Annotated in this window: 73 protein-coding genes and 1 pseudogene (1 of these 74 cut by a window edge); 42 read left to right on the top strand and 32 right to left on the bottom strand. The window is 69.9% G+C overall.

Annotation, left to right across the window (positions count from 1 at the left end):
• Window positions 1-327: 327 nt before the first annotated feature.
• The 3 genes from LXN57_RS11340 (at window position 328) to LXN57_RS11330 (ending at window position 4,107) form a co-directional block, all read left to right on the top strand.
• Complete coding sequence (locus tag LXN57_RS11340) at window positions 328-1,770, top strand: alpha/beta hydrolase (protein ID WP_251798004.1); 1,443 nt, start codon at window positions 328-330, stop codon at window positions 1,768-1,770.
• A gap of 98 nt (window positions 1,771-1,868) precedes the next feature.
• Complete coding sequence (locus LXN57_RS11335) at window positions 1,869-3,206, top strand: DUF2252 domain-containing protein (RefSeq protein WP_251798003.1); 1,338 nt, start codon at window positions 1,869-1,871, stop codon at window positions 3,204-3,206.
• 142 nt (window positions 3,207-3,348) lie between these two features.
• On the top strand, window positions 3,349-4,107 hold the full coding sequence (locus tag LXN57_RS11330; protein WP_251798002.1) for a helix-turn-helix domain-containing protein: 759 nt from the start codon (window positions 3,349-3,351) through the stop codon (window positions 4,105-4,107).
• Between the two features lie 17 nt (window positions 4,108-4,124).
• On the opposite strand, the gene LXN57_RS11325 is transcribed toward LXN57_RS11330, so the two are convergent.
• Window positions 4,125-4,505, bottom strand: coding sequence for a helix-turn-helix domain-containing protein (locus tag LXN57_RS11325; protein WP_251798001.1), 381 nt, complete (start codon window positions 4,503-4,505; stop codon window positions 4,125-4,127).
• A gap of 230 nt (window positions 4,506-4,735) precedes the next feature.
• Here LXN57_RS11325 and LXN57_RS11320 point away from each other — a divergent pair, with 230 nt between their 5' ends.
• Window positions 4,736-5,482 (top strand): GOLPH3/VPS74 family protein, encoded by a 747-nt coding sequence (locus LXN57_RS11320; protein WP_251798000.1) that lies wholly within the window; start codon window positions 4,736-4,738, stop codon window positions 5,480-5,482.
• Between the two features lie 113 nt (window positions 5,483-5,595).
• On the opposite strand, the gene LXN57_RS11315 is transcribed toward LXN57_RS11320, so the two are convergent.
• From LXN57_RS11315 to LXN57_RS11295, 5 genes are all read right to left on the bottom strand, one after another.
• Entirely contained in the window at window positions 5,596-7,878 is a 2,283-nt protein-coding gene (locus LXN57_RS11315; RefSeq protein ID WP_251797999.1) for a heavy metal translocating P-type ATPase, read from the bottom strand.
• 12 nt (window positions 7,879-7,890) lie between these two features.
• On the bottom strand, window positions 7,891-8,856 hold the full coding sequence (locus LXN57_RS11310; protein WP_251797998.1) for a DUF8832 domain-containing protein: 966 nt from the start codon (window positions 8,854-8,856) through the stop codon (window positions 7,891-7,893).
• Window positions 8,857-8,858: 2 nt separating this feature from the next.
• Complete coding sequence (locus LXN57_RS11305) at window positions 8,859-9,065, bottom strand: heavy-metal-associated domain-containing protein (RefSeq protein ID WP_251797997.1); 207 nt, start codon at window positions 9,063-9,065, stop codon at window positions 8,859-8,861.
• Between the two features lie 245 nt (window positions 9,066-9,310).
• Window positions 9,311-10,267: an aldo/keto reductase gene (locus LXN57_RS11300; RefSeq protein WP_251797996.1), complete on the bottom strand. Its 957-nt coding sequence runs from the start codon at window positions 10,265-10,267 to the stop codon at window positions 9,311-9,313.
• Window positions 10,264-11,313 carry an NAD-dependent epimerase/dehydratase family protein gene (locus LXN57_RS11295; RefSeq protein ID WP_251797995.1) on the bottom strand — a complete coding sequence of 350 codons (1,050 nt, stop codon included), beginning with the start codon at window positions 11,311-11,313 and terminating at the stop codon, window positions 10,264-10,266. The genes LXN57_RS11300 and LXN57_RS11295 overlap by 4 nt, the downstream gene beginning before the upstream one ends.
• A 288-nt stretch (window positions 11,314-11,601) precedes the next feature.
• On the opposite strand from LXN57_RS11295, the gene LXN57_RS11290 reads away from it, so the two are divergent.
• Together LXN57_RS11290 and LXN57_RS11285 are read left to right on the top strand one after the other, a co-directional pair.
• Window positions 11,602-12,852 (top strand): endo-1,4-beta-xylanase, encoded by a 1,251-nt coding sequence (locus tag LXN57_RS11290; RefSeq protein WP_251797994.1) that lies wholly within the window; start codon window positions 11,602-11,604, stop codon window positions 12,850-12,852.
• 91 nt (window positions 12,853-12,943) lie between these two features.
• A complete protein-coding gene (locus LXN57_RS11285; protein WP_251797993.1) occupies window positions 12,944-14,536 on the top strand; it encodes a methyl-accepting chemotaxis protein in 1,593 nt (530 codons plus the stop codon).
• Here LXN57_RS11285 and LXN57_RS11280 read toward each other — a convergent pair.
• Window positions 14,533-15,159 (bottom strand): dihydrofolate reductase family protein, encoded by a 627-nt coding sequence (locus tag LXN57_RS11280; protein ID WP_251797992.1) that lies wholly within the window; start codon window positions 15,157-15,159, stop codon window positions 14,533-14,535. The genes LXN57_RS11285 and LXN57_RS11280 overlap by 4 nt on opposite strands.
• 74 nt (window positions 15,160-15,233) lie before the next feature.
• On the opposite strand from LXN57_RS11280, the gene LXN57_RS11275 reads away from it, so the two are divergent.
• Both LXN57_RS11275 and LXN57_RS11270 read left to right on the top strand, forming a co-directional pair.
• The gene (locus LXN57_RS11275; protein ID WP_251797991.1) at window positions 15,234-16,106 is read left to right on the top strand and encodes a LysR family transcriptional regulator; all 873 of its coding nucleotides are present in this window, start codon (window positions 15,234-15,236) and stop codon (window positions 16,104-16,106) included.
• Between the two features lie 12 nt (window positions 16,107-16,118).
• Window positions 16,119-16,334 (top strand): SpoIIE family protein phosphatase, encoded by a 216-nt coding sequence (locus LXN57_RS11270; RefSeq protein WP_308206610.1) that lies wholly within the window; start codon window positions 16,119-16,121, stop codon window positions 16,332-16,334.
• A 10-nt stretch (window positions 16,335-16,344) separates the two neighbouring features.
• Here the strand turns inward: LXN57_RS11270 and LXN57_RS11265 are convergent, their stop codons facing one another.
• Together LXN57_RS11265 and LXN57_RS11260 are read right to left on the bottom strand one after the other, a co-directional pair.
• A complete protein-coding gene (locus tag LXN57_RS11265) occupies window positions 16,345-17,607 on the bottom strand; it encodes a PP2C family protein-serine/threonine phosphatase (RefSeq protein ID WP_251797989.1) in 1,263 nt (420 codons plus the stop codon).
• Between the two features lie 211 nt (window positions 17,608-17,818).
• Window positions 17,819-18,604, bottom strand: a complete 786-nt coding sequence (locus LXN57_RS11260) for a hypothetical protein (RefSeq protein WP_251797988.1) — start codon at window positions 18,602-18,604, stop codon at window positions 17,819-17,821.
• A 179-nt stretch (window positions 18,605-18,783) separates the two neighbouring features.
• On the opposite strand from LXN57_RS11260, the gene LXN57_RS11255 reads away from it, so the two are divergent.
• Window positions 18,784-20,247: a GGDEF domain-containing protein gene (locus LXN57_RS11255; protein ID WP_251797987.1), complete on the top strand. Its 1,464-nt coding sequence runs from the start codon at window positions 18,784-18,786 to the stop codon at window positions 20,245-20,247.
• A gap of 16 nt (window positions 20,248-20,263) precedes the next feature.
• On the opposite strand, the gene LXN57_RS11250 is transcribed toward LXN57_RS11255, so the two are convergent.
• On the bottom strand, window positions 20,264-21,757 hold the full coding sequence (locus tag LXN57_RS11250; RefSeq protein WP_251797986.1) for an FUSC family protein: 1,494 nt from the start codon (window positions 21,755-21,757) through the stop codon (window positions 20,264-20,266).
• Window positions 21,758-21,970: 213 nt separating this feature from the next.
• Between LXN57_RS11250 and LXN57_RS11245 the strand changes: the two genes are divergently transcribed.
• The gene (locus LXN57_RS11245; protein WP_251797985.1) at window positions 21,971-22,513 is read left to right on the top strand and encodes an SRPBCC family protein; all 543 of its coding nucleotides are present in this window, start codon (window positions 21,971-21,973) and stop codon (window positions 22,511-22,513) included.
• A complete protein-coding gene (locus LXN57_RS11240) occupies window positions 22,510-23,685 on the top strand; it encodes a zinc-dependent alcohol dehydrogenase (RefSeq protein WP_251797984.1) in 1,176 nt (391 codons plus the stop codon). The genes LXN57_RS11245 and LXN57_RS11240 overlap by 4 nt, the downstream gene beginning before the upstream one ends.
• A gap of 247 nt (window positions 23,686-23,932) precedes the next feature.
• Here the strand turns inward: LXN57_RS11240 and LXN57_RS11235 are convergent, their stop codons facing one another.
• Window positions 23,933-24,568 (bottom strand): TetR/AcrR family transcriptional regulator, encoded by a 636-nt coding sequence (locus LXN57_RS11235; RefSeq protein ID WP_251797983.1) that lies wholly within the window; start codon window positions 24,566-24,568, stop codon window positions 23,933-23,935.
• A 64-nt stretch (window positions 24,569-24,632) separates the two neighbouring features.
• Here LXN57_RS11235 and LXN57_RS11230 point away from each other — a divergent pair, with 64 nt between their 5' ends.
• Genes LXN57_RS11230 through LXN57_RS11220 form a run of 3 tightly spaced genes read left to right on the top strand, consistent with a single transcriptional unit; the run spans window position 24,633 to window position 26,175 of the window.
• Entirely contained in the window at window positions 24,633-24,926 is a 294-nt protein-coding gene (locus LXN57_RS11230) for a hypothetical protein (RefSeq protein ID WP_221378991.1), read from the top strand.
• Window positions 24,926-25,801 (top strand): methyltransferase domain-containing protein, encoded by an 876-nt coding sequence (locus LXN57_RS11225; RefSeq protein ID WP_251797982.1) that lies wholly within the window; start codon window positions 24,926-24,928, stop codon window positions 25,799-25,801. Before LXN57_RS11230 ends, LXN57_RS11225 begins: the two co-directional genes overlap by 1 nt.
• 32 nt (window positions 25,802-25,833) lie before the next feature.
• Window positions 25,834-26,175, top strand: coding sequence for a hypothetical protein (locus LXN57_RS11220; RefSeq protein WP_251797981.1), 342 nt, complete (start codon window positions 25,834-25,836; stop codon window positions 26,173-26,175).
• Window positions 26,176-26,197: 22 nt separating this feature from the next.
• Here LXN57_RS11220 and LXN57_RS11215 read toward each other — a convergent pair whose 3' ends face one another.
• Window positions 26,198-26,836: an ATP-binding protein gene (locus LXN57_RS11215; protein WP_251797980.1), complete on the bottom strand. Its 639-nt coding sequence runs from the start codon at window positions 26,834-26,836 to the stop codon at window positions 26,198-26,200.
• 133 nt (window positions 26,837-26,969) lie between these two features.
• Window positions 26,970-30,035, bottom strand: a complete 3,066-nt coding sequence (locus LXN57_RS11210) for a PAS domain-containing hybrid sensor histidine kinase/response regulator (protein WP_251797979.1) — start codon at window positions 30,033-30,035, stop codon at window positions 26,970-26,972.
• A 225-nt stretch (window positions 30,036-30,260) separates the two neighbouring features.
• On the opposite strand from LXN57_RS11210, the gene LXN57_RS48290 reads away from it, so the two are divergent.
• On the top strand, window positions 30,261-30,821 hold the full coding sequence (locus LXN57_RS48290; protein ID WP_369077276.1) for an arginase family protein: 561 nt from the start codon (window positions 30,261-30,263) through the stop codon (window positions 30,819-30,821).
• Here LXN57_RS48290 and LXN57_RS11205 read toward each other — a convergent pair.
• Both LXN57_RS11205 and nhaA read right to left on the bottom strand, forming a co-directional pair.
• The gene (locus LXN57_RS11205; RefSeq protein ID WP_251798008.1) at window positions 30,716-32,662 is read right to left on the bottom strand and encodes an APC family permease; all 1,947 of its coding nucleotides are present in this window, start codon (window positions 32,660-32,662) and stop codon (window positions 30,716-30,718) included. The genes LXN57_RS48290 and LXN57_RS11205 overlap by 106 nt on opposite strands.
• A gap of 158 nt (window positions 32,663-32,820) precedes the next feature.
• On the bottom strand, window positions 32,821-34,683 hold the full coding sequence (gene nhaA, locus LXN57_RS11200; protein WP_251797978.1) for a Na+/H+ antiporter NhaA: 1,863 nt from the start codon (window positions 34,681-34,683) through the stop codon (window positions 32,821-32,823).
• A 415-nt stretch (window positions 34,684-35,098) separates the two neighbouring features.
• Here nhaA and kdpF point away from each other — a divergent pair, with 415 nt between their 5' ends.
• The 13 genes from kdpF to LXN57_RS11135 all read left to right on the top strand — a co-directional run bounded on the left by kdpF (window position 35,099) and on the right by LXN57_RS11135 (window position 47,399).
• On the top strand, window positions 35,099-35,188 hold the full coding sequence (kdpF, locus tag LXN57_RS11195) for a K(+)-transporting ATPase subunit F (RefSeq protein WP_251797977.1): 90 nt from the start codon (window positions 35,099-35,101) through the stop codon (window positions 35,186-35,188).
• Window positions 35,188-36,834, top strand: a complete 1,647-nt coding sequence (gene kdpA / locus LXN57_RS11190) for a potassium-transporting ATPase subunit KdpA (RefSeq protein WP_251797976.1) — start codon at window positions 35,188-35,190, stop codon at window positions 36,832-36,834. The genes kdpF and kdpA overlap by 1 nt, the downstream gene beginning before the upstream one ends.
• Window positions 36,831-39,002, top strand: a complete 2,172-nt coding sequence (gene kdpB, locus LXN57_RS11185; RefSeq protein WP_438872863.1) for a potassium-transporting ATPase subunit KdpB — start codon at window positions 36,831-36,833, stop codon at window positions 39,000-39,002. The genes kdpA and kdpB overlap by 4 nt, the downstream gene beginning before the upstream one ends.
• A gap of 5 nt (window positions 39,003-39,007) precedes the next feature.
• A complete protein-coding gene (locus LXN57_RS11180) occupies window positions 39,008-39,871 on the top strand; it encodes a potassium-transporting ATPase subunit C (protein WP_251797975.1) in 864 nt (287 codons plus the stop codon).
• A gap of 36 nt (window positions 39,872-39,907) precedes the next feature.
• Window positions 39,908-42,397 carry a DUF4118 domain-containing protein gene (locus tag LXN57_RS11175; RefSeq protein ID WP_251797974.1) on the top strand — a complete coding sequence of 830 codons (2,490 nt, stop codon included), beginning with the start codon at window positions 39,908-39,910 and terminating at the stop codon, window positions 42,395-42,397.
• Window positions 42,398-42,430: 33 nt separating this feature from the next.
• Window positions 42,431-43,351: a DUF389 domain-containing protein gene (locus LXN57_RS11170; protein ID WP_251797973.1), complete on the top strand. Its 921-nt coding sequence runs from the start codon at window positions 42,431-42,433 to the stop codon at window positions 43,349-43,351.
• A gap of 85 nt (window positions 43,352-43,436) precedes the next feature.
• Window positions 43,437-43,763 carry a PadR family transcriptional regulator gene (locus LXN57_RS11165; protein WP_251797972.1) on the top strand — a complete coding sequence of 109 codons (327 nt, stop codon included), beginning with the start codon at window positions 43,437-43,439 and terminating at the stop codon, window positions 43,761-43,763.
• Complete coding sequence (locus LXN57_RS11160; protein ID WP_251797971.1) at window positions 43,760-44,116, top strand: DUF1048 domain-containing protein; 357 nt, start codon at window positions 43,760-43,762, stop codon at window positions 44,114-44,116. The genes LXN57_RS11165 and LXN57_RS11160 overlap by 4 nt, the downstream gene beginning before the upstream one ends.
• A 1-nt stretch (window position 44,117) precedes the next feature.
• Complete coding sequence (locus LXN57_RS11155) at window positions 44,118-44,423, top strand: DUF1048 domain-containing protein (protein WP_251797970.1); 306 nt, start codon at window positions 44,118-44,120, stop codon at window positions 44,421-44,423.
• A gap of 39 nt (window positions 44,424-44,462) precedes the next feature.
• Entirely contained in the window at window positions 44,463-44,993 is a 531-nt protein-coding gene (locus LXN57_RS11150) for an EXLDI protein (RefSeq protein WP_251797969.1), read from the top strand.
• A gap of 125 nt (window positions 44,994-45,118) precedes the next feature.
• Entirely contained in the window at window positions 45,119-45,880 is a 762-nt protein-coding gene (locus LXN57_RS11145; RefSeq protein WP_251797968.1) for an ABC transporter ATP-binding protein, read from the top strand.
• 2 nt (window positions 45,881-45,882) lie between these two features.
• Window positions 45,883-46,644, top strand: coding sequence for an ABC transporter permease (locus tag LXN57_RS11140; protein WP_251797967.1), 762 nt, complete (start codon window positions 45,883-45,885; stop codon window positions 46,642-46,644).
• Window positions 46,645-47,261: 617 nt separating this feature from the next.
• The gene (locus LXN57_RS11135; protein WP_251797966.1) at window positions 47,262-47,399 is read left to right on the top strand and encodes a hypothetical protein; all 138 of its coding nucleotides are present in this window, start codon (window positions 47,262-47,264) and stop codon (window positions 47,397-47,399) included.
• A 19-nt stretch (window positions 47,400-47,418) separates the two neighbouring features.
• Here LXN57_RS11135 and LXN57_RS11130 read toward each other — a convergent pair whose 3' ends face one another.
• The 3 genes from LXN57_RS11130 to LXN57_RS11120 all read right to left on the bottom strand — a co-directional run bounded on the left by LXN57_RS11130 (window position 47,419) and on the right by LXN57_RS11120 (window position 54,819).
• On the bottom strand, window positions 47,419-50,067 hold the full coding sequence (locus LXN57_RS11130) for a glycosyl hydrolase family 95 catalytic domain-containing protein (RefSeq protein WP_369077275.1): 2,649 nt from the start codon (window positions 50,065-50,067) through the stop codon (window positions 47,419-47,421).
• Window positions 50,068-50,272: 205 nt separating this feature from the next.
• Window positions 50,273-51,976, bottom strand: coding sequence for a ThuA domain-containing protein (locus tag LXN57_RS11125; RefSeq protein WP_251797965.1), 1,704 nt, complete (start codon window positions 51,974-51,976; stop codon window positions 50,273-50,275).
• Window positions 51,977-51,990: 14 nt separating this feature from the next.
• Window positions 51,991-54,819 carry a PQQ-dependent sugar dehydrogenase gene (locus LXN57_RS11120; protein ID WP_251797964.1) on the bottom strand — a complete coding sequence of 943 codons (2,829 nt, stop codon included), beginning with the start codon at window positions 54,817-54,819 and terminating at the stop codon, window positions 51,991-51,993.
• Window positions 54,820-55,204: 385 nt separating this feature from the next.
• On the opposite strand from LXN57_RS11120, the gene LXN57_RS11115 reads away from it, so the two are divergent.
• Window positions 55,205-56,677 (top strand): ricin-type beta-trefoil lectin domain protein, encoded by a 1,473-nt coding sequence (locus LXN57_RS11115; protein ID WP_251797963.1) that lies wholly within the window; start codon window positions 55,205-55,207, stop codon window positions 56,675-56,677.
• Between the two features lie 47 nt (window positions 56,678-56,724).
• On the opposite strand, the gene LXN57_RS11110 is transcribed toward LXN57_RS11115, so the two are convergent.
• The 3 genes from LXN57_RS11110 to LXN57_RS11100 all read right to left on the bottom strand — a co-directional run bounded on the left by LXN57_RS11110 (window position 56,725) and on the right by LXN57_RS11100 (window position 59,498).
• Window positions 56,725-58,200, bottom strand: a complete 1,476-nt coding sequence (locus LXN57_RS11110; RefSeq protein ID WP_251797962.1) for a hypothetical protein — start codon at window positions 58,198-58,200, stop codon at window positions 56,725-56,727.
• Window positions 58,197-58,544, bottom strand: a complete 348-nt coding sequence (locus tag LXN57_RS11105) for a PadR family transcriptional regulator (protein WP_251797961.1) — start codon at window positions 58,542-58,544, stop codon at window positions 58,197-58,199. The genes LXN57_RS11110 and LXN57_RS11105 overlap by 4 nt, the downstream gene beginning before the upstream one ends.
• 96 nt (window positions 58,545-58,640) lie before the next feature.
• Window positions 58,641-59,498: a helix-turn-helix transcriptional regulator gene (locus tag LXN57_RS11100; RefSeq protein ID WP_251797960.1), complete on the bottom strand. Its 858-nt coding sequence runs from the start codon at window positions 59,496-59,498 to the stop codon at window positions 58,641-58,643.
• A 122-nt stretch (window positions 59,499-59,620) separates the two neighbouring features.
• On the opposite strand from LXN57_RS11100, the gene LXN57_RS11095 reads away from it, so the two are divergent.
• On the top strand, window positions 59,621-60,526 hold the full coding sequence (locus LXN57_RS11095; RefSeq protein WP_251797959.1) for an oxidoreductase: 906 nt from the start codon (window positions 59,621-59,623) through the stop codon (window positions 60,524-60,526).
• Window positions 60,527-60,529: 3 nt separating this feature from the next.
• Window positions 60,530-60,712, top strand: coding sequence for a hypothetical protein (locus tag LXN57_RS11090; RefSeq protein ID WP_251797958.1), 183 nt, complete (start codon window positions 60,530-60,532; stop codon window positions 60,710-60,712).
• Window positions 60,713-60,824: 112 nt separating this feature from the next.
• On the opposite strand, the gene LXN57_RS11085 is transcribed toward LXN57_RS11090, so the two are convergent.
• Window positions 60,825-61,892: an acyl-CoA dehydrogenase family protein gene (locus tag LXN57_RS11085; protein ID WP_251797957.1), complete on the bottom strand. Its 1,068-nt coding sequence runs from the start codon at window positions 61,890-61,892 to the stop codon at window positions 60,825-60,827.
• 81 nt (window positions 61,893-61,973) lie between these two features.
• Between LXN57_RS11085 and LXN57_RS11080 the strand changes: the two genes are divergently transcribed.
• On the top strand, window positions 61,974-62,861 hold the full coding sequence (locus LXN57_RS11080) for an AraC family transcriptional regulator (RefSeq protein WP_251797956.1): 888 nt from the start codon (window positions 61,974-61,976) through the stop codon (window positions 62,859-62,861).
• 157 nt (window positions 62,862-63,018) lie between these two features.
• Window positions 63,019-65,616: an MGH1-like glycoside hydrolase domain-containing protein gene (locus LXN57_RS11075; RefSeq protein WP_251797955.1), complete on the top strand. Its 2,598-nt coding sequence runs from the start codon at window positions 63,019-63,021 to the stop codon at window positions 65,614-65,616.
• Here the strand turns inward: LXN57_RS11075 and LXN57_RS11070 are convergent.
• Window positions 65,581-66,174: a TetR/AcrR family transcriptional regulator gene (locus LXN57_RS11070; RefSeq protein ID WP_251797954.1), complete on the bottom strand. Its 594-nt coding sequence runs from the start codon at window positions 66,172-66,174 to the stop codon at window positions 65,581-65,583. The genes LXN57_RS11075 and LXN57_RS11070 overlap by 36 nt on opposite strands.
• 161 nt (window positions 66,175-66,335) lie before the next feature.
• On the opposite strand from LXN57_RS11070, the gene LXN57_RS11065 reads away from it, so the two are divergent.
• Window positions 66,336-66,872, top strand: a complete 537-nt coding sequence (locus LXN57_RS11065) for an MmyB family transcriptional regulator (protein WP_251797953.1) — start codon at window positions 66,336-66,338, stop codon at window positions 66,870-66,872.
• Between the two features lie 187 nt (window positions 66,873-67,059).
• On the opposite strand, the gene LXN57_RS11060 is transcribed toward LXN57_RS11065, so the two are convergent.
• Window positions 67,060-68,514: an alkaline phosphatase PhoX gene (locus LXN57_RS11060; RefSeq protein ID WP_251797952.1), complete on the bottom strand. Its 1,455-nt coding sequence runs from the start codon at window positions 68,512-68,514 to the stop codon at window positions 67,060-67,062.
• Window positions 68,515-68,880: 366 nt separating this feature from the next.
• On the opposite strand from LXN57_RS11060, the gene LXN57_RS11055 reads away from it, so the two are divergent.
• From LXN57_RS11055 to LXN57_RS11045, 3 genes are all read left to right on the top strand, one after another.
• Entirely contained in the window at window positions 68,881-69,444 is a 564-nt protein-coding gene (locus tag LXN57_RS11055) for a hypothetical protein (protein WP_251797951.1), read from the top strand.
• A 1-nt stretch (window position 69,445) separates the two neighbouring features.
• Complete coding sequence (locus LXN57_RS11050; RefSeq protein ID WP_251797950.1) at window positions 69,446-70,885, top strand: dihydrolipoyl dehydrogenase family protein; 1,440 nt, start codon at window positions 69,446-69,448, stop codon at window positions 70,883-70,885.
• A 181-nt stretch (window positions 70,886-71,066) separates the two neighbouring features.
• Window positions 71,067-71,366, top strand: coding sequence for an EthD domain-containing protein (locus LXN57_RS11045; RefSeq protein WP_251797949.1), 300 nt, complete (start codon window positions 71,067-71,069; stop codon window positions 71,364-71,366).
• Between the two features lie 81 nt (window positions 71,367-71,447).
• On the opposite strand, the gene LXN57_RS11040 is transcribed toward LXN57_RS11045, so the two are convergent.
• The 3 genes from LXN57_RS11040 to LXN57_RS11030 all read right to left on the bottom strand — a co-directional run bounded on the left by LXN57_RS11040 (window position 71,448) and on the right by LXN57_RS11030 (window position 75,916).
• Entirely contained in the window at window positions 71,448-72,050 is a 603-nt protein-coding gene (locus LXN57_RS11040; RefSeq protein WP_251797948.1) for a TetR/AcrR family transcriptional regulator, read from the bottom strand.
• A 162-nt stretch (window positions 72,051-72,212) separates the two neighbouring features.
• Window positions 72,213-73,514 (bottom strand): CE1 family esterase, encoded by a 1,302-nt coding sequence (locus LXN57_RS11035; protein ID WP_251797947.1) that lies wholly within the window; start codon window positions 73,512-73,514, stop codon window positions 72,213-72,215.
• Window positions 73,515-73,522: 8 nt separating this feature from the next.
• Window positions 73,523-75,916, bottom strand: a complete 2,394-nt coding sequence (locus LXN57_RS11030) for a ricin-type beta-trefoil lectin domain protein (RefSeq protein ID WP_251797946.1) — start codon at window positions 75,914-75,916, stop codon at window positions 73,523-73,525.
• 325 nt (window positions 75,917-76,241) lie between these two features.
• On the opposite strand from LXN57_RS11030, the gene LXN57_RS11025 reads away from it, so the two are divergent.
• On the top strand, window positions 76,242-77,105 hold the full coding sequence (locus LXN57_RS11025) for an MBL fold metallo-hydrolase (protein ID WP_251797945.1): 864 nt from the start codon (window positions 76,242-76,244) through the stop codon (window positions 77,103-77,105).
• A gap of 36 nt (window positions 77,106-77,141) precedes the next feature.
• Entirely contained in the window at window positions 77,142-77,531 is a 390-nt protein-coding gene (locus tag LXN57_RS11020; protein ID WP_251797944.1) for a carboxymuconolactone decarboxylase family protein, read from the top strand.
• Between the two features lie 158 nt (window positions 77,532-77,689).
• On the opposite strand, the pseudogene LXN57_RS11015 reads toward LXN57_RS11020, so the two are convergent.
• Window positions 77,690-78,146, bottom strand: a pseudogene (locus LXN57_RS11015) (prolipoprotein diacylglyceryl transferase family protein); the annotation flags it as partial.
• A 34-nt stretch (window positions 78,147-78,180) separates the two neighbouring features.
• Window positions 78,181-78,654 (bottom strand): MarR family winged helix-turn-helix transcriptional regulator, encoded by a 474-nt coding sequence (locus tag LXN57_RS11010; protein WP_251797943.1) that lies wholly within the window; start codon window positions 78,652-78,654, stop codon window positions 78,181-78,183.
• A 159-nt stretch (window positions 78,655-78,813) separates the two neighbouring features.
• Between LXN57_RS11010 and LXN57_RS11005 the strand changes: the two genes are divergently transcribed.
• Together LXN57_RS11005 and LXN57_RS11000 are read left to right on the top strand one after the other, a co-directional pair.
• On the top strand, window positions 78,814-79,173 hold the full coding sequence (locus LXN57_RS11005; RefSeq protein ID WP_251797942.1) for an SIP domain-containing protein: 360 nt from the start codon (window positions 78,814-78,816) through the stop codon (window positions 79,171-79,173).
• A gap of 122 nt (window positions 79,174-79,295) precedes the next feature.
• A complete protein-coding gene (locus tag LXN57_RS11000; RefSeq protein WP_251797941.1) occupies window positions 79,296-80,903 on the top strand; it encodes a methyl-accepting chemotaxis protein in 1,608 nt (535 codons plus the stop codon).
• A 214-nt stretch (window positions 80,904-81,117) separates the two neighbouring features.
• Here LXN57_RS11000 and LXN57_RS10995 read toward each other — a convergent pair whose 3' ends face one another.
• Complete coding sequence (locus tag LXN57_RS10995; protein ID WP_251797940.1) at window positions 81,118-82,266, bottom strand: epoxide hydrolase family protein; 1,149 nt, start codon at window positions 82,264-82,266, stop codon at window positions 81,118-81,120.
• A 90-nt stretch (window positions 82,267-82,356) separates the two neighbouring features.
• Here LXN57_RS10995 and LXN57_RS10990 point away from each other — a divergent pair, with 90 nt between their 5' ends.
• Window positions 82,357-82,881 (top strand): CGNR zinc finger domain-containing protein, encoded by a 525-nt coding sequence (locus LXN57_RS10990; RefSeq protein ID WP_251797939.1) that lies wholly within the window; start codon window positions 82,357-82,359, stop codon window positions 82,879-82,881.
• Window positions 82,882-82,895: 14 nt separating this feature from the next.
• Here the strand turns inward: LXN57_RS10990 and LXN57_RS10985 are convergent, their stop codons facing one another.
• Both LXN57_RS10985 and LXN57_RS10980 read right to left on the bottom strand, forming a co-directional pair.
• Window positions 82,896-84,215, bottom strand: a complete 1,320-nt coding sequence (locus LXN57_RS10985) for an MFS transporter (RefSeq protein ID WP_251797938.1) — start codon at window positions 84,213-84,215, stop codon at window positions 82,896-82,898.
• Window positions 84,212-84,663, bottom strand: partial view of an SDR family oxidoreductase gene (locus tag LXN57_RS10980; protein ID WP_251797937.1) — the end only. The gene runs 496 nt beyond the window's last position; only the last 452 of its 948 coding nucleotides appear in the window; its start codon lies off the right edge, out of view; it ends in the stop codon at window positions 84,212-84,214. Before LXN57_RS10980 ends, LXN57_RS10985 begins: the two co-directional genes overlap by 4 nt.

The following is an 84,663-nucleotide window of genomic DNA, read 5'->3' as shown; positions in this document are numbered from 1 at the left end:
GGGGGGCCCCCCCGGGGGGGGTGGGGCCCCCCCCCCCCCGGGCGGGGGCCCCCCCCCCCCCCGGGGGGGGGCCGGCCGGCGCCCCCCCCCCCCCCCCCCCCCCGGGGGGGGGGGGCACCACCGCGGTCGCGTCCCCTGGATGGGGGTCCAGGGGACGCGACGAACATCGCTCTGCGACCTCATCGCGTCAGGGAGCGCATCAGCCCTTCCAGATCACGTTCCCCGTCGACCGTCTGGACACCCTTGACCATGTTGTGAGAACAGGGCTTCCACTGGATCCCACAGACCTTTTTGTGGGGGAGTCAGATGCGAAGAACCTTGTCAGTCATGCTCGTTTCCGCGGTTGCGGCGATGTCGGTGGTGTCGGTCCTGGGAGCTTCCCGAGCGACGGCGCACAGCGGGTTGAAGTGGGGTCCGTGCCCCGCCGACAGCGCGCTGCCCGGACTGGAATGCACGACGGTCCAGGTTCCCCTGGACTATCGGAAGCCGCAGGGGCGGCAGCTCGACGTGGCGGTCTCCCGCCTGCCGAGCAAGGACCCGTCGCAGCGCCGGGGAGTGCTGGTGACCAACCCGGGCGGTCCCGGCGCCGGGGGACTGATCTACCCGGGCCTGCTCGCCGGCGATCTGTCGCCGCAGCCACTGCCGCGCAGCGTCCAGGACCAGTACGACGTGATCGGATTCGACCCCCGTGGTGTGGGCCACAGCTCGCCGGTGTCCTGTGACCTGACACCGGAGCAGATAGCGCGGCGCAACCTCTGGTACCCGGCTGACGCGGCCGGCGTACGGAAGGACGCCAAGATCGCGAAGGCGATCGCCCGGCAGTGTGCAACATCGGAGACGGCCGCGCTGCTGCCCCACATCACCACCGCGAACACCGCAAGGGACATGGACCGCATCCGCGAAGCGCTGGGCGAGCCGAAGATCTCTTACCTCGGCACGTCGTACGGTACCTACCTCGGTGCGGTCTACACGACGATGTTCCCGAAGCGCAGTGACCGGTTCGTGCTCGACAGCAACCTCGGCCCCGGTGGTTACGACGTCACCGCCATGCGGAGGTTCGGTCCCGGCCTGGAGGACCGGTTCCCGGACTTCGCGAAGTTCGCCGCCGCCAATCCCCAGTACGGGCTGGGCACGACCCCGAAGCAGGTGCGCGCGAAGTTCTTCGACCTCGCCGCGCGGCTGGAGAAGTCACCGATGCGGGGCTTGGACGGTTCGTTGTTCCGGGGGATCACATTCGACCACCTCTACAGCGACGCGAGCATGCCCACCCTGGCCGCGATGTGGAAGGCGCTCGACACGAACCAGCCGATGCCTCCCGAGCCGCCACCGGCGAATGTCGACAACGTCATCTCCAGCCGCCTACATGTCATCTGCGCCGACTCGAAGTGGCCGAGTTCCGTGCGCGATTACCAGCGAGCCGTCGAGGTCAACCGGGTCAAGTACCCGTTGATCGGTGCCGCCGCGGCCAATATCGGTCCGTGCGCGTTCTGGCCGTCCCCGATCGAGCGGCCGGTGCGCATCGGTGGCCGAGGGCCGTCGAACGTGCTTATGGTCCAGAACCTTCGCGACCCCGGGACCCCGCTGGTCGGCGCCCGCGAGCTCAGGAACGCCTTCGGCGCCCGGGCGCGGATGGTCACGGCCGATCAGGGTGGCCACGGCGCTTACCTGTTGTTCGCCAGGAACATGTGCGCCAACAACACGGTGACCACCTTCCTGACCACCGGGCACCGTCCGCGACACGACGTCGCCTGTCCGGCCGAGCCCCGCTGAATCGGGCCCACCGCTCCTGCGGACCTTCGCGCAACAGACCCAGGAAAGGCTGACGCATGACGAGCGCATCAGTCGTACGTGTTCGTGCAGCAGAGACCATGACCGCCGACTACCGCGACGGGCGCCGTGCGCGTAAGCGTGCCCCGCGACGAGCCGCGACGCTGTGGGATCCCAGCGTCCGTCACCTGAGTGCTCTCGAGCGGCTGCGGGCGCAGGAAGCCGTACGCGATCCCGCGCTTCTGCCGTTGCGGTATGCCCGGATGGCGTCCTCGCCGTGGACCTACCTGCGCGGCGCGGCCGCCGTGATGGCCGCTGATCTCGCGGCGGCGCCGCACTCGGGTTTGACGGTTCAGATGTGCGGCGACGCGCACATTCTCAATTTCGGGCTCTGGGCCTCGCCGGAGCGACAGCTGCTCTTCGACGCCCGCGATTTCGACGAAACCCTGCCGGGGCCGTTCGAGTGGGACCTCAAGCGCCTTGCGACGAGCATCTATGTGCTCGCGGACTCGGAGCAGCTCGGCGGCACATGCGCCGAGGAGGCTGCCACTGCCGCGGTGGATACGTATCGCACGGCGATGCGAAGGTACGCCGAGATGGGCGAGCTGGATGTCTGGTACGACCGGATCACCTCGGACGTGCCGTTGCGAGGTCTGACTTCGGAATTCGCCGAGGCCGCCTTCCGTGCGATCGAGAAGCAGTCGAGAAAGCGGACGCATCACGGGGTGGCACGGCAACTCGTTTCCGAAGAGGGTGGGCGGCGCCACATTTCCCTGGACCCGATGAAACGCATCGACGAAGGATTGAGCCTCGAGCAGCGGGTCCGAGCCTACGAGCAGGTCTACGACACCTACCTGGCCTCGGTCTCACCCCACCTGCGCCGGCTCGTCCATCGATTCAAGCGAGTCGACTCCGTACGGCAGATCGTCGGCGTAGGCAGCGTCGGCATGCGTGTCTGGCTGCACCTGCTGGAAGGCGACAGCGGCCGGCAGCCGGTCTTCTCGCAGGCCAAGCAGGCGACGGCATCGGTGTACGAGGAGTTCCTGGGCCCCAGCGAGTTCGTGAACCACGGCGAACGCGTCATCGTCGGCCAGCGACTCATGCAGTCGGCCAGCGACATCTTCCTCGGCCACATGCGCGTCGACGGCTACGACTACTACGTACGCCAATACCGCGACATGAAGATCATTCCCAGCGGCCGGCAGATCGCGGGATATCTGCCCCAGTTCGCCGCCGCCTGCGGTCACGCGTTGGCGAAATCGCATGCCCGCAGCGGCGAACCCGCAGCCATCGCCGGCTACCTCGGCAAGGGCAACGCCTTCCGGGCCGGCATTTTGCGCTACGCCCGCGACTACGCCGGGCAAACCCATGCGGATCACGCCGATCTCCTCACCGCGATCGCCGACAACGAGGTCACGGCAGCCGAACGAGCCTGGTAGGGACTGTCTGCTCCCGGACCCCACCAGCGAGGAGCCAGGTTGTGAACCCGTTTCGGCCTTCGTACCCACCGGAATTGATGTGCTAGCTTCCCCGGTAAGGACCGCCCGGCACGTGCCTGGTGTGATCCGGAAAGGGGCTGACGTGGCCTGGAGCACCCAGGAGCTCGCCGAGCTGGCCGGCACCACAGTCAACACGATCCGGCACTACCACCGGGTCGGTCTGCTCGAGGAGCCGGAGCGCCGGCACAACGGATACAAGCAGTACGGCGTACCGCATCTGGTCTGCCTCCTGCGTATCCGGCGTCTGGTGGAGCTCGGGGTGCCGCTGTCCGAGATCGGTGTGGCCAGGTCGAACGGCGATGTCCCGCCGGAAGTGTTGCGCCAGGTCGACGCCCAGCTCGCCGCCGAGATGGAACGCCTGCACGCGGCCCGGGCCGACATCGCCGTCCTGTTGCGCGACGGCGCACCGGCCGACACCCCGGCGGGTTTCGAGTCGGTCGCGTCGCGCCTGTCCGAGGCCGACACCTCGCTCATCCACGTCTACACCCGGCTGTACGACGAAGACGCCATGAAAGACCTGAAGCGCATGGCGGAGAACGACACCGACCCGGTCAACGCGGAACTGGACGCCCTGCCGCCGGACGCGGACGAGGCCACCCGGCAGGACGTGGCCGAGCGGCTCGCGCCGATCATCGCCCAGAACCTCAACGACTACCCGTGGCTGAACGATCCGGCTGGTCGCCTGTCCAAGAGCAAGAACGTCAGCATGCAGACCTTCACCGACGCCGTGGTCTCGCTCTACAACACCGCACAGATCGACGTGCTCACCCGGGCCAGCCTCCTCGCGCAAGAGCAACGGCGCTTGGCCGAGCCGGACGAGGACGACGCCGGCACCGATTGACCTCCGGGCGGGCGGGCTCAGAGCGCGGTGCCGCCCGAGGCGTCGGTGACCTGGGGGCCATCCGCGTCGGCCGGCACGCCGTCGCGCAGAATGGCCGCGATTTCGGAGCGGGCTCTGCGCAGGCGCTCGGCCTGTGCCGCCAGGCCGGCATCGACTTCGCGCAGCACCTCCGGGGCGAGGGCCCCGCCTGAGCCGACCACGCCGATCCGGGACAGCGAGACGCCCACCTCCACGAGTCGCCGGATGCGGAGAAGATTGACGAGATCCCGTGCGCCGTACTGCTTGTATCCGTTCTGCCGGCGCTCCGGCTCCTCGAGCAGGCCGAGCCGGTGGTAGTGCCGGATGGTGTTCACCGTGGTGCCGGCGAGTTCCGCGAGCTCTCGGGTGCTCCAGGCCACGTCGGCTCCTTCTCGCTTCGCAGTCAAGTGTTCGACCCGCAGTCGACATCCTGTGCCCACCACACGGTCAAGTTCGGCCGTGCTCCCGCGGACCGGAGTGATCGCTGACCGCAGCGAGGCGATCTCAGCGGCCGACCTACTTGACTCTGTGCCGGGAACACGGTCTTCAATAGCCGGAACGTAGATCCCACCCTTGAGCGGCCCACCGCGTCGATGTGAGAGGGGGCACGGTGGCTGAGCGAACCCACGAACCCGCGCTCGGGCCGGCGATCCTGGCTGAAGATCTCCTGCTGCTTCTGTTCCAGCCGGAATCGCCGGCGCGGGACATGGGAGTCGTCGTCGGTGAGAGCACACTTTCCGACGTCCTTGCGGGGGCGGTGCTCGCTGATCTCGGGCTCGGCCAGCAGGTGCGAATCCTGCCTGGCGGGGGCGGGTCGACCAGGGTGGAAGCCGTCGCGCATCGTCCGCCGGCGGACGACATTCTGCGGTCGGCCTGGGATTACCTCGCGGCCGGGCCCAAGGGGCTCCAGGCTGCTGTCGCCGCGATCGGGCCGGCCTTGCGCGGCGCGCTGCTCGACCGGCTCGTCGAACGCGGGGACATCCGCCGCTCCAGCCGCACAGTGCTCGGGCTGGTCCCGGTGGAGGTTCTGGAGGACGGCGGAACCGGACGCCGGGACGGGCTGCTTTCCGGCGTACGGTCCGTGCTTGTCGACGGTGTGGAATCGCAACCGCGACTGGCCGCCCTCGCGGCTCTGCTGTCGGGAAGCGGGACGCTTCCGCAGTTCGGCCCCGGGATCCCCTGGACCGCCTCCGTGATCGCCCGCGCCATGAAGATCGAGCAGGAAAGCGGGGGAGCCGAAGCCGCGGCCGAAGCAATCGCCCGCACGATCGCCTCAGCCATCGACAGCGCCGGCATGGTCGCCGCCACCGCCGTCCCGACTCGGCAGTCGCACGGACCCTCGGGTTCCGCGGGGTGAGCGCCGTCTGATCGGCCCGTGCCGGCAGGTCGCGGGATCAGGCCGGCCGAGGGCCGATGCTGTCAGCACAGCATCCGCCGCCGGCAGGTCGGCGGGCCGGCACGGGTCGGTGGCTACCGCGTCGCCCGGGACGAAGGCCGGGCCGTCGTGCCGGTGAAGCGGCGCAGTCGGAGGCTGTTGCCGACGACGAAGACCGAGGAGAACGCCATCGCCGCGCCGGCGATCATCGGGTTGAGCAGACCGGCCGCGGCCAGCGGCAGCGCGGCGACGTTGTAGGCGAAGGCCCAGAAGAGATTGCTCTTGATGATCCGCAGCGTGCGCCGGGACAGCCGGATCGCGTCGACCGCGGCGAGCAGATCCCCGCGGACCAGAGTGAGGTCGGACGCCTCGATGGCGGCGTCGGTGCCGGTGCCCATGGCCAGCCCGAGGTCGGCCTGAGCCAGCATGGCGGCGTCGTTGACGCCGTCCCCGGCGGCGGCGACGACCTTGCCCTCGGCCTGCAGCCGCTTGACCACGTCGACCTTGTCGGCGGGCAGCACCTCGGCGATCACCTCGTCGATGCCGGCCTCGGCGGCCACCGCCCGGGCGACGGTCTCGTTGTCGCCGGTGAGCATGATCGGAGTGAGGCCGAGCCGACGGAGGCCGGTCACCGCCTCGCGGCTGGTGGGCTTGACCGCGTCGGCCACGGCGAGGACGCCGCGTGCCGTGCCGTCCCAGCCGGCGACGACAGCGGTTCGCCCGGCCTGCTGCGCGGTGATCACGGCCTGCTCGACCTCGGCGGGTACGGCGTACCCGCGCTCGCGGAGCAGTTGTGGCCTGCCGACCAGTACCGTGTGGCCGCCGACGGTGCCGGTGACGCCCAGGCCTTCCAGGTTGGCGAAGCCGCTGACCGGCGGCAGCGGCGACTTCTCGGCGCCGGCGCGGGCGATGGCCTGCGCGATCGGGTGCTCCGAGGCGGCCTCGACGGCGGCCGCCAGTCGCAGCAGCTCCTCGCGGTCCTGCTCGGCGGCCGGGGTCGCGTCGATCAGGGTCATCCGGCCGGTGGTGACGGTGCCGGTCTTGTCGAGCACGATGGTGTCGACCGTACGGGTGGACTCGAGCACCTCGGGTCCCTTGATGAGGATGCCGAGCTGGGCGCCACGACCCGTGCCGACCAGCAGCGCGGTCGGCGTGGCCAGGCCGAGCGCACACGGGCAGGCGATGATGAGCACGGCCACGGCGGCGGTGAACGCGGCCGTCCAACCGCTGCCGGTGCCCACCCACCAGCCCAGTGTGGCGACGGCGAGGCCGAGGACGATCGGCACGAAGACGCCGGAGATCCGGTCGGCGAGACGCTGGGCGGCGGCCTTGCCGGTCTGTGCCTGCTCGACCAGCGTCGCCATCTGCGCGAGCTGCGTGTCGGCGCCGATCCGGGTGGCCCGCACGACCAGCCGCCCGCCGACGTTGACGGTCGCGCCGGCCACGGTGTCGCCGGGGCCGACCTCGACCGGCACGGATTCGCCGGTGAGCATGCCGGCGTCGACAGCGGACGCGCCGTCCTCGACGACGCCGTCGGTGGCGATCTTCTCGCCCGGCCGGACCACGAACCGGTCGTCGACCGCTAGATCGGCGACCGGGATGCGCTGTTCGGCGTCGTCGCGCAGCACGGTGACGTCCTTGGCGCCGAGCTCGAGCAGGGCGCGCAGGGCGGCGCCGGCGCGGCGCTTGGAGCGGGCCTCGAAGTAGCGTCCGGCCAGTATGAACGCGGTCACACCGGCCGCCGCCTCCAGGTAGATGGCGCCGGAGCCGTCGGTACGGGAGATGTCGAAGGTGAACGGGTGCGTCATGCCCGGCCTCCCGGCCGTGCCGAAGAACAGGGCCCACAGCGACCAGCCGAACGCCGCCAGGGTACCCAGCGACACCAGGGTGTCCATGGTGGCGGCGCCGTGCCGCAGGTTGGTCCAGGCCGCCTTGTGGAAGGGGAGGCCGCCGTAGACGACGACCGGCGCGGCCAGCGTGAGCGACAGCCATTGCCAGTAGGTGAACTGCCAGGCGGGAACCATCGCGAGAACGATGACGGGGACGCTGAGCGCGATCGCGGTGAACAGCCGGGTTCGCAGGGCGCGCAGCCCGTCGGCAGGCTCGGATTCCTCGGCGGGCGCGTCGGCGGCCGCGGGCGGTGGTGGCAGGACGGCGGTGTAGCCGGTCTTCTCGACCGTGGCGACCAGGTCGTCGGGCGTGACGTCGCCGGCGTACGCGACCGAGGCCTTCTCGGTGGCGTAGTTGACCGTGGCGGTGACGCCGTCCATCCGGTTGAGCTTCTTCTCGATCCGCGAGGCGCAGGAGGCGCAGGTCATGCCGCCGATCGACAATTCGATCCGGTTCGGCGCCTGCTGCAGCGGCCGGGCTGTCGCCATGGACGCTCCTCCTTACTCGTGGGTGTGGCCGTCGGCGCCGTGCTCGGACGAGCTGGGCGCCGGTGCGGGTGTCGGTGGGGACGTGACGTCGGTGTCCGGTACGGCCGGACCGGCGACCGCGGTGAACTCGGCGGTGCGTACCTTGCCGGCGTGCTGGAAGTCCAGGTACAGCCGGTAGGCGCCGGCCGAGGGCACGTCAGCGTGGAACGTGATGCCGGGCCCGGCCGGGGTACGCCCGTCACCCGGGATTCCGTCGGGGTGCACGTGCAGGTAGGCCAGGTCGCCCTCGCGCAGCGCGACGAGGTGCCCGTAGGCGCCGAGATAGGGCTGCAGATCGGTGACGGGCTTGCCGTCCTTGCTCACCGACAGGGTCAGTCGGGATGAGGCGCCGGGCTGTAGCGCGCCGGTCAGGGTGACGGTGTAGCCGTCCACCGTCGAGGTGTTTCCGGCGGGCGGTAGTGGCCGGGGCTGGTAGTCGCCCGGTGCGGGTACGTCCGCTCCCAGGGTGAGCCCGTCCGGGCGTCCGGCCGGCTGGAAGTCGGCGAAGACGCGGTACTGACCGGGAGCCGCCACGGCGAGCGGGACCGACCAGGTGCCGTCGGCCGACAGGCTCGGATGAAGGTGCTGGAAACCGGACAGGTCGCGGCGCACCACGATGAGGTGCAGATCCTTGTCATGGCTGGTGGTGTAGGCGGTCACCGGTGTGTTCCCGGGCCCGAGCACCTTGAACTGGAACGTTCGCGGGCTGCCGGTGGACAGCCGCTCCGTCAGCGGTAGCAGCCGGTAGCCGTCCTCGCTGACCTGCAGTCCGGCGGGCAGTGTCTGCTGGTTCGGGGCCTCGCCGTCGGTGTCGCTGTGTTGGGCGTGGGTGGCGGCGGGCGCCGGTTCCGGGCCGACGGCGCGGCCAAGGCCCAGGGCGGCGGTGAAGACGACCGCCAGTCCCAGGCCGAAGGCGCCCAGTCGCGCTGGAGTGTTCACGGTTACCTCGCCAGCTCGTAGCCGGCCTCGTCGACGGCGCCGGCGATGGCGTTCCCGTCGACGGGCTGGTCGCTGGTCACGGTAACCGAGCCCGAGCTCAGGTCGACCTGTACGTCGGTGACGCCCGGGATCCGCCTGATCTCGGTGCTGACCGAGTTGACGCAGTGCGCGCAGGTCATGCCGGTCACGGTGTAGCTCTCGGTCGCCATGGCGGGCGGTCTCCTCGTCTGTCGTGCCGTGGTGCGCTTCAGCGCCGCGCACAAGGACTATACCTCTACCCCCCAGGGGTATCAAAGAGGCGCGTCGCTTGGCCCGCTGCAGCTCGTCGTGGCACGCTCAGCCGGACCTCACCGCGGGCGTCCAAGGTGACTGTTGGTGCTGCACCGGACGAACGGCGACCAGCTCCGGCTCGCCTGCATGAAGCGAGTTCCTCTCAGTGTGATGGCGGATCGAGTCAGTATGATGGCGGATCGAGCCACCGGTCCGGGGCGGGGACGAGCGTCTCCAGTTCGGCCCAGAGCTCGTCGGGGATCGGCGTGCCGGCGAGGTCGAGTGTCTGCTGTACCCGCTCCGGTGACGAGACTCCGACGACCGTTGAGCCGATGAACGGCGCGCGCAGCGAGAATTGCAACGCGGCCGCGGCCAGCGGTATCCCGAACCTGGCCGCTGCCGCGGCCATCGCGGCGGCCGCGGCGGCGATCGCGTCCTCGCGCTCGCCGTAGGCGTATTTCGTCTGTGCGGCCGGCCCCTTGGCGAGCATTCCCCCGCCGTACGGCGCCGCATTGAGGACGCCGATGCCGCTGTCGTGCGCTGCCCGGAACAGCGGCTCGGCCGACCGGTCGAGCAACGTGTACCGGTTGTGCGTGAGCACCACCTCGAACACGCCGGTGTCCAGGTACTGCTGCATCAGGGCGACCGGGCCGCCGGCCACGCCGAGATGCGCCACGAGTCCCTGTCGTTTCAGGTCGGCGAGCGCTTCGACCGGCCCGTCGGCCGCGGTGGCCTCGGCGAAACTGATCCGTTCGGGGTCGTGCAGGTGCAGCAGCTGGATCCGGTCGAGGCCGAGACGTTGCAGGCTCTCCTCGAGCGACGCCCGGACCCGCCGGCCGGAGAACTCGCCGGTCCGCGGATCCGGGTCGACCTTGGTGGCCAGCACGACGCCGGCGGGCAGCCCGCCGCGACCGCGCAGGGCGGTCCCGACGCGCCGCTCGGCCGAACCGTCCTCGCCGTACCCGTTGGAGGTGTCGAGGAAGTTGACGGCCGGGTTGTCCAGCACCGCCTCGATCGTGGCGACCGCGCGTTCCTCGCTCACCTCGTACCCGTAGAGCTGCGGCATGTTCGCCAGCGGGCTCGTGCCCACGCAGAGCGCGGTCACGGTGAGCCCGGTGGCGCCGAGGGGCCGGACGGTCATACGACCCCCCGAGCGACGAAGATCTCCCGGGCGGCGTGGTAGGCGTCGACGATCCGGGCGAGTACCGCCTCGGTGCCGGCGTCGGGCTTCGTGGTGCCGGGGTGGTCCCTTCGCCACTCGACCATCCGGGACGCCGCGCGGTGGAAGGTCAGCCGGGGGAGGAAGCCGGGCACGAAGGTACGGATCTTCGTGGTGTCGAACACCGCGCTGTGCCCGATGTCGCCGACCATCTCGCCGGACCAGAACCACCCGGGGGCCACCAGCGGGTACATCTCGGAGGCGACGTGGACCAGCCGGGGCGCCACGCCCAGCGCCTCGGCGACGATCGTGTAGATCTGGTCCCAGGTGTAGACGTCGGAGCCGGTGATGTTGAACGTCTCGCCGATCGCGCGGGGGTTGCCGAGCAGGCCGACCAGGCCCTGCGCGAAGTCCTCGGCGTGCGTGAGGGTCCACAGCGAGGTGCCGTCGCCGTGCACCGGGATCTCCTCACCGCGCGCTATCCGGTCGACCGTCGTCCAGCCGCCCGGCAGCGGCGGGTTGGCGTCGTCGTAGGTGTGTGACGGCCGGACCACGGTGAGCGGAAAGCCCTGCGTCACGTGCGCGTCCTGCAGCACCTGCTCGGTGCGCCACTTGGCGGTGGCGTACTCGAGGTGGGGGTTGGGGGCAGTCGGCGTCGACTCGGTGATCGGTGTCTGCCGTACCGGCTTCGCGTAGATCGAGCCGGAGCTGATGTGTATGTACTGCTTGGCCCGGTGGGCGAAGAGGGCTACCATCCGGCGCGCGTCGTCGGGGTGGTAAGACAGGAAATTGACCACGGCGTCGAAGGTGCGATCGCCGATCGCGGCGGCCAGCGCGGCATCGTCGGCGACGTCGGCGATCAGCGTCTCGACCTCGTCGGGCAGGCCGCGGTCCTGAGCGTTGCGGCCGCGATTGACCACTGTGACCCGCATGCCGGTCTCGACCGACAGGCGTACGCAGGATGCGCTGATCGTTCCGGTTCCGCCGAGGTACAGCACGCTCAGACGAGCGGAGTCCTGGTGCAACATGGTGCTTCTCCTCGGTGCTCAGATCTTCCGGCGTACCAGTCTTACCTGAATAGGTGGCACGGTGGTCACCCTTCGTAGATCATTTGATGGCGCCGGCCGACAGGCCGCGATGCGGGTGAGCAAGATCGCGAACGGCACCTGCAACGCGGCCGGCGGCAGGATCACCGCTCGGCGCGTCGAGTGTGGACATCCGTCTCACCGCATACCGCACCCTGACCGGACCGACCCTCGTACTCGACCACACACGTGACCGGCACTGCCACGTCACCGTCTCGGAGGAGCACCACAGTGGATGACGACAGCCTGCGGCACCGCAGGGGCGAGGTCACCGTCACCGTGCTGGGAGCGGACAGGCGGCCGCTCGCCGACCGGGTCGTCACCGTGTCCCAGCAACGGCACGCGTTCCCGTTCGGCAACATCGGCTTCGACTTCGTCCGGCTCGTCGGCGGCCCACCGCCCGAGGCAGCCGGTCCCGTCTTCGGCGGCGCGACGGAGCTCGACCTGGACCGGCTGGGCGACCTGTGGCTCAACCTGTTCAACACTGCGACCCTGCCGTTCTACTGGGGGCCGTACGAACCGAGTCCGGGTACGACCGACGTCGAACGCCTGACCAGGACCGCCCACTGGCTCGCCGGCCGTGGCGTCACCGTCAAGGGCCATCCGCTCGTCTGGCACACGGTGCAGCCCGCGTGGCTGCTCGATCTCGACATCGACGAGGTCGAACGGTTGCAGCGCAACCGGATCCGCGACCTCGCCGGCGGATTCGCCGGTGTGATCGACCTCTGGGACGCGATCAACGAGGCCGTGATCATGCCGGTGTTCGCGAACGGGGACAACGCGATCACCCGGCTCGCCCGGGCCCGGGGCCGCATCGCCATGGTGCGGATGGCGTTCGAGGAAGCCCGCGCGGCCAATCCCGCGGTCAGTTTGGTGCTCAACGACTTCGACCTCAGTTCGGCGTACGAATGCCTGATCGAGGGGGTGCTCGAGGCCGGGATCCGGATCGACGCGATCGGACTGCAGACCCACATGCACAAGGGGTACCGCGGCGAGGAGCACATGCGGGGGATGCTCGACCGGTTCGCCCGCTACGGCCTGCCGTTGCACCTGACCGAGAGCACCCTGGTCTCCGGGCACCTCATGCCACCCGAGATCGAGGACCTCAACGACTACCAGATCCCGGATTGGCCGACGACTCCCGAGGGTGAGGCCCGCCAAGCCGACGAGATCGTGCGGCACTACCGGTCGCTGATGGCACACCCCGCCGTAGCGTCGATCAACTACTGGGGTCTGACCGACGACGGCGCCTGGCTGGGGGCCCCGGTCGGGCTGGTCCGCGCGGACGGCACCCGCAAGCCGTCGTACGACGCGCTGGAGCGCCTCATCAAGGGGGAGTGGTGGCTGCCACCGACCGAGATGCGAACCGGCCCCGACGGCACGGTCGTGGTGCGAGGATTCTTCGGCGACTACACGGTTTCCGGAATCCCGTTCGCCATTCGCCCCGGCCGGACCACCGAGTCGGTCCACCTCCAGGAATAACTGGGCGGTTCGCTGTTTGCCGGTCCTGCCGCGGCGCGCCTGGATACGATCGGTGCGGAGGATCGACGTGAGACTACTTCGGCGATTGCGCGTGACCACGCGCCTGGTCGCGGGTTTCCTCCTCCTGGCCCTGTGCGTGGTTGCCATGTGGGTCGCCGCCGGGTGGTCGTCGACCAGCACCCGCGCCACGGCCGCGGCGCTGGCCCAGTCACAGGCTCGGGTCGACGCCGCCCAGCAACTCAAGTTTCGCGTCACCGACGTGAGCGGGTGGCAGGCCGGCTACGCCTTCAACATCGTCCGCGGGGCACCGGACGCCACTGCCGACACGGCGCCCGAACGGGCCGCCTTCCTCGCCGCGATGGACAGCTTCATCAAGGAGCTGGACGACACGGCGGCGGTGTCGGTGACCGCCGCCGAGCGGGCGGACATCGCGACGATCCGGACCGCGTTCCAGGAGTTCCAGGAGCTGGACGACAAGGTGATCGCCGGCTACCGGACGGGCCTTCCCGCGCGGATCGACCAGGCCAACGACATGGTGGCCGGTCCCGGGCTCGACCTGTACGCCGTGATCGCCGGCGGCGTCGACGGGTTGCTCGCCGCCGCACGGCAGCAGGAGGCCGTGGCGCACCAGCGGGCGGAGGACACGGCCAGCCGGACCAGTCGCGTCGCCACCCTGGTAGGCAGCCTGACGCTGATCATCTCGGTGGTGCTCGCGATCCTGCTGGCCCTGTCGATCATCCGGCCGCTGAGCGCGCTGCAGGACCGCCTCGCGGACATCGCCGAGGGCGAGGGCGACCTGACGCGGCGGCTGGAGACCACCGGGCACGACCAGTTCACCGACGTCAGCCGGTCGTTCAACGTGTTCGTCGACAAGATCGCCGCGACCGTACGGGAGATCCGTGACTCGGCCACCACGGTCGCGCACGCCAGCGAGCAGCTCACCACCACCGCGATTCAGATCATGGTGGACGCCAAGGCGACATCCCGGCAGTCCGGCGAGGTCGTGCTGGCCGCGGACGAGGTCGCGGCCGATGTCCGTACGGTCGCGGCCAACACCTCCTCGATGGGCGGGTCGCTGCAGACCATCATGGGCACCGCCGGTGAGGCGGGCCGCGTCTGCGAGCAGAGCATGCTGGCGGCCCGGGCGACCCAGGAGGTGATCGGCCGGTTGACCACCTCGAGCCAGCAGATCGGCGACGTCGTCAAGGCCATCAGCGCGATCGCCGAGCAGACCAACCTGCTCGCTCTCAACGCCACCATCGAGGCCTCCCGGGTCGGCGAGTCCGGTAAAGGGTTCGCGGTGGTGGCTGGTGAGGTGAAGGAGCTGGCCCAGCAGGCCGAGGCCGCCACCGGCGACATCACCGCGAAGGTGCGGGTCATTCAGCACGACACCACGATGGCGGCCGAGGCGATCGGCGAGATCGTCGAGACAGTCGGTCGGCTGGCCGGCTTCCAGTCCACCATCAGCGCCGCCGTCCGGGATCAGACCGCCATCACCGAGGAGATCAGCGGCCACATCAGCCATTCGACGACGAGCTCGGCCGACATCGCGGCGAACATCGCCACCATCTCGTCGGGCGCGCAGACCACGACCAACGGCGTCATCGACATCCAGCACGAGACGCAGGAGCTGTCCCGGCTCAGCAACGGGCTGCAGAAGCTGGTCGGCCAGTTCCGCGTCTAACTTGAGGACAACACGCGGTAGGTCGCATGCGTCACTCCGGTCGCCGCCCGGGACGACACCTGTTCGAGCTTCATCGGCGGCACGCCGTCGAACAACCGTGTGCCGGCGCCGAGCGTGAGCGGCACGTGATGCAGTCGCATCTCGGTGATCAGACCGGCCGCGAGGTATTGGTTGACGGTGGTCGCACCCCCGTGGATCGAAATGGCGCCGTCATCGCCCACCGCCGCGCGGGCCTGCCGGAACGCCGACTCGATGCCGTCGGTCACGAAGTGGAACGTGGTGCCGCCTTCCATCGGCTGGGGGTCGCGCGGGTGGTGGGTGAGCACGAAGACCGGGCCGTGGTACGGCGGATTGTCGCCCCACCAGCCGGTCCACGGCCGGTCCCACTCGCCGCGCACGGGGCCGAACATGTTGCGGCCCATGATGAACGCCTTGGTCTCGGCCATCCGGGCGATCTCGGCCTTGTTCTCTTCCTTGTTCTCGTACCACGCGTGCAGCTCGCTGCCCCAGCCGTCCCCGCCGTCGTCGCCGAACGGGCGCTCTTCGCTCTGGTTGTGCCCGGCCGCGTAACCGTCGAGCGAGATCGTCAGATCACAGGTCACCTTGTTCGTTCGTGTCGTCATTGCGTCAGCATCGGACGGTCGCGGCACGACGTCCAATGCCAAAACGGCACTGAACGCATTGCTATCTTCGATCAGTGCTGAACCTCGTTCACCTCAAGGTGCTGGCCGCCGTGGCCCGGCACGGGTCGGTGACCGAGGCCGCTCGGGAGCTGCACTACTCCCAGCCATCGGTGAGTCACCACCTGGCCCGGCTGGAGGCCGCTACCGGCGCCAAGCTCATCCAGCGGGTCGGCCGCGGGATCCGGCTGACGCCGGAGGGGCGGCTGCTGGCCCACCGGGCCGCCGAGATCGTGGGCCGGGTGGACGCCGCGACCAACGAGCTCGCCGCGCAGGTCGGCCTGCATGCGGGGCACGTCCGGCTGGCCGCCAACGCGTCGACGTTGAGCACGATCGTGCCGGCGGCTGCCGCCGCACTCGCCGAGGCGTACCCGGGAATCGAGCTGAGTCCGACTGAGCGGCACCCGGTCGAGGCGTTGCAGATGCTGCGGCACGGCGAGGTTGATGTCGCGCTCGTGTTCGAATACGCCGACGCGCCCGTCGAGGAGGAGGGCGTCCGCCTGCTGCACATCGGCGACGACTCCCTCAACCTGCTCAGCCGGCAGCCCGGCGACCGGCTCACGAACCACCGTGCCTCCGCCTGGATCGGCGGGTGTGACCGGTGCGAGGCAGAGCTACGCGCGGCGTGCCGGCACGAGGGCTTCACTCCGCGGATCACCGCGCACAGCGACGACATCGTCGTCGTGCAGTCCCTCGTCGCCGCCGGCATCGGCGTGGCGACCCAGCCCGGCCTCGCGCTCCGGGCCCATCATCGGCCGGACGTGCACGCCACCGAGATCCCCGGGTGCCGCCGCCGGATCAACGCCGCGACGTACGGCAACCCGCCCGACCCGCCGGCCGTCGCCTGCGTGCTCGCGGCGCTCACCGAAGCAGCGGCAGCGCCTGAGTGATCCAGGAACACCATACTCGTAGACCTGCCACCCGGTGCGCTGCTGTTGCTCTACACCGATGGCCTGGTCGAACGCCGTGGCCAGACCCTCGACACCGGCATCGCTTCGCTTACCAGCCACGTGCGCGCCGGAGACCCGGAAACGGTGTGCACGGACGTCATGTCCGAAGTGGGGCCCGGGCTGCCGACCGACGACATCACCGTCCTCGCCGTCCAACGATGGCCGTAAGCGCGGACGCCTACTGGGTGATCGGTGTGCTGGCGCGGTGCGAGTCGGCGCCGGCGTCGGTGTCGCGGGTGTCGCCGTGGCGGCCGTGCCAGTCGAGCACCAGCAGACAGGCGTCATCGGGCAGGACGGGGCCGGACACCTCGAGGACGAGATCGCTGAGCACGCGTACGACTTCACGGGCGTGCAGTCCACTCAGGTCCCGCAGCCGCGCCGGCAGATCGATCTCGGCCGCGCCGCGTTCCAGCATGCCGTCCGTGACCAGCACCAACCGGTCACCGGGCCGGAGCACGATCTCGCACTCCCGATAGGCCCGATGACGTAACACCCCGAACGGCCGGTTGGCGGGTAAGGCCACGGGCCGGGCGATCGCGTCCCGGATCAGCAACGGGACGGGATGTCCGGCGTTGACGACGGCGAGGATTCCGGTGTTGAGATCGAGGCGGCCGAGCAGGCCGGTGGCGAAGGTGGAACCGTTCGGCGCGTTGTCGAGCAGGGCGTCGTTCGCGGCCTCGGCCTGGTCGAGCAGGGTTCCGCCGCGGCGGCGGGTGTTGCGCAGGCTACCGACGCACAGGGTCGCGGTCAGCGCACTCTGCACGCCGTGGCCGACGGCGTCGGTGATGCTCAGATGCAGCAGATCGCGGGCCAGGCTGTAGTCGAACGTGTCGCCGCCGATGTTGGCGGCCGGTTCCAGCCAGGCGGCCAGGGTGAAGGAATCGGCTTCGCAGGTGAAGGCCGGGGGCAGCAGCCGTCGTTGGATCTCGGCAGCAAGGGTGAACGGAGTGGTGCGCTGGCCCCATTCGAACAGATCGGTGTGCCGGCGGTTGGCGATGATGACGAACGCCAGAGTGTGCGCCGCCTGGGACACGGCATGCACGGCTGCCTGCGGCGGCGCCGTCGGCAGGGCCACCTCCAGCAGCCCGATGGTTTCGCCTCGTTGCGTCACCGGCGCTCGCACCACGAAGACGCCGTCGGACTCCTCGATCAGCACGTTCTGTGTCCGCAGGGCCTGCTCCTGTGGCCCGCCGTCGAAAGGCAGCATCATCGCCACGTCCCGGTCCTGCTGACGTCCTTCGGAGACCGCGCCGATCGGGTCGTACGACAGCCGTACCAGCGCCCGGCCACTCATATCAGCGACCAGGAAAGACACCCACAGCGCGCCGAGGTGTGCCCCGACCCGGCGGGTCACCGCCGCCACGGCATCAACCGGCGCCGCCTTCTCCACCTGGATCAACACGTCGCTCAAGCCCATACCGCCGGTTCCACTGTCGGTCACGCCCGCAGCTTAGATCGCGTCCGGGACTGGATGAGAAGCGGAGTAATTGCTTTCCGAGGTACGTGGCGGCGTTCTCGATGCTGACCCGGCCGGCCACCGCGTCGAATTCTCCGAGGCGTTCCGCCGCTGAGGCCTTGACCCGAGCCTCGGTGCCCGCCTGGTCGGCGCCTGGGCCCGAGTGCTTGAGCGAGTCGGACACACCACATGGGTGCTACGTGAGGACCAGGCGAGCCGCGAGGGCGACCGTGGTCAGGTCGCCCTGGCGGAGTTTCTCCGCCGCGCCGGCCTCGCCGAGGCTCTCCAGGCGGGCCGCGGAGATGTCGATCAGGTCCGCCTCACCGGCCAGCAGGCGACGTGCGATGCGGGCCTGAGCCGGGCTGAGCTCGGCGTACGCGCAGGTGTCCAGGGCGGCCACGATGGCGTCGTCGAGAACGCCGGCCATCGCCTGCTCAATTATGATCTTGAGTAGCCAGGACGGCCACCAGCTGTACTTGCCGACGATCATGCCGGAGCGCAGAGCGGCCGCGGGTTCATGTCCGACGGCGAGCATCTTCACCGCCATGTCGGTGTCGAACCGTTCGATCCGCAGGGCCCCGATGAATACCCGCAGGATGGCTTGTGCCGGAGCGAATTCCTCGGCCGCGCAGGCTGCCTCGCCGAACCGGCCGTTCAGCAGGTGGACCAGGGCGTGCGCTTCGGCCAGTGCGAAGGCGTCACCGGACCGCTCCTGCAGTCGATCCACCGTGACGGAAAGCCGTTCGACGCCTGTGCGGGCGCGTCCGGCGAGCTCGTCACTGGTGGGCTTCTTCAAGTGCCGGACCATGATCTCCAGTCCGAGCTCGGCCTCGCGGCGCAGCAGCGGCGAGGAGATCCTCGCGGTGATCAGATCTCCGAGCCCTTCGGTCAGGAAGGCGGCATCGAATCGTTCGGACTTGTCAGGAAACTGTGCCCACCAGGCTGGGGAGTGGCGTCGTTGCTCTTGAATCACGTCACCCATAGTGACTGCCCGGCTACTCTCCGACCAGTGATTCTTTTATCAACCCGACCGGTCCTCCCGGCCGGCGACGAGACAGCCTGGTGCAGGTGCGTTCGGCGAGCTCTACCGGGAGCCGTGTGACCCACACCATGCGCACGTAGCCTCAAGCCGATGTCTCGGCTGTCGATGGCAGCGGCGTGATGCTTCTTCGTGGGCGGCCGTTGTGGCAGTGGTGGCTTCTGTCCGGTGGCTTTCTCGGTGCCGTCTATCTGGCTCTTCCGTCGGACAATCCCTGGGCTTGGGGGCTCTACAACGTCATCGGGTTCGCCTCGGCGGTTGCCATCGTGGTCGGGGTTCGCCGCAACCGGCCCCGCCGGACCGGACCGTGGTATTGGTTCGCCGCGGGGCTGGCCCTGTGGGCGGCCGGTGACGTCGTCTATCAGGTGCAGTTCTTCGTCTGGGACTGGCAGACCTTCCCGGCCCCGGCCGACGGGCTCTACCTGCCGGCTTATCCGATGCTGGCGATCGGGGCGTTCCAGCTGATCAAGGGTCGTATCTCCGGCCGCGACCGGGCCGGACTGCTCGACGCGGCCATCGTCTCCACCAGCCTGTCGCTGTTGTGCTGGTCGTTCCTGATGCGGCCGATCGCCGTCGACGAGTCCCTCAGCGTGCTCGAGCGGCTGGCCTCGCTCGCGTACCCGGCGGGAGACCTGTTGTTGTTGATCATGGTGGTGCGGTTGAGCACCACGCCGGGAGCTCGCACCGTCAGCTACCGCCTGGTGATCGCGGGGCTCGTCGCCGAGCTGGTCAGCGACATCGGCTACGCGGTGGTCAACCTGTTCACCACCTACAGCGACGGCATCCTCGACGTCGGCTGGCTCGGCATGTACGTGCTGTTCGGCGCCGCGGCCCTGCATCCGTCGATGCGGGCGCTGTCGGAGATCGCGCCGGACCGGACGGAACGGTTCACCACGGGTCGCCTCACGTTGCTGGCGGTCGCTTCACTGCTGGCCCCCCTCGTCCTGACTGTGCAGGGTCTCACCACTCCGGCCACCATCGACTGGCCGGCGATCGCGATCAGCTCGGTCGTGCTCTTCCTTCTGGTGCTCGCACGGATGGCCGGCCTGATCTCGCGCGTCCAGGACCAGGCGGCCCAGCTGCGCGCGCTGGCCCACAACGACGCGCTCACCGGGGTGCCGAATCGCCGTGCCTGGGACCTCGAGCTCAGCCGGGAGATGGCCAAGTCGGTCCGCAGCGGCGAGCCGGTCGCCGTCGCGCTGATCGACATCGACCACTTCAAGCGGTTCAACGACACCCACGGCCACCCGGCCGGCGACCGGCTGCTCAAGGAGGCCGCGGCCGCCTGGCGCGACCAGCTGCGTACCGCGGATCTGCTGGCTCGCTACGGCGGCGAGGAGTTCGGGGTAGTGCTGGTCGGGCAGTCCCTGGAGACGGCGATCGCCGTCCTCGACCGGATGCGGGCGGTCACGCCGAACGGCCAGAGCTTCTCGGCCGGTGTCGCGCTGTGGGACGGCCGGGAGATCCCGGAGCAACTCGTCGCCCGGGCGGACGAGGCGCTGTACCGGTCGAAGCATGCGGGCCGCAACCGGGTCACCGCCGCCGCATCAGCAGCGACAGCACACGCCGGTGGACGTTCGCTATGAGCAGATCCCGCCGCCGTCAGCCGGGTCGATTCTGCCCGGGTTTCGGCTCGGTGCTGCCCGGCCTCGGCAAGGGCTGCGCCGCGTCCTCCTCGGCCAGCGAGTCGGCGGCGGCCCGGAGGGCGGCCGCGGCGGCATCGGCGGCCGCCTGCTCGACCGAAGGGCTCGTCGTCGCACTGTGGCGGGGGAAACGTGGAGCCCGGGGATCGGGATTGGCCAGGTGCGCCGCCGCATCCGTCGCGGCCTCCGCGGCGACGTTCATCATCCGCCGGACCACCTGCCGGGAACGCCGGGAGACCAGCGGCAGGGTCTGCTCGGCGGCGCCGACGACGCGACGCGCCGCGCGGCGTGGCCCCTTTGTCAGCGACGGCGGGCGCCACGGCTGGGCGGCTGGACGTACCGCCGCCTCGATCTCGACCCGCAGCCGGTCCACTGCGGTGAGCAGCGCGCCGTGTTGCTGCCAGGCCGCGGCATCGGCGTGCGGGTCGACCAGCAGCAGCCGGCCCAGCACCTCACGCCGCTGGTTCAGCTCGTTCAGTAGCTCGGCCACGCGGGCACGGGTGACGTCCACCGGCTCACCGCCCGCCGCGACGGTGGCCACGCCGTCCAAGGCCGCGGCGGCGACGTCCAGCACATCGGCGAGAGCCAGGCGGGCGGCGGGGGAATAGGCCTCGGCCTCCAGTTCCGGCGGCAGATAGAACGTACGGTCGAAAATCTCCCGGCACAGAGTGCGGACGACGATGGTGCAGTATTCGATAGCGGTGAGGGCCGTGCGCAAGCGTGGTTGCGCCACCCGCACCTCGGCGCCGCGCGGGTTGAGCACGGCGCTCTGCTCGGCCCGCACCAGCGAGTGGTCGGCCTGCAGCACCGATGCGCTCAGGCCGCGGGCCGCCGTGAGCCAGTCCTGCGCGTCCTGACGCGACCAGCCGGCGCGCAGTTGCGTGGCCAGCGGTCGTAAGAAATCCCCGAGGCGGGTGGCCAGGCCGGCGACCGCCGATCCGGCGGATTCTACGTGGACCGGAGGCACGATCGCGAAATTCACCGCGATGCCGATCGCCGCGCCGATGAGCGTCTCGTAGACCCGGCCGGCCGCCGCCTGTGGCGCCGCGGCGCCGCCGACGGCAAGGACGAGCATCGCGCTGATCGGCACCTCCAGGGTGTGCGGGCCCAGGCGGAGGATCTGCCCGAGTACGAGGCTCACGCCCACCACGACGCCGAGGCTCCACCAGCTCAGCCCGGCGACGGCGGCGAGACCGACCGCGACCAGGACGCCGGCGAGCACGCTCAGGACGCGCTGCAGTCCTTCGGCGACCGTCTGGTACACGGTCAGCTGCACCACCAGAATGGCGGTCAGCGGGGCCAGGATCGGCGACGCGGTGGTGTTCAGCAGATCGGCGGCGACGTAGGCCAGCACGGCGGCGAGCGTCACCTTGGCCGTACGGATTCCGGGGATCCGGCCCCACCGGGCAAGCACGGTCGTCCAAGGGTGGCGCAGGTAGGTGGTCAGCCTCATCGATCCTCCTCGCCGGACTGAGCTGTTCCCGGCTGGTCGTGCCCGGATTGGCTTGCCTCCATGAGTCGACTTGACTCCGTCGAGCCCAGCCCCGCAACGCCGACGGGCGGTTTCAGGCGAATCGTGGCGGGTAGCCGGGTTCGGATCAGACGCGCCCCGGATCGCGGTGCACGGGCGGTGCGGGGCCCACGCAGAGCACGGAAAGGAGGATCCATGGAACTGACGGCCGCGACAACCATCCGCAGACCCGCGGCGGAGGTGTACGCGTTCTGGCGTGATCTGGAGAACCTTCCGACGTTCATGGCGCACCTCGAGCAGGTACGCGCCACCGGCGGCCGTACGAGTCACTGGTCCGCCGCCGCCCCGTTCGGCGCCGACGTCGAGTGGGACGCGGAGATCACCGAAGAGACGCCGGGCGAGAAGCTCGGGTGGCGCTCGACCGGAAATGCCGCCGTGCCGAACGCCGGTACGGTCGAGTTCGTGCCCGCCCCGGACGGGGTGAGCACCGAAGTGCATGTCGTCCTCGTGTACGAGATCCCGGGCGGCGCGGTTGGCAAAGCGGTCGCCAAGTACTTCGGCGAGGAACCGCATCAGCAGCTCGACGACGACTTGCGCCGGCTCAAGCAGGTCCTGGAGACCGGTGAGGTGGTCCGCTCCGACGGCGCTCCGTGGGGCAAGCGGGCCCGCAAGGAGTTCCCGCAGCGCCCGGCGCAACCGCTGTCGGACGCCGAGTTGGAGAAGGGAGCGGACGCATGAGGGCGAACACCTGGGCCGGACGTAACAAGGCCGAGGTCCGCGACGTGCCGGACCCGAAGATCCTGAACAAGCGCGACGCGATCGTACGGATCACCTCGACCGCGATCTGCGGCTCGGACCTGCACCTGGTCGACGGGTACGTCCCCACGATGCAGGACGGCGACGTCCTGGGCCACGAGTTCATGGGCGAGGTGATCGAGGTCGGATCCGGGGTGCCCGCGGACAAGCTGCGGGTCGGCGACCGGGTTGTCGTGCCGTTTCCGATCGCCTGCGGCGCCTGCGCGGCCTGCGCCGCCGAGTTGTACTCCTGCTGCGAGAACACCAACCCCAACGCCGGGATCGCGGAGAAGATGTTCGGCCACCCGGTCGCCGGAATCTTCGGCTACTCCCATCTGGCCGGCGGTTTTGCGGGCGGTCAGGCGCAGTACGCGCGAGTGCCGTTCGCCGACGTCGGCCCGCTGAAGATCGAGTCGGAGCTGAGCGACGAGCAGGTGCTGTTCCTGTCCGACATCCTGCCCACCGGCTACATGGGCGCCGAGATGTGCGACATCCAGCCCTCCGACGTGGTGGCGGTGTGGGGTGCCGGCCCCGTCGGTCAGTTCGCCATGGACAGCGCCCGGGTGCTCGGCGCCGCGAAGGTCATCGCCATCGACAAGGAGCCGTACCGGCTGCGGATGGCCGAACAGGCCGGCCACACACCGGTGAACTTCGACGAGGTCGACGTCCGGTCGACGCTGCTCGAACTGACCGGGGGGCGCGGACCGGACAAGTGCATCGACGCCGTCGGCATGGAAGCCACCCACGGCAGCGCGCACATCGCCGCGTACGACCGGGTCAAGCAGGCCGTACGGTCGGAGACCGAACGCCCGCACGCGCTGCGCCAGGCGATCCTGTCGTGCCGCAGCGGCGGCGTGGTCTCGGTGATCGGCGTGTACGGCGGCCTGATGGACAAGTTCCCCGCCGGCGCCTGGATGAACCGGTCGCTGACCCTGCGCACCGGCCAATGCCACGTCCAGCGCTACATGAAGCCGCTGCTGCAACGCATCGAACGCGGCGAGATCGACCCGACCCGGATCATCACGCACACCCTGCCGCTCGACGAAGCGGATCGGGGCTTCGAGATGTTCAAGAACAAGCAGGACAACTGCGAGAAGGTCGTCCTCAAGCCTTGACGGCACCAGTAGCCGGCCGACAGCGTGCTCGTCCGGACCGTCGGCGCCATGAGCGAGCCCGCCCCGCAGATCGTGACCGCGGACATCGCCCGTTCCTCGCAATGGCGGCAACGACAGCTGCCGGTGGCGGGAGCCGCCTCCGGAGCCGGCCGCTGAGCGTCTGGCCCAGTCCCTATCGGTGAACCTGGCTGACGACATCGGCACGGAATTCAGCTTGAACCCGCCGGGTCGCGGTGTGGAAGGCGGGTCAGTCCGGCGTGCCCAGGACGGCGGCGACGCCGTCTACGAACCACCGCTCGAACCGCTCGACCGGCCACCCGCGCTCGCGTACCAGCCAGTCGTAGTTGCGGATGTCCTGCGCGAGCCATAGCACGTCGGCAGCTCTCTCCAGACTGACCCGAACCTCGCCCGTGGCCGCCAGATCGGCGGCGAACATCGCCATGCCCCGGCGCCGGTCCTCGATGTTCTTACGCCAGATCGCCGCAGCGTCGGCATCGGCCGTTGCCGCACTGGCCAGCGCCAAAATCACGTGCACCTGTCGCGCATGGGTCTCGGCCAGATGCCGGGCATACCGGGCGAGCTTGGGCCGCAGCCCGGCCAGGGCGCGAATGTCGGCGACAAACGACCGTTCTGCCATCGCCAGCCGCTCGTCGTCGCCGACCAGGGTGACATCGACGAGCTCCGAGAGCAGTTGGCGCTTGCTGCCGAACACTGCGTACACGGTCTGCACGGCAACGCCGGCCTCAGCGGCGACGGTGGTCAGCGGCGTCGCCGCGTAACCCGGATCCACGAACAGTTTGGCTGCCGCGTCGAGGATCGCCCTCCGGGTCTGCCGGGCCTGCTCCGCGCGGCGGGGCGAGACGTAACGCCGGTTGACAGCCACGTGGACAGCGTAGTCCACTATTCGATAGAGCTTCACTCTATCGACTTGACTTCAGGGGACAGCCATGCCGTACGGCGTCGTGCAAGACATGCCCGCAGTCAGCGAGCAGGAATACCGGCAGGTCGAGAAGCACCTCGGCCCGGACCGGCCGCCGGGCCTGCTGGCCCACGTGGCCGGCCCGTCCGACGAGGGCTGGCGGATCATCAACATCTGGGTCGACGAGGCCGCGTTCCGCACCTTCCAGTCCGAACGCCTGGTCCGGGCGGCCGGGCTGGCCGCCCAGGAGGACGGCTTCGACCCGGCGAAGGCGGCCACGTTCCGGTCCGCGAGCGTCGACGGCGCCGAGATGCCGTTCTGATGACCGACACCGCCACGCTGCGCGCCCGCAACGCCGACTTCTGGGCCCGGACGGCGCCGGGCTGGGTCCATCAAGCCGATCGGCACGACGAGATCGGCCGGCCTCTGGGCGCCGTGGCACTCGAGCGGCTGCAGCCCCAGCCCGGTGAACGGGTGCTGGACGTCGGCTGCGGGTGTGGCGGCACCACCGCCCAGCTCGCGCGGGCAGTCGCCCCGTCGGGCAGCGCAGTCGGCCTCGACCTCGCCGAGGCCATGGTGGCGACGGCCCGGAACCGGTTCACCGTGCCGGGCGCCGCGGGACCGCAATTCGTCACCGGGGACGTCGAGACGCTCGATGCCGTGCCCGGAGCGCCGTTCGACGCCGTCTATTCCCGCATGACGTTGATGCTGTTCGCCGACCCCGTCGCCGGCCTGACCACGATCCGGCGGTCCCTGCGTGCCGGCGGCCGCATGGCCGCGACAGTGTTCCGTGAGGGCCGGGCAAACCCTTGGCTGCCGACCGCTCTGCTCGGTGCGGCGGCACATCTGGGAGCGTTGCCGCCGTTGCCGATCGGCGACGACCCCGGCCCCTTCGCCTTCGCTGACGCGGCCCGGGCAACTCGGCTGCTCACCGCTGCCGGCTTCACCGACATCGACATCCAGCCGCACGACGTCACGCTCGACGCCCCGGACGACCCGGAAGCGGTCACCGAATGGCTCATCGAGATCAGTCCCGCCAGCAACGCTTATCGGGACGCCGAACCCACCACCCAGAAGCAAGCCCGGGACGGGGTGGCCCGCCTGCTCGAACGATTCCGTACCGCCGGTGCCGGCTACCGGCTGCCGACCGGACTTTGGCTGATCTCCGCTCACGCAGACAGGACCACCACGCGATGACCACTCACCGGCGCCTCGCAACATTCCTCACCATGATCATCAGTGCCGCCGTGCTGTCCGGCTGCGCTTCGGCCGACACCTCGAGCGGCGACGGAGCAAGCCGGGCCGACGGCGAGCCGCCCGCGGCGACCGGCGGCTCCTATTCAGCAACGGACGTCTGCGCCTATCTGAAGGGCGAGATCCCGGCGCTGAAGGAGGTCGGCAGCCCGGTCGGGCGGCACGCCAACCTGGCCGGCAAACTGGCCACCTTCTTCGAATCCCACGGCAAGCCGGAGAACGGCGCTGTACTGGACGCGGCGACCAAGGCGGAATGCCCGGCGGTCCGTACCGAGGTGCTCACCTTGATCGAAGTGGACAGCTTCAGCTCGTTCTGACCCGGGCGGCGCGCCGCTGCCGTCATGCTTCGCGAGGTCCGGTCGCTTCCGGCGTGCTCTCCGCAGTGTCCGGCTCGGTGGCAGTCACGGAATGTGGTGCTGGAGTTGGGTCAGTGGTGGCTTGGACGAGCACGCCGGGCGAGATCTCGACCTGTGCCTGCCCCAGTTCGTCCGCCAGGATCGGGGCCGGCAGGCCGCTGGGCGCGGGGGCGGGGAGGCAGGCAGTGACGGAGACGGTCACCCCGCCGGGGCTGTCAGTGATCAACAGGGTGTCGGTGAGGTGCTGGGCCAGCCAGAGACCGCGCCCACCGGGCGTCTGCGGTGACGGCAGGCCTGCGGGTGTGGGGACGCCGCCGGGGAAGCCGGGTCCGTGGTCGATGATCTCGCAGAGCAGGGTGTCACCGTCGCGGCGCAGGTCGATGCGGCCGCGGCCACCGCCGTGGCGCACCGCGTTGGTGGCGAGTTCGTGAACAGCGACGACGAAGTCGTCGAGCGCATCGCCGGCGAGCCCGCAGGCACGGGCGCTGTCGTGGACCGCGTGCCGCAGAGATGGAAGATCCTCGGCAGTGAAGTTCTGTGCCAGTCGGGCCGGGTCCGGCGCGCCCAGTGGAAGATCAACCGCGTTGATGGCCTCGCTTGTTCCGGGCTCCAACGGGTGCATGGCGGCCCCTTACCCCACCGGTGTCACGGGTAACCCCGCGGCAACCATTCTGACCTGCCGACGGGCCGGCTCACGTTCGGGGGGCGTCTCCACCCGCCGGTGCTCTTCCGGCCGGCGATGGTGACGGGGTTCGTCACGTGCTGGAGGGTTGTTTCGAGGCTGGGCGCGCCACTGGTGATGTGCCCACCGGATGCAGGACGGCACGGACGCGGTCGAGCAGTTCGCGGCTGGTGAAGGGTTTCTCGACAAGGACGACGCCGTCGGGCAGGGTTCCGTTCTCGGTGAGCACGGGTTCGGCGTACCCGGACATGTAGAGCACGGGTATGCCGGGGCGGCGCTGTTTGACCTGGGCGGCGACCTCGTTGCCCATCATCCTCGGCATGATGACGTCGGTGAGGAGCAGGTGAATCGGGCCGGGGTGGGTCTGGGCGAGGTGGATGGCCTCGGTGCCGCCGGTCGCGGCGAGCACGTGGTAGCCGGCTCGGGTCAGGACGCGGGCGGTGATCTGGCGCAGGTCGTCTTCGTCCTCGGCCATGAGGATGGTCTCGTGGGGTGGCGTTCCGATGGTGGTCTCGGTGGCGGGCAGGGCCGCCGGCGCGGTGGCGGCCTCGGTTGAGGTCTCGACGGCGGGCAGGAGAATGGTGACGGTGGTGCCGATGCCGGCTTCGGAGTACAGGCGCACATCGCCACCAGCGGCGCTGGCGATGCCATAGACGGTGGCCAGACCGAGGCCGGTGCCGGAACCCTTCGGTTTGGTGGTGTAGAACGGTTCGAAGGCCCGTTCGATGACTTCCGGTGGCATGCCGCTTCCGGTGTCGCTGACGCGTAGGCGCACGTACCGGCCGGCTGGCAGAGTGCCGCTGGTGCTGTCGTCGTCGGTGCTGTCGGCATTGCTGGTGTCGATGGACAGGGTGCCGCCGCCGGGCATGGCGTCACGGGCGTTGACGGCCAGGTTGAGCAGGATCTGTTCGAGTTGGCTGGCGTCGGCGTGGATCTGCCAGAGCTCACGATCGAGGCTGGTGATCAGGTGGATGTGCTCACCGAGGGAGCGGCGCAGCATCTGCTCGACGTCGCCGATGACGTGGTTCAGGCTGAGCACGGTGGCCTGGGTGATGTCGCGGCGGCCGAAGGCCAGCAGTTGCTTGGTCAGCCGGGTAGCGCGTTCGGCGGCTCGGCTGACCTGGCCCAGATCGTTGCGGACCTCGGCCAGGTCGGCGGGGTCCAGTTCGGGGCTATCGAGAGTGTCCAGGACCATTTCGGTGTAGTTGCTGATCACGGCGAGGATGTTGTTGAAGTCGTGGGCCACGCCGCCGGCGAGCTCACCGAGGCTTTCCAGCCGGCGGGCGTGTTGCAGGCGGCGTTCGCTGGCATCGCGTTCGGCCTGGGCGATCAGCCGTTCCCGTTCGGTCTGGGCGATCAGGCGCTCGGTGACGTCACGAATGGACGTGGTCACGATCATGCCCTTGTCGGTGTCGACCGAGGAGAGGCTGATCTCGGCGGGAAACTCGGTGCCGTCCTTACGCACCGCGGTCAGCGCCGCTCCGGCGCCCATCGGCCGGTTGCGGGGATGGGCGAAATAGCCGTCACGGTGCTCCACGTGAGCGGTGCGCAGTCTTTCCGGTACGAGGACATCGACCGGCCGGCCGAGCAGTTCTTCCCGGGGGTAGCCGAAGAGCCGCTCGGCCTGCGCGTTGATCAGCGTGATGGTGCCGTCGCGGATGACGCCGATGATCGCGTCCGGGGCGGCTTCCAGCAGTCCTTCGAACATCGTCTCGGCGCGCTGTCGTTCGCTGATGTCGCGGGAGATCGACGCGACTCCGGTGATCGCACCGGCGGCGTCGGTGATCGGTGACAGGGTCAGCGACACGGTGATCGTCGTGCCGTCCTGGCGGCGGCGCGTCACCTGGTACTGGTCGATGTTCTCACCGGCAGTGATGCGTTGGATCAACTGTTCCTCGGCCTGCTCCTGCCCGGGCGGGAACAGCATGGACGCGTGGCGGCCCAGGACTTCGTCACGCCGGTAGCCGTAGAGCTGCTCGGCCCCGGCGTTCCAGCTGGTGATCATCCCGCCGAGTGTCTTGCCGACGATCGCGTCGTGGGACGACTCCACGATCGCGGCGAGGCTTTCGCGTTCGGCCAGAGTCTGGGCCCGCCCGGCCAGCGCTGCGGCGTGACCGGCGAGTTCGGTGAAGGCCTCGATGTCGTCCTCGGAGAACAGGCTGCGGTAGCGGCTGAGCAGCAGAAGCGCGCCGCGCCCGCCCGGCGCGTCCACCGGCCTCGCGGTCACGAACCGGGTATCGGTGGCCTGAGCGAACGTCACCGCCACCGCCGGCGGACGGGTCCAGCCCGCCAGCGCGTCGATCGGGCGATCGGCGGCCAGCAGTTCGTCCAGGCCTGCCCTCGTGCACTCGATCATGCCGACCGGCCCGGCGGCGCAACCCACCACCTGCACGGACTGATCCGGCGCCGGCATCAGGAGCACCACGGTGTCCGAGCCCAGGACCGCGGTGGAGTCCCGGCAGTAGCTCTGCCAGGTCCGTGCCGACTCGTTGGCTGGCAGGGCCAGCAACCGGCGCATCGGCGCATGGGTGGCGCTCAACGCCCAACTTCGGCGGACTCCCCGCGGCGGAACGAAGGCGAATATGTACAGCACACCGGAGATCACGGCGAGCACTCGCGATCCCACGGCAGCGCCGGTGACGGAGACCAGCAGCGCTGTGCCGAACACACCGGTCCCGGTGGCCGCACACCACAACCGGGCCCGTGCCGCGCCACCACGTCGCTGAGCTTCGGCGGCGAGCAGCCACGCCGCGACGGCCTCCACGACGAAGAACACGATCACCGCCGGCCAGACCGCCGGTCGCAGAATCGGCCGTGCCGCCGACGCCAGCACCGGTAACGCGCTCAGCGCCCATACCGTCACCACCACCGGCAGACACCAGGAGCGCAACGGGCGCAGCCGACTGACCAATCGCAAGGTGAACAGCGGTTTCGCCAGCAACAACCCGATAGCGAGGATCATCACCGGCCGCGGTGGGGCACCCACGAGAAGGCGGACGAGCCCGACCACGAACAGCATCGCGACCGACGCGAACATCCACATGACGTCACGCAGCAACGGATCCCGGCGCCGTAGATACCGCCACGACACCCACGACAGGATGAACGCGAACAGCGAAGTGACCAAGATCAGCGCCATGACAACCTCTGTCCCGCCGATAGGCGCGCCCCATATCAGCGCAACACCTCCCAGGCTATGACAAGTCGACGCGAGGAACGCTCGGAAACGGCAACTGCTTGACGGGGCCGTCGTTCACCGCCCCCGATCTGGCGTTCCCTATCACCTCGATGAACACCTGCCCGACCTCGACTTGGCGCTGCGGCCCGGCGAGATCGTGACCGCGGAGCCCGTCGCTGATGACATGTGGGCCCGGCTCGCCCCGCTGTACTCGGCAGACGCCGACGCGGCGGCCGCGGTGGCCCCGGGCGCCGGAGGTACCCGCTGGTGGTCGTGACAGGTGGCTGTGTCACCGCGCTGGGAATTGTGGTGGGGCTTCAGCGCGCGGGCACGGACCCGGGAATCGCCTGGTTCGACGCGCACAGCGACGTGCAGACGCTGGAAACAACGGCGTTCGGCTATCTGCCCGGCATGTCGCTGCGCATGCTGACGGGCTACCGGCCGGAGCTGATCGCCGAGCGCGCAACTGGCGGCCGCGCTGGGAGTCCAGCAGCAGCCACGACGTGCGCACATCTGCCGCGACGGGCAAGCTGCTCGATGTTGTGTCGACAGTGGACCGGAGCGAGAGTCAAGGCCGCTGCACCGAGCACGGAGGCCAGCCGCCGACCTGCCGGGCGTCCCCCGAGTGACTGCCGTGAGGATCAGGACCCGACGTGGATGCCGGGGCGGCGGGTCTGGTCGGGTTCGTGTTTGCGGATGATTTCGCGGGTGACGGGGGCGGTGTCGCCGCGGCCGAGGAGGAAGTAGCGGATCATGTGTACCAGTGGGCTGCCCTCGGCCCAGGCGAAGTAGCAGTGCGGGCGTACGCCGGTGGCGTCGCGCAGGGAGAGCAGGATCGCGGCGATGGCGTTCGGCGCTGCCGGCGCCTCGGCGCGCAGGATGCGGTTGCCGTCTACGTCGATGCCGCGGACGATCAGGGTGTCGCTGAAGGCGGAGGGGTCGATCACGTCGATCTCCAGGAACAGGATGTCGTTGGCGCCGGGGACCGGGTTGTCGCCGCGCTGTTCGCGTTCCTTGAACTGGTATTCGGCGGCGTCGCCGGTCTGGCGGCGGTGGGCGACGAGGTCGAGGGCGCCGTCGAACTCGAGGGACTCGGTGATGAATCGGCGGGCGGTCTCGTCGAACTCGATGCTGTCCACGCGCAGCTCGGTGGTGCGGCTGACCCGGGAGATCAGCGAGACGGCGATGATGCCGGCGATGAACAGGCCGGAGATGGCGATCCCGTCCGGCTTCTCGATGATGTTCTCGGCCAGCGCATAGCCGAGGATGAGCGTGAGCAGCGCGAATCCTGCCGTGGCGCCGCGCCGGCGATTGCGGAAGGCCCAGACGGAGACGGCGAAGGCGCCGGAGACCATCATCGCGAGGATGCCGGTGGCGTAGGCGCCGGCCTGGGCGTTGACGTCGGCGCCGAACGCGATCGTGATGATGACGGTGATCGTGGTGTAGACGAGCACGACCGGGCGTACGGCGCGGCCCCACTCCGGCGCCATGCCGTACCCGGGCAGGTAGCGCGGCACGATGTTGACCAGGCCGGCCATGGCCGACGCGCCGGCGAACCACAGGATCAAGATGGTGCTGATGTCGTAGGCGGTGCCGACCGCCTCGCCCAGCTGCTCGTGAGCCAGCCAGGCGAGGGCCCGGCCGCTGGCTTCGCCGCCCGGTTCGAATTCCTCGGCCGGGATGAGCACGGTGGTGACGAAGCTGGCCGCGAGCAGGTAGACGCTCATGATGACTGCGGCCGTGGTGAGCAACTTGCGGCTGTTGCGGATGCGGTTCTCCAGTCGCTGCCGGGCGTCGGCGCCCGGGGCGGCGACCAGCGGCATCATGCTGACCCCGGTCTCGAAGCCGGACAGGCCGAGTACGAGCAACGGGAACGCCACCACGGCGGGGTGGAGCAGTCCGCCGACGCCTCCGCCCACGTCGCCGAGCGCGGAGATCCAGGCCGACCAGGCGGCGCCGTCGGTGATGACGTGCACGAGGCCGTCGCCGATGACCAGCGCGTTGAGCGCGAGGAAGATCGCCACCAGGGGGATCGCGACGCTGACGGCCTCGCTGAAGCCGAGCAGGAAGACGAAGCCGAGCACCAGGAGCAGCCCGACGGTCAGCGCGACCTCGTGGCCGTGCAGGAACGACGGGAAGAACGGGTTCTCGACCACGTGCACGCTGGCGTCCGCGGCCGACAGGGTGATCGTGATCAGCCACGACGTGGCAACGAAGCCGAGCAGCACCAGGACGAACAGTTTGCCCTGCCAGAACGGCAGCAGCCGCTCCAGCATCGCGACCGAGCCGGCGCCGTGGGGGCTCTCCCGGGCGACCCGGCGATACATCGGCAGGACGCCGAACAGGGTGAGCGCGACGATCAGCAGGGTGGCCAAGGGGGAGACCGCCCCGGCCGCCGCGACGGCGATCGCCGGCACGTAGGCCAGGCTGGAGAAGTAGTCCACTCCGGTCAGGCACATCACCTTCCACCACGAGTGCTGTTCGGTGTGTCCCTCACCGGCTGCGGGTCCGACCGGTTGCACCCGATGGCGCAGCAGCCAGCCGGGTACGCCCTTCGAGGGTGGCGTCTCGTGGGCCGGGGAAGCCATCACCGCGGGTACGGCGTACTCGGGCGGCGCCTCGACCGGAGCCGGTTGCTCGTTCACCGGACCAAGGGTCGCTCGGCCGGAGCTTTTCGCCCCTGAGCCCGGCGTTAATATCGCGTCAAAATCTACGTACCGAGCGCTGCTGTTGCATAAAGGTCCGCTCAGGTGGCGGCGGGGCTGAGGGCCTGTTCGACGGCGGCGATGACTTCGTCGAGGGAGCCGTCGACCCGGGCGCCGTTCAGGAAGAACGTGGGTGTCCCGTCGGCTCCGCTGTCCTGGGCGCTGCGCACGTCCGCGTCGACCCGGGCGTCCACGGCGGCCGACTCGAGGTCGGAGAGGAAGCGCGGCACATTCAGACCGGCCGAGCGGGCCGCCTCGGTCAGCGACTCGTCGTTGAGTTCGTCCGCGGCCAGCAGCCGTTCGTGCATCGGCCAGAAAGCGCCCTGGACGGCGGCGGCTTCGGCGGCCTGCGCGGCACGGCGGGCGTCGGGATGGAACTCGTCCAGCGGCAGGTGCCGCCAGACATAGCGGAGTCGATCGGGATGAAGGGCGACGAGCGCGGCCATCGCCGGGGCGGCCTCGCGGCAGTACGGGCACTCGTAGTCGCCGAATTGCACCAGCACGACGGGCGCGTCCGCCGGCCCCCGGCTGTGCTCGCCCGACGGTTCGACGGCGGGCGCCAGGGTGGACGGCTCGCTGCGGCGCGATCGGCCGCCGGGCAGGTGGAACAGCAGCCAGCCGAGCCCGGTCGCGGCGACGGCGGCGGCCAGGATGCCGATCTTCGCTTCGTCGCGCAGATTCTCGTCGGTGAGGGCGAGCTCGGCGACGAACAGCGAAACGGTGAACCCGATGCCGGCCACCGCCCCCACGGACAGCACCTGCGGCAGGCCGACGCCGGCGGGCAACCGGCCCAGACGGGTACGGACCATGATCGCTGAGGCGCCCCAGATGCCCAGGGTCTTGCCGGCGACCAAGCCGATGAACACGCCGATGGTGACCGGTGAGGTCACCGCCCGGGACAGCAGCTCGGGGCTGAAGGCCACGCCCGCGTTGGCCAGGGCGAACAGCGGCACGATGAGGAAGCTGGTCCACGGGCGCAGCAGGTACTGCAGGCGGTCGTTGGCCGACACCGAACCCTGCGCGCCGATCGACAGCAGACGGGCCGCCTCCGGTCCGGGTTCCCGGCGCAGCCGCTTGAGCAGCCGGTCGAGCCGGTCGAGGTCGGTGCGGCGGGGCAGGAAAGCGGGGGTGAGCAGACCGAACACGACGCCCACGATGGTCGGGTGCAGCCCCGACTCGTAGGTGGCGACCCACAACGCGACGCCGACGACCAGATACGGAGTGGCCCGCCAGACGCCCACGGTGCGCATGACCAGCGCCACCCCGATCAGCGCGGCCGCGACGAGCAGCGGGATCAGGTGCACGGCCTCGGTGTAGACCACCGCGATGACCAGAATCGCGCCGATGTCGTCGACGACGGCCAGGGTGAGCAGGAAGACCCGGACGTTGGCCGGGCAGCGCGGCCCGACCAGGGCCAGCACACCGAGCGCGAACGCGATGTCGGTGGCCATGGCCATGCCCCAGGCGGACTGGGCGCTGCTGCCGATGGTGACCGTGGCGAAGATGACCGCGGGCACCACCATGCCACCGACCGCTGCCACGATCGGCACCATCGCCGCTCGGCGGTCGCTGAGATCGCCCAGGGTGAGCTCACGACGGATCTCCATGCCGGCGAGCAGGAAGAAGAACACCATCAGGCCGTCGTTGACCCAGTGCCGCAGATCCTCGGTGATCACGGCATCGCCGAAACCGACGGTGAACTCGGTGTGCCAGACCGTCTCGTAGCCTCCGCCGGGCAGGTTGGCCCAGATCAGCGCGAGCACCGTCGCGACCAGCAGCGCGGCCGCCCCGCGGGTCTCGGTGACGAGAACGGTGCGGATGCGGCGATCGAGGCGAAGGGTGCGGTCGGTACGGGGGAGTTGCCCGCCTTCGGCGATGCGGCGTACCAGTTCGGCGACACTCATCGAGGCCTGCTCATCGGGATTCCTCGCCAGCCTCGGGCCAGGAGCCTCGGCTGAGGAGACGTTGCGAGTTCTTGAGTGGCACTGGCTTCTTCCCGGGGTCGGCAAAGAGAACGCCGACCAGGCTTCCCGGCACACCGCAGGCGAGCTTACGGGACAGAAGGCCGCACCGGCAGCGTGCCGCGCCGGCGCGGTGATGACGCCCGTCACGTGCCTCGTTAATGAAGCGTCAACGATGACCCGGCCCGCGTAGTCATCGCGTTAACGGCCATGACAACGGCTCCTGGGCGAGGTGTGCTTCGGCTGCAAGAAACGCAAACCCTCGTCTAGGAGTCCTCGTGGCTGATCTCGTGTTCGTCGGGCTCACGGTGGTGCTGTTCGCAGCGCTGACCGTGCTGATCCGGGCGGTCGAGCGGCAGTGAGCGCGGTCAACCTGATCGGCCTGATCGTGGCCGTCCTGCTCGGCGCCTTCATGGTGTTCGCCCTGCTGTTCCCGGAGAAGTTCTGATGGCCGGCTGGATCTTCGTCAGCACGCTGGTGCTCGCGCTCGTCGCCGTGTACCGGCCCTTCGGTGACTACCTGTACCGGGTCGTGACCGGGAAGAAGAACAGCGTCGCCGAGCGCGGCGTCTACCGGCTCGTCGGTGTCGACCCCGGCGCCGAGCAGACCTGGGGCGTGTACGCCCGCAGCGTGCTCGCGTTCTCGGCGGTCTCGATCCTGTTCCTCTATCTGTTCCTGCGGGTGCAGGACAAGCTGTGGCTGTCGCTCGGCCTTGACGCCCTGCCCAGCCATCTGGCCTGGAACACCGCGGTCAGCTTCGTGACCAACACCAACTGGCAGGCGTACTCGGGCGAGTCGACCATGGGCCACCTGGTGCAGATGTCGGGCCTGGCCGTGCAGAACTTCGTCTCGGCTGCGGTCGGCATCGCGGTGGCGGTCGCGCTGGTCCGGGGCTTCGCCGCCCGCAAGTCGGCCACGCTCGGCAACTTCTGGGTCGACCTGACCCGGATCGTGCTGCGGGTGTTGCTGCCGATCTGTGTCCTGGCCACGATCGTCTTCATGGTCGCCGGCATGGTGCAGAACCTCTCCGGCGGCGCCGACGTGACCACGCTGACCGGCGCCACCCAGCACATCACCGGCGGCCCCGTCGCGTCGCAGGAGGCGATCAAGGAGCTCGGCACCAACGGTGGCGGCTTCTACAACGTCAACGCGGCCCACCCGTTCGAGAACCCGACCACCTGGACCAACTGGATCCAGCTGTTCCTCATCCTGTTGATCCCGTTCAGCATGCCGCGGGTCTTCGGCCGCATGGTCGGTCAGAACCGGCAGGGGTACGCCATCGCCGCCGTCATGGCCGTCCTGGCGATCGCGAGCATCGCGCTGACCGTGGGCTTCGAGCTGCACGGTGGCGGCACCGTCCCGCAGGCCGTCGGCGCGGCGATGGAAGGCAAGGAGACCCGGTTCGGCATCCCCGACTCGGCCACCTACGCCGCCGTCACCACGCTGACCTCGACCGGCGCGGTCAACTCGTTCCACGACTCGTACACGTCGCTCGGCGGCATGATGCCGATGGTCAACATGATGCTCGGTGAGGTGGCCCCGGGCGGTGTCGGCGCTGGGCTCTACGGGCTGCTCATCCTGGCCGTGATCACCGTCTTCGTCGCCGGCCTGATGGTCGGCCGCACACCGGAATACCTGGGCAAGAAGATCGGCGCCCGCGAGATGAAGCTCGCCTCGCTGTACTTCCTGGTCACTCCGGCCATCGTGCTGATCGGCACCGCGGCCGCGTTCGCCACCGGCAACAACGCCACGGCGCTCAACGTCGGCCCGCATGGTCTCTCCGAGGTCCTGTACGCGTTCACCAGCGCCGGCAACAACAACGGCTCCGCCTTCGCGGGCATCACGGTCAACACACCGTGGTGGGACACCGCGCTCGGCCTGGCCATGCTGCTCGGCCGGTTCCTGCCGATCGTGCTCGTACTGGCCCTGGCCGGCTCGCTGGCCCGGCAGAAGGCGACCCCGGAGTCCGAGGGCACCCTGCCCACCCACCAACCCCTGTTCGTCGGGATGGTCGTCGGCGTCACCGTCGTGCTGGTCGCGCTGACCTTCCTGCCCGCTCTCGCTCTCGGACCCCTCGCGGAGGGCCTGTCATGACCACCCCCACACCCACCATGGAGAAGCCTCCCACCGATGCGGCCGCCGCGGCCGGCCGTCGCCGCGTCGGCGGCGGACTGCTCGACGCGACCCAGCTCGGCCAGGCGCTGCCGGGCGCCGTCCGCAAACTCGACCCGCGCCTGATGTGGCGCAATCCGGTCATGCTCCTCGTCGAGGCCGGCGCTGTCTTCACCACCGTGCTGTCCGTCGCCGACCCGAGCACCCTGTCGTGGATCATCACGGTCTGGCTCTGGCTCACCGTGATCTTCGCCAACCTGGCCGAGGCGGTCGCCGAGGGGCGGGGGAAGGCCCAGGCCGCGGCGCTGCGCGCGTCCAAGCAGGACATGGTCGCGTTCCTGCGGGACGGCCGGGAGGTGCCGGCCACGCAGCTCAAGCTGGGCGACATCGTCGTGGTGGTGGCCGGGCAGACCATCCCCGGTGACGGCGACGTCATCGAGGGCATCGCCAGCGTCGACGAGTCGGCCATCACCGGCGAGTCGGCCCCGGTGATCCGCGAGTCCGGCGGCGACCGCTCGGCCGTCACCGGCGGCACCAGGGTGCTCTCCGACCGGATCGTCGTGCGGATCACCCAGAAGCCGGGCGAGAGCTTTGTCGATCGCATGATCGCGCTGGTGGAGGGCGCGAACCGGCAGAAGACGCCGAACGAGATCGCGCTGAACATCCTGCTCGCGGCGCTCACGATCATTTTCCTGCTCTCGGTGGTGACGCTGCAGCCGTTGGCCATCTACTCCAAGGCGTACCAGGCCGCGGCGCCCGACACCGCGGCGATCGACGGGAACGGCGTCACCGGCATCGTGCTGATCTCGTTGCTGGTCTGCCTCATCCCGACCACCATCGGCGCGCTGCTCTCGGCGATCGGCATCGCGGGCATGGACCGGCTCGTGCAGCGCAACGTCCTGGCCATGTCCGGCCGGGCGGTGGAGGCAGCCGGCGACGTGAACACCCTGCTGCTCGACAAGACCGGCACGATCACGCTCGGCAACCGCCAGGCCGCCGAGTTCGTGCCGGTGGACGGCGTGACGGCGGCGACGCTGGCCGACGCCGCCCAGCTGTCCAGCCTGGCCGACGAGACCCCGGAGGGCCGCTCGGTCGTGGTGCTGGCCAAGAACGCCTTCGGCCTGCGCGAGCGCGAGCCCGGTCTGATGACCGACGCGACGTTCGTGCCGTTCACCGCGCAGACCCGGATGAGCGGCGTCGACCTGGAGCTCAGCCTCCAGTCCGGTCAGGGGCGGGTGGTCGGGGCGGTAGCCGGGCGGCAGATCCGCAAGGGCGCCGCCTCGGCGGTCATGAAGTGGGTCCGCCAGAACGGCGGGCACCCCACCGAGGAGGTCGGCGAGATCGTCGACACGGTCAGCAGCACCGGCGGCACCCCGCTGGTCGTGGCCGAGCAGATCGCGGGGCAACCCGCCCGCGCCCTCGGCGTGATCCACCTCAAGGACGTGGTCAAGCCGGGCATGCGCGAACGGTTCGACGAGATGCGCCGGATGGGCATCCGCACCGTCATGATCACCGGCGACAACCCGCGTACCGCCAAGGCCATCGCCGACGAGGCCGGCGTGGACGACTTCCTGGCCGAAGCCACACCCGAGGACAAGCTCGCGTACATCAAGAAGGAGCAGGAAGGCGGCCGGCTGGTCGCGATGACCGGGGACGGCACCAACGACGCGCCGGCCCTGGCCCAGGCGGACGTCGGCGTGGCCATGAACACCGGCACGTCGGCCGCCAAGGAGGCCGGCAACATGGTCGACCTCGACTCCGACCCGACCAAGCTCATCGAGATCGTCGAGATCGGCAAGCAGTTGCTGATCACCCGCGGCGCGTTGACCACCTTCTCGATCACCAACGACATCGCCAAGTACTTCGCCATCATCCCGGCCATGTTCGCCGCGGTGTATCCCGGGCTCGACACGCTGAACGTCATGCGGCTCCACTCGCCCGGCTCGGCGATCCTGTCCGCGGTCGTCTTCAACGCGCTGGTCATCATCGCGCTGATCCCGCTCGCCCTGCGCGGCGTGCGCTACACCCCGGCCGGCGCCAGCGCACTGCTGCGCCGCAACCTGCTCGTCTACGGCCTCGGCGGCGTCCTCGCCCCGTTCGCCGGCATCAAGCTCATCGACCTTCTCGTCCAGTTCATCCCGGGGATCTGATCACCGTGCGACTTCCCTCCTGGCTCGCCCAGCACCTCGCCGCGTTCCGAGCGCTGCTCGTCCTCACCGTGCTGGTCGGCGTGGCCTACCCCCTCCTGATGGTCGGGGCAGGCAGGCTCCCCGGCCTCTCCGACCGGACGGACGGCTCCCTGATCACGGTGGGTGACACCACCGTTGGCAGCCGCCTGATCGGGCAGTCGTTCACCGACGCCGACGGCAATCCCGTCCCGCGCTACTTCCAGAGCCGGCCCTCCGCCGCCGGTGACGGCTACGACCCCACGTCCACCTCGGCCAGCAACCTCGGCCCGGAAAGCGTGGTCGACACCCTGTCCGACAACCCGGACGACGCGTCGCCGAGCCTGCTGACCCAGGTCTGCACCCGCAGCCTCGCGGTGGGCGAGCTCGAAGGCGTCGACGGCAGCCGGCCCTACTGCACCGCCGACGGCGTGGGCGCGGTCCTCGCCGTGTTCCACCGCGACGGGTTCACCGGCCCGATCACCCGCGTCGTGTCGGTCAACCAGACCGGCACCCCGTTCGTCAGCACCTACGACGGTGTGACCGTCGAGCCGGCCGAGGCGGGGGAGGACTACCGGGCCCTCGGCGGTGTGATCACCCCGATCCGCGGGAACGCGCCGGCGAAACCTGTGGTCCCGGCCGACGCGGTAACGGCCAGTGCCAGCGGCCTCGACCCGAACATCAGCCCGGCGTACGCGGAACTGCAGGCACCGCGCATCGCCCGGGAACGTGGCCTGACCGAGGACCGGGTGCGCACCCTGATCAAGGACCACACTGACGGGCGGGCGCTCGGCTTCCTCGGCGAGCCCGCGGTCAACGTCCTGGAACTCAACCTCGCGCTCGACAGCAAGTAGGACTCGACGGCCGACAGGAAGGGAGGCGGCGCCGACATGGCTCGCGGAGAACTGCGTATCTTCCTCGGCGCCGCCCCGGGCGTCGGCAAGACCTACACGATGCTCGAGGAGGCGCACCGGCGCGCCGAACGCGGCACCGACGTGGTCATCGCGTCCGTGGAGACCCACGGCCGCAAACACACCCAGGCGATGATCGGCGATCTCGAGGTCGTACCCCGCGCCGAGATGCGCTACCGGGGTGTCGGCTTCACCGAGATGGACCTCGACGCGGTGCTGGCCCGCCGGCCGGAACTGGCCGTGGTGGACGAGTTCGCTCACACCAACGTGCCCGGCGCCCGCAACGCCAAGCGGTGGCAGGACGTGCGGGAACTGCTCGACGCCGGCATCTCGGTGCTGACCACGGTCAACGTCCAGCACCTGGAATCGCTCAACGACGTCGTCGCGCAGATCACCGGCGTCGAGCAGCGCGAAACCGTGCCGGACGCCCTGGTGCGCGCGGCCGAGCAGGTCGAGCTGGTCGACATGACCCCGGAGGCGCTGCGCCGGCGGATGGCGCACGGCAACATCTACCAGCCCGAGAAGATCGACGCGGCGCTCGGCAACTACTTCCGTACGGGAAATCTGACCGCCCTCCGGGAGCTGGCCCTGCTGTGGCTCGCCGACAAGGTCGAGGAGCAACTCGACCGGTACCGGGCCGACAACAAGATCAACGCGACCTGGGAGACCCGGGAGCGGGTGGTCGTCGCCCTGACCGGCGGCCCCGAGGGCGACACCCTGATCCGCCGGGCCGCCCGGATCGCCGACCGCACCAAGGGCGCCGATCTGATGGCCGTCCACGTTGCCCGCAACGACGGCCTGGCCGGCGCCGACCCGGCCGCCCTGGCCCGCCAGCGCGTCCTGGTGGAAAGCCTCGGCGGTTCCTACCACCAGGTCGTCGGCTCCGACGTGCCCCGGGCGCTGCTGGATTTCGCCCGCGCGGTGAACGCGACGCAGATCGTCCTCGGCGCGTCCAGCCGTGGCCGGTTCGCGCAGATCTTCTCGGCCGGCGTCGGGGTCACCACCACCGCGCTGTCCGGGTCGATCGACGTGCACCTGGTGACCCATGAGCGCGCCGGACAGGGCCGTCGCCGCCGCGCGCCGGCGGCGCTGTCGCGCAGCCGGCGCATCGCCGGCTTTCTGACCGTCCTCGCCGGGCTTCCCGCCCTGACCGCGGTGTTGAGCATCGGACCCGGGCTGTCCCTGATCAACGACCTCCTGCTGTTCCTGGCCGCCGTCGTCGGTGTCGCGCTCGTCGGCGGGCTGTGGCCGGCGCTGCTCGCCGCGGTGGCCGGATCGCTGATGCTGAACTGGTTCTTCACCCCGCCGGTCGGCCGGTTCACCATCGCCGAGAGCGACAACCTGCTCGCCCTGGCCATCTTCGTGGTGATCGCCGTCGCGGTCAGCTGGGTCGTCGACACCGCCGCCCGTACGACCCGCCAGGCCGCCGAGGCCGGCGCCGACGCGCAGACCCTGGCCACGGTCGCTGGTGGGGTCCTGCGCGGCGAGCGTCCGCTGATGGCTCTGCTCGAGCGGCTCCGCGAGACCTTCACGCTCGACTCGGTGACCCTGCTCGACAAGAGTGTGGTCGTCGCCGAGGTCGGCCATCCGGTCTGTACCCGATCGGCGGACGCGGACGCCGAGGTCAGAGCCGACGACGACATCGTCCTGTTACTCAAGGGCCGGGCCCTGCAGGCCAGCGACCGGCGCATCGTCGAGGCGTTCGCCGCGCAGGCGGCCGTCGCGCTGCGGCAGGAAAGGCTGACCGCCGAGGCTGCCGCCGCGAAACCCTTGGCCGAGGCCGACCGCATGCGTACGGCGTTGCTCGCCGCCGTCAGCCACGACCTGCGCACACCGCTCGCTTCCGCCAAGGCCGCCGTGGCCGGCCTGCGCAGCGACGAGGTGCATTTCGACGACGACGATCGCGCCGAACTGCTCGAGACCGCCGACGTCTCCCTCGACCGGCTCATCCGGCTGGTCACCAACCTGCTCGACATGAGCCGGCTGCAGGCGGGCGCCCTCGGAGTCGAAGCCATCGACGTCGGCGCGGAGGAGATCGTGCCTCGTGCCCTGGACGACCTCGGCCCGCCGGGACGCGCGGTCCAGCTGCACATCCCCGACGACCTGCCCTACCTGCACGCCGACCCCGGGCTGCTCGAACGCGTCATCGTCAACCTCGCCGCGAACGCCCTGCGGCACAGCCCCGCGGACCGGCCGCCCGTCATCACGGCCAGCGCCCTCGGCGCCCAGGTGGAGATCCGCGTCATCGACCATGGACCCGGCATTCCCGAGGACCGCTGGGACGACGTCTTCCTGCCGTTTCAGCGCCTCGGGGACCGCGACAACCACACCGGCGCCGGGCTCGGGCTGGCACTCTCGCGCGGACTGACCGAGGCGATGGGTGGCACTCTCATGCCCGATCAGACCCCCGGCGGCGGTCTCACCATGGTTGTCTCGCTGCCTACCGCCCCCGCCACGAACAGCCCCTAGACTCACGGTCACCGCGATCATGAGGGACCGAAGATGCTGCACGTGCGGGTGATCAGCCCGGAATCGAACACCGACCACGCCTTGGCCGCGCTGACCGGCGACGTCGCGGTCACCCACATCGTCGTGCTGGCCGGCGCCGCTCGTGAGCCACGCGGCGACGTGATCGAGTTCGACGTCGTGCGGGAGGGCGCCAGCGCCGTGCTGGACCGCCTGCGCGGTCTGGGGCTCGACCGTGAGGGCGCCATCGTGGTCGAGCGGGTCGGCACGACGATGTCGGCGTCGGCCGATCGCGCCGAGCGGCATGTCCCCGGGCTCGGCGTCGATGCGGTGGTGTGGCACGAGATCGAACACCAGACCGGCGAGGAGACCGCGCTCTCGGTGTCGTACCTGGCGTTCATGACGATCGCCACCATCATCGCGGCGATCGGTGTCCTGCTGGACTCGCCGATCCTCATCGTCGGTTCGATGGTGGTCGGTCCCGAGTTCGGGCCCCTCGCCGCGCTGTGTGTCGGCCTGGTGCAGCGCAAGGCGAGCCTGCTGCGCCGCTCGGCGCTGGCGCTGGGCGTCGGTTTCCCGTTCGCGATGGCGGCCACGGTCGGCATGGTGTGGCTGCTCACCGCGGCCGACCTGATCAGCCGGTCGATGCTGCTGGACGAGCGGCCGCTGACCGACTTCATCTGGCGTCCCGACGCGCTGTCCTGGGTCATCGGCTTCCTCGGCGGTGTGGCGGGCATCCTGTCGCTCACTTCGGCCAAGGCGGGCACCCTGGTCGGTGTGCTGATCTCGGTCACCACCATCCCGGCGGCGGCGAATGCCGCGGTCGCGCTGGCCTACGGCGTCCGCGACGAGGCCGTCGGCTCGGCCCTGCAGCTCGTGATCAATGTGGCGGCGATCGTCATCGGGGGAGCGCTGACCTTGCTCGTACAGCAATTGGTGTGGCGCAAGCGGCGCTGAGAACCGGCTCTCGCCACAGCCCGGTACCTAGTGCTACGTTGTACCGGTATTCAGTGGTACGAGGTACCGGTCGGAGGGTGTGGCGGTGGAAGACCTGACCGAGATGCTCAAGGGCACGCTCGAAGGGTGCGTGCTCGAAATCATCGGGCGTGAGGAGACCTACGGGTACGCCATCACGCGCCGGCTGAACGACCTGGGCTTCGCCGACGTCGTCGACGGCACGGTCTACACCATCCTGCTGCGGCTGGAGCGCAACGGCCTCGTCCAGGTGACGAAGCGGCCGTCCGAAGTGGGTCCGCCGCGCAAGTTCTACGCGCTCAACGACGCCGGGCGCAGCGAGCTGGCGACGTTCTGGACGAAATGGCAGTACGTCTCATCGCGGATCGACAAACTCAGGGAGGGCGGGGCATGAACTTCTGGGAGACCATCACGGGCAACGATCTCAACCGGGAATGGAAGGCGTTCGGGGGCCGGGCGCAGGCGTTGCCGGCCGACTATCAGGCCGCGTGGGGGCAGATCGTCAGCCACCTCTTCCCGTACGGGAACTTCACCGGGCGCAACCTGACGCCGATCGCCGACGCGGCCCTCGGACTGCTCGAGGAAGCCTCGGCCGACGGGCAGAGCGTGCACGAGGTGCTCGGCGACGACATCGCCGGCTTCTCGGCGGCCCTGGCCGGTGGGGCGGGGGCCCGCACCTATCGCGACCGGTGGCGTGAGCAGTTGAACCGGAACGTCGCCCGAAAACTCGCCCGGCTAGGAGACTGACGTGGGCATTCAGGACATCATCGAGGGCAAGAAGCAGTGGCGGGCGCACGTCGCCCGGGTCAAGGCGCTCCCGCCCGACTACCGGATCGTCTACCAGGAGATGCAGCGGTACCTGTTCAAGGTCGGGCCGGTCGACCTGGTTGAGGGGAGCCTGCTCTCCGGGATCGTCGACTTCTTCGAAGACGGTGCAGCATCCGGCCGGGGGGTTCTGGAGGTCATCGGCACGGACGTCGCCGCCTTCTGCGACGACCTGATCAAGGACTCGCGCACGTACGCCGAGATCTACCAGGAGTCCGCCGGGCAATAGCCCTGTGCGTGTACGTATAGGTGTGCGTATAGTTGGCTCATGCCCAACAAGACCATCTACGTGTCCGACGACGACCTGCCGCTGTTCCAGCGCGCCCAGGAACTCGCCGGCGGCAAGCTGTCGACGGCCATCACCGCCGCGCTGCGCCGTTACGTCGAGGTCGAGGAGGGCCGGCAACAGGGCTACGACGACGTGATCGTGCGCGTCGGGCCCGGGCTCGGTCGCAAGCAACGGTTCTCCGGCATGCTGCTGGCCGAGATGGAACAGACCGGCAACGAGCGCGACGAGACCTACCGGGTTTATCGCACCCGCACCGGCAAGTATGTCGTTCACCTCGAGCGGTCCGAGGCGCACGTGAACACCGGACCGAACGCCGAGAAGTACCGCACCGGCTGGCGCGCCTGGGTCGGCGACTGGAGCGCCAACCAGTCCTGGACGCGCATCCCGGCCGACTCCAGCCTGCGCATCGCCGACGATCTCGACGCGCTGCGCGACATCGTTCCGACCGAGCTCTACCCACTGGTGCTCGACGCCGTCAACGAACCGGTGATCGAGGACCTAGACATCTGATCCAGGCCTGACGAACCACGGACGAGCCGCCGGCTCGCCCGGCGAGCGAACACGTCCCCGCATCACGGACGAGCCGACGGCGGCCGCCCGGCGATGACCCATGCCCACCGCGCAGGAGGCGGCAGATGCCTACAACGAGCCCGGCAATCCGGGTCAGCGGATTGCGAAAGTCCTATCAGAAGCTGGCCGTCCTGAAGGGCGTCGATTTCGAGGTGGCGCGCGGGAGTATCTTCGCGCTGCTCGGGTCCAACGGCGCCGGCAAGACGACGGTGGTGCGCATCCTGTCCACGTTGCTCAAGCCGGATGGCGGCACGGCAAGCGTCCACGGGTTCGACGTCGGGTCGGAGCCGCTGCGGGTGCGCGAGTCGATCAGCCTGACGGGGCAGTTCGCCGCCGTCGACGAGATCCTCACCGGCCGGGAGAACCTGGTCATGGTCGGCCGGCTCCGGCGGGTCGCAAAACCCCGGGACGTCGCGGACGAGCTGCTCGTCCGGTTCGGCCTGGCCGACGCGGGTGGACGGCGCGTGGGGACGTACTCGGGCGGTATGCGCCGCCGGCTCGACATCGCCATGAGCCTGATCGGGGACCCACCGGTCATCTTCCTCGACGAGCCGACCACCGGGCTCGACCCCGAGGGCCGCATCGAGGTGTGGAACGAGATCCAGAAGTTGGCCGGCGGCGGGACGACCGTGCTGCTGACCACGCAACACCTGGAGGAGGCGGAGAAGCTGGCCGACCGGATCGCGATCCTGCACGAGGGCACCATCATCGTCTCCGGCACCCTGGCCGACCTGCGGAAACTGTTGCCGCCCGCGAAGGTCGAGTACGTGGAACGACAGCCCACCCTCGAGGAAGTCTTCCTCTCCGTCGTCGGAAAGCGGGCCTGACCATGACCACCCACGTTCTCGGCGACTCCACCGTGATGCTCGGCCGGTCCATCAAGCACGTGAGCCGCAGCCTCGACACGATCATCACCGTCACGATCATGCCGATCGCCTTCCTGCTGCTGTTCCGATACGTGTTCGGCGGCGCGATCCAGACCGGCAGCGGCAACTACACCAACTACCTCATGCCGGGTGTCCTGCTCATCGCCATCGCCAGCGGAATCTCGTACACCGGCTTCCGGCTCTTCAACGACATGCGGAGTGGCATCTTCGAGCGGTTCCACTCGATGCCCATCGCCCGCTCGTCGGTGCTGTGGGGACACGTGCTGACCTCGATGGTCGCCAACGCGATCTCCGTGGTGGTCATCCTGCTGGCCGGGCTGGGCATCGGCTTCCGTACGTCGGCCGGTGTGCTCGCCTGGCTCGCCGTCGCCGGTATCCTCGCGCTCTTCACGCTCGCCCTGACCTGGCTGGCGATCGTCGCCGGGCTGAGCGCCTCCACCCCCGACGGCGCGTCTGCCTTCTCCTATCCGCTCATCTTCCTGCCGTTCATCAGCTCGGCCTTCGTCCCGACCGAGACGATGCCCGGCCCGGTGCGGGCGTTCGCCGAGAACCAGCCGGTCACCGCGATCGTCAACTCCATCCGCGCCCTGTTCGACCAGCAGCCGGTGGGCAACGACATCTGGACCGCGCTCGCCTGGTGCGCCGGAATCCTGATCATCGCGTACGCGTTTGCGATGGCCGCCTACCGCCGCAGGATCGCCTGAGGGCGGCAGCGCCTCATCGCAGGCCGTCGCGCTCCTGCTCGATCCCCGGCTCGGTTCAGGCGCCGGACAGGCCAGGGTGGTGGAAGCGGGTGGTGGCTTTTCGCGGCCTACAACCTGTACTCGGTCGTCAGGGATCTCCGTAACCGGCGGCGCCGACCCGCATGAGCGGGATCCAATGCGGGAGGACGGCGTCCAGGCCAGGCGTTCCTCACCAGGCAGCCCGGGCGCCATTGAAGAAATCTGGCGGGTCGATTCAACAACGGCGGGTCTGGCGCCGTCTTAGGAAGCGGCCCTTCAGGCCGGTGCGCGCGCTCCTCGTCGCTCGCCGGCTCACCGGGTCGTCGCGGCGTGGGGCTGGGGCGGCCCATCGGCCGGACGCGTGCCTGGGCCGCGCGCGTCCGGCCACCCCGCGGTGACGAACGCGAGCCGCGAAGTTCCGGTCGATGAGCCGGCCCTGGGCTGAGCCGGCGCGGCACCTCGATGAAGGCGGCGCGACCCGGCTTACCACCAAAGTCATACGTCGGGCCGCGCCGGGTCCACCCACGTGCCGATGTGGGAAGGGCCGCCGGATCGAAGAATCAGGAGCGTCAATCGCAACGACGTCTTCGGGAGTGATCATGTCTGTCGCATCGAACGACCGGGAGACCGTCGCTTGGGCCTGGCCCTTCGTCTTTGGCCTGCTCATGCTCGTGACGGTGGCCGGTGTCGCGTACGCCGTGGTGTGGTCATGGAATTTTTACGCCGGAACCGTCTAGGCCGCCTGCTCGGTGCACGTCAGGTCTGGATGCGCTGGAGTTGGAACCTCTGGTTGGCGCCGCCACCGGGGGTCCACTGGGAGATGCGCGCGCCGTCGGCGGTGGCGGCCTGCCACACGTCCATGGCCAGTCCGCTCTGGCGGTTGAGGAGCCTGACCACTCCGCCGCCCTGATCCTCCACCCGCCACTGCTGGTTGGTGGTGTTGGCGTCGGGTTGCTGGGTGATGTCGGCGCCGGTGCTCGTGCCGGCGACCTGCAGCACCAGACCGCTGTGCCGGGCCCGGATCCGGTAGTAGCCACCGTCGGAGGACAGAAAGTCGAACTGCTGGTTGAGGGCGTTGCTGGCCTGCCACTGGATGAGCTGCGCGCCGGCGGTGGCCGACGCGCCGTTGATGTCGGCGGACTTCCCGCTGTGCTGGGCCACCAGCCGGTAGTTCACGCCGGTCTCCACCGGACCCGACCGTACGGCTGACGCGCGGTAGGTGTGGCCGGCCTGACCGGTGAACTGGACGAGGTCGGCCTCCAGCCGTGTCGGCTGCACAGCTACGCCGCTCGTCTCGTCGCGCATGTCGAAGGCGCCGGTGAAGACTCGGCTGCGGACCCGGACCGTACCGGCGCGGTCGGGCGTGATGACGAGTTCGGTGCGGGTGCTGCTCCACGAGGCGCCGACGGTGTGCCCGCCCCGGCCCCGCAGACCGGTGACGCTGCCGGCCGGCCAGGCCGACGGCAGTGCGGGCAGCACGTGCAGCTCGCCGTTGTGGCTGTGCAGCAGCATTTCGGCGATCCCGGAGGTGGCGCCGAAATTGCCGTCGATCTGGAACGGCGGATGCAGGTCGAACATGTTCGGCGCGAGCCGGTCCGTCCGCACCAGGTCGCGGAGGAGTTTGTGGGCGCGCGCACCGTCCTCCAGCCGGGCCCAGTAGTTGATTTTCCAGGCCAGCGACCAACCCGTCCCGTCGTCGCCGCGCAGTTCCAGCGTCTGGCGCGCGGCCTGGTACAGCTGGGGCGTTCCCCGCCGGGTGATCTGGTTGCTCGGATGCAGGCCGTACAGGTGGGAGACGTGCCGGTGGTTGCGCTCGGTCTCCACCCAGTCGGCGAGCCACTCCTGGATGTTGCCGCGCGAGCCGACCCGGGTCGGCGCCAGCCGGTCGCGCGCCGCCAGAACCTGGGTGCGGAAGGCGGTGTCCACGCCGAGGACCTCGCCGGCGCGCGCGACGCCGTTGAAGAGGTCGCGCAGGATCTGGTTGTCCATGGTCGGCCCGGCGCACACGCTGGCGTTCGCGTGGTGGGGCAGCTCCGGGGAGTTCGAGGGGTTGGTGACCAGATGGCCCAGGGTCGGGTGGGTCACCAGCGAGTCGAGGAAGAACTGCGCGGCGCCCTTCATGGCGGGGTAGTTGGCGCGCAGGAACTCGACGTCCCCGGTGAACAGGTGGTGGTCCCAGATCATCGTGGCGAGCCAGGCGCCGCCGGTCTGCCACATGCCCCACACGGCGCCGTCGACTACCGACGATCCGCGCCAGGCGTCGGTGTTGTGATGGGTCACCCAGCCGCCGGCGCCGTACTGCGCGGTGGCGGTGCGGGCCCCGGTCACCGTCAGATCCTTGATCATGTCGAAGACGGGCAGGAAACACTCGGACAGGTTGGTGGTGTCGGCCGGCCAGTAATTCATCGGCAGGTTCGCGTTGATGGTGTATTTGGAGTCCCAGGACGGGGCCATCTCCTGGTTCCAGATGCCCTGCAGATTGGCCGGCTGGGTGCCCGGTCGCGACGAGGCGATCAGCAGGTACCGGCCGTACTGGAACAGCAGGGCCGACAACTGCGGATCGTTGACGCTCGCGTGCTGGGCGATCCGCACGTCGGTGGTCTGATCGGCCGCCGTCGTACGCCCCAGGTCGATCGTCACCCGATTGAAGAGGGCCTGATGGTCGGTGACGTGCCGGGCGCGCAGCTGGTCGAAGCCGGCGGCACGGGCGGCGGCGAGGTGCCGTCGCGCGATGCCCTGATAGTCACCGTTGACGGTGCGGTAGTTGACGTAGCTGGAGCCGATGGACACCAGCACGGTGACGCTCGTGGCGCCGGAGACCCGTAGCGTGCCACCGGAGCTGCTGACCGTGCCCCCGGTGACGCTCGCGCCGGCCAGAGCGAGGAACCGGACCGAGCCGGCGATGCCCTCCATGTCGCCCGAGATGCCGTCGAGAGCGATCGTCGCGGAGTCGGGACTGGACACGGTCGTGCGTTGCGGGCTGTCGAACGTGGCGGCGAAGGTGATCGCGCCGGCGCGGTCGGCCGTCAGCCGGACCGCCACCACCTGGTCCGGCGCGCTCGCGAACACCTCCCGCTGATACCGCACGCCGTTCAGCACGTACGTCGTGGTCACCGTGGCCGTGGTCAGGTCCAGCGTCCGGTTGTACTGGGACGCGCCGGTGGCGCTGCCGACGGCGAGCCGGAGGTTGCCGACCGGCTGGTACGCCAGCTGCCCGGCCGGATTGCCGAGCATCGTCTGGTTGATCAGATCCTGGGCCGGGACCCACTGGTCGGCGAAGACCCGTCGCCGGATCTCCGCGAGGTTGGCCGCGCCCCGCGTGTTGGCCGAGTCGTAGGGTCCGCCCGCCCACACGGTGTCCTCGTTGAGCTGGAGCCGTTCGGTGTCGATGTTGCCGAACACCATGGCGCCGAGGCGTCCGTTGCCGATGGGCAGGGCGCGCAGCCAGTCCGTCCCGCGGGCTCGTCGTACCAGAGCGCGAGGTCCCCGGCGGCCAGCACACCGGCCGGTGGCGCCGCACCGGCCTTGGCGGCCGCTGTCCACCCCGGCAGCAGAGCCGCCCCGGCCCCGGCCATCCCGGCCGCAAGGAGTCTTCTGCGTGTCAGGTCGGTCATGACGGAAGGGTCCAGCGTTGGTTGGCGGCGCCGTGGCAGGTCCAGATGATGAGTTGAGTCCCGTCCGCGGAGCCCGCGCCGTTGGCGTCCAGGCACTTGCCGGACTGCGGGTTCACCAGGGAGCCGTTGGCCCCCGGAGCCCAGTTCTGGCCGCCGGACCCGTTGCAGGTCGACAGCTGGACCAGCGCACCGTTCGCGGTGCTGCCGCCGGCGACACCCATGCACTTGTTGAGCGAGCGCAAGGTGTTCCCGTTGACCGTCCACTGCTGGTGGGCGCTGCCGGTGCAACCCCACAGCTGGATTTTCGTACCGTCGGCGGAGCTTCCACCGCTGACATCGACGCACTTGCCCGTGGCGCCGGTGATCGGGCCGGTCCGGGGCGTCGTGCTCCCCGACTCCTTGATCCGGATGTTGCGGAACGACACGTCGTCGCCGGCGCCGTGGTTCTGGATGCCGATGTAGCCGGAGGTCAGCGAGCGCGCGGGATCCGTGTTGGTGAAGTCGTTGACGACGACGCCGTTCAGGAAGACCTGCAGCCGTTCCCCGTCGACCAGCAGCTCGTAGGTGTTCCACTCACCCGGTGGATTCAGCGCCGCGTCGCGGGCGGCGATGTCGGCCGACTTGACGCCGTACACCGAGCCGGTGGTCCGGTCCGCCGTGTCGGTGGCGTCGATCTGTACCTCGTACCCGTTGGTCATGGCCGAGTTCGGGTCGCTACTGGCCGGGAATCCGATCAGTACCCCGGAGTTGTCGTCGCCCGGCATCATCCAGTCGAGCTTCAGCGAGTAGGAGCGGAACTCCTTCGTGCTGTACCAGAGCATGCCCAGCCCGCCGGACGAGGTCAGGGTCGCGTTGCTGTTGCTGAATCCGCCCGGCCCGGCCTGGGACCAGCCGGTGGTGGCGCCGTTGTAGAGGGCGGTGTAGCCGCTTTCCGGCCGGCAGTCGGCCTTGGTGCGGTTGGCCGCGTACCTGATGCCGCCGAGAACCAGCGCCCGGAAGCCCGGCTCGGTGTAGCTGGCCTGGGTGTGGCCGTTCCCGGTGTAGAACGACCGTCCACCCTGGAGGGTTTTGCACCAGGTGTACGGGTGGTCGCCGCCCATGGTGCCACCGGAGTAGCTCGACTCGTCCAGCGTCGACAGCACCCGGGCCGACGATCGGGGATTGGTCCGGAAGTTGTACCACTCGTCGGTCCGCGTCACCGTGGGGGCCAGCCCGGCGGTGGCGGCGTGTGCCCGGTTCTCCACTCGCTGTGTCGCCTGCTGGATCGCCGGGTGCGAGGAGAAGTACGCCCCGACCAGCTGGCCGTAGAACGGCCAGTCGTATTCGGTGTCGGAGGCTGAGTGCACGCCCATGAACCCGCCGCCGGACCGGATGTAGTTCTCGAAGGCACTCTGCTGGGTGGTGTTGAGCACGTCGCCGGTGGTGTTGAGGAAGACGACGGCCTCGAACTGGGCCAGGTTGGCCGCGGTGAACTGGATGGCGTCCTCGGTGGCGGTGACTGTGAAGCTGTTGGCCGCCCCGAGGTCACGAATCAGTTGGATGCCGGCCGGGATCGCGTCGTGCCGGAAGCCGGCTGTCTTGGAGAAGACCAGTACGTCGTACGGCGCGTCGGCGGCGTACGCCGGTGTTGCGCCGGTGCCGGCGATCGACAGCAGCACCGCTGCCGCCGCGCCCAGGAGTGTGCGGGTGATTGCTCGCATGGCCGGAATCCCTCTCATGGCAGTGTCCAGCGTTGGTTGGTGCCGCCGTGGCAGGTCCAGATGATCAGCTGGGTGCCGTTGGCGGAGCTGCCGCCGTTGGCGTCCAGGCACTTGCCTGAGCCGGTGTTGACCACCGATCCGTTGGCTCCCGCCGTCCAGTTCTGACCGCCCGAGCCGTTGCAGGCCGACAGTTGCACCAGGCTGCCGTCGGCGGTCGCGCCGCCGGCCACACCCATGCACTTGCCCAGTGACCGCCAGGTGTTGCCGTTGCGGGTCCACTGCTGGTTGGTCCCGGTGCCGCAGGTCCAGAGCTGAATCTTGGTGCCGTCGGTGGAGCTGGCGCCGTTGACGTCGACGCACGAGCCGCTCGCGCCGACGATCCGGCCGGTGCCACCGCTGCTCGGGGCTGTGCCGATCGTGAACGCGTCCACGTCGAACAGCGTCCCGGAGCCGCCGCTGAACGTCAGGTACAGGGTGGCGGTGCCGGCCGGCGCGGCGGACAGCGTCGTCGACACGTCGGTGAAGGTCTCCCAGCTACCGGTGGTCGGCACCGTGACGGATCCGAGGACCGTGCCGGTGGCCGATCCGGCGCGCACCGAGAGCGTGCCGCCGCTGCCACCCGACGAGACCCGGGCCGTGAAACGGTTCTCGCCCGCGAGCGCGTACCGCTGGAACGCGATCCAGTCGCCGTTCTGGATGTCGCCGACCGTCTGCCCGCCCTCGGCGGTCGTCTTGCTGAACAGGGAGGTGCCCGACTGGGTGTTCCGGTGCTCGGCCTGCCGGTGCCGGGGCTGGAGGATTTTCTGCGCCCGGGTGGTCAGCGCGGGCTGGCCGTTGGCGCCCTGGTCGGTGTATTCCGCGTCGAGCACCGCGAACAGGTTGGCCGCCGTGTCGTGCTCGCCGTCCACCGGGATCTGCAGCGTTCCCGAGCATCCGGTGCTGGAACTGATCGGATGAGCATGGTCGTCGTGACCGAGCAGGTAGCTCAGCTTGACCCGGGAGCAGTCCACGGAGCCGTCCTCGGGATCCGACACCGTGATCGTGTACGGCACGCTGTCGCCGAAGGCGAAGAGCGCCCCGTCGGTCGGCGTGTTCAGCACGACCGTGGGGGCGGTGTTGCCGACCGAGATCGTGGTCGAGGCGCTGGCGGTGAGACCGGCGGAATCGGTCACGGTGAGCGTCACCGTGCGCTGGCCGGTGGTGGCGTACGTGTGGCTGGGATTGGCCGCCGACGAGGTGCTGCCGTCACCGAAGTTCCAGGAGTAGGTCAGCGCCCCGCCTTCGGGATCGGACGAGCCGCTCGAGGAGAAGGCGACGGTGAGCGGTGCTGCGCCGGACGAGGGGTTGGCCGCGACGCGGGCGATCGGCGACTGGTTGTTGCCGGCCCCGTTGTACTCGATGCGGTACAGGGCGGAACTCGCGTCGCCGTTGCCCCAGCCGGTGCCGTAGTCCAGCACGTACAGGGCTCCGTCGGGGCCGAAGGCGCTGTCCATGATCTGCGTGCCGCGCCACGGGAAGTCGCTGATCTGCCCGGCGGATCCGTCGGCGTTGACGTCGATGCTCTTGATCCAGCGCCGGCCGAACTCCATCGCGAAGTAGTGCCCGTTGAGGGTCGACGGGAACTTCACCGCGGACGGGTTGGCGGCGTCGTAGCGGTACACCGCGCCACCCATCGGCGACTCCGAGCCGCAGCCGAACGCGGCCAGCGAACAGTTGTCGTACTTGATCCACGCCGGGCGCGCGGCCGGCAGGTTGGTCAGCCCCGTGTTGCGCGGGGAGTTGTTGACCGGCGCGGCGCAGTTGAACCGGTTCCCCGACGGTCCGGACGGAAACATGTAGTCCACATAGGTCTCGTTCGTCGTGTTCGAGCCGGTGCAGTAGGGCCAGCCGTAGTTGCCGGCGGAGGTGATCCGGTTGAACTCCACCTGACCCGCCGGTCCGCGTGTCGAGCTGGTCGTGCCGGCGTCGGGTCCGTAGTCGGCGACGTACACCGCGCCGGTCGGCTTGTCGACGCTGAGCCGGAACGGGTTGCGCAAGCCCATCGCGTAGATCTCCGGACGGGTCCGCGCGGTGCCGGGCGCGAACAGGTTACCCGCGGGGATCGAGTACGTCGCGTCCGGATTCACCTTGATCCGCAGCACCTTGCCACGAAGGTCGTTGGTGTTCCCCGCGCTGCGCTGCGCGTCGTAGACCGGGTTGCGGTTGGTGCGCTCGTCGATCGGGGTATAACCACTTGAATCGAACGGATTCGAGTCGTCCCCTGTGGACAGGTAGAGGTTGCCGGCCGCGTCGAAATCGATGTCGCCGCCGACATGGCAGCACATGCCGCGATTCGTCGGCACCTCCAGAACGGTCGCCTGGCTGCCGGTGTTGAGGGTGTAATCGGCGTTGAGCGTGAACCTGGACAGCCGGTTCACCCCGTTCCACGCGGAGAAGTCCGTGCCGGTTGCCGGCGCGTCACCGCCGGGCGTGGACAACGGCGGGGCGTAGAAGAGGTAGATGAACCGGTTGGCGGCGAAGCCCGGATCCACGCCGACGCCCTGCAGGCCCTCCTCGTCGTGCGTGTAGACCGGCAGGGTGCCGATCGTGGTGGTGACCCCGGCGCCGGTGGTCCGGCGCAGCACGCCGTTGCGGGCCGTGTGCAACACCGAGCGGTCGGGCAGCACCGCCATCGACATCGGCTCGCCCAGTTCTCCCACCCCTCGGGCGAGCTCGACCTGCTGGAAGTCAGCCGCGTCGACCGGGTGGGCGGCGGCCGGCGAATCGGGGCCGATGACTGTCGCCACCAGCCCGGCGGCCGTTAGAACGGCGGTCGCTGCCGCCGCCATCGCGCGTCTTCTCATGGATGGTCACACCTTCGCGCCGGGGGACTGTTAACGTTAACAACATGCTGGCGTACCGGTGAATCAAAGAATCGTGTGACGTCACACGTTAGACATAAGATAGAAACAAGTCAATGCGGCGCGTGCGTCTTCACCGAGACTTCGGGGGCGCCCAACCGGCCATCCAAAGCGGAGAGTCCCTCAGCGCCTGCGCCGGCGGCTACCTGATCCTCACCGTTCTGCGGATCCTGCGATTTGATGCAGCGGGCCGTAGTAATTCGTATGACGTGTGTTGTATAGATGGATCCCAATGTCTACGTTCACACTGTCCCAGAGGGGGATCACCATGATCCGACGGCGGATGACGCGTGCCCGCGCAGCCATCGTGTCGGGCACAGTTCGTCCCGTGGCGCATCCTCCGTCGTGGCGCCACAGGATCGGATGGCCCGGGGCGGGCCGCGTCGTCGCGGCGCTGGCCACCGCCGTGACAGCGCTGGCGGCGATCCCGCTGGCAGTGGTAGCCACCGCACCGAGCGCGTCGGCCGCGACGAGCCAGTTCCGCGGCGTCAACTGGGCCCGTGCCGGCGACAACTTCACCGGAGAGCCGCTGGTTCTGTACGGGTTGAACAGCAGCGACAGCTACGCCACCGTCCGCGCCAAGGCGGACGCCGTCCTCGCCGGCTTCGAGCGCAATCTCGGCGCCAACACCGTCCGGCTGCCGATCAACACCGTCTCCGTCGGCACGGCGTGGTGGAACTCCTACACCGGCGTCATGGACTCGGCGACCGCCCGCGGCATGAAGGTCATCCTGTCCTTCTGGGACGACGGCCGGGCGTCGTCCGGTGGCCGGGTCACCGACACTGCCGCCTTCAACGCGATGTGGAACACCGTCGTGGCCAAGTACGGCGCCAACCCGCTGGTCTACTTCGAGCCGATGAACGAGCCAGGCGGCTACAGTGCCGCCGACTGGAAGAATGTGGCCGCCGCGTGGCTCGCCGCGCGGCCGTCGGTGCCCCGCAACCGCGTGTTCATCAGCGGCTCCGGCCTGAATCAGGACATCAAGACGATGTGCTCGGACAGCCGCTTCGACGGGACGTACCTGTCGCTGCATCACTACACGTTCTTCAGCGGCGCGAAGACGTACGACGGCTGGGTGAACTTCCTGCGTGACGCGGTCGGCAGCTGCGCCGACCGGACCGTCATCGACGAGTTCGGCGCCCCCATGGACACGGGCCTCAACTACGACGACGCCAACAGCGCCGACAACTTCGTCCGCTACTTCCGCGCCACCACCCAGGTGCTCCGCGAGCTCGGCATGGGCTCCGTCTACTGGCCCGGCATCGGCGGCAAGATCACCGCGGGGCAGAACGACGACTGGTACGCCATGCAGAAGCTACAGGGCAGCGGCACCAACCTGTCCCTGACCACTCCGAACGTCACGGGAGCGGGGCGGCTACGGTACAGCTGGGGCCTCACCGGCACCGACCCGGCGCCCGGCAACCGGCTACGCAACGGCGGATCGGGCCGGTGTCTCGACGTTCCCGGCGCCGCCACCGTCAACAACACCCAGGTCGCCATCTACGACTGCGGAACGGGTACGAACCAGCAGTGGACCGGCACGTCCGCCCGGGAACTGCGGGTGTACGGCACCAAGTGCCTCGACGCCCGAGGCAGAGGAACCGCCAACGGCACACCGGTCGTCATCTACGACTGCAACGGCGGCGCCAATCAGCAGTGGACCGTCAACGGCAACGGCACCGTCACCGGAGTGGCCTCCGGACGCTGCCTCGACGTGACCCAGAACGGCACAGCGAACGGCGCCCGCATCCAGTTGTGGGACTGCACGGGCGGATCCAACCAGTCGTGGTCCCGCGCGTAGTGCCACTACTTGCCTGCCGGCGCGGCGTGTCCGGCGGACGCGGAGTGTTACGCGGACTTCACCGCGAGGACGCCGGGGAGGCGACTGACCTCGGCGGCGAGACCCGGCAGCACTCCCGGGCTGCTCAGGTCCACGTCCCAGAAGTACGGCAGGTCCTTCCCGGCTTCGGGCGGGAGCGGCGCACCGCCGCAATAGGCATCGCGATAGGCCGCGGACGTGGGGTCGAAGGAGAAGTTGTAGCCCCGCATTCCGGGGTTGCGGGCGATTGCCGCGTCGACGAGATTGCGCTGTTCCGCCGTCGTCTTCGGAAGGACGAAGATCCGGGCGTGGTAGCTGAGCGGGTCTCCGTTCGTCGCGTCCCAGACCGGTGTGGCGAGCACGCAGGTCCGATCGGCGGCCGCGGCGGAACGGGCGCTCTCGACGAGCTGCGGCGCCCGGCCGGCGAATCCCGCCGAGACCAGGGCCAGTACGGCTGCGCCGAACGCCGCGATGCGGGCCGGCCGCGACCGCTCGCTCCGACGCGGCGTCGCCGCCAGAAGCAGCATCACACACCCGAAAAGCAGAGCAGGCTGCCACAGCCCGATCAGCACCCCTCGCATGCCGAGGAAGAACTTCTCATCGACGAGCCGAGGGGCGGCGTCGGGAATCGAGTAGAGCATCACGAATGCCACCAGCGGCAGCAGGATCACCAACCCGGCCGCTGTGGACACGACGGCGACCGCTCGCAGCAGCCGGCGCCCCTGAGCCCTGCGCGCGACCCATCCCGTCACCAGCCAGCCGATGAGCGCGCCAGCCAGCCCGCCGATCAGCGTGATGATCCACAGCACCACCGGAGCCGAGTGCGAAACGGTGAAGCTGGCGTAGCGTCCGGAGTCGCGCAAGGCCGCCCTGTCTTCGAAGTGCAGGACCAGACCGTCCCGGGTCGCCCAGAAGGACGCGGACGTCGATGTCGGCGGTTCCTCGTCCGGCAGGGGCTGGGCGAGTTCGACGTCGCCGCGGATCCTCCAGCCCTGCGCCGCGAGCCGGTCACGGACCTGCCGGCTGTAGGCGGCCACATCCCGCGGCTCGTCGGTGTGCTGCGCCCAGTACTCCGCGAAGCCGTATTGCCAGCCCTCCCCGTCGCCGGTCCGCACCCACCGGGCCGCGTCACCGCCGCCCCAGACGGTCAGGCCGGGAAGGACTTCCCGCTTGAGCTCGTCCGACGCGGCGCCGTCGGGCAACGACGGCGTCACTGCCCAGCCCAGTGGTGCTGCGGCTGCCGCGCCGAAGACCCCGGCCAGCAGCGTCACCAGCGTCGCGAGCACCACGACGGCGCGGCTCCGCGGATGCCCGAGACGGGCCCGCATGCCGTGGCGCAGCAGGTTCAGCGCCTGTCGCGCCGACGGACGAAGCCGTCCGCCCTCCTGCTCGCCGTCGAGGATCGTGTCCAGCAGCTCCTCCCGCCTCGGGCCGGGCGGGTAGGCCATCAGCAGCCATCGAAGCTGCCGTTCCAGGCGACTCGGCCCCTCGGCCCCGGTCGTCACGCGATCACCGGACCCGCAGTGGCCTGACCCAGCCCGAACCGACGGGCGGACAGTTGGGCGTTCGCCGCGTCAACACCGGCCTGAAGGCGTGCCACCTCGGCGTCCAGGGCGGTCGCGCCGTCGTCGGTGAGGCGGTAGTACCGCCGGGCGCGCCCGCGGACGATCTCCTCCCGGTCCGGCTGGACCAGGCCCTCATCGACCAGCCGGTCGAGCGCGGCATAGAGGGTGCCGGCCTGGAGCTTGACCCGGCCGTCGGACAGGCGGTCGGCCTCCTGAATCAGCGCGTAACCGTGGCGGGGTTCCGTGGCCAGGGCGGTGAGGATCCAGAACGTAGGCTCGCGCATAGGGTACGCACCTCCATATAAAGACGAACTGAATATAGGGTGCGTGTCAAGAGGGGCGGGGCCGCACGCCGGCTCAGGTTCCTGGTGAGTGGCCGGCTATCGCCGGCGGCGGCTCGCGTGGAGCGTCCCCAGCAGCCGCAGGCGGTCCGCGTCGGCGCTGCCGGGCTCGGCGGTGAAGACCAGCATGACGGGCCCGGGGCTGCCCGGCAGCGGATAAGTGTCCCAATGCAGGTCGATGTCGCCGACCTCGGCCGCCCGGAAGGTCTTGGTGCCGCTGACCGACTCGCGGACGTCGTGGCGCGCCCACAGCCGGCGGAACTCGGCGCTGCGGATGCTGAGCTCGCCCACGATCGCGGTGGCGCGCGGATGGGCGGGATCGGTGGCGACCGCGGTGCGCATCATGCCGATGTACTCGAGGGCCTGCCGTTCCCAGTCCGGGCAGCTGCGCTCGCCGGTGCGCGTGTCGTCGAACATCAGCTGCAGCATGTTGAGCCGGTCGGGCGGATAGTCGACGGGGTCGCCGAGCAGCGCCTCCGCCATCGGGTTCCAGTCGAGCAGGTCGAGGTGGCGGCCGAGGACGACCGCCGGGGTGTCCATCACCCGCAGCAACCGCCGCGTGCTCTCGGGCACCAGCTCGGGGCCGCGGCGGACCTCCGACGGCGCCGGCCGGCGAGCGGCGCGAGCCAGGGCGAACAGGTGCCGGCGTTCCTGGTCGTCGAGGGCCAGCGCGCCGGCCAGCGCGTCGAGCACGTCGTCGGACGGGCGGACCTCGCGGCCCTGTTCCATGCGCTGGTAGTAGTCGGTGCTGAGCCCGGCCAGCAGGGCCAGCTCCTCCCGTCGCAGGCCGGTGACCTTGCGCCGGCCGCCCGGCTCGAGGCCCACGTCGTGCGGGCTCAGCCGGTTGCGCCGGGCGCGCAGGAAGCTGCCGAGCTCACGAGCGTGCGGATGGGTCATGCCGCCAGTGTGCCCCGGCCCGGACCACCGACGGTAGGTCCCGCAGACCTAGGCAACCGAGTACGACGGAGCCGGTCCGAATCGCTCGTAGCGTCGCTGGTCCACCCCCTGAGGAGAATCCGATGACCGGATGGACCGCCGACCGCATGCCCGATCAGCACGGGCGGGTCGCCGTCGTGACCGGCGCGAACTCGGGCCTCGGCCTGGTCACCGCGACCGAGCTGGCCCGCCGCGGCGCGCACGTGGTGCTGGCGGTGCGCGACACTGCCGCCGGGGCCTCGGCCGCCGGCCGGATCGGCGCTGACGTCGAGGTGCGCGAGCTCGACCTGGCTTCGCTCGAGTCCGTACGGGCCTTCGCGGCCGAGCTGTCCGCGGCCCACCCCGCCGTCGACCTGCTGGTCAACAACGCCGGCGTGGTGCTGCTCGGCCCGCGCCGCACCACCGCCGACGGCTTCGAACTGCACCTCGGGACCAACATGCTGGGCCATTTCGCGCTGACCGGCTTGCTGCTCGGCACCCTGGCCGCCGGGCACGAGCCCCGGGTGGTCAACCTGAGCTCGATCACCCACAAGGGCGCCCACCTCGACTTCGACGACCTGATGTCCGAGCGCGGCTATCGCGCCTCATCGGCGTACGGCCGCTCCAAGCTCGCCACCACGGTGTTCGGCCTCGAGCTGGACCGCCGGCTGCGCGCGGCCGGGTCCCCGATCCGCAGCGTGTTGGCTCATCCCGGGCTCACCCGAACCAACCTGACGCCCCGGGCCTGGGAGCACCGAGGCCGGCTCGGGCGCGTGCTCGCCACGATCGGGCTGCTCGCCACGCAGCCGGTGGAACAGGGCACCCTCCCGCAGCTTCGCGCGGCCACTGACCCCGGGGTACGGGGCGGCCAGTTCTTCGGACCGGCCGGGCTGGCTGAGACGCGGGGCCGGGTCACCGAGGCGCGCCTGAGCCGCGAGGCCGCCGACCCGGCCGTCGGCGCGCGGCTCTGGACGGCGGCGGAGAAGCTGACTGGTGTCAGCTACCTGTGAGGGATGTCGTCCTCACCGGCGCTGGTCGTCGCCGTTTCGCTCGACGGCGGCCGGGACCGACGGGCCGAGGTCGAGGGCGGTAACACCGTCAACGCCCGCCGGCGCCACGGTCGCGGAGCGGTCCGCGTCGGGCAGATCGATGCTGGTGCGCAGGGTGACCGCGCGGGCAGCTGTGTCACCTCGTGACGGCGCTCGATCTGGTCAACCCGTCACCCGGGCAGGCGACCGAATCGTGGGTGCGGATCCTGACCGGCGGCATCCGCCACTACTGAGGTGACGGAGCCGTCGCCGGTCCGGCTCATGCGATACGCCGGCCCCCGGTGAGTGCGTAACCGTAGTTCTCGGTGGCGAGGTAGCCGTTGAGAAGCGGGTGGCGGCTGCCCACCGCCACGTCGCGCCACAGCCGCTGCAACGGATTGCCCACGCTGAAGCCGCTCGCTCCGTGCAGGTCGAGCATCAGCTCGAGCGCCGCGCGGCAGTCGCGCGCCGACTCGAACAGGTTCAGGCGTAGGCGGCTGAGGTCCGTGGCGCTCATCTCGGCGCGGGCGTCGGCCTCCGCGGCCACCGCTAGCATGCTCCGTTCCGCCCGGCCGGTGCGGGCCGTCGCGTCGGCGAGCCAGTGCCGCGCGCCCGGCGAGTCGGCCATCCGGGCGTACTCGGTCATGAACGGCTTGCGGTCCGAGGCGAACATCGCGTCGATCACGTCGAGCGCGCCCAATGTCGCCCCGACCACCGGGGCCAGCACCGCGAGGCTGAACATCAGCATGGCGGCCGGTCCGGGCGGGCCGGAGAACGTGCCGACCTGATCGGCCGGAACGAGGACGTCCTCGGCGACGACTGTGTGGCTGCCGGTGCCGCGCATGCCGGCGGTGTCCCAGGTGTGCTCGATGCCGAGGTCGGTCATCGGGATCATGACGTACGAAGGTGTGCCGTCGACCACGACGGCCAGCCCCGCCCACTCCGCATCCTCGCAGCCCGAGACGATCGGCCAGCGGCCCGTGAGGCGTACCCCCTCCGGGCCCCGCGTTCCGGTGCCGCCGGGCCGGCCGGAACCGCAGAACAGAGCGTCCGGGTCGGCGAAGATCCGGCTCGCCGCCGTCTCGTCGAGGTGCGCCACACCGGCAGCCATGAACTTGCTGGTGAAACAGGTGCCGGCGATCCACGCCGTGGACGCGCAGCCCCGTCCCAGCCCGGTCAGCGCGCCGGCGATCTCGGTGGCGCCGGCGGCGGTTACCGGATCACCCAGGGCGAAAGCGCCCGTACGGCGTGCGGCCTGCAGGCTCTCGGCGGTGGGGTGGCCCTGCTGCTCGGTCTTCGTCGCGTTCGCGACCAGGATGCCGACGCTGTCGGCCAGTATGTCCTTCACGGTGCAAGGCAAGCACCGGCTCGGTCGCGCGGCCATACGCGAGCGGACCGCCCGCATGCGCGGTTGGCTACCATCGGAGCGGTGGATCTGATCTCCGAGACGATCGGCAGCGTCCGGGTGGGCCGGGTCAACGGGCGCCGGATCACCGAGGCCGGGCCGTACGGGCTGCGGCTCCCGGCGACGCCGCTGGTCGGCTTTCACGTGATGGTCTCCGGTGAGGGCTGGCTGATCAGCGGGGATGCGGCGCCGGTCGCATTGCGGCCCGGTGACGTCGTGTTCGTGGCCGGCGGCGTCGAGCACGGCGTTGCCCGGATGCCGTGCACGCTCGCCGAGCTGCCGCCGGTCGCGATGTCCGAGGCGCCGCCGGCCCCGGCGCCGACCGACTTCGAATTCCTGTGTGGCATGTACCCGCTGCTCAACGGCCGCAAGCCCGCGGCGTTGCGGCATCTGCCGGACGTGATGGCCTTCACGCCCCATTACGATCGTCACCCCGAGCTGCGGGCGGTCGTCGACATGCTCAGCGACGACTACACCAACGCCGGGCCGGGCAGCGGTGCGGCCCGCGCGGCGCTGATCGACCTCATGATCGTGCATATCCTGCGACACCTGCACGACCGCTGGCCGCTGACGGGTGAGCCGGGCATCGGCGAGGCGCTGCGGGCCATTCACGAGCAGCCGGCCCGGCCGTGGACCGTGCAGCAGCTCGGCGACCTGGCGGGAATGTCGCGCAGCGCCTTCACCCGGCGTTTCACGGCGGTCACCGGTACCGCGCCGATGGGCTATCTGACCGACTGGCGGCTCGACTCCGGCGCCCGGCTGCTGCGGGAGACGACGGAGCCGCTGACGGCGATCGCACGCCGGATCGGGTACGCGACGCCGTTCGCCTTCACCGCCGCGTTCCGGCGGCGCTACGGCCTCCCGCCGGGCCGTTACCGTGCCGCTGCGGTGACGCCGGCGAAGCCGAACTGATCCCTGACGCCGGCGTCGTCGGACGCCCGCCGGGCCCGGAGTGTCCACCGTTCCGGGGTACAAGGGTCAACATTTTCGCTCAGATCCGGTTACGTATTGACGCGTTCAATATTGAAAAGCTTGGATCGGTGCAACCCTGATCAGAGGAGTTGCTCCCGTGTCCTTCCACGGTTCCCTGATTCCTGCCTTGCGCCGCCTGCTGGGCGTTGCCACCGTCACCGCTGTGACTGCCGCCGGCCTCGCCGCCGGCGTGCCCGCGCTCGCCGTCGATCCGCGCGAGCCGCTTCCGGCGCCGGGGCCCGGCACGGCCTTCCTGAACAAGGACGCCTTCGTCGGCGGGTTCAACGACCCGGCGTGGTACCGCGCGAACATCCCGTTTCTGGAAGTGCCCGACCGGCAGATCCAGGACGTCTACTACTACCGGTGGAAGACCTGGAAGGAGCACCTTGTCTACACCGGACCGCAGTACGGCTGGATCTCCAGTGAGTTCCTGAACCCGGTGTCGTACGGCGCGCCGTACGGGGGCATCTCCGCCGCCGCCGGACACCACATCACCGAGGGCCGCTGGGTTCGCGACAACCGATACCTCGACGACTACATCAACTACTGGCTGACCGGGCCCGGCGCCGGGCCCAAGCCGGCGCAGGAGGCGGTCAACCCGAACACCACCGACTGGGGTCACGAATACAGTTTCTGGGCCGCCAGCGCGGTGTGGAACCGCTATCTGGCCAACGGTGACAAGGCCTTCGTCACCGCGCAACAGCCAGCGCTGACGCGGTTCTACGACCGGTGGAACGTGCAGTACAACGCCGCGCTGGGGCTGTACTGGCAGGTGCCGGTCTGGGACGCCAGCGAGTTGTCGGCCGCGTCCTACCAGTCGCCGGATCCCTACCACGGGGGCGCCGGCTATCGCCCGAGCATCAACGCCTACCAGTACGGCGACGCCAAGGCCATCGCCGGCATCGCCGGCCTGAACGGCGACACCGCGACGGCGAACGCCTACACCGCGCGGGCCGCGGCGTTGAAAACGAACATGGACGCACGACTGTGGGACTCGCAGCGCACCTTCTACTACCACGTGATGCGCGATGCCAACCCGGGCCTGGGCAAGCTGGACACGCGCGAGCACATCGGCTTCGTGCCGTGGATGTTCGGCATGCCGGACGCCTCCCGGTCGGCGGCCTGGGCGCAGGTCGTCGACCCGCAGGGCTTCTACTCCGCCTACGGGCCGACCACGGCGGAACGGCGCAGTCCACAGTTCATGCGGGACGCGCTCGCCGGCTGCTGCCGCTGGAACGGGCCGTCCTGGCCGTACGCGACCTCGCAGGTGCTCACCGGACTGGCCAACCTGCTCCAGGACTACCCGGCCCAGCCGTACGTGACGAACGCGAACTACGTCGACCTGCTGCACAAGTACGCCGCGACTCAATACCGCAACGGCGTGCCCTACGTGGCCGAGGCGCACCACCCGGACGAGAACCGGTGGATCTACGACGGCTACGGGCACAGCGAGGACTACAACCACTCCACCTTCGTCGACAACGTCGTCTCGGGGCTGATCGGGCTGGACGGGCGGGCCGACAACGCGGTCACGATCAAGCCCCTGGCCCCGGCGAGCTGGGACTATTTCCTGCTCGAGAACGCGCCGTACCACGGGCACAACCTCACCGTGCTGTGGGACCGCACCGGCGCCCGGTACGGCCGGGGCGCCGGACTCAAGGTCTTCGTCGACGGCAGCCAGGTCGCCGCACAAGCCGGTCTCGGTGCGCTGACCGTCGGCGTGGGCGCCCCGGCTCTCGCGCCGGTGACCGACGGACGCGTCAACATCGCCGCCAACACCCAGCGGCACGGCAACGGGGCGACCCAGCCGTTCGCCTCGTACACCTTCGCCGTGGACAACGCCTGGCGCGTCATCGACGGGAACATCTTCGAGAGCACCGCACCGCAGAACACGCGCTGGACGTCGTACAGCTCACCGAATGCGAGCGACCACGTCGGCGTCGACTTCGGCCGGCCGGTCACCGTCGACGACGTCCGGCTGTACTTCTACGACGACGGTGGGGGAGTGCGGGTGCCGGCCGGCTTCGACCTGCAGTACCTCAACGGCGCGGCGTGGACGAGCGTGCCCGGCCAGACCCGCACCGCCACCACGGCCAACGGGCTCACCCGGGTCACCTTCCCGCCCCTGGCCGCCAGCCGGTTGCGGGTCGTCGCGCCCAACCGTGGCGGCGGTGTGGGCTGGGGCGTCAGCGAGTTCCAGGTGTGGAGCAAGCCCACCTTCAAGATCTTCAACCGGCACAGCGGCAAGCTCCTCGCGGTGAACAACGCCTCCACCGCCGACAACGCGCCGGTTCAGCAGTACGGCGACACCGGCACGCCGGACCACCGCTGGGAACTGGTCGACAACGGCGACGGCTGGTTCCGGATCAAGAATCTGAACAGCGGCAAGGTGCTCGGCGTGACCGGCATGTCGACGGCGGACAGCGCGCAGGTCGTCCAGTACGAGGACAACGGCACCGCCGACCACTTGTGGCTGCCGGTCGATGCCGGCGGCGGCAACTTCAAACTCGTCAACCGGAACAGCGGCAAGCTGCTGGCGGTCGACGGCATGTCGACGGCGGACAGCGCCAACGTCCAGCAGTTTCGGGACAGCGGCACCGACGACCAGCAGTGGCAGTTGCGGCCCAGCGTCGGGTCCGCGGGCCCGGACACGTCCGGATCACGCCCCGGGGGCGATGGTCGCCCGCGCCTGTAGGAGTCCTTCCACGCCGCGGAGGAAGGTGTCGCTGACCAGGCTGGGATCGAAGAGGCAGCCGGCTGCCATGGCGCCGTCGCGGAGCATGACGAAGTGCCGCGCGGCGGTCTCGGCGGGAGCTTCGCGGCTGCGTGCCAGCAGGTGGGTGATGGTGTTCAGGAACCACTGGCGGTGGGCGAGCACGGCCTGGTGCACCGGGTGCCCGGGGTCCGGGTACTCGGCGACGGCGTTGAGGAAAGCGCATCCCCGGAAGCCGGGGGATTGGATGCTGTGGGCGATCGATCGGCCGAGTGCGCGGATGGTGTCGGCCGGAAGCTCCTTCGCCGCGGCGTCGTGCACCTGACCGCGCATCGCCTGGTGCACCTCGTCCAGGTAGGCGAGAACAAGGTCGTCCTTGCCCGCGAAGTGCCGATACAGGGTGGCCCGCGTCACCTGAGCCTCGGCAACGATGCGGTCGATCCCCACAGATCGGATGCCGTCCTGGTAGAAGGCCTTCTTCGCCGTGTTGAGCAGCCGGGATCGGGCCGGGGAGGGGCGCTCGTTGTCGCGGGGTGCCATCCGGCGATCATAGCGATAGAACGTTCGGTCTTGCCAGCGGCCGGTATTGAGATCGTCGAACATCTCTCGCACCGCTACGAGGAGAAGTCGGTCGAGCGGCTCAGTTCCTCCCAGGCGTCGATCTGGCCGGGACGACCCCGGAAATCCTCGGCGCTCAAAGCGTGACGGTCAGCGCTCCACTGCGGCACCTGCTCGACGGCTACGCGAGTGTCCCCGCCTTCGTGCTCAACCCCGCGAAGGACTTCCTAGCGGTCAACGACCTGACCGAGGCGCTGTTCGCGCCGTTCGCGCGGGTGGACAACCTCGCCCGCATGACGTTCCTCGACGCGGCGGCCCGGCGGTTCTTCCCCCGCTGGGACAGCTTCGCCGAGTCGATCGTGGCCGGTCTGCGCCACGCCCAAGGTCTCGACCCGGACGATCCCCGCCTGCTCGAGGTGGTGCGTTCGCTCAGCGACGAGAGCGAGGTCTTCGCCGCGCTCTGGTCGTCCCAGACCGTGTACGGCAAGACCCGGGACGCCACGGAACTCGAGCACCCCGATGTGGGACGCCTCTGGCTGACCTCCCAGGCCTTCGACGTGCGGGGATCCCAGGGCCAGCTTCTCGTCGTCTATCAACCCGAACCCGGGAGCGCCAGTGCCGAGGCCCTCACCCTGCTCGGCGCCCTCCACGCGACCAGCCGTCAGTCCTCCGGACGCTGAAGGTGGTCACTCCGAGAGCTCGGGGAAGGTCCCGAACGGGCCCGACCCGGCCGGTGGACATCGTCAGCTCGAGGACGCCCGCGGGGTTGCCCCTTCCCGCCGCGCGAGGGCGGTTGTCCATGGCCTGCGGCTCAGCGCGAGCGGCAGAAACAGGTCGTCTCGGCGGTAGAGCACGGGTTCGCTCGTATCAGCCCAGGTACTTCTCCCACGGCCCGGTGATGGCCAGGGTCAGGCCCGGGTCCTGCATGTTGACGAAGAGCACCTTGCCGTCGCCGGTGAACGTCGGACCGCAGAACTCCGAGTCGTTGAGCTGGTTGCGGGCGATCGCGTACGTCGGGCCGCCCGGGAACGAGCTGAGCACGTGCGACGCGCCGGCGCCGTCCTCGGCCAGCACGAGGCTGCCCCACGGGGTCACCGTGACGTTGTCGGGACCGTCGAAGGTCAGGTCGGTGTACTTCGCCGGCGCGCCCTCTTCGGCCGTGGTCTGGTGCGGGAAGTACGTGACCAGCTGGATGGTCTGGGCGCGGAAGTCGTAGAACCAGACCATGCCGTCGTGCGGCGCCGCGTCGGCCGGCAGGTCGCCGTCCTCCCACGCGTACGAGTTGACGACGTACACGCCCTCGTCGGTGGCCCACACACCCTCGAACTTGCGGCCGCGGGTGACCTGGCCGTCGGTGAACTGTTCCCGCACCGGCTTCGTGCGCGCGTCCCGCTCCGGGACCTCGATCCACCGTACGGGAAAGGGCCGCCCCAGCTGGGCCGAGGTCAGGTAGGCGACATCGGGCAGCACCGAGCCGTCGTCCATGATGATCTGCATCGCGGCGAGGACGCCGGCATCCGGGCCGAGACGGGTGAGCACGCGCGGGCCGGCCTTGACGCCGCGGGGCGCTGTCCAGCGGTAGAACAGGCCGTTGGGCCCGTCGGCGTCCTCGGACAGGTAGATGTGAGTACGGTCCTTGTCGATGGCCAGGGCCTCATGGGCGTAGCGGCCCAGGCACTTGATCGGCCGCGGGTCCGTGCCGCCGTCGGCCCAGACCTCGAAGACGTAGCCGTGGTCCTTCTGGAAGGTGCCGCTGCGGTCGCCCTCGGTCCACTTGTCCCCGGCCCGGTCCTCGGTCTCCTCGCAGGTGAGCCACGTCCCCCACGGGGTCGGGCCGCCGGCGCAGTTGGACACGGTTCCGGAGAGGGCGACGAACTCGCCCAGGTTGCGCCCGGCGCGGTCGGTCGTGATGACCGTGCAGCCACCCGCGTCGACCGCTCCCGGGTCGTAGACGGTGCCCCTGACGTGTGGCACGCCGAACTCGGCGCCCGGGTCGATCTCGTGGTTCTGGATCAGGACGTAGCGGCCGCGGCCGGCGTCGTAGGCGGCCATGCCGTCGTGGTCGGCCGGGGTCAGGCCCTGGCCGCGGTCGAGCTCGGTCACACCGGTGCGGGTGACGATCGCGTAGCTGAAGCCTTCGGGCAGGGCGAGGATGCCCTTCGGGTCGTCGACGAGCGGCGGGAAGGGTGTGCGGCCGTGGCCGGCAGGCCCGGACGGGCGGCCCGGGTGGGCCTGGGCCAGCGACGGGACGGCGCCGGCAACGGCAAGGCCGACACCGGCCGCGGCGCCGCCGGCGAGAAAGGTACGGCGTGAGGCAGGCACGTGGTTTGGCTCCTGTGACAGTCGAGGTGAACCGGGCCAGCCAACCCGCCCGAGTCGACGCCGATACGCCGTCCACGTGAGGGGACGGGGGCTTCGACATGAAATTCCGGCACAGCAAATTCCGGCACAGCGCGGCCGCGCGTAAGTCGTCCGTGCCCTGATCGGCGTCAAAGCGCCGTACTGAGCCACCCGGCCCCCGCCGTCGGGGCCCGGCTCCGTATGCCGTGTGAGCAAGAGGGTAGAACGTTCCGTCTTGACAACGGCGCCGATCCTTGTCATGGTCTGTTGTGACAGAACGTTCGTTCCTGTGGGGCCGCTCTCGGCGCCTCGACGGACGTTCGCTCATCGACTTGAGAGGTCAGGATCATGGCGGTTGATGTTTCGTCCGGCACGTCGCCGGCGACGGCGGCGTCGGCGTTGCGGCGGTTGTACTTCGCTCGTGCGGCGTTCGCGTTGGTGTGGGCCGGTGTGACGTTCGCGGTCGCGGATGAGCTCAGTCCGCTGACGGTGGCGTTGCTGGTGCTGTATCCGCTGGTGGACGTGGCGGCGGCGATCATCGACGCGCGGACGTCGCGGGGCGCCGGTTCACCGCGTCTGCTGTACGTGAACGTGGTGGTGAGCTTGCTGGCGGCGGTAGGTCTGGCGATTGCCGGGTCCGCAGGTGTTCCGGCGGCTCTGCGGGTGTGGGGCGCGTGGGCGGTCGTGGCCGGCCTGGTGCAGTTGTTCGTGGGTGTGACCCGTCGGCGGCTGGGTGGGCAGTGGCCGATGATCATCAGCGGTGGTCTGTCGGTGCTGGCGGGTGGCTCGTTCTTCGCGGCGGCGTCGGCGGCCGACCCGGCGATGACCAACGCGATCGGTTACGCGATTCCGGGCGCGATCTTCTTCCTGATCGCCGCGATCCGGCTCGGCCGCACCGCGAAGGGCAACTGACATGCGGAACAACACGTACGACGTGGTCATCATCGGCGCCGGACCGGTCGGCGAGAACGTCGCCGATCACATTGTGCAGGGCGGATTGAGCGCCGCGATCGTGGAACGCGAACTGGTCGGCGGGGAGTGCTCCTACTGGGCCTGCATGCCGACCAAGGCCCTGCTGCGCAGCGGGAGCGCCCTGCGGGCGGCCCGGCAGGTGGCCGGCGCCCGTGAGGCGGTGACCGGCAGCCTGGACGCGGCGGCGGTGCTGGCCCGCCGGGACTCGTTCGCCTCGCACTGGAAGGACGACGGCCAGGTGTCCTGGCTGGACTCGGCCGGCATCACGCTGGTGCGCGGTCAGGGGCGGATCAGCGGCGAGCAAACCGTGGAGGTGACCGGCGCCGACGGCGCGGTCATCTCGTTGACCGCCCGGCACGCGGTCGTCGTGGCGACCGGCAGCGGCGCGCTGCTGCCCGACATCGCCGGTCTGCGGGAGTCCAAGCCGTGGACCAGCCGCGAGGCCGCCGCCGCGGAGTCGGTCCCGGCCCGACTGGTGATCATCGGTGGCGGGGTGGTGGCCACCGAGATGGCGACCGCCTGGTCGAGCCTCGGATCGGCGGTGACGGTGCTGGCCCTCCACGGTGTGCTGCACCTGGCGGAGCCGTTCGCCGGCGAGCACGTGGTGAAGTCGCTGGAGGAGGCCGGGGCATCGGTGCGTGTCGGCGCCGAGGCCGCTTCGGTGGAGCGGAACGCGGACGGCACGGTGCGCATCACGCTCACCGACGGCGAGCAGTTGGACGCCGATGAGCTTCTGGTCGCCATCGGCCGGACGCCGAACACTCAGGACATCGGGCTGGACGCGGTCGGTCTGAAGGCCGGTGGCTGGCTCACCGTCGACGACACGCTGCGCGTGATCGACGAGGGCGGGGCGCCGGTCGGCGGCGGGTGGCTGTATGCCGCCGGTGATGTCAACCGTCGCGCGTTGGTGACCCATCAGGGCAAGTACCAGGCCCGCGCGGTCGGCGACGTCATCGTGGCCCGGGCCAAGGGCGAACCGGTCGAGGACGCGCCGTGGGGCCGGCACGTCGCGACCGCGGACGAGCGGGCTGTGCCCCAGGTCGTGTTCACCGACCCCGAGGTCGCCTCGGTCGGTCTGACGGCCGCGGCGGCTGACGCGGCCGGGCTGCGTACCCGGGTCATCGACTACAACCTGGCCGCGATCTCCGGATCCGCCCTACACGCCGAGGGCTACCGGGGACACGCCCGGATGGTCGTCGACGAGGACCGCCGAGTGATCGTCGGCTTCACCCTGGTCGGCCCCGACGTGGCCGAACTGATCCATGCCGCCACCATCGCGGTCGTCGGTGAGGTCCCAATCGACCGGCTGTGGCACGCCGTGCCGGCCTTCCCCACCGTCAGCGAGATCTGGCTGCGCCTGCTCGAAGCGTACGGCCGCTGATTCCCCGCGGCGTCCTGCTCGGCTCATACGACAGGGCTCGTGGGGGATCTCATCCGGTGGAGGCAGGGTCGGCTGAGCCGACATTAAGCATAGAACGTTCGGTATTGAAGCGACAGGTGCTGGCCTCTACCGTCGAGGCTGGCAGAATGACCGTTCTACCAACAGGAGAGAGGAGGGCGTCATGCCCACCAAGATTACTTTGGTCATCGGCAACCCCGCGAGTTCCGACGAGTTCGAGAAGGTCTACTCCGAAGTGCTGGCGGCCGCCAAGACGTTCCCGAAGCTGCAGCGGGCCGAGTCGGCCAAGGTGTGGCCCAAGGAGGACGGCACGGCGACGCCCGCTTACCGGACGCTCGATCTGTACTTCGACAGCTACGAGGACGCCTCCGCCGCGGTCGCCACGCCCGTGGCCGGCACCGTCTTCGGCGGCCTGCAGGGTGCGCAGGTCACCATCACCGGGCTGTTCTCGGACATCGAATAGTGGGTGTCGTCGGCACTCGGGTCGGGGGGCCCGAGCGCCGACGACCGTTCGTGTTCATATTCGCCGCCGGGGGAGAACCCGTCACGAGCCGGCCTGGCGGCGCTGGCCGTGGATGCGGACCAGCCCTTCGATGCCGCGCAGGAAGGTCTCGGTCACCAGCGCGGGGTCGAAGAGACAGCCGGCCGCCATGGCGCCGTCGCGCAGCATGATGAAGTGGCGTGCGGCGGCGTCCGACGTGTCCTCCGCGACCTGGGCCATCAGGGTGGTCAGGGTGTTCGCGAACCACTGCCGGTAGGCCGCGATCTCCTTACGCACGGGGTGCTCGGCGTCCGGGAACTCCGCGGCGGCGTTGAGGAAGGCGCAGCCGCGGAACCCGGGGGACTGGATCTGCTGGGCGATGGAGCCCGCGATGGCGAGCAGCGCGTCGGCCGCCGACGGATTGGCGGCCAGGATCGCCTCGACCCCGCTGCGGTCCATCTCGTGCACGCCGTGCAGATAGGAGACCACCAGGGTTTCCTTGCCGGGGAAGTGGCGGTAGAACGTGGCCCGGGTCACCTTGGCCTCGGCGATGATCCGGTCGACGCCCACCGCGTGGATGCCCTCGGCATAGAAGACCCTGGTCGCCGTGTTGAGCAGCCGGGTCCGCGCTTCGGAGGGCCGGGCCTGAACTTCGCTGGACGTCATGCGACCATTCTAGCGACTAGAACGTTCGGTGTTGCATCGGCGCGATCCGCTGTCCTGCGCGAGCAACTGGCCGGAGGAGCGGAGGAAAATCGGCAGCACGATCGGGACAAAAGCTGAGGCGCGGCGGACGGCCCACAGGGACCATCCGCCGCGCCGTGTTGTTCAGGCGGTCGTGCACACCGCGCCGTTGAGCGTGAACGCGGTGGGAACTGCCGTGTTGCCGGTGTGGTTGGCCTGGAAGCCGACGCTGACCGACGCGTTCGGGGCGATCGCGGCGTTGTAGGCGACGTTCCTGGCCGTCACCTGTCCGGACGTGGGGGAGTAGGTGGCGTTCCAGCCGGACGTGATGGTCTGCCCACCGGGCAGGGCGAATGCCACCGACCAGCCGTTGATCGCGGTGGTCCCGGTGTTGGTGATGGTGAGGTCCTCGGTCAGGCCGGAGTTCCAGGCGTTGACCGTGGCCTTGACCCGGCAGGCGCCGGTCGACGGGCCGGGCGACGACGGGCCGGGTGAGGAGGGGCCGGGCGAGGAGGGACCGGGCGAGGACGAGAACTGGTTGAAGAAGTCCCACGCCACCGGCCGGGTCCACGACTTCTCACCGGGGTTGTAGTCGCCGGCTGAGCCGTCCCAGGGATTGGGGGTGTGGCCCGCGTCGAACGGGGCCCACGCCACCGGATAGCCGGCCCGGCAGCCCGAGTAGTAGGTGACGACGTGGGTGAGGCTGCCCTGTGCGGGCTCGGGCGGGTTCTGGGCCGTGCAGCCGTTGTTCCTGACGAACCTGTCCCGCAGCGACCGTCCCGCCGAGATGTTCAGCACCGGGTCGCGCAGTCCGTGCAGCCCGATGTACGCGATCGGCTGGGTGCCACCGCTGCAGCCGCTCAGTTGGCCGCCGGAATAGACCGCGACCGCGCGGAAGACGGTCGCCCGCGCACAGGCGATCGCGTAACTCATGCCTCCGCCGTAGCTGAAGCCGAGCGAGAACAGCTGGGTCGTGTCGACGCAGAGGGCGCCCTCGATGAGGTTCACCATGGCGTCGACGAACGCGAGGTCCTCGCCGCCGGCATTGGCCCATCCGTTGTTGAGACCCTGGGGCGCGACGAAGATCGCGCTGTTGTCCGCCATGGATCGCAGCCCGTAGTACGACCAGGGGTATCCGCTGGTTCCGCCGGAGTCGACGTCGTTGGCCGTGCCGCCGTTCCAGTGGAAGCCGAAGATCAGCCGGTACTGCCGGTTGCTGTCGTAGCCGTCCGGGATCCGCAGGATGAAGGTGCGGTTCTTCCCGCCGCTCTGGATCGTGCGTGCGCCGCTGGTCAGGGCCGGACTCTTGCCGCAGCCGGCGGTTGCCGCCAGCGTTCCGGACTGCGCGGTCGCCGGCGCGACGTGGGTGACGCTCACCCCCAGCCCGGCGATCAGGAGGGCGGCCGCGGCGAGCAGCCCGGTCCGGCGGTACGAATGTGCCGTCATGCCGGTTCTCATCGGAGCCCGCTACGGGAGGTCCACTGCTGGTTGGCGCCGCCGTTGCAGGCCCAGAGGTTGAGCTTGGTGCCGGCCGCGGTCGCGTTGCCGGGAGCGTCGAGGCACAGGCCGGACTGGACGCCGGTGATGGTGCCGTTGGCATTGACGTTCCACTGCTGGTTGGCCTGTCCGCCGCAGTCCCAGACGATGACCGCGGTGCCGTTCGCGGTGCCCTGGCCGGACGCGTCGAGGCACTTGTTGCCGTACACCCTCAGCTGTTTGCCGGAGGTGGACGTCCAGCGCTGGCCGGTGCCGGATCCGCAGTCGGAGAGTTGCGCCTGGACGCCGTTGGTGGCGCTGGTGGCCTCGACGCACCGCCCGGACTGGGTGCCGACGATCTGCGCCGTCTGCTCGGTTCCGCCGGACTGCGGCCCGGCGGCCGACATCACGGCCTGCGCGCCCGCGGGCCAGTTGCCGTTCGTCACCGTCACGTTCCCGGACACGACGTTGCCTCGATCGCCGTTCGTGACGTTCGTGCTGTTGTTGGTCGACCAGTTGTTCGTCACCGTGAAGTTGCCCATGTTCTCGGCGAACCAGTAGTTGGCGGTGGCCCACGTGCCGGTGGACGAGAAGACGTTGTTGCGGGCGGTGTAGTACCGGGAGCCCTCGTCGAAGTAGATCCCGAAGTAGCCGTTGGTCCGCAGGCAGTAGTTGTCGCTGATCACCGCGCCCGGATTGGCCGACAGCGTGTAGATGCAACCGCCGTCGTTCATCTGCTGCATGACGTCGTGCACGTAGTTGCCGACGAGCTGGTTGCCGGACGCGGTGGTCGCCGTGCTGTAGCGCGGCTGGTAGTTGTACAGCCCCCGGTCGGCGTAGTGGTTGCTGCCACCGGCGTCGTTCGAGCCCCAGCCGTACCCGATGGACATGCCGGTGTACGGCAGGTTGTAGGCCTCGTTGTGCGAGATGACGGCGTTCGTGACATAGGTCGCGAGCACCGACACGATGCCGCGATGGTCCGTCCCGAGGTCGTGCAGGCGGTTGTTGCTGATCGTGATGTCCCGGTTCCTCATGCGCGCGTCGCTCGGGTGGTGCGCGTCGGCCCGGACACCACCGACCACGATGCCGCCCGCGACGTTCCGGGCGATCTCCGACCGGGTGACCGTGATGGTGCTCGTGCCCAGCCCGACCCCGCTGCCGTGGGCGCTGACGTCGTTGCCGATGCCGATCGCGGTCTGCCCGAGGTTCACGAACTGCGAGTCGGTGAAGGTGACGTTGTTGGCCGCCGAGACCTGTACGGCGGCGGGGGACTGGAGCCAGTTCGGGCGGGTGGCCTCGAACTGCGGGCACCCGTTGTGGCAGGAGCTGAAGGCCGGCCAGCTCCAGTTGCCGTGGATGTAGGCGCCGGTCTGCTGATCCGCGTAGCCCTGATTGCTGCTCGGTCCGAGCCAGCTGGTGCCGGTGAAGGTGATTCCGCTGAACGTCAGGTGGTGCGCGGGCGCGTCGTAGGTGCCGCCGACCTGGACCAGGGACTGCAGCGCCGGCAGTTCCACGCTGACGCCGGCCATGTTCTGCCCGGCGAGCGGGATGTACGACAGCGCACCGGTTCCGGGATCGAGGTACCACTCGCCCGGGCTGTCCAGGAACTCGTACGCGTTGCTCAGATAGAGCGGCCCGGCCCGGTGCGGTTGGGTGAACGTGTCGTACCCGAAGTTGTTGTTGCTCCATCCGGGCTGTTGCATCGTGATCTGGTTGCCGCTGATGCGCTGCACCGACACGTACCGGTCGGTGAAGGAATTGACGCTCTCCATCTGTACGCGGCTCTGGTCGGCCAGATTGTTCAGGTAGCTGAGCGCGCCGTTGGTGAACCTCAGGCCGGTGCTGTCCGCGGTGAAGTCGGCCCGGTTGACCTGGGTGCGGGCCCTCGTCGCGACGGCGCCGTTGACGTAGAGCTGCCGGCTGTCGATGCCGGCGCCCACGTTGGCCCGCCAGATGTTGCGGCCGGCGTCGACCTGCGACCACCCGGTGACCGGACGGGCGCCACTGATCACGGGACGGGCCGACGGCGCCGCCTGCCACACCACGCGGTAGCCGTTGAAGCCGGAGTCGGCGGCGGTCATCCGCAACGGCGACGACTGCCGGTAGACCCCGTCGGCCAGCTGGACGACGACGTCGCCGGACATCGAGCCGTTCAGCGACCGCACTGCGGTCTGCGCCGCGGCCAGCGAACAGGGCGCGGCGGCGGTGCAACTCGTGCCGGTTCCGGACGGGGCGGCGTAGAGCACGGCTGCGGCGGCGAAAGCAGGGCCGGCCACGGCGACGGCGGCTGCCGTGGCGACGCCGGTCAGAGCGGCCGCCACGATCGCGGTCAGCCTCCGTACGGGCGCTGAAGGGGATGACGGTACGGACACCGGGGCTCCTCTGTGAACGCAACTCTCGGTGGTTTCGTGGTCGTGAAGTTAGCGTTAACTATCGCGGATGGTCAATGACAGCTGTCGATGCCATGTATCGCTGTCGAATGGCGTGAACCCAGCCCGGATCTCGTATTGGAGGCTGTGATCGATGGCGTAACGGTTTTTCAGCGACAACTCGGCGGATCTATTTGCCCGTGATGCAAAGTCCGGTCGATCAAGGCGGCACCGGAACTGGCAATTTGTGAATGTTCACATGTTCAACTCAGGCCATCTCGGGCGAGAACGTCTTGACTGAGAAGATCTCGGGTCGTACGGTTTTGGTATGTCACCTCTCCTTGAACCCGCCCCGTGGCCTCAGCCGCTCCCCGAGGCCTCTCCGCCGGCGGAGGTGGCCATCCATCACCTGCCGACCGGCACGTACGTGACTCGTGCGGCCCTGGCCTTCAAGGGTGGTTCGTTCGGCGACAAGCGGCACTTCGCGTCGTCGGCGGTGCTGGTGCGGCACCCGAAGGGCGATCTGCTGATCGACGCCGGTTTCGGCGCCGACGTCGCCGCGCACATCGCGATGTTGCCCCGGTTCGTGCGTGCCCCCTACGAGGCGGGCCCGACGGTCAGCAGTCAGCTCGACGACGCCGGCTACGACCGCCGCCGGTTGCTCGGCGTGCTGCCGACGCACTCGCACTGGGACCACGTCAGCGGCCTCGACGGGCTGCGCGACACTCCGATCTGGATGAACGCCGACGAGCGCGAATACGCGGCCTCTGATCCGGACGGCAAGGTCTACCGCAGCGTGTCGCAGGGGCACGAGATCCACGAGTACGGGTTCGACGACCGGCCCTACCTGGGCTTCGCGTCGAGTCATGACGTGTACGGCGACGGCTCCGTGGTCATCGCCCTGGCCGGTGGCCACACCACTGGCTCGGTCGTCGTCTTCGTCGCCCTGCCGGCCGGTCAGAGGTATGCCTTCATCGGCGATCTCACCTGGCAGATCGACGGTATCCGCCGTCGCGCCGAACGCCCCTGGCTGTTGCGCAAACTCGCCGACAGCGATCCCGAACAGCTCCGGCAAGGTCTGCTGCGCATGATCGCCCTCGACGGGTTGATGCAGATCGTGCCCGCCCACGACCTCGACTCGTACCGGGGAATCCCGCTGCTGTCGGCACGGGCAGCGGGACAGCCGGCCTGAGTCGTCATCCACCACTCCCGCGACAGGAAAGAGACCATGCAAACCATTCCCGTGTACGAGATGAGCGCCCGGGCCGCTGCCGGCCGTGAGGTCTACGCCCGCAACTTCGGAGTGGTCCCCGCCGAGGCCGAACGCATCATGAACGAGCATGCCGGCGCTGTGTACACCCGGGAAGCGTTCGAAGCCGCCGGCGGTCCCGGCTGGCAGGGCCAGAACTTGACCGACCGCGACCGCAGCATCGCCGTCATCACCGCGCTCGTCGCCCAGAACGTGACCGGCGTACGCCTGTCCACCTACCTGACGCTGGCCCGCCGCACCGGTCTGGACGAGCGGGCCCTCACCGAGCTGATGGTTCTGCTCACCGCCTATCTCGGGCAGCCCTACACGTCGCTGGCGATGGAGGCGGTCCGCCGCTCGGCCGGTTAGACCGCGCGGCGCACGCTTCACTCGTCGAGCGCCTCCGCCCTCGGCTCGTCCGCAGTCATCCGGGTTGCCGATGGGGCCCGCACACTCCCGGCGACCTCGTATCGAAGGGTTGCGTGCTCGCCGTCCGTCCGGACGGCGACCACCGATGCGCGGAGCCTGCCGTAGACATCGTTGTTGAACCAGTTGCCGAGTCGTCCGATCGCTTGAGCCACTCGAAGTCCCGGGGCGAGGGCGTCAGCGACGAAGCTCAGCGGCAGACCGGTGCGCCGGGCCGCGATGTACGCCCCGAGGGCGCCGCCGGCCACGGCGCCCCAGATGCTCAGCCCGCCCTCCCGGATGGCGAACGCCCGCATCGGGTCCCCGTCCGGGCCGAAGTAGTCCTGCGGGGACGTCACGAGGTGATAGACGCGCGCGCCGAGGATGCCTGTCGGCACGGTCCAGGCGGCGATGTCCAGGGAGGTGCCCTTCGCGACGCCGCGTGCGCCCAGCCGCCCTTCCATGATCAGCACCGCCACGACGATGCCGGCGAGGATGCACAGGGCGTACGCCCGGATCGGTACGGGGGTCCAGGTGCCACACGGACGTGGCGGGACTGGGGATGGCGGCTGAGATCACGGCGGTGGCAGCCGATCGGGGCTTCTGCGGGCTGTCACAGGCAGGAGCCCCGGTCCTCGCTGTCGCCGATGATGGCGAACAGCATGTGGCGGAGAGACGCGATGTGGTCCTGACTGAACCCGTCGAGTACGGACGCCTCGGCGGCGGCGCTGGTCTCGGCCACCTTGGCGCGGACGGCTTCGCCGCTCTCGGTGATGACCGGGATGCGGATGCGACGATCGTGCGGGGCGTTGTGGCGGACTACCAGGCCTCTGTGCTCGAGCCGGTCGAGCTGGCTCATCAGCGTGGACTTGTCCAGGCTCAGCGACTTGCCGAGTTCCCCCTGGGTGAGGCCGGGGGTCTTGTCGAGGGCGCTCAGCACGATGTATTCGCGCAGGGTGAGTCCGTGCTTCTCGGCCTGCTCGCCGGTTACGTTGTGCATGTGCTGAGCTGCTCGGTGCAGTAGCCAGGTCAGCTCGGAGTCGAGCGACGGCCTGGGGCCCCGATCGTCTGTGTCGCGTGCCGTCATGGAGATCTCCCGAACTCGAACCGGCTGTCGGTCCTGGCGCCGAAAGTATCAGTTAAGAAATTCTCAAACAAGACGTTCTCACCGGTAGGCGCCGGGTGTCTGACCGGTGGGACTATCAGACAGTGATCGCTCGAAACCGGACCCTGGAGTGAGACAACGATGAGTGGACTCGCCGAACGCCTGGCCGACCTGGCCAGCGGAGCGATGATGGACGAGGCCCGCGTCATCGGGTGTGGCCGCCTCTCGCGCGAGTTCGTCCGGGTGGAACTGTCGGCCGAGGCGTTCCGCAAGGCGACGTGGACGCCCGGCGCGAAACTGCAGATCCGGCCGCGGCGCGGGTCGATGAGCGTGCGCACCTACACGCCGGTGAGCTGGGACGCTGCCCGGGGCACCCTCGTCGTGACCGGCGACGCCGCGACGGTGCACGCGGTCCGGCGAGACAGCCGGGGCTGGGAGCGAAAGCCCCGCGTGGTCAAGGGCAAGGCCTATTGGGCCGAGGGCCGCACCGGCCTCGACTGAGTCGCGGCTCGGCGGCGCCGCGGCCGTCGGCGCCGTGCCGAGCAAAAATCGTGCAGCGGCTCAGTTCTGGTCATTACTGACCGACCGGGAAGAAGGGAGACCTTTTCGGCAAGGAGCACCACATGGGTGACGGCGGGCGCACGGCGGCCGGGGGCGGCTGGTTCGCCAACCTGCGGGTAAACACGAAGATTCAGATCGGCATCGCGACCGCCGCACTCGCCGCGGTCCTGGTGGGCATCGTCGGACTCGTCGCGATCTCGGATCTGAGCAGCAAGAACGGGGCGCTCTACAGCGACAACGTCGCACCGCTGACCTCGCTGGCCGCCATGTCGCGGCACCTGCAGGCGATCCGGGCCCGCTATCTCGAGTACGGCGTGGCCTCGCCGGCGACCAGTAAGAAGCTCGGCGACCAGATCGCCGAACGTGACGAGCTGGTCCAGGCCGCGCTGAAGGAGTACCGGCCCGGCGCGGTCGACCCGGCGACCGTGGCCAGTTTCGAGCAGGCGTACGAGGATCTGACCGCCACGGCCCGCAACACGCTCATCCCGCTGGCCGCCAAGGGCGACGTCGCCGCGTTCGCCACGGCCTACCGCGAGACGTTCCTGCCGCAGATGACCGTGGCCGCCGAGGCAGTCGAGGCCGAGAACGAGGCCCAGCTCGCCCAGGCGGCGCAGCGGGCAGCGGACAGCCGGGATTCGGCGGCGGCCGCGCGGCGGACCCAGATCATCGTGCTGATCGCCGGGGTGCTGGCCGCGATGCTGCTCGGCATGTACGTCTCCCGGGTCATCGTCCGGCGGCTCGACAAGGTGAAGGCTTCGCTGACCGCGATGGCCGACGGCGACCTGACCGCGAGGGTGGACGTGCGCGGCCGCGACGAGGTCGGCCAGATGGCCGAGATGCTCGCGATCGCGCAGCAGCAGACCCGTGATGTCGTGGCCTCGGTCGGCGCCGCGGCGACCAGCCTGTCCGCGGCCGCCGAGCAGACGTCGGTCATCGCCAACCAGATCAGCGAGGGCGCGGCGACGGCCTCGCAGCAGGCACGGGTCGTCTCGCAGGCGTCGCAGGAGGTCTCGCAGAGCGTCACCACCGTGGCCGCCGGCTCGGAGGAGATGGGCTCGGCGATCGCGGAGATCGCGCGCAGCGCCAACAACGCGGCCGAGGTGGTCGGCAAGGCAGTCGGGATCACCGCGTCGGCCAACCAGACCATCGCCACGCTCGGCGAGTCCAGCCGCGAGATCGGCGACGTCATCCGGGTCATCACGGCGATCGCGGAGCAGACCAACCTGCTGGCCCTCAACGCCACGATCGAGGCGGCCCGGGCGGGCGAGACCGGCAAGGGCTTCGCCGTCGTGGCCGGCGAGGTCAAGGACCTCGCGCAGGAGACCGCCCAGGCGACCGAGAACATCGCCCGCCGGGTCGAGGCGATCCAGGGCGACAGCAATCAGGCCGTCGCGGCCATCGGCGAGATCAGCGAGATCATCGGTCACATCAGCGACTACACGACCACGATCGCGTCGGCGGTCGAGGAGCAGAGCGCCACCACCGCCGAGATGAACCGCAACGTGGGCGAGGCGGCGAGCGCGACCGGCCAGATCAACCAGGGCATCACCAGCGTGGCCGAGAACGCCCGCACCACGGCCGAGTCCGTGGGAGACGCGCAGCGGTCCGCGGCGGAGCTGTCCCGCATGTCCAGCGAGCTGCAGGCGGCGGTGTCGCGCTTCGTGTACTGAGAGCAAAGTCGTCCGGGCACAGCCGGCCGCCACAATTGTCGGACGGCCACGGACTCGTGCCGGACACCGTTTGCAACGCCGTCATGGCCCGGCTCGCCCCCGCCCGGCCCGACGATGACATCGCCGTGCTCGCGCTACGCCGGGAAACCGGAGCCTGACCGGAGCCGGTGCGACCGAGTGCTGCCGGTTGCCATCCGGGACGTGCTACTACCGGCTACCCGGGAATCCGGCCATGAGGCAGCTGAGCGGCCAGCGGGCGGAAGAACGCGGTCAGGTCGCCGGCCAGCAACTCGGGCTCCTCGTGCGGGGCGAAGTGGCCGCCACGCGGCATGACCGTGTAGCGGGTGAGACGGTAGGCCCGCTCGACCCAACTGCGGGGTGGCGGTGCGCCGATCTCGGCCGGGAACAGCGCGAGCGCGGTCGGGACCTCGACGGGTCCACGGCCCGGCACGAGCCCGCGATCGCCGTCGTAGTACGGGCGGAACGAGGTGGAGATCGAGTTGGTGAACCAGTAGAGCGAGGCCTGGGTGAGCAGGAAGTCGTCGCTGAACCGGCTGGACACGTCGCCGTCGCAGTCGCTCCACGCGCGGTACTTCTCGAGGATCCAGGCGAGCAGCCCCGATGGCGAGTCGGACAGGCCCTGGGCGAGAGTCAGCGGGCGGGTGCGTTGCTCGTGGGAGTACCCGCCCTCGGTGACATGCCAGGCCGCCTTCGCGTCCAGGTAGGCGCGCTCCTCGTCGGTCAGCCCGGCCGGGTCGTACGCGGGCGGGTCGGCGATGGTCAGGACGTGGATGCCGGCCACCGCCTCGGGGTGCGTCTGTCCGAGCCGGACGGTGATTCCCGCGCCGAGATCCTCGCCGTGTGCGCCGTACCGCTGGAAGCCCAGCTCGTCGTGCATGAGCCGGTGCCAGATCTCGTGCGTGGGCAGGACGTCGTCGGGGAAGGCGGGGCGTTGGGGCGAGAGTCCGAAACCGGGCAGGGACGGGACGATGACGGTGAACGCGTCGTCGGGGCTGCCGCCGTGACGCGACGGCGCGGACAGTCGCTCGGCCAGGCCGGTCAGCTCCAGGAACGAGCTCGGCCAGCCGTTGGTCAGCACCAGTGGCAGCGCGCCCTCGCGCTCCGCGTCGTAGCGCAGGTAGTGGATCGGTGTCCCGTCGATGTCGGCGAACCGGGACGGCAGCGCGTTGATGGCGGCCTCGTGCTGGCGCCAGTCGTACGCCGACGCCCAGTAGTCCACCAGCCGGCGGACTTCACCGCCGTCGGCGCCGGCCTCCCACGGGCCGACCGGCCAGGGCGTGGCCCACCGCGTCCGGCGCAGGCGGTCGCGCAGATCCTCGAGTTCGGTGTCGGAGACGTTCATGGGTTCCTCCCTCATCGGAGATGCAACACCACTGAACGCTAAATCCGGTGTCGTCGACTGTCAACACCGGTATTGTTGTATCCTGGTGTCGTGGTTGACCTGCACGTGATCGAGGAGTTTCTCAACACCGTCGACGAGCGAACGTTCAGCCGGCACGGGGAGAGCCACGTCGCCGGCGAACATCTGACCTCCCCAGGCGCCCTGTCGGAATGGCTCGCGGCCCGCGATCTGCCGACCGCCGGGGCCGAACCGCAGCCCGCCGACCTGGCCGCCACCGTCGCCCTGCGCACGGCACTGCGGGAGGTGCTCCTCGGTGAGCTCGATGCCACGACAGCGCTGACCGACTACCAGCTGCGACTCGTTCCTGATCCGACGCGCGGCCTGCGGATCGCCGCCCGATCCGGGCGGCCGTGGCTGGACGCGATCGTCGAGACGGTGGCGCAGAGCGCGGCCCGTGGCGAGTGGCAACGGGTCAAGCTGTGCGCGGCGCCGGACTGCCACTGGGCGTTCTACGACACCTCCCGCAGCGGCCGGGGCCGCTGGTGCTCCATGGACGTCTGCGGCAACCGCCACAAGACCCGCACCTATCGCGAACGCCACCGGCGAACCGGGTGATCGCGTAGCGGAGCTCAGGCCGAGTGGCTCCGGGCCGTGGGCCGGCTCTCGGCCACGTCGGTCAGGACCTCGGAGGCGGCGAGCTCATCGCGGGCGGCGAGCCGGTCGAAGCCTTCGACGGCCGGATACGCGTACGGGCCCAGGGTGGCGATGAGGACGGCGCCGATCGCGAGCAGGACCATGAGGACCGGCAGGACCGGGTCGTAGGCGCCGAACGAGTCGTAGCCCAGGCCGAGCAGCAGCGGCCCGATCGCGGAGCCGAGGATGAACGCGGCCTGCACCGAGCCGACGAGCCGGCCGAAGCTGCGCATGCCGAGATAGCGCGTGATGAGCACGGCGAGCAGGTCGCCCTCGATGCCGAACGCGACGCCGATGAAGCCCACCGCGGCGGCGGCGCCGGCGAACGGCAGGTCCAGGAAGAACAGGCCGATGATGGGGGCGAGCATCACGATCGGCCCCACGACGGCGCCGTGGACGCGGTCGATGATGAAGCCGCCGGCCACCCGTCCGACGAGCGAGGTCAGGCCGAACACCACGAGCAGGGCGGCGGCCTGGTCGTCGGTCAGGCCGCGGTCGGTCATCATCGGCACGAGATGCACCTGCAGGCCGGTGACGACCACGCCGACCAGGCCCAGTCCGACCGCGATGCCCCAGAACTGCCGGGTGCGGACCGCCTCGCCGAACGCCAGGCCCGGCAGTTCGAGGCTGACGTCCCGGCCGTCCACCTGTGCCTGCTGGACCAGGCGGCCCCGCACGTGTCGTTCGGCGCGGGCCCGCACGAACAGCGTGACCATCGTGACCGGCACCAGGACGGAGAGCAGAGCCATGACACCGTACGCGGCCCGCCAGCCGACGCTGTCGATGAGCGCGCCGGCCAGCACCGGTGCCAGGGCCGCGCCCAGCCCGATGAAGCCGGTCACCACCCCGACGGCCAGAGCGCGGTTGTTGTCGAACCAGCTCACCACGGCCCGGGAGGCGGGCACCATGGTCGCCGCGCCGAAGAGCCCCACGAAGAAGCAGGGCAGCAGGTAGGCCAGGGCGACCGGCGGCACCAGACCGATCAGCGCCATCGACGCCGCGAACAGCACGAACCCGGGCACGAGGAGGTACCGCGCCGCGAAACGGTCGACGAACCGGGCCACCGTCAGCAGGCCGATCGCCATCCCGACCGCGGCCACCGAGGCGGCGGCGGTGACGGTCGTCCGGCTGAACCCGGTCTCCGCGGAGATCGGATCCACGAACAGGCCGAGGGAGGCCAGGTACATCTGCGGGCCGAAGGCGGCGGCGACCCCGCCGCCGACAACCACCCACCAGGGGCTGCGCGGCCGGTTCATGCGGAGGCCGCGAACGGCGCCTTGGCGAGCCGCTCGGAGACATCCCACACGCGCGCCGCGTCCTCGGCGCTGCGCAGCGGCGGGTACAACCGCTGTTCGGCCGGTCGGCCGCCGAGATTGCCCGGGCCGCTGGGCCCGTAGAGCCCGCCCGGTACGGCGTCGGGGCCGGTCGCGGCCATCAGCGCCGGCAGCCCGGCGGTCTCGGCGGTGCCCAGCAGGATGCCGCGGGACGACAGACCCTGGATCAGCCGGTATTGCGGCATGGTCTGGCTGCGGCCGATCTCGGGGCGGGCGCCCAGCAGGTTCGTGGGGGCCACTCCGGGGTGGGACAGGTTGCTGGTGATGCCCCAGCCCTGGGCCTCGCTGCGCCGCTGCAGCTCGAGGCCGAACAGCCCGAAGGCGATCTTCGACTGGCTGTAGGCCCGCATGACGTTGTACGAGCGGTCCC

This window comes from Paractinoplanes hotanensis (assembly GCF_023717965.1).
GTDB lineage: Bacteria > Actinomycetota > Actinomycetes > Mycobacteriales > Micromonosporaceae > Actinoplanes > Actinoplanes polyasparticus.
Note: the sequence above shows the minus strand (reverse complement) of the source record. Positions and strands in the feature narration are given on the sequence as shown.

Coding starts and splice junctions, on each gene's coding strand:
- LXN57_RS11340 (WP_251798004.1), top strand. CDS start 328: ATGCTCGTTTCCGCGGTTGCGGCGATGTCGGTGGTGTCGGTCCTGGGA.
- LXN57_RS11335 (WP_251798003.1), top strand. CDS start 1,869: ATGACCGCCGACTACCGCGACGGGCGCCGTGCGCGTAAGCGTGCCCCG.
- LXN57_RS11315 (WP_251797999.1), bottom strand. CDS start 7,878: ATGGCGACAGCCCGGCCGCTGCAGCAGGCGCCGAACCGGATCGAATTG.
- LXN57_RS11305 (WP_251797997.1), bottom strand. CDS start 9,065: ATGGCGACCGAGAGCTACACCGTGACCGGCATGACCTGCGCGCACTGC.
- LXN57_RS11300 (WP_251797996.1), bottom strand. CDS start 10,267: ATGACCGTCCGGCCCCTCGGCGCCACCGGGCTCACCGTGACCGCGCTC.
- LXN57_RS11295 (WP_251797995.1), bottom strand. CDS start 11,313: ATGTTGCACCAGGACTCCGCTCGTCTGAGCGTGCTGTACCTCGGCGGA.
- LXN57_RS11280 (WP_251797992.1), bottom strand. CDS start 15,159: ATGACGACACGAACGAACAAGGTGACCTGTGATCTGACGATCTCGCTC.
- LXN57_RS11260 (WP_251797988.1), bottom strand. CDS start 18,604: ATGGGTGACGTGATTCAAGAGCAACGACGCCACTCCCCAGCCTGGTGG.
- LXN57_RS11255 (WP_251797987.1), top strand. CDS start 18,784: ATGCTTCTTCGTGGGCGGCCGTTGTGGCAGTGGTGGCTTCTGTCCGGT.
- LXN57_RS11250 (WP_251797986.1), bottom strand. CDS start 21,757: ATGAGGCTGACCACCTACCTGCGCCACCCTTGGACGACCGTGCTTGCC.
- LXN57_RS11245 (WP_251797985.1), top strand. CDS start 21,971: ATGGAACTGACGGCCGCGACAACCATCCGCAGACCCGCGGCGGAGGTG.
- LXN57_RS11240 (WP_251797984.1), top strand. CDS start 22,510: ATGAGGGCGAACACCTGGGCCGGACGTAACAAGGCCGAGGTCCGCGAC.
- LXN57_RS11230 (WP_221378991.1), top strand. CDS start 24,633: ATGCCGTACGGCGTCGTGCAAGACATGCCCGCAGTCAGCGAGCAGGAA.
- LXN57_RS11225 (WP_251797982.1), top strand. CDS start 24,926: ATGACCGACACCGCCACGCTGCGCGCCCGCAACGCCGACTTCTGGGCC.
- LXN57_RS11220 (WP_251797981.1), top strand. CDS start 25,834: ATGATCATCAGTGCCGCCGTGCTGTCCGGCTGCGCTTCGGCCGACACC.
- LXN57_RS11215 (WP_251797980.1), bottom strand. CDS start 26,836: ATGCACCCGTTGGAGCCCGGAACAAGCGAGGCCATCAACGCGGTTGAT.
- LXN57_RS11210 (WP_251797979.1), bottom strand. CDS start 30,035: ATGGCGCTGATCTTGGTCACTTCGCTGTTCGCGTTCATCCTGTCGTGG.
- LXN57_RS11205 (WP_251798008.1), bottom strand. CDS start 32,662: ATGGCTTCCCCGGCCCACGAGACGCCACCCTCGAAGGGCGTACCCGGC.
- nhaA (WP_251797978.1), bottom strand. CDS start 34,683: ATGAGTGTCGCCGAACTGGTACGCCGCATCGCCGAAGGCGGGCAACTC.
- kdpA (WP_251797976.1), top strand. CDS start 35,188: ATGGCCGGCTGGATCTTCGTCAGCACGCTGGTGCTCGCGCTCGTCGCC.
- kdpB (WP_438872863.1), top strand. CDS start 36,831: ATGACCACCCCCACACCCACCATGGAGAAGCCTCCCACCGATGCGGCC.
- LXN57_RS11175 (WP_251797974.1), top strand. CDS start 39,908: ATGGCTCGCGGAGAACTGCGTATCTTCCTCGGCGCCGCCCCGGGCGTC.
- LXN57_RS11170 (WP_251797973.1), top strand. CDS start 42,431: ATGCTGCACGTGCGGGTGATCAGCCCGGAATCGAACACCGACCACGCC.
- LXN57_RS11160 (WP_251797971.1), top strand. CDS start 43,760: ATGAACTTCTGGGAGACCATCACGGGCAACGATCTCAACCGGGAATGG.
- LXN57_RS11150 (WP_251797969.1), top strand. CDS start 44,463: ATGCCCAACAAGACCATCTACGTGTCCGACGACGACCTGCCGCTGTTC.
- LXN57_RS11145 (WP_251797968.1), top strand. CDS start 45,119: ATGCCTACAACGAGCCCGGCAATCCGGGTCAGCGGATTGCGAAAGTCC.
- LXN57_RS11140 (WP_251797967.1), top strand. CDS start 45,883: ATGACCACCCACGTTCTCGGCGACTCCACCGTGATGCTCGGCCGGTCC.
- LXN57_RS11135 (WP_251797966.1), top strand. CDS start 47,262: ATGTCTGTCGCATCGAACGACCGGGAGACCGTCGCTTGGGCCTGGCCC.
- LXN57_RS11130 (WP_369077275.1), bottom strand. CDS start 50,067: ATGGTGTTCGGCAACATCGACACCGAACGGCTCCAGCTCAACGAGGAC.
- LXN57_RS11125 (WP_251797965.1), bottom strand. CDS start 51,976: ATGCGAGCAATCACCCGCACACTCCTGGGCGCGGCGGCAGCGGTGCTG.
- LXN57_RS11120 (WP_251797964.1), bottom strand. CDS start 54,819: ATGAGAAGACGCGCGATGGCGGCGGCAGCGACCGCCGTTCTAACGGCC.
- LXN57_RS11105 (WP_251797961.1), bottom strand. CDS start 58,544: ATGCGCGAGCCTACGTTCTGGATCCTCACCGCCCTGGCCACGGAACCC.
- LXN57_RS11100 (WP_251797960.1), bottom strand. CDS start 59,498: ATGACCCATCCGCACGCTCGTGAGCTCGGCAGCTTCCTGCGCGCCCGG.
- LXN57_RS11095 (WP_251797959.1), top strand. CDS start 59,621: ATGACCGGATGGACCGCCGACCGCATGCCCGATCAGCACGGGCGGGTC.
- LXN57_RS11090 (WP_251797958.1), top strand. CDS start 60,530: ATGTCGTCCTCACCGGCGCTGGTCGTCGCCGTTTCGCTCGACGGCGGC.
- LXN57_RS11070 (WP_251797954.1), bottom strand. CDS start 66,174: ATGGCACCCCGCGACAACGAGCGCCCCTCCCCGGCCCGATCCCGGCTG.
- LXN57_RS11055 (WP_251797951.1), top strand. CDS start 68,881: ATGGCGGTTGATGTTTCGTCCGGCACGTCGCCGGCGACGGCGGCGTCG.
- LXN57_RS11050 (WP_251797950.1), top strand. CDS start 69,446: ATGCGGAACAACACGTACGACGTGGTCATCATCGGCGCCGGACCGGTC.
- LXN57_RS11045 (WP_251797949.1), top strand. CDS start 71,067: ATGCCCACCAAGATTACTTTGGTCATCGGCAACCCCGCGAGTTCCGAC.
- LXN57_RS11040 (WP_251797948.1), bottom strand. CDS start 72,050: ATGACGTCCAGCGAAGTTCAGGCCCGGCCCTCCGAAGCGCGGACCCGG.
- LXN57_RS11035 (WP_251797947.1), bottom strand. CDS start 73,514: ATGACGGCACATTCGTACCGCCGGACCGGGCTGCTCGCCGCGGCCGCC.
- LXN57_RS11025 (WP_251797945.1), top strand. CDS start 76,242: ATGTCACCTCTCCTTGAACCCGCCCCGTGGCCTCAGCCGCTCCCCGAG.
- LXN57_RS11020 (WP_251797944.1), top strand. CDS start 77,142: ATGCAAACCATTCCCGTGTACGAGATGAGCGCCCGGGCCGCTGCCGGC.
- LXN57_RS11010 (WP_251797943.1), bottom strand. CDS start 78,654: ATGACGGCACGCGACACAGACGATCGGGGCCCCAGGCCGTCGCTCGAC.
- LXN57_RS11005 (WP_251797942.1), top strand. CDS start 78,814: ATGAGTGGACTCGCCGAACGCCTGGCCGACCTGGCCAGCGGAGCGATG.
- LXN57_RS11000 (WP_251797941.1), top strand. CDS start 79,296: ATGGGTGACGGCGGGCGCACGGCGGCCGGGGGCGGCTGGTTCGCCAAC.
- LXN57_RS10995 (WP_251797940.1), bottom strand. CDS start 82,266: ATGAACGTCTCCGACACCGAACTCGAGGATCTGCGCGACCGCCTGCGC.
- LXN57_RS10985 (WP_251797938.1), bottom strand. CDS start 84,215: ATGAACCGGCCGCGCAGCCCCTGGTGGGTGGTTGTCGGCGGCGGGGTC.